Origin of the sequence: Novosphingobium sp. Gsoil 351, assembly GCF_009707465.1 — a bacterium.
Lineage (GTDB): Bacteria > Pseudomonadota > Alphaproteobacteria > Sphingomonadales > Sphingomonadaceae > Novosphingobium.
Map to the genome: position 1 here is coordinate 3,041,073 of NZ_CP046120.1, position 114,566 is coordinate 3,155,638.

Annotated in this window: 105 protein-coding genes and 4 pseudogenes (1 of these 109 only partly in view); 45 read left to right on the top strand and 64 right to left on the bottom strand. The window is 63.8% G+C overall.

Features of this window, described 5'->3' with window-relative positions; translation table 11 throughout:
* Window positions 1–232: 232 nt before the first annotated feature.
* Window positions 233–1,432: an IS256 family transposase gene (locus tag GKE62_RS14725; protein WP_154691249.1), complete on the bottom strand. Its 1,200-nt coding sequence runs from the start codon at window positions 1,430–1,432 to the stop codon at window positions 233–235.
* Between the two features lie 203 nt (window positions 1,433–1,635).
* On the opposite strand from GKE62_RS14725, the gene GKE62_RS14730 reads away from it, so the two are divergent.
* Window positions 1,636–1,920 carry a hypothetical protein gene (locus tag GKE62_RS14730; protein ID WP_154692888.1) on the top strand — a complete coding sequence of 95 codons (285 nt, stop codon included), beginning with the start codon at window positions 1,636–1,638 and terminating at the stop codon, window positions 1,918–1,920.
* A 166-nt stretch (window positions 1,921–2,086) separates the two neighbouring features.
* Here the strand turns inward: GKE62_RS14730 and GKE62_RS14735 are convergent, their stop codons facing one another.
* Complete coding sequence (locus tag GKE62_RS14735; protein WP_154692889.1) at window positions 2,087–2,512, bottom strand: HNH endonuclease; 426 nt, start codon at window positions 2,510–2,512, stop codon at window positions 2,087–2,089.
* A 101-nt stretch (window positions 2,513–2,613) separates the two neighbouring features.
* On the opposite strand from GKE62_RS14735, the gene GKE62_RS14740 reads away from it, so the two are divergent.
* Complete coding sequence (locus tag GKE62_RS14740) at window positions 2,614–2,949, top strand: hypothetical protein (protein ID WP_154692890.1); 336 nt, start codon at window positions 2,614–2,616, stop codon at window positions 2,947–2,949.
* An 87-nt stretch (window positions 2,950–3,036) separates the two neighbouring features.
* On the top strand, window positions 3,037–3,204 hold the full coding sequence (locus GKE62_RS14745) for a hypothetical protein (RefSeq protein ID WP_154692891.1): 168 nt from the start codon (window positions 3,037–3,039) through the stop codon (window positions 3,202–3,204).
* Between the two features lie 68 nt (window positions 3,205–3,272).
* Here GKE62_RS14745 and maiA read toward each other — a convergent pair whose 3' ends face one another.
* From maiA to GKE62_RS14815, 14 genes are all read right to left on the bottom strand, one after another.
* Complete coding sequence (maiA, locus tag GKE62_RS14750; protein WP_230206724.1) at window positions 3,273–4,049, bottom strand: maleylacetoacetate isomerase; 777 nt, start codon at window positions 4,047–4,049, stop codon at window positions 3,273–3,275.
* A 188-nt stretch (window positions 4,050–4,237) separates the two neighbouring features.
* On the bottom strand, window positions 4,238–5,470 hold the full coding sequence (kynU, locus tag GKE62_RS14755; protein ID WP_154692892.1) for a kynureninase: 1,233 nt from the start codon (window positions 5,468–5,470) through the stop codon (window positions 4,238–4,240).
* Entirely contained in the window at window positions 5,467–5,955 is a 489-nt protein-coding gene (locus GKE62_RS19460; protein ID WP_154692893.1) for a tryptophan 2,3-dioxygenase family protein, read from the bottom strand. The genes kynU and GKE62_RS19460 overlap by 4 nt, the downstream gene beginning before the upstream one ends.
* A gap of 442 nt (window positions 5,956–6,397) precedes the next feature.
* A complete protein-coding gene (locus tag GKE62_RS14765; protein ID WP_195908419.1) occupies window positions 6,398–6,913 on the bottom strand; it encodes a LysR substrate-binding domain-containing protein in 516 nt (171 codons plus the stop codon).
* A 121-nt stretch (window positions 6,914–7,034) separates the two neighbouring features.
* The gene (locus GKE62_RS14770; protein WP_154692895.1) at window positions 7,035–7,475 is read right to left on the bottom strand and encodes a MarR family winged helix-turn-helix transcriptional regulator; all 441 of its coding nucleotides are present in this window, start codon (window positions 7,473–7,475) and stop codon (window positions 7,035–7,037) included.
* On the bottom strand, window positions 7,465–9,060 hold the full coding sequence (locus GKE62_RS14775) for a GMC family oxidoreductase (protein ID WP_154692896.1): 1,596 nt from the start codon (window positions 9,058–9,060) through the stop codon (window positions 7,465–7,467). Before GKE62_RS14775 ends, GKE62_RS14770 begins: the two co-directional genes overlap by 11 nt.
* Window positions 9,057–10,226, bottom strand: a complete 1,170-nt coding sequence (locus tag GKE62_RS14780; protein ID WP_195908420.1) for an oligopeptide/dipeptide ABC transporter ATP-binding protein — start codon at window positions 10,224–10,226, stop codon at window positions 9,057–9,059. The genes GKE62_RS14775 and GKE62_RS14780 overlap by 4 nt, the downstream gene beginning before the upstream one ends.
* Before the next feature lie 95 nt (window positions 10,227–10,321).
* Window positions 10,322–10,807: an ATP-binding cassette domain-containing protein gene (locus GKE62_RS14785; RefSeq protein WP_195908421.1), complete on the bottom strand. Its 486-nt coding sequence runs from the start codon at window positions 10,805–10,807 to the stop codon at window positions 10,322–10,324.
* A complete protein-coding gene (locus GKE62_RS14790; RefSeq protein ID WP_154692899.1) occupies window positions 10,797–11,639 on the bottom strand; it encodes an ABC transporter permease in 843 nt (280 codons plus the stop codon). The genes GKE62_RS14785 and GKE62_RS14790 overlap by 11 nt, the downstream gene beginning before the upstream one ends.
* Entirely contained in the window at window positions 11,636–12,094 is a 459-nt protein-coding gene (locus GKE62_RS14795; RefSeq protein ID WP_195908422.1) for an ABC transporter permease, read from the bottom strand. The genes GKE62_RS14790 and GKE62_RS14795 overlap by 4 nt, the downstream gene beginning before the upstream one ends.
* The gene (locus GKE62_RS14800; protein WP_154692901.1) at window positions 12,091–12,639 is read right to left on the bottom strand and encodes an ABC transporter permease; all 549 of its coding nucleotides are present in this window, start codon (window positions 12,637–12,639) and stop codon (window positions 12,091–12,093) included. The genes GKE62_RS14795 and GKE62_RS14800 overlap by 4 nt, the downstream gene beginning before the upstream one ends.
* The gene (locus tag GKE62_RS14805; protein ID WP_154692902.1) at window positions 12,639–14,333 is read right to left on the bottom strand and encodes an ABC transporter substrate-binding protein; all 1,695 of its coding nucleotides are present in this window, start codon (window positions 14,331–14,333) and stop codon (window positions 12,639–12,641) included. Before GKE62_RS14805 ends, GKE62_RS14800 begins: the two co-directional genes overlap by 1 nt.
* A 16-nt stretch (window positions 14,334–14,349) precedes the next feature.
* Complete coding sequence (locus GKE62_RS14810) at window positions 14,350–14,970, bottom strand: TonB-dependent receptor domain-containing protein (RefSeq protein WP_370516103.1); 621 nt, start codon at window positions 14,968–14,970, stop codon at window positions 14,350–14,352.
* A complete protein-coding gene (locus GKE62_RS14815) occupies window positions 14,928–16,610 on the bottom strand; it encodes a TonB-dependent receptor (protein WP_154692904.1) in 1,683 nt (560 codons plus the stop codon). The genes GKE62_RS14810 and GKE62_RS14815 overlap by 43 nt, the downstream gene beginning before the upstream one ends.
* Before the next feature lie 165 nt (window positions 16,611–16,775).
* Here GKE62_RS14815 and GKE62_RS14820 point away from each other — a divergent pair, with 165 nt between their 5' ends.
* Window positions 16,776–17,111 carry a MarR family winged helix-turn-helix transcriptional regulator gene (locus tag GKE62_RS14820; RefSeq protein ID WP_154692905.1) on the top strand — a complete coding sequence of 112 codons (336 nt, stop codon included), beginning with the start codon at window positions 16,776–16,778 and terminating at the stop codon, window positions 17,109–17,111.
* Window positions 17,112–17,369: 258 nt separating this feature from the next.
* Window positions 17,370–17,828 (top strand): hypothetical protein, encoded by a 459-nt coding sequence (locus GKE62_RS14825; RefSeq protein WP_154692906.1) that lies wholly within the window; start codon window positions 17,370–17,372, stop codon window positions 17,826–17,828.
* A gap of 327 nt (window positions 17,829–18,155) precedes the next feature.
* On the opposite strand, the gene GKE62_RS14830 is transcribed toward GKE62_RS14825, so the two are convergent.
* The 13 genes from GKE62_RS14830 to GKE62_RS14880 all read right to left on the bottom strand — a co-directional run bounded on the left by GKE62_RS14830 (window position 18,156) and on the right by GKE62_RS14880 (window position 30,425).
* Window positions 18,156–19,373 (bottom strand): FAD-binding oxidoreductase, encoded by a 1,218-nt coding sequence (locus GKE62_RS14830; RefSeq protein WP_230206725.1) that lies wholly within the window; start codon window positions 19,371–19,373, stop codon window positions 18,156–18,158.
* Window positions 19,337–19,552: a hypothetical protein gene (locus GKE62_RS19100; RefSeq protein ID WP_230206726.1), complete on the bottom strand. Its 216-nt coding sequence runs from the start codon at window positions 19,550–19,552 to the stop codon at window positions 19,337–19,339. Before GKE62_RS19100 ends, GKE62_RS14830 begins: the two co-directional genes overlap by 37 nt.
* Entirely contained in the window at window positions 19,549–20,601 is a 1,053-nt protein-coding gene (locus tag GKE62_RS14835) for a hypothetical protein (protein ID WP_154692907.1), read from the bottom strand. Before GKE62_RS14835 ends, GKE62_RS19100 begins: the two co-directional genes overlap by 4 nt.
* A 73-nt stretch (window positions 20,602–20,674) precedes the next feature.
* A complete protein-coding gene (locus tag GKE62_RS14840) occupies window positions 20,675–20,911 on the bottom strand; it encodes a hypothetical protein (RefSeq protein ID WP_154692908.1) in 237 nt (78 codons plus the stop codon).
* 12 nt (window positions 20,912–20,923) lie between these two features.
* Window positions 20,924–21,142, bottom strand: coding sequence for a hypothetical protein (locus GKE62_RS14845; RefSeq protein WP_154692909.1), 219 nt, complete (start codon window positions 21,140–21,142; stop codon window positions 20,924–20,926).
* Window positions 21,143–21,204: 62 nt separating this feature from the next.
* On the bottom strand, window positions 21,205–22,332 hold the full coding sequence (locus GKE62_RS14850; RefSeq protein ID WP_230206727.1) for a M20 family metallopeptidase: 1,128 nt from the start codon (window positions 22,330–22,332) through the stop codon (window positions 21,205–21,207).
* A gap of 5 nt (window positions 22,333–22,337) precedes the next feature.
* Entirely contained in the window at window positions 22,338–23,546 is a 1,209-nt protein-coding gene (locus GKE62_RS14855) for an MFS transporter (protein WP_154692910.1), read from the bottom strand.
* Between the two features lie 6 nt (window positions 23,547–23,552).
* Complete coding sequence (locus GKE62_RS19465; protein WP_255453329.1) at window positions 23,553–23,684, bottom strand: hypothetical protein; 132 nt, start codon at window positions 23,682–23,684, stop codon at window positions 23,553–23,555.
* Between the two features lie 26 nt (window positions 23,685–23,710).
* The gene (locus GKE62_RS14860; protein ID WP_195908424.1) at window positions 23,711–25,201 is read right to left on the bottom strand and encodes a carboxypeptidase M32; all 1,491 of its coding nucleotides are present in this window, start codon (window positions 25,199–25,201) and stop codon (window positions 23,711–23,713) included.
* Window positions 25,194–26,096, bottom strand: coding sequence for an alpha/beta hydrolase (locus GKE62_RS14865; RefSeq protein ID WP_195908425.1), 903 nt, complete (start codon window positions 26,094–26,096; stop codon window positions 25,194–25,196). Before GKE62_RS14865 ends, GKE62_RS14860 begins: the two co-directional genes overlap by 8 nt.
* A 40-nt stretch (window positions 26,097–26,136) precedes the next feature.
* Window positions 26,137–27,387, bottom strand: coding sequence for a serine hydrolase (locus GKE62_RS14870; RefSeq protein ID WP_154692913.1), 1,251 nt, complete (start codon window positions 27,385–27,387; stop codon window positions 26,137–26,139).
* Window positions 27,388–27,437: 50 nt separating this feature from the next.
* Window positions 27,438–28,397 carry a nitrilase-related carbon-nitrogen hydrolase gene (locus GKE62_RS14875; RefSeq protein ID WP_154693756.1) on the bottom strand — a complete coding sequence of 320 codons (960 nt, stop codon included), beginning with the start codon at window positions 28,395–28,397 and terminating at the stop codon, window positions 27,438–27,440.
* 27 nt (window positions 28,398–28,424) lie between these two features.
* Window positions 28,425–30,425 (bottom strand): TonB-dependent receptor, encoded by a 2,001-nt coding sequence (locus GKE62_RS14880; protein ID WP_195908426.1) that lies wholly within the window; start codon window positions 30,423–30,425, stop codon window positions 28,425–28,427.
* 290 nt (window positions 30,426–30,715) lie between these two features.
* Here GKE62_RS14880 and GKE62_RS14885 point away from each other — a divergent pair, with 290 nt between their 5' ends.
* From GKE62_RS14885 to solA, 5 genes are all read left to right on the top strand, one after another.
* Window positions 30,716–31,267: a helix-turn-helix domain-containing protein gene (locus GKE62_RS14885; protein WP_230206728.1), complete on the top strand. Its 552-nt coding sequence runs from the start codon at window positions 30,716–30,718 to the stop codon at window positions 31,265–31,267.
* A 102-nt stretch (window positions 31,268–31,369) separates the two neighbouring features.
* Complete coding sequence (locus GKE62_RS14890; RefSeq protein ID WP_230206729.1) at window positions 31,370–32,452, top strand: DUF1611 domain-containing protein; 1,083 nt, start codon at window positions 31,370–31,372, stop codon at window positions 32,450–32,452.
* The gene (locus tag GKE62_RS14895) at window positions 32,428–33,420 is read left to right on the top strand and encodes a dipeptide epimerase (protein WP_154692915.1); all 993 of its coding nucleotides are present in this window, start codon (window positions 32,428–32,430) and stop codon (window positions 33,418–33,420) included. The genes GKE62_RS14890 and GKE62_RS14895 overlap by 25 nt, the downstream gene beginning before the upstream one ends.
* 5 nt (window positions 33,421–33,425) lie before the next feature.
* Window positions 33,426–34,448 carry a Glu/Leu/Phe/Val dehydrogenase gene (locus GKE62_RS14900; protein WP_195908428.1) on the top strand — a complete coding sequence of 341 codons (1,023 nt, stop codon included), beginning with the start codon at window positions 33,426–33,428 and terminating at the stop codon, window positions 34,446–34,448.
* Entirely contained in the window at window positions 34,445–35,614 is a 1,170-nt protein-coding gene (gene solA, locus GKE62_RS14905) for an N-methyl-L-tryptophan oxidase (protein WP_230206730.1), read from the top strand. Before GKE62_RS14900 ends, solA begins: the two co-directional genes overlap by 4 nt.
* Window positions 35,615–35,634: 20 nt before the next feature.
* Here solA and GKE62_RS14910 read toward each other — a convergent pair whose 3' ends face one another.
* Window positions 35,635–36,111, bottom strand: coding sequence for an Lrp/AsnC family transcriptional regulator (locus GKE62_RS14910; RefSeq protein ID WP_154692917.1), 477 nt, complete (start codon window positions 36,109–36,111; stop codon window positions 35,635–35,637).
* A gap of 106 nt (window positions 36,112–36,217) precedes the next feature.
* Here GKE62_RS14910 and GKE62_RS14915 point away from each other — a divergent pair, with 106 nt between their 5' ends.
* A complete protein-coding gene (locus tag GKE62_RS14915) occupies window positions 36,218–37,237 on the top strand; it encodes a Glu/Leu/Phe/Val dehydrogenase dimerization domain-containing protein (protein WP_154692918.1) in 1,020 nt (339 codons plus the stop codon).
* On the top strand, window positions 37,234–37,590 hold the full coding sequence (locus GKE62_RS14920) for a nuclear transport factor 2 family protein (protein WP_154692919.1): 357 nt from the start codon (window positions 37,234–37,236) through the stop codon (window positions 37,588–37,590). Before GKE62_RS14915 ends, GKE62_RS14920 begins: the two co-directional genes overlap by 4 nt.
* A 140-nt stretch (window positions 37,591–37,730) precedes the next feature.
* Here the strand turns inward: GKE62_RS14920 and GKE62_RS14925 are convergent, their stop codons facing one another.
* Entirely contained in the window at window positions 37,731–39,182 is a 1,452-nt protein-coding gene (locus tag GKE62_RS14925; RefSeq protein ID WP_154692920.1) for an FAD-binding oxidoreductase, read from the bottom strand.
* Here GKE62_RS14925 and GKE62_RS19105 point away from each other — a divergent pair.
* Both GKE62_RS19105 and GKE62_RS14940 read left to right on the top strand, forming a co-directional pair.
* Window positions 39,155–40,080 (top strand): annotated as a pseudogene (locus tag GKE62_RS19105) (dipeptidase). The gene GKE62_RS14925 and the pseudogene GKE62_RS19105 overlap by 28 nt on opposite strands.
* A gap of 106 nt (window positions 40,081–40,186) precedes the next feature.
* Window positions 40,187–42,307, top strand: a complete 2,121-nt coding sequence (locus GKE62_RS14940) for a TonB-dependent receptor (RefSeq protein ID WP_195908431.1) — start codon at window positions 40,187–40,189, stop codon at window positions 42,305–42,307.
* Here GKE62_RS14940 and GKE62_RS14945 read toward each other — a convergent pair.
* The 3 genes from GKE62_RS14945 to GKE62_RS14955 are packed head-to-tail and all read right to left on the bottom strand — an operon-like array spanning window position 42,304 to window position 45,453.
* Window positions 42,304–42,957 carry a TetR/AcrR family transcriptional regulator gene (locus tag GKE62_RS14945; protein WP_154692924.1) on the bottom strand — a complete coding sequence of 218 codons (654 nt, stop codon included), beginning with the start codon at window positions 42,955–42,957 and terminating at the stop codon, window positions 42,304–42,306. The genes GKE62_RS14940 and GKE62_RS14945 overlap by 4 nt on opposite strands.
* A 16-nt stretch (window positions 42,958–42,973) precedes the next feature.
* Window positions 42,974–44,095, bottom strand: a complete 1,122-nt coding sequence (locus tag GKE62_RS14950) for an alpha/beta fold hydrolase (protein WP_154692925.1) — start codon at window positions 44,093–44,095, stop codon at window positions 42,974–42,976.
* Window positions 44,095–45,453, bottom strand: coding sequence for an MFS transporter (locus GKE62_RS14955; protein WP_195908432.1), 1,359 nt, complete (start codon window positions 45,451–45,453; stop codon window positions 44,095–44,097). The genes GKE62_RS14950 and GKE62_RS14955 overlap by 1 nt, the downstream gene beginning before the upstream one ends.
* Window positions 45,454–45,600: 147 nt before the next feature.
* Here GKE62_RS14955 and GKE62_RS14960 point away from each other — a divergent pair, with 147 nt between their 5' ends.
* The 5 genes from GKE62_RS14960 to GKE62_RS14980 are packed head-to-tail and all read left to right on the top strand — an operon-like array spanning window position 45,601 to window position 52,187.
* The gene (locus tag GKE62_RS14960) at window positions 45,601–47,283 is read left to right on the top strand and encodes a DUF885 family protein (RefSeq protein WP_195908433.1); all 1,683 of its coding nucleotides are present in this window, start codon (window positions 45,601–45,603) and stop codon (window positions 47,281–47,283) included.
* Window positions 47,283–48,035: an alpha/beta fold hydrolase gene (locus GKE62_RS14965; RefSeq protein ID WP_154692928.1), complete on the top strand. Its 753-nt coding sequence runs from the start codon at window positions 47,283–47,285 to the stop codon at window positions 48,033–48,035. The genes GKE62_RS14960 and GKE62_RS14965 overlap by 1 nt, the downstream gene beginning before the upstream one ends.
* Entirely contained in the window at window positions 48,032–49,153 is a 1,122-nt protein-coding gene (locus GKE62_RS14970) for a cytochrome P450 (RefSeq protein ID WP_154692929.1), read from the top strand. Before GKE62_RS14965 ends, GKE62_RS14970 begins: the two co-directional genes overlap by 4 nt.
* A complete protein-coding gene (gene pip / locus GKE62_RS14975; protein ID WP_154692930.1) occupies window positions 49,150–50,139 on the top strand; it encodes a prolyl aminopeptidase in 990 nt (329 codons plus the stop codon). The genes GKE62_RS14970 and pip overlap by 4 nt, the downstream gene beginning before the upstream one ends.
* A gap of 23 nt (window positions 50,140–50,162) precedes the next feature.
* Complete coding sequence (locus tag GKE62_RS14980) at window positions 50,163–52,187, top strand: M3 family metallopeptidase (protein WP_195908434.1); 2,025 nt, start codon at window positions 50,163–50,165, stop codon at window positions 52,185–52,187.
* Between the two features lie 362 nt (window positions 52,188–52,549).
* On the opposite strand, the gene GKE62_RS14985 is transcribed toward GKE62_RS14980, so the two are convergent.
* The 4 genes from GKE62_RS14985 to GKE62_RS15000 all read right to left on the bottom strand — a co-directional run bounded on the left by GKE62_RS14985 (window position 52,550) and on the right by GKE62_RS15000 (window position 55,003).
* Window positions 52,550–52,921, bottom strand: coding sequence for an SDR family oxidoreductase (locus GKE62_RS14985; protein ID WP_230206731.1), 372 nt, complete (start codon window positions 52,919–52,921; stop codon window positions 52,550–52,552).
* Between the two features lie 238 nt (window positions 52,922–53,159).
* Window positions 53,160–53,750, bottom strand: coding sequence for a mobile mystery protein B (locus GKE62_RS14990; protein WP_154692932.1), 591 nt, complete (start codon window positions 53,748–53,750; stop codon window positions 53,160–53,162).
* A 99-nt stretch (window positions 53,751–53,849) separates the two neighbouring features.
* Window positions 53,850–54,206, bottom strand: a complete 357-nt coding sequence (locus GKE62_RS14995) for a helix-turn-helix domain-containing protein (protein ID WP_154692933.1) — start codon at window positions 54,204–54,206, stop codon at window positions 53,850–53,852.
* 449 nt (window positions 54,207–54,655) lie between these two features.
* Window positions 54,656–55,003: a hypothetical protein gene (locus GKE62_RS15000; protein WP_154692934.1), complete on the bottom strand. Its 348-nt coding sequence runs from the start codon at window positions 55,001–55,003 to the stop codon at window positions 54,656–54,658.
* A gap of 442 nt (window positions 55,004–55,445) precedes the next feature.
* On the opposite strand from GKE62_RS15000, the gene GKE62_RS15005 reads away from it, so the two are divergent.
* The 4 genes from GKE62_RS15005 (at window position 55,446) to GKE62_RS19110 (ending at window position 58,912) form a co-directional block, all read left to right on the top strand.
* Window positions 55,446–55,667: a hypothetical protein gene (locus GKE62_RS15005; protein WP_195908435.1), complete on the top strand. Its 222-nt coding sequence runs from the start codon at window positions 55,446–55,448 to the stop codon at window positions 55,665–55,667.
* Window positions 55,668–56,108: 441 nt separating this feature from the next.
* The gene (locus GKE62_RS15010) at window positions 56,109–56,330 is read left to right on the top strand and encodes a dodecin (protein ID WP_154692936.1); all 222 of its coding nucleotides are present in this window, start codon (window positions 56,109–56,111) and stop codon (window positions 56,328–56,330) included.
* A 396-nt stretch (window positions 56,331–56,726) separates the two neighbouring features.
* On the top strand, window positions 56,727–57,932 hold the full coding sequence (locus tag GKE62_RS15015) for a type II toxin-antitoxin system HipA family toxin (protein ID WP_154692937.1): 1,206 nt from the start codon (window positions 56,727–56,729) through the stop codon (window positions 57,930–57,932).
* Window positions 57,929–58,912, top strand: coding sequence for a helix-turn-helix domain-containing protein (locus GKE62_RS19110; protein WP_230206732.1), 984 nt, complete (start codon window positions 57,929–57,931; stop codon window positions 58,910–58,912). The genes GKE62_RS15015 and GKE62_RS19110 overlap by 4 nt, the downstream gene beginning before the upstream one ends.
* Window positions 58,913–59,272: 360 nt before the next feature.
* Here the strand turns inward: GKE62_RS19110 and GKE62_RS15025 are convergent.
* Window positions 59,273–60,010 (bottom strand): annotated as a pseudogene (locus GKE62_RS15025) (TonB-dependent receptor domain-containing protein); the annotation flags it as partial.
* A gap of 291 nt (window positions 60,011–60,301) precedes the next feature.
* Window positions 60,302–61,291, bottom strand: a complete 990-nt coding sequence (locus tag GKE62_RS15030; protein WP_230206733.1) for a hypothetical protein — start codon at window positions 61,289–61,291, stop codon at window positions 60,302–60,304.
* Window positions 61,292–62,106: 815 nt separating this feature from the next.
* On the opposite strand from GKE62_RS15030, the gene GKE62_RS15035 reads away from it, so the two are divergent.
* Window positions 62,107–62,940: a GGDEF domain-containing protein gene (locus GKE62_RS15035; RefSeq protein ID WP_230206734.1), complete on the top strand. Its 834-nt coding sequence runs from the start codon at window positions 62,107–62,109 to the stop codon at window positions 62,938–62,940.
* Here GKE62_RS15035 and GKE62_RS15040 read toward each other — a convergent pair.
* Window positions 62,937–63,179: a hypothetical protein gene (locus GKE62_RS15040; RefSeq protein WP_154692941.1), complete on the bottom strand. Its 243-nt coding sequence runs from the start codon at window positions 63,177–63,179 to the stop codon at window positions 62,937–62,939. The two genes, GKE62_RS15035 and GKE62_RS15040, sit on opposite strands and share 4 nt — an antisense overlap.
* Window positions 63,172–64,680: a bifunctional 2-polyprenyl-6-hydroxyphenol methylase/3-demethylubiquinol 3-O-methyltransferase UbiG gene (locus tag GKE62_RS18565; RefSeq protein ID WP_195908436.1), complete on the bottom strand. Its 1,509-nt coding sequence runs from the start codon at window positions 64,678–64,680 to the stop codon at window positions 63,172–63,174. Before GKE62_RS18565 ends, GKE62_RS15040 begins: the two co-directional genes overlap by 8 nt.
* Before the next feature lie 261 nt (window positions 64,681–64,941).
* On the opposite strand from GKE62_RS18565, the gene GKE62_RS15055 reads away from it, so the two are divergent.
* Window positions 64,942–65,529 (top strand): VOC family protein, encoded by a 588-nt coding sequence (locus tag GKE62_RS15055; protein WP_230207085.1) that lies wholly within the window; start codon window positions 64,942–64,944, stop codon window positions 65,527–65,529.
* Between the two features lie 111 nt (window positions 65,530–65,640).
* Here GKE62_RS15055 and GKE62_RS15060 read toward each other — a convergent pair whose 3' ends face one another.
* Window positions 65,641–67,527, bottom strand: a complete 1,887-nt coding sequence (locus GKE62_RS15060; RefSeq protein ID WP_154693760.1) for a potassium transporter Kup — start codon at window positions 67,525–67,527, stop codon at window positions 65,641–65,643.
* Window positions 67,528–67,591: 64 nt separating this feature from the next.
* On the opposite strand from GKE62_RS15060, the gene GKE62_RS19810 reads away from it, so the two are divergent.
* On the top strand, window positions 67,592–69,001 hold the full coding sequence (locus GKE62_RS19810; RefSeq protein ID WP_154692944.1) for a DUF4118 domain-containing protein: 1,410 nt from the start codon (window positions 67,592–67,594) through the stop codon (window positions 68,999–69,001).
* Window positions 69,002–69,136: 135 nt separating this feature from the next.
* Here the strand turns inward: GKE62_RS19810 and GKE62_RS15070 are convergent, their stop codons facing one another.
* Window positions 69,137–69,631, bottom strand: coding sequence for a hypothetical protein (locus GKE62_RS15070; protein ID WP_154692945.1), 495 nt, complete (start codon window positions 69,629–69,631; stop codon window positions 69,137–69,139).
* 745 nt (window positions 69,632–70,376) lie between these two features.
* Between GKE62_RS15070 and GKE62_RS19470 the strand changes: the two are divergent.
* Window positions 70,377–70,496: pseudogene (locus GKE62_RS19470) on the top strand (GntR family transcriptional regulator); the annotation flags it as partial.
* Window positions 70,497–70,538: 42 nt separating this feature from the next.
* Complete coding sequence (locus GKE62_RS15075; RefSeq protein WP_255453614.1) at window positions 70,539–71,018, top strand: FCD domain-containing protein; 480 nt, start codon at window positions 70,539–70,541, stop codon at window positions 71,016–71,018.
* Here GKE62_RS15075 and GKE62_RS15080 read toward each other — a convergent pair.
* Genes GKE62_RS15080 through GKE62_RS15115 form a run of 8 tightly spaced genes read right to left on the bottom strand, consistent with a single transcriptional unit; the run spans window position 71,015 to window position 81,743 of the window.
* Window positions 71,015–72,967: a cellulase family glycosylhydrolase gene (locus tag GKE62_RS15080; RefSeq protein WP_154692947.1), complete on the bottom strand. Its 1,953-nt coding sequence runs from the start codon at window positions 72,965–72,967 to the stop codon at window positions 71,015–71,017. The two genes, GKE62_RS15075 and GKE62_RS15080, sit on opposite strands and share 4 nt — an antisense overlap.
* A complete protein-coding gene (locus GKE62_RS15085) occupies window positions 72,964–73,836 on the bottom strand; it encodes a phytanoyl-CoA dioxygenase family protein (protein ID WP_154692948.1) in 873 nt (290 codons plus the stop codon). The genes GKE62_RS15080 and GKE62_RS15085 overlap by 4 nt, the downstream gene beginning before the upstream one ends.
* Window positions 73,833–74,642, bottom strand: a complete 810-nt coding sequence (locus GKE62_RS15090; RefSeq protein ID WP_154692949.1) for a phytanoyl-CoA dioxygenase family protein — start codon at window positions 74,640–74,642, stop codon at window positions 73,833–73,835. Before GKE62_RS15090 ends, GKE62_RS15085 begins: the two co-directional genes overlap by 4 nt.
* A complete protein-coding gene (locus tag GKE62_RS15095; protein WP_195908437.1) occupies window positions 74,642–75,439 on the bottom strand; it encodes a phytanoyl-CoA dioxygenase family protein in 798 nt (265 codons plus the stop codon). Before GKE62_RS15095 ends, GKE62_RS15090 begins: the two co-directional genes overlap by 1 nt.
* Before the next feature lie 55 nt (window positions 75,440–75,494).
* A complete protein-coding gene (locus GKE62_RS15100; RefSeq protein WP_154692951.1) occupies window positions 75,495–76,850 on the bottom strand; it encodes an MFS transporter in 1,356 nt (451 codons plus the stop codon).
* Window positions 76,847–78,349 carry a carboxylesterase/lipase family protein gene (locus GKE62_RS15105; protein ID WP_195908438.1) on the bottom strand — a complete coding sequence of 501 codons (1,503 nt, stop codon included), beginning with the start codon at window positions 78,347–78,349 and terminating at the stop codon, window positions 76,847–76,849. Before GKE62_RS15105 ends, GKE62_RS15100 begins: the two co-directional genes overlap by 4 nt.
* A 43-nt stretch (window positions 78,350–78,392) precedes the next feature.
* Complete coding sequence (locus GKE62_RS15110) at window positions 78,393–79,289, bottom strand: hypothetical protein (protein WP_154692953.1); 897 nt, start codon at window positions 79,287–79,289, stop codon at window positions 78,393–78,395.
* A 6-nt stretch (window positions 79,290–79,295) separates the two neighbouring features.
* Window positions 79,296–81,743, bottom strand: coding sequence for a TonB-dependent receptor (locus GKE62_RS15115; RefSeq protein WP_154692954.1), 2,448 nt, complete (start codon window positions 81,741–81,743; stop codon window positions 79,296–79,298).
* A 120-nt stretch (window positions 81,744–81,863) separates the two neighbouring features.
* Between GKE62_RS15115 and GKE62_RS15120 the strand changes: the two genes are divergently transcribed.
* Window positions 81,864–82,574, top strand: a complete 711-nt coding sequence (locus GKE62_RS15120) for a phytanoyl-CoA dioxygenase family protein (protein ID WP_195908439.1) — start codon at window positions 81,864–81,866, stop codon at window positions 82,572–82,574.
* The gene (locus GKE62_RS15125; protein WP_154692956.1) at window positions 82,571–83,791 is read left to right on the top strand and encodes a glycoside hydrolase family 1 protein; all 1,221 of its coding nucleotides are present in this window, start codon (window positions 82,571–82,573) and stop codon (window positions 83,789–83,791) included. Before GKE62_RS15120 ends, GKE62_RS15125 begins: the two co-directional genes overlap by 4 nt.
* Window positions 83,792–84,193: 402 nt before the next feature.
* On the opposite strand, the gene GKE62_RS15130 is transcribed toward GKE62_RS15125, so the two are convergent.
* From GKE62_RS15130 to GKE62_RS15140, 3 genes are all read right to left on the bottom strand, one after another.
* Window positions 84,194–85,375 (bottom strand): IS91 family transposase, encoded by a 1,182-nt coding sequence (locus GKE62_RS15130; RefSeq protein WP_154692957.1) that lies wholly within the window; start codon window positions 85,373–85,375, stop codon window positions 84,194–84,196.
* Window positions 85,376–85,381: 6 nt separating this feature from the next.
* Window positions 85,382–86,296: a tyrosine-type recombinase/integrase gene (locus GKE62_RS15135; RefSeq protein WP_154692958.1), complete on the bottom strand. Its 915-nt coding sequence runs from the start codon at window positions 86,294–86,296 to the stop codon at window positions 85,382–85,384.
* 614 nt (window positions 86,297–86,910) lie between these two features.
* Complete coding sequence (locus GKE62_RS15140) at window positions 86,911–87,648, bottom strand: TetR/AcrR family transcriptional regulator (RefSeq protein WP_195908440.1); 738 nt, start codon at window positions 87,646–87,648, stop codon at window positions 86,911–86,913.
* Between the two features lie 166 nt (window positions 87,649–87,814).
* Here GKE62_RS15140 and GKE62_RS15145 point away from each other — a divergent pair, with 166 nt between their 5' ends.
* Window positions 87,815–88,411, top strand: a complete 597-nt coding sequence (locus GKE62_RS15145) for a carboxymuconolactone decarboxylase family protein (protein WP_154692960.1) — start codon at window positions 87,815–87,817, stop codon at window positions 88,409–88,411.
* Between the two features lie 2 nt (window positions 88,412–88,413).
* Here the strand turns inward: GKE62_RS15145 and GKE62_RS15150 are convergent, their stop codons facing one another.
* Complete coding sequence (locus GKE62_RS15150; RefSeq protein ID WP_154692961.1) at window positions 88,414–89,643, bottom strand: cytochrome P450; 1,230 nt, start codon at window positions 89,641–89,643, stop codon at window positions 88,414–88,416.
* A 125-nt stretch (window positions 89,644–89,768) separates the two neighbouring features.
* Between GKE62_RS15150 and GKE62_RS15155 the strand changes: the two genes are divergently transcribed.
* Complete coding sequence (locus GKE62_RS15155; RefSeq protein WP_154692962.1) at window positions 89,769–90,188, top strand: putative quinol monooxygenase; 420 nt, start codon at window positions 89,769–89,771, stop codon at window positions 90,186–90,188.
* Complete coding sequence (locus GKE62_RS15160) at window positions 90,185–90,928, top strand: glucose 1-dehydrogenase (RefSeq protein WP_154692963.1); 744 nt, start codon at window positions 90,185–90,187, stop codon at window positions 90,926–90,928. Before GKE62_RS15155 ends, GKE62_RS15160 begins: the two co-directional genes overlap by 4 nt.
* Window positions 90,929–91,512: 584 nt before the next feature.
* Here GKE62_RS15160 and GKE62_RS15165 read toward each other — a convergent pair.
* Complete coding sequence (locus GKE62_RS15165; protein ID WP_154692964.1) at window positions 91,513–92,211, bottom strand: S41 family peptidase; 699 nt, start codon at window positions 92,209–92,211, stop codon at window positions 91,513–91,515.
* 18 nt (window positions 92,212–92,229) lie between these two features.
* On the opposite strand from GKE62_RS15165, the gene GKE62_RS15170 reads away from it, so the two are divergent.
* Window positions 92,230–92,856 (top strand): hypothetical protein, encoded by a 627-nt coding sequence (locus GKE62_RS15170; RefSeq protein ID WP_154692965.1) that lies wholly within the window; start codon window positions 92,230–92,232, stop codon window positions 92,854–92,856.
* A 107-nt stretch (window positions 92,857–92,963) separates the two neighbouring features.
* Here the strand turns inward: GKE62_RS15170 and GKE62_RS15175 are convergent, their stop codons facing one another.
* The 5 genes and pseudogenes from GKE62_RS15175 to GKE62_RS19815 form a co-directional block, all read right to left on the bottom strand.
* Window positions 92,964–93,737, bottom strand: coding sequence for an SDR family NAD(P)-dependent oxidoreductase (locus GKE62_RS15175; RefSeq protein ID WP_154692966.1), 774 nt, complete (start codon window positions 93,735–93,737; stop codon window positions 92,964–92,966).
* Window positions 93,734–94,738 (bottom strand): NADP-dependent oxidoreductase, encoded by a 1,005-nt coding sequence (locus tag GKE62_RS15180; RefSeq protein ID WP_154692967.1) that lies wholly within the window; start codon window positions 94,736–94,738, stop codon window positions 93,734–93,736. The genes GKE62_RS15175 and GKE62_RS15180 overlap by 4 nt, the downstream gene beginning before the upstream one ends.
* A gap of 12 nt (window positions 94,739–94,750) precedes the next feature.
* On the bottom strand, window positions 94,751–95,200 hold the full coding sequence (locus GKE62_RS15185) for a DUF3237 domain-containing protein (protein WP_154692968.1): 450 nt from the start codon (window positions 95,198–95,200) through the stop codon (window positions 94,751–94,753).
* Complete coding sequence (locus GKE62_RS15190; RefSeq protein ID WP_195908441.1) at window positions 95,200–96,600, bottom strand: TonB-dependent receptor; 1,401 nt, start codon at window positions 96,598–96,600, stop codon at window positions 95,200–95,202. Before GKE62_RS15190 ends, GKE62_RS15185 begins: the two co-directional genes overlap by 1 nt.
* Window positions 96,601–97,001: 401 nt before the next feature.
* Window positions 97,002–98,381 (bottom strand): annotated as a pseudogene (locus GKE62_RS19815) (TonB-dependent receptor plug domain-containing protein); the annotation flags it as partial.
* On the opposite strand from GKE62_RS19815, the gene GKE62_RS15200 reads away from it, so the two are divergent.
* A complete protein-coding gene (locus GKE62_RS15200; RefSeq protein WP_230206735.1) occupies window positions 98,299–98,889 on the top strand; it encodes a TetR family transcriptional regulator in 591 nt (196 codons plus the stop codon). The pseudogene GKE62_RS19815 and the gene GKE62_RS15200 sit on opposite strands and share 83 nt — an antisense overlap.
* Complete coding sequence (locus tag GKE62_RS15205) at window positions 98,886–100,007, top strand: serine hydrolase domain-containing protein (RefSeq protein ID WP_154692972.1); 1,122 nt, start codon at window positions 98,886–98,888, stop codon at window positions 100,005–100,007. The genes GKE62_RS15200 and GKE62_RS15205 overlap by 4 nt, the downstream gene beginning before the upstream one ends.
* 296 nt (window positions 100,008–100,303) lie before the next feature.
* Here the strand turns inward: GKE62_RS15205 and GKE62_RS15210 are convergent, their stop codons facing one another.
* On the bottom strand, window positions 100,304–101,641 hold the full coding sequence (locus GKE62_RS15210; RefSeq protein ID WP_154692973.1) for a sigma-54 dependent transcriptional regulator: 1,338 nt from the start codon (window positions 101,639–101,641) through the stop codon (window positions 100,304–100,306).
* Window positions 101,638–103,458 carry an ATP-binding protein gene (locus tag GKE62_RS15215; RefSeq protein WP_195908443.1) on the bottom strand — a complete coding sequence of 607 codons (1,821 nt, stop codon included), beginning with the start codon at window positions 103,456–103,458 and terminating at the stop codon, window positions 101,638–101,640. Before GKE62_RS15215 ends, GKE62_RS15210 begins: the two co-directional genes overlap by 4 nt.
* A 223-nt stretch (window positions 103,459–103,681) precedes the next feature.
* Here GKE62_RS15215 and dctA point away from each other — a divergent pair, with 223 nt between their 5' ends.
* The 9 genes from dctA to GKE62_RS15260 all read left to right on the top strand — a co-directional run.
* On the top strand, window positions 103,682–105,073 hold the full coding sequence (gene dctA / locus GKE62_RS15220) for a C4-dicarboxylate transporter DctA (RefSeq protein ID WP_154692975.1): 1,392 nt from the start codon (window positions 103,682–103,684) through the stop codon (window positions 105,071–105,073).
* Between the two features lie 11 nt (window positions 105,074–105,084).
* A complete protein-coding gene (locus tag GKE62_RS15225; protein WP_195908444.1) occupies window positions 105,085–106,014 on the top strand; it encodes a peptidyl-alpha-hydroxyglycine alpha-amidating lyase family protein in 930 nt (309 codons plus the stop codon).
* A gap of 91 nt (window positions 106,015–106,105) precedes the next feature.
* Window positions 106,106–109,000 carry a TonB-dependent receptor domain-containing protein gene (locus tag GKE62_RS15230; RefSeq protein WP_154692977.1) on the top strand — a complete coding sequence of 965 codons (2,895 nt, stop codon included), beginning with the start codon at window positions 106,106–106,108 and terminating at the stop codon, window positions 108,998–109,000.
* Between the two features lie 153 nt (window positions 109,001–109,153).
* Window positions 109,154–110,341: a hypothetical protein gene (locus GKE62_RS15235; protein WP_230206737.1), complete on the top strand. Its 1,188-nt coding sequence runs from the start codon at window positions 109,154–109,156 to the stop codon at window positions 110,339–110,341.
* A 186-nt stretch (window positions 110,342–110,527) separates the two neighbouring features.
* On the top strand, window positions 110,528–112,579 hold the full coding sequence (locus GKE62_RS15240) for a carbon starvation CstA family protein (protein WP_305080864.1): 2,052 nt from the start codon (window positions 110,528–110,530) through the stop codon (window positions 112,577–112,579).
* The gene (locus GKE62_RS15245; RefSeq protein WP_154692979.1) at window positions 112,576–112,785 is read left to right on the top strand and encodes a YbdD/YjiX family protein; all 210 of its coding nucleotides are present in this window, start codon (window positions 112,576–112,578) and stop codon (window positions 112,783–112,785) included. The genes GKE62_RS15240 and GKE62_RS15245 overlap by 4 nt, the downstream gene beginning before the upstream one ends.
* A gap of 37 nt (window positions 112,786–112,822) precedes the next feature.
* A complete protein-coding gene (locus tag GKE62_RS15250; protein ID WP_195908446.1) occupies window positions 112,823–113,404 on the top strand; it encodes a hypothetical protein in 582 nt (193 codons plus the stop codon).
* A 14-nt stretch (window positions 113,405–113,418) separates the two neighbouring features.
* Window positions 113,419–113,748, top strand: a complete 330-nt coding sequence (locus GKE62_RS15255) for a hypothetical protein (protein ID WP_255453615.1) — start codon at window positions 113,419–113,421, stop codon at window positions 113,746–113,748.
* A gap of 139 nt (window positions 113,749–113,887) precedes the next feature.
* Window positions 113,888–114,566, top strand: partial view of an MFS transporter gene (locus GKE62_RS15260; protein WP_154692982.1) — the 5' portion only. It continues 548 nt past the right edge of the window; 679 of the gene's 1,227 nt are visible here — the first part of the coding sequence; it begins with the start codon at window positions 113,888–113,890; its stop codon lies beyond the right edge, outside the window.

Below are 114,566 nucleotides of genomic sequence, written 5' to 3' on the forward strand. Positions count from 1 at the left end.
GCACGTCATATGCCAAGAGGAATCTCAGCATCGGTGTTGGAATCGACCTTCGCGAAGGAGGCGCCTGGCAAATTGCCGCTTGAGCGAGCGACGGCAGAGCGCAAGGAACATGGGATTCTCGTTTATCGCTGGCCGTCGCCTTGTGAGGCACTCGGCAGCCTTAGATCGTGTCCCACCATGTGGTGTAGGTTCGCTGGCGTAGTCGCAGCGATCTCCGGCCAAGCCGGATTGATCATGCCGCCATGGCTGGCAACCTGATGATGGTGTTATCGCTTAATCCCGAGACGCTTTCCAGCGTCATGTAGCGGCAGCGCTGAACGGCCCACTCGTCATTCTGTTCGAGCAGGATCGCGCCGACGAGACGGGTTATGGCCTCCTCGTTGGGGAAGATGCCGACGACGTCGGTGCGCCGCTTGATCTCGCCATTGAGGCGCTCGATGGGATTGTTGGAGTGCAGCTTGGTGCGATGCTGCGCGGGGAAGGTCATGTAGGCCAGCACATCGTCCTCGGCGCTGTCCATCAGCGCCGCCAGCTTGGGCACGGTCGGCCTGAGCTGATCAGCCACGCTGCGCCACTGGGCCTTGGCGGTCTCGGGTGTTTCCTGGGCGAAGGCGGTGGCGATGAACGCCGAGACGACCCGGCGCCCACTCTTGCCGGCATGGGCCAGGGCGTTGCGCATGAAGTGGACGCGGCAGCGCTGCCAGGTTGCGCTGAAGACCTTGGCGACCGATGCCTTGATGCCTTCATGGGAGTCGGAGATCACCAGCTTCACGCCGCGCAGGCCGCGGCGGGCAAGGCTGCGCAGGAAGTCCGTCCAGAACACCTCGGCTTCGGAATGCCCGATCGCCATGCCGAGGACTTCGCGCCGGCCGTCATTGTTGACACCGACCGCGACGATGACGGCGACCGAGACGATCCGGCCGGCTCGCCGGACCTTGATGTAGGTGGCATCCATCCAGACATAGGGCCAGTCGCCTTCGATCGGACGCTCGAGGAACGCCTTCACGCGGCCGTCGATCTCTTCGCACAGCCGGCTGACCTGGCTCTTCGAGATGCCGCTCATCCCCATCGCCCTGACAAGATCGTCGACCGAGCGCGTCGAGATGCCCTGGATGTAGGCCTCCTGGATCACAGCCGTCAGAGCTTTCTCCGCCATGCGGCGGGGCTCGAGAAAGCCCGGGAAGTAACTGCCCTTCCTGAGCTTTGGGATCCGCAGCTCGACGGTGCCGGCGCGGGTCTCCCAGTCCCGGTCCCGATAGCCGTTGCGCTGCGCGAGCCGCTCGGCATCCTTCTCGCCGTAGGCCGCACCCGTCAGGCCGCCGACCTCCAGCTCCATCAACCGCTGCGCGGCAAAACCAATCATGTCGCGCAGGAAATCGCCGTCGGCAGTCTTCCCAACCAGCGCGTGCAGGTCCATCTTGTCGTTGGTCATCGGTGTCTCCGTAAGTTGAGTTTCGCAACCCAAGCTTATCCGAAGTTCGCCGATGACCACCCGCGAAACTGACCGGCCGCTACAGCGCTAGTTGGGGAGCGCGCGTCCGGTCAGCTTCGCTACCCTCGAAACCTACACCACGCCCGGGGGCACGACCCAGCCTTAGGCTTTCGTTCAACCTCAACGAAGTTATGCTCGGCACTATGACCTTCCACACCCACGTGGATTCACACGCATGGGAAGTCCGCGCCAAACAGCCGTCAGCGCGCAACATGCCCAAAGCGATTGTCACAGCCGCAATTGAGATGGCCGATGGAATTATGAAGGGCGAATATGCCTTCAGTATCGAATACGCGCCCGACGGACGGCCTTTGAGTTTTGGTATGTCGCCCAAGGATGCTTTGAATCCACTCCGCGATGGAAGCGTTGCCGTTGGCTCCAATACTGAACGGTATTGGGACTGGCAGGGCGAAATTGCGACAGTCTAGTTCCTGGCGACCAACTGATTTCCACCCATTTGAGCCGCAGGATTGTCGGCCAGCTTGTCGGCCCGCCGCAAAGCAGTCTGGCGGTCGTCGGGCGAACGGCTGCCTGTCTGCTTCCCACCCCGAATGTGCGAGAGCGAACCAGCCGCAAACGACCCCCTTGCGGACATTAACCTTTCACCTGAAGGGCCGTGATGCACTTGGAAAGGTGGGCCTCAAGCGCGATCATGTATTCGATGCCCACCTCACTCCGAAACGTTATCAGGTCCGCTCCTCCCTTCGCTCGGTTACAGGGTCCGCAGGCAAAGACCATGTTGTGCAGAAAGTCGCACCCGCCGTCCTTCCGAGGGCGAAGGTGATCTCTTGTGCACTGCTGCGAGAGTGGCTGCGGTGGCATCCACGTCTTGCAGTGGAAGCAATGCCCGCCCCATTGTTCAAATGCTGCCTTGAGCGCTGCGGCCGCTCCAAGCTCCTTCTTATCCTTGCCGACCGTATAAAGCGCCGTCCCTTGCCCATCCAAGCGCGTGAACTTGATGGCGTTGTATGGCTTTTTCGGTAGAGGGTGAGCGGCGATCAGGGCTTGCAGCGAAGGCATGTGAATCGCTTAGCGACCAATGCCTAACGACCGCTTTCCACCCCGATCGCGACCGAAGCGGCCATCACTCTCGCGACCCCATTGCGGACATTAGCCCAACCGTGAACAAGGCCGACATGAGTAGCTCGCAGCAAGCGCTGTCGGAGGTCCGCGACGGCAGTTCCCTTTACTGGGCCTTCTACCATCCTGAGGACCGGCAGAAGGATCCTGAGCTTGTCGAGGTTCGACTAAATGCCACGCCGGAAATCGGGGCGAGCTTCGTTACGCCAGACGGATGGAAACTTGAGCGCGTTCAATGGGGCGATACGCCGTTTCTGCGTAGGCACCAGTCTCTTGAGCGCGAGGCCGTCGAAGCAATGCTCTTAGAGTTGCTGGAACTGGCCGACGCTAAGGGAATGCGGCTGCACTCTTGGCTACACGGCTCCAACTTGGACTAACGTCCGCTTGCCACTTCCAATGCGTCTGAACGGTCCAGCAGTTCACGACCCCGTTGCAGACATTCAAACCAACGCTAGACCTTTGCGATGATCAGCGAGCTTTTCCAGATTTCCTTCGAGTTTTTCGTGACCACTGTCTGGGATCGATATGGACCGGTTGTCGGCATCCTTTCGGCAATTGTCATTTTGGTGCTGTTCGTTGGCCTAGGTATCCTGGCGTTCATCTACATCCCGCGCTTGGCCACCGTCATTTAGGGGACCGTCCGCTGCCGACCCCATTGCCGTCGTTCAAAAGCGATTTCGACATACTGAAAGCTCGCCGCTCATCCGAGCCTCCTTGCGTCGGGAAGGCGCCTCGCATTCTGCCTTTGGAGAAAGCTGTGCGACCGTCGCAAACCGGACGATCCGTAAGGCTCCCGCCGCAGTCGAGATTCCCGGCACGCGCCGGCCATCCGGTCAGCGCGCGTCGGGCTGGGCCGTGGGATGCGCTCGCTGGAACGGCTCGAGCGCGTTGCATCGGGCATCGATGGCGACGAGCGTCGGACAGCCCCCGAGAGATCGCATTCGAGCCGCCGCGCGTTGAACAGCTGCGGAACCAGCAGGCAGTCGGCCATGGTCGGGTCCGTCCCGGCGATGAACGCGCCATGGCGCGCGTTGGCGACGACGAAGGCTTCGAGGCGGGTCAGGCCGTCGACCACCCAGTGACGGTACCAGGCGTCGATCGTCGCCTGATCCTGCTTCAGCTCGCGCTTGAGGTAGCGCAGCACGCGCAAGTTGGCGAGCGGATGGATGTCGCAGGCGATCAGTTGGGCAATAGCGCGGACATAAGCGCGAGCCCCGCGGTCGGCGGGAAGTAGTGCGGGCTCGGGATACCGTTCCTCGAGGTACTCGATGATCGCCAGCGACTGGACGAGCAAGCCGTCGTCGTCGCTGGCCAGCGCCGGCACCAGGCCTTGTGGGCTGACCTGCTCGCGGAAATCCTCAAGCGGACCGTGTGCGAGCAGGTCGACCGTTTCGAGATCGGCCTCCAGGCCCTTCAGCGCCATCGCGATGCGCACGCGATAGGCAGCCGAGGAACGGAAGTAGCTGTAGAGTTTCATCGTCGCACTCCCTGTCGCACCCGGTGATTTCGATCAAAAACGATCCGAAAGGAGAGCGCCGTCTCCGGGGACGCGTGGCTCGACGCCAAGCCGCTTTAGCATGACCGCCGGCCTGCACTGCGGCCACCTTCGAGCATGGCAGTTCGAGCACGCGCGATCCTTTCAGGCGAAATGCGTGGCGGGCGGCATCAGGTCACCGCCGCGCGCTCGCGATATTGCGGCTTGTCCCAGGCGCGGGTCGCACAGACCTCGCGAATCCGCTCGACCGCCTCGACGACGTCGGCGTGGCGCAAGTACAGCGGGGTCAGGCCGAAGCGGAGGATGTCGGGCGCGCGGAAGTCGCCGATGACGTCGCAGGCCTTGAGCGCCTGGACGATTTCGTAACCGTGGGGATGGGCATAGGCGACCTGGCTGCCCCGGCGCTCCGGCTCACGTGGGCTGATCAGGCGAAAACCGAACTCGCCGCAACGCTGCTCCATGCGCTCGATGAACAACTCGCCCAATCGCAGCGACTTGGCCCGGACCTCGTCCATGTCGGCCCGGCACAGCAGGTCGACGCCTGCTTTCAGCGCGACCAGGCCCAGCACGGGCGGGGTCCCGCACAGGAACCGGGTGATCCCGCTGGCCGGGCGATAGTCGTCCTCGAACGCGAACGGGCTGGCATGGCCGAACCAGCCGGACAGCACGGGCCTGGCGTCCTGATGCCGTTCTGCGACGAACAGGAACGCGGGCGCGCCCGGGCCGCCGTTGAGATATTTGTAGCCGCAGCCCACCGCGAAGTCGGCATGGGCGGCGTTGAGGTCGACGGGAATCGCGCCTGCGCTGTGGCTGAGGTCCCAGACCACGAGCACGCCCTTGTCATGCGCCTGGCGCGTCACTTCGGCCATGTCGCGGACGAGCCCGGACTTGTAGTGAACCTGGGTCAGCAGCAGGACCGCGACATCCTCGTCGAGCCGGTCGAGGACGGTCTCCGGGGCGACCGCGAGCGCCTTGATCCTGCCGCCGCTGAACCCCTCGATCCCCTGCATCATGTAGACATCGGTCGGAAAGTTGGTCTGCTCGGAGAGGATGACGCTCCGCCCAGGTCGCAGCGAAAGCGCGGCGCAGAGCGCCTTGAAGAGATTGACCGAGGTCGAGTCCGCGGCGATTACCTCGCCCGGGTCCGCCCCGATAATCGTCGCGATCTTGTCGCCGATCCGTTGTGGTGCGATCGACCATTGCGCCCCCAGCCAGGAGGTGATCAGGCCTTCGCCCCACTGCTCGCAGACCGTTTCGGCGAGCCGCGCTGCGGTCACCTTCGGCGCTGCTCCGAGCGAGTTGCCGTCGAGGTAGATCAGGCCGTCGCGAAGCTGGAAGGCCCCCCGGAAGCCCTGCAGCGGATCGCGCTCGTCGTGGCTGGCGATCTCGGCGTCCAGGGTCATGCGGGCATCTCTCGAAGGATGGCGCGTACCGGGCTGGCGTCGGCTCCGGCGATCTTCACGGGCAGCGCGATCAGCTCGTACCGACCGGCCGGCACGGCATCGAGGACGAGCCCTTCGAGGATGCGCATGTCTCCGGCCCGGATCTCGCGGTGGGCATCCATTGTCTTCGACTGCTCGGGATCGAGCGACGCCGCGTCGGTGCCGACGAGGCGCACACCCGCCTCCTCGAGCCTGTCGTCGCAGATCGCCGTCAGCGCGAGCTTGGCCTCGTGCAGGATCAGCTTGAGCCAGAGCTCCATTGTCTGGTGCATGATGATGAACAGCATCTCATCGGGCTTGTCCGACACGGGCACTTGCGCCGAAAGCAGCTGCTCGATCTGGAGATGGTGCGCATACGTCAGTCCCTTGTCCCACTGGATGGTCTCGCCTTCGACCTGGGCCTCGTAGGTCTCGGTGCCATCTTCGGCGAATTTGCGAACGGTCATAGGCTGCTCCGCAAGATGAGGCATCGGGCGCGACTGGCCGGTCCGAAACCGCCCATGGCTAGCACGGTTCCTGTACGGGGACTGCCCGCGTTATCGGGCGCGCGACTTGATCGTCTTGAGGCACACCGACTTCGAAAGCCCGACTTTCTGGTTCAGGCCGGCGAGTGACCGCCGACTTTCGCTTTCCAGTTCTGGCGACGATGCAGAGCTGTCGATCGTGGGACCCTGCGGGCTGGCGCTCGCCGGGCAAGCGAAGCTGGGCGCCCGACTGAGGCCCTTCAGACGTTTGCCGGGCTCTCATCGAACTGGCGCATCGCGCGGCACGCCAGATAGACGGTCCGGCGGCGAAAAGGTTGTGCGCGGGCTCGGCGGCATAGCGTCAACAAGGGTCTCAGCCCTGGTATTCGGGTCGCCGTCCGAGCCCGCCTCTCCCTACGGGAGATCACTCATCAACCGGCATGCCGATCGAAGGATCGAAACGGCTGCCATTCTCAGCAACGACCACCGCATCCAGTTGTCGCAGACTGTCGAGTGTTAAGCACTGTTCGGCGTATTGAGGCGCGCCTATCAGGATCAGCCTGCTTTCACGCAACAGTTCGCCGGCGGCTTCGCCCTCTTGAACGCGCCCTAGCCGGATCGCGATGTCGTATGCTCCCCTGTCCAATGCCCTTGGCAAGTCGCTGAGGTCGATCTCAAGCTGGATCGCTGGAAAGCGAGCGACAAGACCCGCCAGGATCGGCACGACCGTCCGGCGGCCAAATGCTTCGGGCATGGTCACCCGCAGCAGGCCTGCCGCTTCGGTGCCGACCGCCGAGGCGCCAGCTTCAGCCTCAGCAAGAGCGGCCAGTCCGGCGCGGGCTGCGAGGAATTTGGTTTGGTCGATGTGAAGCTTGGTCTTGAGAGAAACGCCACCACGCTCGCTCTTCACGCCAAATCGATCACTCGGTTGATCATTCACTTGTCGAGCGGTGCTGACGCCAAGGCCGCATTCCCCGCGCGCGCGTCCCGGACCGGACAGGCGTTTATCGGCCCAAAGCTCCATTTATACGTCTACATTGCCTCTGAGAGTGACTCCGCCGCTAAGCTTTGATTTCCAGCGCGCGAGCCAATCGTCGTAGTTCTTCAATCCGCAAAAGAGGCTCCAGTTTTGTCGCAAGGTCTTCCTGCGCGTCTTCGATCTGCAACATCGCGCTTCGGCCCTTGCGGGTAAGGTGGTGGCGGGCACCATGCAGACCTGTCTTTTTGGGCTGCCTTTCAAGAAAGCCATCGCCTTCGAGCTGCTTGAGATGCCAGGCCACCGAGCTCACATCGAGAGCGGCTATTTGAGCGATTTCCTTTTGAATGGCGTCGGGATGGGCGGCGATGACCTGTAGCAACGCCGCATTGCGTGGAGTAAGCCCGAGACGGATAATGTTTTGATCAAGCCTATGCTCGATTGCGCGTCCGATCTTTGCCATGAGGATGGGCACGCGCACTGCGCTCGTCACGCCATCGGGCAGAGTGGGGAGATCACTTGTCATGAGCGCGGATCATCGAAGCAGCCTTCTCGGCGATCATCATGGTCGGCGCTGCGGTGTTTCCGCTGGTGATCGTAGGCATGATCGAGGCATCAACCACGCGTAGACTCTCGACCCCCCTGACGCGCAAGGCGCCGTCAACCACGGCCCGCTCGTCGGCTCCCATCCGGCAAGTACCGACGGGATGGAAGATCGTGTTGGCGCTCGAGCGGACCCACGCGTCGATCGCATCGTCATCGTCGTCGGAAACCCCGGCGCCGGGCGCGATCTCTTCGCCGCGGAGCGGGTCAAGGGGAGCCTGGCCGACAATGCTGCGGATGAGCCGGGTGCCCTCTCGCAGGCACTGAACGTCAAGGGGATCATTGAGATAGCATGGATCGATGCGAGGCTTGGCGCCCGCATCGGGGCTTACGATATAAGTGGTGCCCCGGCTGTGCGGCCGCAGTTGGTACAGGTTGGTAAGAAAGCCATGCCGCATTTGTCCCAGCCGGGTCGTCGCCAGCGACAGGCCGGGCACGGCGGTTATGTGGACGTCCGGCTCGTCGAGATCGCGGCGGGTCTTCAGAAAGCCGCCCGCCTCGAGCGGAACCGACGACGCGGGTCCTTTGCCCGCCGCCAAGTCTCGCAGGCCGGCCCAGATCGCACGGTCCGGGCGCATCAGGCCGTAGAGCGTTACCGGCTGCGTGCACGTATGCTGAACATAAATTCCCAGGTGGTCCTGCAAGTTGCGCCCCACCTCGGGACTATGCGCTACCACGGGTATTCCCAGTTTTTGGAGGCGTTCGCCGTCGCCAATGCCCGATAGCTCCAGAAGTTGAGGCGAGTTCACCGTGCCGGCACACAAGATCACCTCGCGCTTCACGGTCAGCTCGCGTCCGTCGAGCAAGAGGAGCCCGGTGCACTGCCGCTGGTGAAACGTCAGCTTCGCGACCTGGAGGTCGGTAATGACCGAGAGGTTCTGGCGCCCTCGTATCGGATCAAGGAACGCAGTGGCTGCGGTGACCCGGCGCCCGTCTCGAATATTGAAATCGTAGTAGCCTACACCTTCCTGGCGCGCGCCATTGAAGTCGGGATTGAGGTCCGCGCCGGCGGCGCGCGCACTGTCTAGCCATGCCCCGTAAATCGGATTTTCGCCGCGCGCCCGTTCGGTCCAAAGTTCGCCCTCGTGACCGTGAAAGTGCCGGTCGGCATGGCTGACGTTGCGCTCGAACGAGCGGAAGAACGGCAGGACGTCCTCGTAACCCCACCCAGCGAGCCCCGACTGGCGCCACTGGTCGTAATCGGCGGGCGTGCCACGGATGTACATCATCCCGTTAATCGCGCTCGACCCGCCGAGTACGCGGCCCCTTGGCCACACCAGCGAGCGCCCGTCCAAGCCACCCTGAGGCACGGTCTCGTATCCCCAGTTGAGCGAGGGCATGAAGTACAGCAGGCCTGCAACCATCGGTACCCGGATGAGCGGGTTGCGACCGCGACCTCCCGCCTCGAGCAGCAGGACGCGAACGCGAGGGTCGGCCGAGAGTCGGTTGGCCAAGAGACAGCCTGCGCTGCCGGCGCCGACGACGATATAGTCGAATGGCCCGTTCATGCTGCTTGCCTGACGAACGGCGGCAACTCGCCCGCGACGGCACGCCAGCAGCGTACCTCACCTGCGCCATCGGCGAGAAGGGACTGCCGTTCCGCGATACACCGCGGACGCACGTACGCACAGCGCGACGCGAGGTAGCAGCCCGGAGGCAAATCCACTGGCGAGGGAATCTCGCCATCGAGCCGCTCGAGCGGGGGGTTGTCCACTCGTCGGCGGGCCGGATCGACGCTGAGGTGCGCGGCAATCAGGGCGCGGGTGTAAGGGTGGCGCGGAGCATGAAAGATCTCTGATGTCGGACCCGTTTCGACGATCTGTCCCAGATACATCACGGCGACGCGATGACTGATGGCGGCGACAGTCGTCAGGTCATGGGAAATGAACAGGAAGGCGGCTCGCGTCTCGCGCTGCAATCGCGCGAGCAATGCTGTCAGGTCGCGGCGCGCGGGAGGCGCGAGGACCGAGGTCGGTTCGTCGAGCACAACGAACGCCGGTTCGGTCGCCAACGCACGGACGACGGCGGCGCGTTGCAAGTCTCCCGCCGAGCAGTCTCGGGGGCGCTCTTCGGCGATGGCTCCGCACCCGACCAGCCCCAGCAATTCTCGCGCGCGCGCTTCCGGATTGGCGAATCCATGCGTGACGAGCGGCTCGGAGACAGACCGCAAGACAGACCAGCGCGGGTCGAAGCTGTCAAAGGGGTCTTGCCGGACGAGCTGCACGCGGCGGCGCAGCGCGCGGAGCGAGCCTGGACCCAGTTCGGCGACGTCCTGGCCGACGATCCGGACTGTGCCGGAATCGGGCCTTGTCAAACGGAGCAGCAGCCGTCCGACCGTGGTCTTTCCGGATCCAGATTCACCGACCAGGCCGACGGTCTCGCCCTCGCTCGCGGTCAGGTCGACGTTATCGACGGCGTGGACAACGGCCCGGCTGTTTCGCAACGGGAAAGTCTTGGTGAGCGCCTGCGCCTCCAGCACCGCTGGCCCCCCGTCCGCCACGGGAATGGCGTGCGTTGTTTCGCCCGACCTTGAAAAATGCTCTGCAACCGATCGATCCGCGACGATGCGTCCGTGCTCCATCGTCAGCACGCGATCGCAGTAGTTGGCGAGGATGCCGGGCTCCTGAGTGATGAGCAGCACTGCCGCCTGGCGCTCGCGCGCCGCCGCCGCCATCATGTCCAGAAATGCCGCCTGAACCGTAACATCAAGCCCGCTGGTCGGCTCGTCGGCAATGAGGACTTTTGGTCGGGCGGCCAACGCGGCCGCGATCAGGGCCCGCTGGGCCATTCCCCCGACAGTTCGTGCGCGAAGGCGTCGGCCCGGCGTTCGGCATCGTTGATCCCCACCAGGCGCAGCATCTCAATAGCATGTGCGGCCGCCTCGTGGGCGCCGCCGCCCCGATGCGCGCGCCGGATACGACCGATCTGGCGTCCGATCGGGAGCATCGGGTGGAGCGCAGCGCGAGGGTTCTGGACGACCAGCGCAATGTCGCGACCGCGAAGCTTGCGAGCGAGCGCCGCTGGCAACGTCAGGAGATCATCGTCCCCAAGCCTGACCGAGCCGGCGGTCAGCGCGAGCGGCGGGCGGGCCAGACCAAGCAGCGCGAGGGCGAGCGTCGACTTTCCCGCTCCGCTCGGGCCAGTCAGCCCCACGATCTCGCCGGCGGCGAGCGTAAGCGTGACCCCATCGACGATCGCCGCGCCCATCGGCGTCGTAACGGTCACGCTGCTTGCGACAAGCGCGTCAGCGGTCATGGTGGCGCTCGAGGGCATGGCCGAGGCAGGCGAAACCGAACACAGTGAGCGAAATGGCGATCCCGGGCACCAGCGCCGGCCACCAGTCGCCAAGTACAATTCCGCCCGCGCCATTGGCGATCATAAGGCCCCATTCCGGTGTCGGAGGGCGCACGCCCGCGCCGACGAAACTGAGCCCCGAGGTCAACAGAATGGCGAAGCCGATGGTCACTGAGCTCTGCACGAGGGCGGGTCGCAGCGCGTTTGGAAGGACGTGAAGGAGCGCGATCCGCCATTCGGTGGCGCCGCCGGCGCGGGCCGCCTCGACGAACCCACGGTCCTTTACGATCAGTACTTCGGCCCTCGTGAGGCGAAGGTAGATCGGCGCGTAGAGGAGAACCATGGCAGCGACGATGTTGCCCAAGCTGCGGCCGCCAAGCGCGACCAGGATCATCGCGGTGATGAACACCGGGAACGACTGCAGGAGGTCGGAGGCACGCATCAAGGTCTCGGTGGCAAGGTTGCGGAAGAACCCTGCCACCAAGCCGAGCGAGACCCCCACAGCGAAGCTGGTGAGGTTGGCCGCCAGCGCGATGACCAGGTCGGTCCGCGCGGCCACGATGGTGCGACTGAGCACGTCGAAACCTGCAGCATCGGTGCCGAGCCAGAAGGGCGAAGGGCCATGAGAAAAGAACAGGCCGGGCCAATCTGAAACCGGCGGCGGAGGTTGCGATACCGCGCCGCTGGCCAGGGTGGGGTCATGTGGTGCCAAGGCAGGTCCGAACACCGCACACAGCGCGGCGACTGCAACGATGACGATGCCCGTCCCCAACAACGCGCGTTCGCCGCTCACAGCGCGACGCGCGGATCGAGCGCCGCATGGGCCAGGTCGATCAAGAGGTAGATTTGGAGCGACAGCCCGGAGATGACGAGGACCACGGCCTGGATCGCAGGATAATCGTAGGCCAGAATCGAGCGTACGGCGTATTGCCCCAGCCCACCGAGCGAGAAGATGGTCTCGACCAGAACCGCGCCCCCGATCATGAACCCGAACAGGACCCCGATGAGGGTCAGTGAAGGCGCGAACGCGGCGCGCAGGGCTTCACGCGCTATGGTGCTGCCAGGCAGTCCGGCGGCGCGGGCGTAAAGCGTGAAGTCAGCGGCGAGGGCGGTTCCCATGTTTTGCCGGATCATCTTGATCAGCGGTCCCGACAGTACGAAGGCGAGCGTAGCGACTGGCAAGGCGAGGTAGCGGAGTGCTTCGCCGAAAATGGCGGGCCGGCCCGCGAGCAGCGCGTCCAGGGTCATGAATCCGGTGAGCACGGGGGCGGCTCGGTCAACGGCGACAGCCGTCCGATCGGCCCCGGCGCAATGCCGAGCCATACGAAAAACACCAGAATGAAGACGATCCCCCAAGTGAATTCGGGCTGCGAGCCGGCGAACAGGCCATAGATCAGTACGCCGCGGTCGCCCGCGCCGCCGGGACGCAGCGCCGCCGCCGCCCCGATCGGGATGGCCAAAGCCAACGCGACCATAAAGGAAAGAAGGATGAGCTCGATCGTCACCGGAAGGAACTGAGCGATCTCCTGCGCGACGCTTCCGCCGGAGACCCACGAGGTACCCAGGTCCCCGCGTCCGAGCGCCGCCACGTACGCGGCGAACTGTTGGCCCAAGGGGCGATCGAGACCGAGGTTGGATTTGGCGACCGCGTAGGCTTCGGGGGTGGCGTTGAGACCGACGAAACGAGCCACCGGGTCGGCTGGCAGGAGCCGGATGAGGAAGAAGACCGCGACGACCAGGACCGCCAGTTGGAACAGTCCAATGCCCAGCCGCTTGAGAACAAAGCGGGCCATCACCGAGCGTAGCTTAGATCGCCGAAGCGGACGGCGTTGTCTGGATACCATCCGAGGCCCCTGAGCCGAGAGTCCGCCGCCCACTGCGTTCGGTATTCGACAACCGGGGCCCACGCGACGTCGGCGATCAATCGGCGTTGAATAGCCGCGATAGCCGCCGCGCGGCGCCGCGGATCCGTCTCCACGCGGGCTGCCGTCCACAGCCGGTCTACCGCTGGATTGGCGTAGTTCACCATATTGTTTACGCCTCCCGCGTCGGGGGAAGCGAAGAACAACTGAATTGCGTAGCCTGCATCAAGCGCGGCGGGCTTTTCCTGGTCGTTCAGCGCGAAGGGCAGATCCTTCTTGACCAGCTGGCGGTCGCCATACTGGGTGGACGGGATCGGGTCGAGTTCGGCGGGAATGCCAACATCGCGCAAGGCGCTGCGGACCGCGCTGGCGATCGGCCCCAGGCTGGCCTCCTTTTCCGCGATATAGGCGAGGCGGAATGCGTCCGCATGGCTCGCAAGTCCGCGGCCAACCGGGTAGCCTGCCGATGCCAATAGCCGACGCGCCTCCGCGCGGTCTTCGCGCACTGCCGCCGCGTCACCGACAAATCCAGGGTAGCGGGAGGGCACGACACCGGTCCATGTCCGGGCCGCCCCAAAATACCCGTTGCGTATGATCCATGCTCGAGGGAGCGCGGCAGCGACGGCCCGGCGCACGCGTACGTCGTCGAACGGCTTGGTTCGCCAATTCATATGGACGAACAGGTTCTCATTACCTTCGGCCCCGAGCACCCGCACACCCCGCGCGTTGCCGACGCGCAAATACTCACGCGGGGTCAGACGCTCGGCTAGCTGCGCTTCGTGCATCCGCATGAGAACGTAGCGATTGGCGGACTGGGGAACGCGCTTCATGACCACGCGAGCAATGCGCGGGGGCCCGCGGTACCAACCCGGGTTTGCGACCAGCACCATTTCGCTCCCCTTGACCCAGCGGGCGAGGCAGTAGGCACCGAAGCCAGGAACGTTCGTGCCGTTGATCGGCGCGTGGCTCCAAGGGTCGGTACGGGTCGCCACCGCGCGCGCGGCGCGGTGATCGAAAATCAGCAGGCCGAAAGTGGCGAGCGCATGAAGGAACAGAGCGTTGGGCGCCGATTGGCGAATGCGCACGGTGTAACGGTCGAGCGCTACAACCTCGTCACCCAGCCGACGACGGCCGGGGTCGGTCAACACCTTGGGGTCGAAACCGTCGACCGACGCGACAGAGGCCAGGAACCAGCCGATGGGCGCCGCACCGGATACCGATTTGGCGCGCGCGAACGTATACACAACGTCTTGCGCAGTCAGCTCGTTGCCCGCGCAGCTTTTCACGCCGCGACGCAGCCGGAACGTCCATGTGCGGGTCGCCGGAGCATAGGCCCAGCTTTCCGCGAGCCGTCCCTCGAACCGGGTGCCGTCGGGCAGCGACACGCCGCCGGGCCCCGGCACGCGCGCATAGCCCACCAGCGGCTCCATCAGGTTGACGAACCCGGTCTGGGTCGTGGCGATTGCGGCGGCCGGCCCATCGCTGTCCAATCCTGCCGGGATGTCTTCGCTGACGAACACGAGCGTCTGCGGATCGAAACCGCGTGGCCGCCCGCAGCTCGCCACGACGAAGATCGCCAACGCCAGCGCCCCCAGGCCCGCCATCCTGACGCGAAGCCTGCGCAACCCAGCTCTCCTCGGCTCAGAATTTCATGGCCAGCTCCGCACCATAAGTACGCGGCGGGGCCTTGAACACCGCTTGAGTGAACGGCAATGGCACTCCGGTGAAGATGACGATGACGTCGCTGTTGTAGCGCTTGTCGGTGAGATTTTTTCCCCACAACGAGAACGACCAGCGCGCGGTCTCGTAACTCGCGCGCGCCGAGAGAATGTCGAGCGGAGAGCGGCGCGCGGCGGGCGAGTTCTGCGCATCGAAGTAGACGCGCCCGGTATGGTCCCAGCGTCCGTTGAAAACCAGCGCGCGGTCCTGCCCCAGCTCGACTTCATAAGTGGCGTCGAGCGAGGTCTTCCAATTGGGAACATACGGCGCCTTGTTGCCGACCGAGGCCGGATCGCCGGCATAGCGGGTAATCTTAGCGTCGACATAGCCCAGTCCGCCGCGCAGCGTGAAGGCGCGAGTGGGACGCGCCGCGAGTTCGAGCTCCCCACCAGTAACCCGCACCCGGTCGATCACCGTCACCGCGTTCAAGAAGCCCTGCGGGATGAAACGGAACAGCTGCGAGTTCTTCTTGTAGGTTCTGAACAACGCGCCGTTGAGGGTCAGCGCGCCGTCGAGCCACTGGGTCTTGGCGCCCACCTCAATATTGTCGGCTTCCTCGGCCGCATACTGGTTTGGAGCTGCGCCACTGGTGACGGTGAACGCCTGGGCAGCGTTGAACCCCCGGCCTTGAACCCCTTAGCATAGGTTGCATAGAGGTTGATCGCATCTTGCGGCTGCCAGGCGAGGCTGACCTTCGGCTGGAACTGCTTGAAGGTGTCGCGGCGCACTTGTCCGGCGGTCGCGGAGAACGGCGGATTGGGTGTCGCCGGATTACCGTCGAGATCGACCGCGGAGGATCCGAACGCCACATCCACCGCGCGTTTGCGCTCGTGGTCGTATCGGCCGGCGAGCGTCAGCGTGAGTTGGTCGGTGATGTCCCAGTCGATATTGCCGAAGACCGCCCACGCCTTGGCGAAGACATTGTCGACGGACAGCCCCGTGGTCCGGTTCGGACCGGCCAGGACGGGTGGTGAGCGATCGACGATGAAGCCGGCGTCGTCGGCCCCCACTGCGGCCAGAAGGAACGGCGTCTCACTGATGTCGGCATAATAGGCGCCGAAAATATAGCGAAGCGCCCGAGCGGATGGCGAGGTGAAGCGTAGCTCCGTGGTCTTCGCGCTATGCTGACGTTGATTGTATTGGGTGCCGTCGCCGGAGCCAGCTGAATAGGGGTAGCCGTCCGAAGCGAAGATGTTTTGCTGGCGCTCGTAGGACGATACGCTTGTGATCCGTCCCCAGTCGGCGTCGTAGTCGGCGCGCAACGTATAGAGCTGGTCGGTCTTGTGGTTGAAGTTGTCGATGTTGGAGACGAACGGGGCTCGCGCGAAGTCGGCATCGACGATCGGGGATGATGTCTGCAAACCCGGAAAGAGCGACTGTGAAAGGTAGTTCGTCGCGGCACCTTCGATCTTCGAATAGAATGCGCTGGCTTGCACGCGGATGGCCTCGGATGGAGTCCAGTCAAGTCGGATTCGCCCGGACTTCTCGTTGTACGGATCGACGAACTTGTTGGTTGTCACACTTCTGTAGTAGCCGCGGCCGTCGCGAATGCCGCCTGCCACGCTGACCCCGAGGCGTTTGGGTACCAGCGGTCCCGACACTCCGAACTGAGCATAGGCGGTGTCGCCATTTCCGTAGCCCACCCGCGCCCTGCCTGAGAAAGTGTCCCCAGGCGCCATCGTCGTGATGTTGATCGCGCCGGAAACGGCGTTGCGCCCATACAAGTAGCCTTGGGGGCCCTTCAGCACCTCAATTTGGCGAACATCGAGCAGATCCTTGTTGAGGCCAGTGGCCCCGGTGAGGACGACGCCGTCGATGACCACGGCAACAGGCGCGTCAGTGTTGAGTGCCTGCGCATCGCCGCGGACGGTGATGCGCAGATCGCCGGCGTTGTTCGCCTCCACTGCCGACAGATTGGGGGTCGCGTTGATGAAATCGATGGGCCGCGTAATGTTGGAGCGTTCCAGTTGCGCTGCGGTAAACGCCGTTATCGATGCGGGCACATCCTGCAACCGCTCGTCGCGCCGAGTGGCGGTGACGATGATTTCGTTTCCGGTACCGCCGGACGTCTCCGCCTGGGGAGAAGATTGGCTGCTGCCGCTCGGTGCGGTCTGCGCAACCGCGTTCGTACCAATTGACGCCGCCGCGATTGCGGTTGTGGCAACACCCAACTGCTTGATCATCCCTCGCCTCCCAGCCTGATGACATTCCCAGTTGCTCGAATATATCTTTCGCGAAAGCTATATGTCAAGCTAGTTTGCTGGCGCTGCCTTTAGGCTGTAGAATGAAGCTCTGGCCGAGTTCGCTCAAGGAATGCTAGTGACTGGCCTCGCGCCAAGGAGAGACAAATGGCCGCCAGCGCCAAAAATGATCGACTGGAATTCCTTTCTCAAAAGTGGAATGAGAGGCGCCCTGACCTCGATATCAGTCCATGGCAGGTCTGGGGTAGGATCACCCGTATTCACGAATTGTTCCTTGCCGCCATAGCCGCACCGCTGTCGAGCCACGAACTCAACTTCAAAGAGTTTCAAACGCTGGCCGCGCTCGTGCTCGCGGGAGAACCCTACGAAGCGTCGCCCAACCAAATCGGCCGTTTCAATTTGCTGACCTCGGGCGGGGTAGCAAACCTTCTCGCTCGCATGGAGCGCGAAGGCCTGGTTGAACGCCGTCCCGACCCCTCATGACCGTCGCTCGGTGATTGTCCGGGCAACAGACAGAGGTTTGAAAGATTTTGAGGCCGCAGTCGTGGAGGAAAATACGGTCGAACACGCGTTACTTGACCCATTGACTAGCGAAGAGCGCGAAATTTTGGCCACTCTGTTACGGAAATTACTACTTGCAATCGATCCAATCGGCATCTCATAATTAATATTACGATGACATATATACCGGCGGTTGCTTATTGAAAGACCCCACCTCTCGATGGGGTCTGGGAGCAGCACATGCTCGCCGCCGCCGAAGCCCTCGTAGCGAAGGGAGAAGCGAAAGGCCCGACCTGGCGGCAGCCTGTCGGCGACCTGCGCGCCGAGCAGCGCCGGCTCGGCTCACGCTGGCTCGTGACCGACTTCGTCAGACTGGGAAGCTCGTTGGCTCATGCCAACCTGCTCCTCGCCGGCGGCGGCGGCGATCTTGCGAGCCGGATCGGGCGCCGCGAGCTGCCTACTTCGCCGCAGTTTTGCGAAAAGCCGGGCCATTTTTCGTATGAGCGCGACAGTCCCCGCCGCATAGCCGCGTGGACGCCCACGGCGCGTGTCGTCGATCATGCCGCGGTGTTCGGCGTGGCCGCCTGGACGAACCAGCACTTCCCGTGCCGGGCCTTGCTCAAGGCGTTCGACGACCGACTTCGCGGACCACTACACCACGCGAGGAGTTACCGCCGGTCAGGCTGCTTATTGACGTGATGTCTATATCAAAGGGGCTTCGTTACCGAGCGTTGCCGAATTAGGCGCGGCGGCGACAAAATGCATGAAATTAGGGCAGTCTCGCTCTATTCGTACCTCGATGTTGCCAACCTCGTCGGTATCGACGGATACCGTTTGCTTAGGTGAGCGGGTACTTCGTACCGAATGAAGCCGAGTTTACTCATCTCGTCAGTCAACAAAAGTAAAGGTAATCTGCTACCGAGACTACGAAATGGAGGCCTAAATTTCCGCAATATAGACCCGATTTTTAAAGTCAAATTGCAATAATGGCGAAAACACTTAAACAAGTGTGTTTGCACGGCGAGCTCATGTGGCCTCCGGGACCGTTTTGCCTGGGTTTAGTATGCGCAGAGGATCGAGTGCGGATTTTATGTTCTGCATGACAGACACCGCTTCGCCATGCTCTGCTTCCATGAGATCAAGTTTGTGCAAGCCAATGCCGTGCTCGCCAGTCATGGTCCCGCCAAAGCGCAGCGCCCGTCGAGCCACGCTAGCTGCGAGGTCGTCGGCACGCTGACGCTCTGCGGGGTCGTCTGGATCAAACAGAACCAAGACGTGGAAATTGCCGTCGCCAACATGACCGACAATCGGGCAAGTCAGGCCGGATGCTTGGGCTTCGGCCTTGGTCTCGAGAATGCATGCGCTCAGTGCCGAGATCGGCACGCAAGCATCGGTCGCGAAACTTTCGCACCCGGGCTTAAGGCTTCTTCCGGCCCAGAAGGCATTATGCCGTGCTGCCCATAACGCCGTGCGCTCCTCCTGCGCCTGAGCCCACTGCAGGGTGCCTCCGCCATGGTCCTGCGCAATTCCCCGGACCTGCTCGACCTGTTCGGCGACTGCGGCGGGAGAGCCATGGAATTCGAGAAACAACGTTGGCAGAGCCACGAACTGGGAGAGTTTGGAATAAGCGATGCAGCCCTGCATTTGGACCTCGTCGAGAAGCTCAACCCGCGCCACGGGAATACCCATCTGAAGCATGATGATCACCGCATCGACCGCACCGGCGAGCGTGGCGAACTGGCAAACACCGGCAGCAATCGTCTCCGGGATCCCGAACAAACGGAGTTGAAGTTCGGTAATTACGCCGAGCGTTCCTTCCGAGCCGATGTAGAGACGGGTGAGATCATATCCCGACGAGGACTTGCGCGCCCGGCTGCCGGTCCTGATAATCACTCCTTGCGGGGTGACGACGGTTAAGCCCAGCGTGACATCTCGCATCGTGCCGTAGCGGACTGCGTTGGTGCCAGAGGCGCGGGTCGCTGCCATGCCTCCCAAGGTTGCGTTCGCACCCGGGTCGAGCGGAAAGAACAGGCCCTCCGAACGCACGAAAGCATTGAGCGCTTCGCGTGTCACTCCGGCCTCGACCCGGCAATCGAGATCGGCGGCACTCACGGCGAGCACGCGGTCCATGCCCGACATATCGAGGCAGACACCCCCTTGGATGGCTTGGATCTGGCCTTCGAGCGAGGTGCCGACGCCGAACGGGATCAGCGGGACGCGGTACTGGCCGCACGCCGCGACCACCGCCGCAACGTCGTCGGTCGATTGGGCGAACGCGACAGCGTCGGGGGAAGCAGGTCGTGAAGGCCTTCTCCTCGCCCGTGCGCCTCGCGCGCGGCGCGTTGCGTCGTGATCCGCTCTCCGAACCGGGGTTTCAGGCGCTCGATCACGCCCGCAACAGCAGGCTTGTCGATTGTGGTCACGCATCGATCCCTTCGCGCGCACCATGATACGCGCGTGGGTCGAGCTTGCGCAGCACCGAGTCAATCCCCTCGCGATTGAAACCTTTGAAGCCATCGTTGCGCTCGATGTTTTCGAGGTGGGTGACGATCGACCCTTCGAGCCGCAGCTTCTCGGCTTCATCTGCGCCGATGTGCCCCGTCGCTTCGAGCGCATCGACTCGCTTGGGATCGACAGCACCCCAGTCGCCGGTGGTGAGCTCTTGGTAGAGGTGCGGCATGTCCGAGAACGGCGGCATCATCTCATGGCCTTCCGCCCCGAGCTGTGAGCGAAGGGCGCGCTGATCGTAAAGCGCGGCAACGTGGTTGAGCCCCGCCTCGAGAATCGATTCGCCGAGAAGCACCGAGAGCAGGCCAGCGCGGCGGTGCCGGGGCAGCTCGGGAAGGGGGTCGTGCGCGAAATCGATTGTTAGCTCTTCGGGGGCGAGGTCGACATCGGCGAAGATGGTCGAGCCGATTACGGGCTGTTCTAGCACCTGGCTGCCCCAGCCGGCGAGTTCTCCGGCGTAAAGCATTTCGCGCAGCTCGTAGCCCAGCTTCTCGAGTATCCGGATGGTGGCCCGGTAATGCTGACGCGAGCTGTCGTAGGTATGGTGATCGATGTTCGCCCAACCGATCCCGGCCGCATCCTGTCGAGACTTTTGCACCCGACCCGAGTGGCAGCGGCGAAGCCAAAAGGCGCGTTCGGCCTTAAGCCACAGGTCGCAAGCCCGGTGCTGGCCCAGATCGGCAACGGCCGCGTCAACAAGTGCCTCGGTGTGGGCCAGACCCTGTTCGACGCTGTCAAACTCCCGACGCCGCGCAAGAAAGGCTTGCAGATGTATGCGGGCTGCGCGGGTCGTCGCCTCATCCTCGTCCGGGACCGAGAACCCCGAGTAGCCGTTCCGCTCAACTACGCCGAACTCGGCCCCTCCGCCCGCAAAGACCAGCGCTCGGCGCATCGGCCCGAACGACTTACCCTGGATGGCTTGTCCCGGGGCGTGGATCTGGACGAACTGTTCACAGGATTCCACATGCAGCCAAACACGCGACTGCGTCCCTGGGCGGACGGTTGGGAAACTGCCGGAAGAGTTGACGAAACTTCCATCACGTGCGGCGAGCCAGCCGTCCCCCCTGGAATCGCCCGAGCTGTGCGATATCCGGGCATTCGATGGAATCGACGATGTCGCGAACCCGGACGCCGGTCGTCTCGAGAAGCTTGCCGGCGAAAGCGGAAGCTGCGGGCACTCGGGCAAGGGCCGCGTCGAGAAACGCTTGAAGACACGTCTCGGCAGCGGGTTGCGGCAACCAGCTGCGATCCTTGTAGGCACCATGACCGGACATCGTCGGGTTTCCTTATTGTGTGATGTTCGCTGCGCAGTCGCGCGGCCAGCGCAAGGTGAGTGACAACGGCCGCCGGAACTTGTCCCCACGGATCTCGATCGCAGCCATATCGGTCGTAAATTCGAGGCCACGGTCGAGCAGCGTGTTGAGGGCGGTCTCCACCTGGAGACGTTTGAGATGCGAGCGGAGGCAGCACTGCGGCCCGGCCGCGAGCCCGAGATAGCGGGTCAAATGGCGATCCGAATAAGGGTCGACCCTATCTGGCGGCGAGCTGGCCCCGGGTTCAGGAGCGCTCACTCGAGTGTTTCCATGAGGCGCATCAGCAACCGCATCCGCGGCTCGATGCTGGAGATGTAGAGACGCTCCTCAAGCGTGTGGCCGCCGTCACCATCGACGCCGAGACCGTCGAGCGTGGGGGCGATCGAAGCGGTGAAGTTGCCGTCGCTCCCGCCGCCCGTCTTGAGGTCGACCAGATCGAAGCCGATCTCGGCAGCAAGCGTGCGGGCATGCTCGAACAGCGCAGCTATCTCCGGCGACTTCTCGTAGCCGGGACGGTTGATCCCGCCCTCGACGACCAGCTCAACGTTTGGATCGCGCGGGGTAAGACCGCGGATTCGCTGCCCGATCTCCTCGCCGATTTCGGGGTTGGGCATCCGCACGTCGACCTCGACTTGCGCGTACTCGGGGACCACGTTGACCCGGGTGCCACCGCTCACCAGACCGACATTGACGGTGAGCTCGCGGTCGTAGTCGGTCATCTCCTCTAGCCGCTCGATCTGGTACGCGATCTCGCGGATCGCGTTGTGCCCCAGGTGATGCTCGACCCCGGCATGGGCCGGTACACCGCGTGCCGTCACCTTGAAGTTGGCGATCCCCTTGCGCGCCGTGACGATCTTTCCGCCCGAGCGCGCGGGTTCGGTCACCAGTACATAGCGCGCACGGCGCGCCTCGCGTTCGATATGTTCGCGCGAAGTACCGCTGCCCATCTCCTCGTCGCTGACCAGCAGGTGACGGATCGGCAGCCGAGTCTGCCGTCCTTCGGCGCCCAGCTGCCGTGTGGCGGCGAGAGCGAGGTAAGCACCTCCCTTCATGTCCTCGGTGCCCGGACCATAAGCCCGGTCGCCTTCGATCTTGAATGGCAGCGCCGAAGTGAGGGTTCCGAGCGGATGGACGGTGTCGATGTGACTGAGAACGAGGATACCCGGCCCGTCAGCGCGGGCTTCGGGACAGCGCCGGGTCTCCACGGCCAAGATATGATCGCCGAATCCGTTGCGCCCCGGAATGCGTTCGACCGCGACCCCGATCGCCTCGTAGTCGCATTGCACCCGGTCGGCCATCCGCGTCATGGCAGCAAGGTCGTCGGTCGGGCTCTCGATCTCTACCCAGGTCCTGATACCCGCGAGGATGGTCTCGGTTAGCACGGTCGTCAGAGTCCTTGTTCGCTGTTGATTTCGATCTGGCGCGCGGCATCGACGGTCGCGACGTACCGGCGGCTGGCAAGGGCGAGCATGACGGTCGCTGCGACCAGCGCGGCCATGGCCGTCGCGACGGTCGCAACAAGGAGCGCGCCACCGGACTGGCCAAGTTGATCGGAGACGAACCCGACCACGCCAGGGGCGAGGGCCGAGAGAATGATGTTTACGAGGATCGCCACCGCGATCAGGCGAGCGCGCAGGGGCGCGGGGATGAGGTCCTGGAGCGCGGTCGGGAAGGCCATGGCGCCGGTCCCGAGGAAGAGGAAGCTAACGCCCATCAGGACATATATGTCGTTGGCGCTCCTGACGAACAGGAAGGCTGGGCTGAGCAAGGCGGTCAGGCAGGACGCGGACGCGAGCAGCCATATGGTGTAGGCTGGGCCGAGACGACGAGCCAATGTGCCCCCGAGCCCTATGACGATCACCATTGCGGCCAGAGTTGAAATGAGCGTAGCCGTGCCGACGCCGGCGCCGACGCTCGCTGGGCTGGCGCCCATTTGCCGCATGGCGACCACAGGCATGAACGCGCCAAATGCCGACATACCGAAGATCAGCAAGCCGACCCCCGCATAAATCGCACCAAGCGTCCCGATCTGCGCGCGGAGGTAGGGCCAGGCGGCCGTGGTCGAGCGGAGCTGTTGAGTTGCGGTGAGTTTGTCCGGAGCCTTGCTCAGTCGCAAACTAAGCACCGCAAGCGCGAACAGCGGGCCAGGCACCGCGAGCGCCAGCAGCGCCAGGCGCCAGTTTTCGAGCGTGACCAGCGAGTGCGGCAGCGCTGATCTCACAGCGCCGATCTGCTGGACCAGAAGTCCGATCAGCGCGATGACCCCGCCCGATGCGACCCGACCGACCAAGGTGACCATCGCGTTGGCCGTCAGCCTAGACCGCCCCTCGAACAAGGTCGGAATGACCGCATAGGTGATCGGCAAAAGGCTCGCTTCGCCGACCCCCACGATGGCGCTGGCGACAAACAACTGCGGAAAGCTTTGTGAGAGGCCGCAGGCCGCGACAGCGGCGCACCACACCAGGACCGAAGCCGAGAGGATCAGGCGGCGATCGAACCGGTCCGCTAGCCACGCGATCGGATAGCCGGCGCAGGCCGCGAACAGCGCCACCCCAAGACCCTGGATCAGACCGATCTGGAAGTCGGTGAGGCTCAGCGAGCGTTAGATCGGGTCGGTCTGTAGCGTGATCACCATCCGGTCGGCGTACATGTAGAGCCCGACGCAGATGAGGACGCCCAGCGTCCACCATGCGGCCGGAGATGCTCCCGCGAAGGGGTTTTCGCGTCGAGGCATCGCGCCTTGGATCGAGCCCGCGGCGGTCATGCGCAGCCGTACCGCTGCTCGATATGAGCGCGCAGAGCCGCCGGCGAAAGGGGCTTGCCGGAAATTTCCTTCACCAGCTCCTCGGTGTTCAGGGCGGCGCCGCGGCTCCAGACGTTCTCATCCAGCCAGCTTCCCAGCTTGCGGAACCCTTTGGGTCCATCCTCGTCGAGCGCGGGGCTTGTCTCTGCGAAACGGGCAAACAGCTGCGCGGCGATCATCGCGCCGATCAGATACGCGGGGAAGTAGCCGAACATCCCCTGCGACCAGTGGATGTCCTGTAGCGGGCCGGTCAGCGCGTCGCGCTCGGTGTCGACACCTAGCAGGCTCTGCATTTCCTTGGACCAAAGCAGAGGCACGTCGTCGGCCCCGATGTCGCCCGCTATCAGCGCGGCCTCGATCCGAGTGCGCAGTATGACATGCGCAGCGTACGTAACCTCATCGGCTTCGACGCGGATCCGGCCGGGCGCTACCCGTGTTAGCAGGCGCTGCAGGTTATCGGGGAGGAAGGCCCGTTGCGACCCCAGGGCCTTGTCGAGGATGCTCGAGAGCGCGCGAACGAAAGCCGGGCGTCGCGCCAGTTGCCGCTCGAAAATCAGCGCCTGGGCTTCGTGCATCGAGGCCGAGCAGGGCTCTCCTAGCGGCTGGCCTCGCCATGCTTGTGGCAAACCCGCCTGGTAACGCGCGTGGCCAGTTTCGTGGATCACTGCGAGGAGCGACTGCAGGCAGTCGTCGGCGGCGAAGCGTGTCGTTACGCGGACGTCTTCGGGTGTGCCCGCGGTAAACGGATGGGCGCTGATATCGAGGCGGCCTTTAGCGAAGTCGAAGCCGAGCAGCTCCATCGCCGCAACGCAGGCCTGCCGCTGCCGCTCGAGATCGAACGGCGCCTGCAGCGCCTGCGGCTCACGCCCGCTCTGGCGCGCCATGATCGCCCGGATGGTTCCCGGCAGCCATTCGCCGATCTCGCGGAACCAGCGTTCTACGGTCGCGCTTCGCAATCCCGGATCGAACCCGTCGAGCAGAGCGTCATAGCGCCCAACGCCTAGAGCATCGCCGATCCGGTCCGCGACTTCCCGTACGATGGCGAGGAGGGCGTCGAGAGCTGGGGCGAACTGCGCCCAGTCGTTCGCGGCGCGAGCCTCGCTCCACGCTTGGGCGGCGGCAGCGGTCGCTTCAGCCCGCAGAGCGACCAAGCTGTCGGGAACCGCGGCTGCGAGCCGGCGGTCGCGCTCCATTAACTTAAAATTTTCGCGATCGGACGGAGCAAGCGGCTCGTTCGCCGCATCCGTAAACAATCCGTCGAGCTCGGGTGCCGCCTGCAATGACTGGAGCACCGCAGCGAGCTCGGCCTGGGCGGCGCCGCGTGCTTCTGCGGCCGCGCGTGGCATGTAGGTGAGCCGGTCCCAGGTGGCCAGAGTCTGCAGGTGCTCAAGGTGATAGATTCGCATCCGTCGCGCCTTGAGCGCCTGGTAGGCTGGCGCCTCACCCATGGCGAAACATCGTGTAGAAGATACCCCGTGCGATCCCCGCCGGCACGACGGTGCGATGGTCTTCATCGGGGTGGATGACAAATTTGAAGTCGAACCCGGGAGCCCTCAGAGCCTTGAGCCGAGCGGCGAGCTCGCTTGGATACGTCACCATTCCGCACGAGCGGGTCATTTCGACATAGTTCTCCTCGCTCGAGGGAAATCCGGTTACGGGGTAGGGCGGAAACGGCGGGTCGGCCTCCTCCAGTTCTCCTGTAGAAAGAAGGAAACGGGCCTCTACCGCGCCACTCTTCACGGCCTCGATAAAGCCGTCAACGAACTGGAGGACCCAGCGGTCGTTGACCCAGATCGAGGGGCTGACGGCGACGTATTGGCGGAACGAAGCGGGATGGCGCAAGATCGCATAGAGCGTGGTCAGCCCGCCCAGCGAATGACCCATTAGGGTATCGTCCGCCGAGACCCGGGTGTAGGCGCGCACCCGGGGCTTAACCTCCTCCTCGACGATCCTAAGGTAGTCGTCGATCCCTCCGAAGTCCTCGGGCTTTGCTCCCATCGATCGCATCCAGCCGCGCTCCGTCACCGCCAAGGGCGTCGCCGGAGTGAGATCGTAGGTCCGCACCTGTAGAGCCTTGGCGACGCTGTCCGTCTGGTAGGCGATGCCGACGATCACCGCCTCGCGCACCTCCGGCCACCGCTCCTGCACCCGCGCAGTGTCGACCGATATCCCGAAGTGCAGGTTGCCGTCGATCAGGTAGACCACCGGCCATCCTTCTGGCGGCGGGTCCCCGGCAGGCTCGGAGATTAGCAGCCGGTAGCCGGTGCCGTTGATCTCAGAGGTGAAATCGATCCGGTGCGCGTTGAGCGCCATCTCGGTTGAAGGACGGGATGCTTCGCTCATCATCGTTGCTCGTTTCGCTCGATTGCAGCTCGGGAGTCCGTCACAACGGCCAGGCCCAGTGGATGCGATCATCGGGAGTGGTGCCGACGTTCAGGAACTCGCGGCGCCCGGGATAGGTCATGCGGTAGCGGCGCATGCGCGAGCCGTCAGCATGATGGTCCTGCACCAGTTCGAACGCGTCTGGGGGCTCGCCCGCCCAAAAGTTGACCGGGCCGCGGACCGGACCGGCTCGATCGATCGCGATCTGGAACTCGGGGGCGAACCATTCGCGCTCCGCCGAGCGATCATCGCGCAGCAGCTGTGCCCGCGCAGTCGCAGTAAGGTCCGGCCGCTCGTCCTCGATCGCCGCCTGGATGAGTGGAGTCGCGCCCGGATCGAATGCCTCGAGCGCGGCCAGCGCCAGCCACCGGATATGGCGGGTCGTTCCGGGAGCGTGGTTGCTGAGCGCGAACACGCCCGACCGGCGCGCCTGGTTGAGGTAAACCATTGCGGTCCAGCCATCGTAGTGCCCGCCGTGATGGGCCAGCGGAGCCCCGTCCAGCGTCTCCAAGAACCACCCGGCCCCGTATGGAACAGCGCGATCCTGCGCTTGTGCCGGCTCAAACAATTCCGCCCCGGTCGAGCCGGGAACGGCCTCGCAGGCGAGAAGCCGTTCGAGCCAATCAGCGGCGCCCTGGGCGGTGAATGCGACATCGCCGTCACCAATAACTTCGCGCGCCAGGCTCTCGTGGTCGCGTGTCTCGGCCGGCCAAGCGGCCGCGTTCGCGGCACGCGCCCAGTCAGGAGTGGCGACGCGCGCGCCCGTGACGCCGACGCGGTGCAGGAGGTCTCCGATCAGCACGCCGGCTGGTTGCCCGCCGACTTGCGCGGCGACGAACCCAAGAAGGATGTAGTTGCTGTTGGAGTAGCTCCAGCAAGCGCCCTCGGGCGCGATCGGGGGAAGCTCGCCCGCGCGCTTCATGAACTGCGCGCGCGTGTTCGGTGGCAGTTCGTCGTCGCTATAGTCGAGGTATTCGGGCAGCCCGCTGGTATGGTTCAAAAGAGACCGAAGCGAACGGTCGGCCCAAGTAGACGGGAGGTCGCCAAGGTATTCGCCGATCGGCGCCGACAAGCTTAGGGCACCGCGCGTCGCGAGCTCAAGGATCACGCACGCCATCAGGTGCTTGCCCGATGAAGCGGCCTGGAACCAGGTCCGGTCGGTCACGGATCGGCCCGATCCCGGAGCGTCTTCGCCTTGGAAGACAATCTCGCGGCGGCCCGGCGCGACAATCGCGAGACAGCAACCCGCCATGTCAGGATGCGCTTGCAGGCGCTCGCCTGACCTATCCGCCGCCGGCGAGGTCACAGCGTGATCGCGGCGCTGGGCAGGGGACCGGCCCGTGCGTCTTCATAACTGCGCCGCTCGACGATGAGGCCATAGTCCTCGATGCGCCGGTGACGGGCGAAGTTGAACAGGTCTTCGCGATAAGGCTGCGCCGCATCGAGGTCGCAGTCGGCGACGATCAGTTCGTCGGCGCTGCTCGAGGCGACCGCTGCCAGCTCGCCCGTTGGCGAGGCGATCGCCGAGCCGGCGAGAAGGCGTGCGCCGTCCTCCACGCCACATTTGGCGGTCGCGGCAACCCATAGCGCATTGTGGTGGGCACCTGACTGGATCGAGAGGTGGTTCTGGAATGCCGACAGCGCGTCCGAAGCGGGATAGAGATCGGGATCCATCGGCGTGTTGTAGCCGATCAGCACGACCTCGGCCCCTTGCAGGGCCATGACCCGGTATGTCTCGGGCCAGCGGCGGTCGTTGCACAGCGCCAGCCCGATGCGGGTGCCAAATGCCTCAAACACCGGGAAGCCGAGGTCGCCGACCTCGAAGTAGCGCTTCTCCAGATGCTGATGGGTAAGCCCGGGTTGCGGCTCGGCGTCGCCGGGCAAATGGACTTTGCGATAATGCCCGACGATCGCGCCTCCGGCGTCGACCAGGACCGCGCTGTTGAAGCGCTGACCAGTCGCGGTTAGCTCGGCGAAGCCGAGGAAGAAGCCGATGCCGTGCTTCGCGGCACCGGCGAACAGCGGCTGCGTAGTCTCGTCGGGCATCGCGCGCTCAAACCAGCCATTGAGCGTCGCCGGATCCTGGATGACATAGCGCGGGAAGAACGTGGTCAGCGCGAGCTCGGGAAACACTATAAGCGCGGCTCCAGCCGCGCTGGCCTGGCGCATCAACTCGAGCATCCTGGCGACGGCACTGGCGCGAGGCTCGGCGGGAGAAATCCCGCCGAGCTGGCCGCAAGCGATCCGCAAGACACGCGCCATCATATCCCTAGCCCGAGCGCCGCGCGCTCAATCGAAGTTCACGCGCAAGGTCAGCCCATAGCTGCGCGGGCGGATACGCGTGGCTTGGTCGAACACCGCGACAGGTGAGAACAGGAATGTCTCCGCATCCTCGTTGAAGACGTTGAACACGTCCGCCGAGAGGTCGAATTGCCCGAACTGAACGCCCGCACGCAAGTTGACCAGGTCCTGCGGCGCGAGTTTGTAGTTCTCAGTGGTCGTCCCCGGCATGCAGATGCCGGTGGCCGCGCTGCAAGTGTTCGCGCGGGTGATCGAGAACGAGGAACTGGCATGCTGGTAATCGGCGCGCCAGTAGGCGGCAGTGCGTTCGCTCAGCGCGATCCGCTGGTGCAGCGAGGCCGACGCGGTGAACTTGGGAACGTAATCGAACGGCTCTCCAGAATTAGTGTCCTGGGTCGTCCTGTCGTATTCGACTTTGTTGTAGGCCGCGGTGAGGTCAATCCCGAACCCAGCCGGCAGCCGCGCGGTGAGGGCACCTTCGATACCGGGTCCCGAGGCTTTGCCGCCGTTGGTGGTCTCGGTGAAATTGACCCCGTTGATCAGGACCACGCCCTGCGATTGGCGATTCTTGTAGTCAACGTAATAGCCGGCGAGCTCGAAGAACAGCCGGTTGTCAAGCAGGGCGGCCTTCGTCCCGACCTCGTAGCTCCACAGCTTCTCTGGTCCGTAAGCCGAGCCGCTGCCGCCGTTGAAACCCCCGCTGCGGAACCCTTTGGCTGCGGTCGCATAGACCGAGATGGAGTCGGTGAAGCGGTACAGCATGTTGACCCGAGGACTGAACGCATCGAACGATGCACGGCTGGTCGGGAGCGCCGTTCCGTTCGACCTGCCCGCACTCTCGCGCGTGTCCCAGTAGTACCGCAGCCCACCGCTGAGCTCGAGCTTGGGGCTCGGTCGCCAGGTGGCGTCGCCGAAGACCGCCTTGGATTCTGAATCGACCGGATCGTCACCCTGCCGGGCCAGCGGCGGAAAAGGGCCACCGAAAATCGTCGCGGTGCGATCGACCTCGGAATCGAAGTCTCGGTACCAGGCCCCAACCACCCATGAGATCGGCGCTGAGGCATCGTTCGAGGCTAGGCGCACCTCTTGCGAGAACTGCTTGTAGACGGTGTCGAAGTTGATGACGATCGGCGGGCTCGGGATCACACCGACAATCAGGTTGTGGCGATGCTGATAGCCTGTGGCCGAGGTCAAGGTCACGCCGCCGATGTCGACGTCGACCGACAAGTTGATCAGATGGCTCTTGTCGCTGCTCGGCGCCAACGAAGGCAACTTCGAATTTATAGTGTTGCTGTTGAGGTCGCTAAGATTGTTGGTGTCCGTCTTCTGATCGACATACTGATACATCAGGGAGACCCGGCCCGCGGGCGTGGGCTGCCACAGCAGCCGCGCGCGGCCGAAGGTCCGCTCTACTCTGTTCGCGTCCTCGATCTTGGGTACGGTATAGTCGATCCAGCCGGCGTAGCGCTCGTGTCCCCCAACCAGGCGCAAACCCAGCTTGTCCTCGATTAGGGGCACGCCGACCGCTCCGTTGACGCGGTAGCCCACCTCGCCGTGTTGCTGCGAGTAGACATTGCCCAGAGCGTAGCCGGTGGCTCGCTGCAGATTGGGCTCCTGCGTGATGTAGCGGATCGTTCCAGCGACCGATCCCTGGCCGTAAGTCGTACCCTGAGGCCCGCGCAACACTTCCACTCGCGCGATATCGACCAGCGGGAACGGCGGATCGCGTTGTTGCTGATCGACGCTGATCCCGACATCGTCGACATAGATGCCGACGATCGGCAGCCCGGTGCCGCTGCCGGGATCGACCCCTCGGAGGATGATGCGATCGGCCCCTGGGCTGAGCGAGACGATGTTGAGGCCCGGAATCGAGTATTGGAGGTCACGCAAATCGGCAGCGCCGCGGTCGAAGATCTCCTGCGCAGGCACCGCCGTGATCGCGATCGGAACGTCCTGGATGCGCTCTTCCCGCCGGCGGGCTGTTACCACGATCGTGCTTGAGCGACTCTCTTCGTCGCTAGCCGCGGGCTGTCCGGCTCTAGGATCAGCTTGTGCGTATAAAGGGCTGGTCCATCCGCCGGCGCCCAATATCGATGCCGCGAGAAGTCCTCCACTCAGCTTCCGAATCCCGGCCACGTGTCCCTCCTGCTGTTTTGACAACCATGATGGATAATTTTTAATCCGTCAATCGGCGGTGGACGAAGGGCGCTAACCCGTGGCGATTGACCCGGCAGCCGCGACGCGCCACGTTTCCGCCCCTGACTGCAAGCGGGGGCACAGTGGACGAAGCGGAGATCGGGCGAAGGCTCCACGAACTGCGGGTTGAGCGTGGCCTGTCGCAGCGCGAACTCGCGCGCCGCGCCGGCACGACCCATGGCACCATCTCTTTCATCGAACGCGACAAGATCAGTCCGTCCATTGGCACGATGCGGCAGATTCTGGACGCGCTCGGACTGACGCTCGGCGAGTTCTTCGCGCCAGATGCCCAACCGCCCTCATCGTACTTTTTCCGCCGCGCAGACCTAGTCGACGTTGGCAGCGGCGGGGTTGAGCTGCTGCAGGTCGGACGCTCGCTCAAAGGCCGGCCGCTCCAAGTTCTGCTTGAGTTCTACCCTCCTGGCGCGGAGACCGCGCGGGCGCCGTACCGGGTCGACGGCGGGGAAGAAGGGGGTGTGGTAGTCGAAGGCGAGATCGAGGCGACCGTCGGCGACGAAGTCCGCATCCTCCATCAGTACGACGCGTACTTGTTCCCGACCTCGCTGCCGCATCGGCTGCGCAACGTCAGCGACCGGCGTTGCGTCATCGTGAGCGCCACCACTCCGCCTGTCTGAGCGGAGGATAGTACTCCGGCCACCGCCAAACCGCTTGTGCTTGGTGAAACTCGTGCGTATCCCTGTTTAAAATATTCGCCAATGGCAGGGGAGTCGGTCAGCGTGGCCAGTGCGCAGGGCGCCAAAATTCAACGGGTCGGCGACAGCTCGACCGCGAGCCAGCCGATCGTGCTGCGCAAGCCTTATCTCCTCTTCCTCGGCGACGTATCGGATCCCCTGACTCTCAAGACGGCTTTCGGCCTGCGCGACTGGATTCCTGGGGACGTGGTCGGGCAGTGGCGCCTCACCAAGACAACTCTCGACCTTGGTCTGACCGATCTCGATCCCGAAGCCGCGATCACCGCAGGTGCCGGTTCTATCGTGATCGGGGCCGCCCCCAGTGGCGGCGCCATACCTTCTGGCTGGGCGCGTGCCCTCCTTCGGGCTGTCCAAGCAGGCCTCGACGTGGTGAGCGGCCTGCACGCTAGTCTCGATTCAGTTCCGGGACTTGCCGCGGCCGCGGATCGCAGCGGGGTTCGACTTCATGACGTCCGGAAGGCGCCCCCGGGCCTACCGGTCGGAACCGGCGCCAGACGCCCCGGCCGGCGGCTGCTGACCGTGGGTACCGATTGCGCAATCGGCAAGAAATACACGGCGCTGGCGCTCGCGCGGGCGATGCAGGCGGCGGGGGTGGATGCAGAGTTTCGCGCCACCGGGCAGACCGGGATCCTCATTGCCGGCACGGGAATCGCCCTCGACACTGTGGTCGCGGACTTCATGGCTGGCGCCGCCGAGGCCGTCTCGCCCGCGGCTCATCCAGAGCACTGGGATGTGATTGAAGGCCAGGGATCGCTGTTCCATCCTTCTTACGCGGGCATTTCACTCGCGCTACTTCACGGCTCGCAGCCGGACGCCTTGGTCCTGTGCACCGACGCGACGCGAGTCGAGATCGATGGTTGTCCCGGTTATCCGCTGCCTTCGTTGGCCGAGGCCATGCGCCGCAATCTCGAGGCCGCGCGGCTGACCAATGCGGCGGCGCGATTTGTCGGAATCGCCATCAATACCTTGCCGCTCCCAGGCGAGGCCGCGGCGACGCTAATGCGCCGCTTGGCTGACGAGCATGGGATTCCTTGCGTCGATCCCCTGCGGTCGGACGTGCAGCCGATCGTGGATGCCCTCGAATGCCGTCCTTCAAATTCACGCTGAGCTGCGAGAGTTGGCGGCTGGCGCGGCCGTTCAGCATTTCGCGGGAGACCATCGATGTGGTCCCTTTGCTGACTTGCGCGCTCCGCCGCGACGGAGCGGTCGGGCGCGGTGAAGCCGTTGGCGTCGATTATCGCGGGGAAACCCCCGAAATCTTGGCCGCGCAGCTGCGGGATTACCTGAGCGACCGAAAAACGCTGCCGTCTCGCCAGGAGTTGCTTGAAGTTCTGCCGGCAGGCGGAGCGCGCAACGCGCTCGATTGCGCGTTGTGGGACCTTGAGGCCAAGTCGGCAAAGCAGCGCGTTTGGCAAGTCGCTGGACTACCCGCGCCGTGGCCACTTGTGACGGCCTACACCATCAGTCTGGCCGAGCCCGAGGCTATGGCGGCAGCGACGGCTCTGGCGCCAAACCGCTCCATGCTCAAGCTGAAGCTCGGCGGGAATGACGGGCGCGATGTCGAGCGCGTGGCCGCGGTGCGCCGCTCCGCACCGGAACGCACCCTCGTGGTCGACGTCAACGAAGGCTGGTCGCTTGCCGAGCTCAACTCTGCGGCGCCGCAACTTGCCGGATTGGGCGTCGCCTTGATCGAACAACCACTGCCCGTGTCACGCGAAGCCGAGCTTAAGGACTATAGCGGCGCGGTCGCGTTGTGCGTGGACGAAGGGTTCGACGACCTGCAGAGCTTCAACGAACTCAGCCCGTCGTACAGTTGCATCAACGTGAAGCTCGACAAGAGTGGCGGGCTGACTGCCGCACTCGCCTGTGCCGATGAAGCCGATCGTCGGGGCCTGAGCCTCTTCGTCGGCTGCATGCTGGGAACATCGCTGGGGATGGCGCCCGCCTATATTCTCGCGCAGCGCGCCCGGTATGTCGACCTCGACGGACCTTTGCTGCTCGAGCGCGACCGCGACCCGGGAATAACCTTCACCGATGGGGCCATGGCGCCCTTCTCACATGAGCTATGGGGCTGATCTCGATGGAACCCTTCGATACCATGGCGCGGACCACGTGTAAGCGGGTCCTCCTGCTGCAGGACCACACAAGCGGACTGCAAGCGGCCATTGCGTTGGACAGCCTGACCCTCGGCCCCGCACTCGGCGGGATTCGCACCCAACCCTATCCAGACTTCGCCGCCGCGCTTGCCGACGCACAACGGCTCGCGTCCGCCATGACCTTGAAAAATGCCATTGCCGGGCTGCCGGGGGGCGGCGGCAAGACGGTCGTCATCGACCACCCCGGTCTCGACCGGCGTGCCGCTTTCGCTCGGCTGGGGCAGTTCATCGAAGACCTGGGGGGCCTTTATCGTGCGGCAGGCGATCTCGGCACGACGCATCAGGACCTTCTTGCGGCAGCGAGCGTCTCCCGCTTCGTCAACACGTCGGGCCAGGCCTTGGGTGACGCGACGGGCCAAGGCGTGGTCGCCTGCATGCGCGCGGTCGCGCGCACGCGCGGAAAAGAGCTAGCCGACCTGACAGTGGCGATTCAAGGTTGCGGCCTGATCGGCAGCGGGGTGGCCCGCGAACTTAAGCGACAAGGTGCCAAATTGATCGTGGCGGACTTGGACGAGAACGCAGCACGCCGCCTAGGTGCCGAGCTTGGCGCCGGCATTGTCGCGGCGGAGCAAGTCCTAACGGTGCCGTGCGACATCGTCTCGCCCTGCGCGATCGGCGGCGTCATCACACCCCTGATCGTCTCGCAGCTTGCCGCCTGGGCAATCTGCGGGGGAGCCAACAACCAGCTCGCCGAACTCGGCGCAGCGGAAGAGTTGGCGCAGCGCGGGATTATCTTCGTGCCCGACTTCCTTGCCTCGGCTGGCGCAGTGATCGTCGGCGCCACCCAATCGCTGATGGACGGAGCCGATCCGCAGCCCCTGATCAGCCGCTTGGGCGCCACGACCGCCACGATCATCGCGGAGGCGGAGGCGTCCGCCCGAACGACGGTGGAAGTCGCGACCGAGATCGCGCGGAAGCGGATCGCCGCTGAGGAGAACGCCGCGTGAGAGCCGATGTCGCAGTGGTCGGGCTCGGCGCGATGGGCAGTGCCGCCCTCTATCAGCTCGCGCGAGCCGGCGTGAAGGCGGTCGGCATCGACCGGTTCGCCCCGCCGCACGACCGCGGCTCAAGTCACGGCGAGACGCGGATCACGCGGTGCGGCGTAGGTGAGGGAGAGGCTTACGTTCCGCTGGCGATACGTTCGCACGCGATCTGGCGTGAACTCGAAGCGGAGACCGGAACAGACCTACTCCTGCAGTGCGGCTTCATGGCGATCGACGGGGCTCCCGGCGCCGAATTCCATGGCAAGCCAAGCTTCTTCGAGTGCACCCGCGGCGGCGCCGAGCGCTTCGGGGTGGCTTATGAGGACTTGTCCATTGATGAAGCGCGGAGACGTTTTCCGCAGTTCCATTTCCGCGGTGACGAACGGCTGTATTATGAGCCCGGCGGCGGGCTTGTGTATCCCGAGCGCTGCATCGCGGTGCAACTGCACGTGGCGCGGGCGCTCGGCGCAGAGCTCTGTCTGAACGAGCAGGTGCTTAACATCGTCCCTGAAAGCGCAGGCGTCCTGGTCGAAACGGATCGACAGCGGGTCCTGGCTGACCGGGTCGTTCTGGCAGCCGGGGGTTGGACTCCCGCCCTGGTAGGCGAGGCCCTCGCTCCAATGCGCTTGCTGCGCCAGGTGCTGCATTGGTTCGCGTTGGAGGAACCGGCAGTTTACAGCGCCGATCGGTTTCCGACCTTCATCTGGGCGCACGGTTCCGGCCCCCAGGAAAACTTCTATGGGTTTCCGATCGCGCCGGGAGCGACCGGCGGGTTAAAGGTCGCGACAGAGCAGTATCAGTGCCCGCTCGAGCGGCCCGAAGCTATGGACCGCAATGTGGTCGCCTCGGAGTCCACGGCCATGTTTGCCGACCATGTGGCCGGCCGACTACGCGGAGCACGCGCGGAGACGATCAAAGCCACCGCGTGTTTTTATACCCAAGCTCCCGACAGCGACTTCGTTATCGACTGCCACCCCATGAGCGAACGTATCGCCGTAGTATCGGCCTGCTCTGGGCATGGGTTCAAACATTCTGCGGCCGTCGGCGAACTCGTTGCGGCCTGGATCGGCCAAGGCAGCGCCCCCCCGAAAGACTTTGCCCTTCGGCGCGCGGGGATGGGGGCGGCGTGACCTTGCCTGCAGGTCACAACTCAGCCGGCTATCCCCGCCCCAAGCGGCAAGGCGGTCGTCGATTTGACCTCACTTAGAACCACGCTCGATTCAACCTCGCGCACGCCTGGCAACTGCGACAAACGCTCATAAAAGAACGTTTCATACGCCTTAATATTTGGCACCCTCAGTTTGACCAAAACGTCTATGCCTCCCAGCAGGACGTAGCATTCCTGAACTTCGTCGAGCGCGGCGATCCGCTCGCGAAAGGCGCTGGTGGCGTCGCGGTCATGGGCCCCCAGCTTGATCGTGGCGTAAATCGTAACGCTGAGCCCAACCTTTTCTGGATCCACCAACCATACCTGCCGCTCGAGATATCCGGCATCACGCAGGCGCCGGATCCGCCGCCAGCATGGCGGTGGAGTCATCCCGATGCGCGACGCCACTTCTGACACCGACAACGAGCCATCGGCCTGAAGGATAGTCAGAATTGCGAGGTCGATTCGGTCTAGGGACATACTTTCTCCTGATTTGGTCGAATAGCGCTAACGACCTTACCCAAAATTACCTAAATGGCCAATTTGCGTGGATGAATTTCCCGTAAAGCGCCGATATACTTTACACATGAGCACCGCCGACCTCGACTCCTCCGATCACGAGCTGGTCGCCATCTATCGCGACGCTGCGAGCGATCTGGTCGCGATAGTCGCCGTGCACGATCGCGCACTCGGTCCCGCGATCGGCGGCTGCCGAATGTTGCCCTACGCTACGCTTGAGCATGCTCTGACCGATGTCCTGCGACTGTCGCGAGGGATGACCTACAAGTGTGCGATCGCGGGCATTCCTTACGGGGGCGGTAAGGCGGTCATCATTGGCGATCCGCTGACCGCCAAGAACCCGGCGCTGCTTCACGCGTTCGGCGATTTCGTCGAGAGCTTGGGCGGGCGCTACATCACCTCTTTTGATTCCGGTACAACGCTAGACGACATCCGCGTCATCGGCGAACGCACGCAGTATTCCGCTGGTTATGCCGATGGCTACGGAAACGCATCCGCCTCGACCGCGATCGGCGTGTTTCATTGCATGGCGCGAGCTTGGCGCGAAGTTGGAGGCACCGACTTGCGGGGCGTTCGCGTCGGTATCCAGGGCTTGGGAAACGTAGGAGCGCGATTGGCCGGTCTGCTAGGCGAAGCCGGCGCGGTGCTGACCGTGGCCGATACGGATCCCGCGCGGGACGCGCAACTGTTTGGCGCGGTTGTTGCCGCCGATGAGATTCTCTCAGCGGATATCGATATTCTTGCGCCGTGCGCGCTCGGTGCGATCCTCAACGAGCGCTCTATCCCCACCATTCGCGCCCGCGTCATCGCTGGCGGTGCTAATAACCAGCTGGCAGCAAATGAAGACGCCGATCTCCTGCGGGCCAGCGGCATCCTCTACTGCCCAGACTACTTGACGAACGCCGGGGGGATTGTTGAGCTGCACCACCAGCGAATGGGCAGCACGCCGGAAGCCCTTGCTGCGCACTTGGCGACGCTCGCGGACACGCTAGGGGAGGTGATCGTCACCGCTGCGCAGTGCGGGAAGTCAACCGCCGCGGTCGCAGACCATATGGCAGAGGCCCGCTTTCACGGCGCACGGGGATGATCGCCGGCGCGCTTGTCGAGCGCTATTATGCGCAAATCGACGCTGATGATGTTGATGGTGTGCTCACGCTCTTTCATGACGATGCCGTTTATCACCGCGCCGACTCGTTGTTCGTCGGCAAGCCGCGGATCGCCAAGTTCTTCCGGCACGAACGGTTGATCCGCGGCGAGCATCGGATCGAAAAGATCCTTTCGCTCGGCGATGAGGTGGTGGTGATCGGGCGGTTCGAAGGGGAAGGCGCGTTTGGCGACGCGCGCTCGATCGGGTTTGTCGATCTTTGGTCATTGGACGAAGGCAAGGTGCGAGGACGCCGAACTTACCTGGCAACCGGCCATGAGGTGGTTCAACAATAAGCCGCCTTACTGCTTCCAGCTCGGACTCGGGCATCAAGGGGGAGGTAGCGCGAACAACCCCTCCCGAGGCGAAGGGACGCCAGATGATTCTCGACTTTCCAGAAGCACAGCGCTGTGAGTGGCGATCTGAACAAGCCTGTCTAAGCGAGCACGTTGCGCGAAGCCACCGCGATTGGAGTTCGATCAAAGGCCAGGTATCCAGGCGACACCATGGTATCGCCCGAAATCCGCTGCCCTGTCACCGCCTGAGCTATGAGCGAGCTGATCGCCGGCGCCATTTTGAAGCCGTGGCCGCTGAAGCCATTAGCGACATACAGGCCAGGAATGGGTGTTTTGCCAACTACCGGGTGCACGTCGATGGGATTGGTGGTGTAAAGTCCACTATAGCCGCGCAGACCGCGGATGACGTCGAGGCCGCGCACGCGGTGTTGCAGCAGGTGGACCTTCTCGCGGAGGAAATCGTCGTCAATGCCCCGGTCGAAGTGATCGGGATCGGCAACTTCTTCCTGCTCGTCCTCTTCCATGACCGAGCCGACGAGCAGTTGCTGGCCTCGGTTCTGCGGACGGAAATAGATTCCTCCCACAGGATCCGCGCAGACCGGAACTTCGCCTTTCACGCTTGAAGGCCGATCCAAATGGACGACCTGGATACGTGTCGGCACCAGGGGCCACTTGCTATGGAGACCGGCGGCAACGAACAGGTCGTTGCACCACGGACCATTGGTAGTGACGAGTGCGCCGCAGCCGATCCTTGCACCACTCTCGAGTACTATCCCATGAATTGCGCCATTCCGCTTCTCTACCCCAGTAACCTTGCTGTTGAAGCGCACTTCGACACCCAATTGGCGGACCGCGCGGAGAAGATCGGCGAGCGCATCGACCGGATCGACATAACCGCCAAGAGTCTCAATGAGGTGGTGTCCCCCCCGACCACACGAATGGGTCTCGCCGGTTTCAAGATCGGGAGCGATGGCGCATGGGTTGAGCGCGGGATAGCGCTCAGCGAGCGCGCTGTCGTCGACCGCCTCGGCCGCGACACCCAAACGCCGCATCCGCTCGGCCTCGGTCTGTGGCCAACCTGCGCGGCCGTCGCTCAGCCACACCACGCCAAGCTCGTGCAGCGTGGCGAGGGGGTCGGAGAGGCTGAGGAACTCCTTCCAATGCCGGTAGGCGGCGATCCCATCGCGCGCGAGGATCACCGTCTCGTCGCGCGAATACTTCGCCCGGCACACTGCAGACGAGGCCCCGGTGCTGCCCTCACCGAGGCCCCTGCCTTTTTCCAGAACGAGGACTCGGGCCGTGCTGCGTCGGGCAATCTGCAACGCCGCGCATAACCCGATGATGCCGGCGCCCGCGATGACAACGTCTGCAGTTTCGCTCACTGGACATGGTTCCAAGTATTGCCCGCTCTCCGCACAGATGTGGGAAGCGAGCGGGTAGTGCTTGGTGCCCGGATACGATACAGTAGTGTATGGATGCAACCCATCATGAAAGGACCACAATGACACCCAGTCTCTCTGCACTGCGACGACGCGGCGGCTTGGTGTGGGACAATCACGCCTGCATGCCCCTGCGCCCCGACGATCACGCATTTATCGACCAGTTGGCCGACGCTCATGCCGCCGGCGTCGATGTCCTCAGCCTCAACATTGGGTTCGGCCCTCAAGGTCCGGACGAGCATCTGGCGATGCTCGACAGCTTCTCTCGCTGGCTGGCTGAGCACGCCGACCAGTATCTCCTCGTGCGCAGCGTCGCCGACATCCAAGCTGCGCGCGCGGACGATAAGCTGGGGGTAATGTTCGACGTCGAGGGTATGGTTCCGCTTAACTGCGGCCGAATCGATCTGATCGAGCGCTTCCGAACCGGCGGGGTTGGCTGGATGCTCGTCGCCTACAATCGCAACAATGATTCGGGCGGGGGGTGCACCGACGAGGATGGGGGCTTGACCCCCTACGGACGTCAAGTGTTACGCGAAATGGAGCGCGTCGGCATGATCGTTTGCTGCTCTCACACCGGTCATCGCACTGCGCGGGAGGTGATCGACGCAGCGGGAATGCCTGTCATATTCTCGCATTCGAACTGTTCGGCGCTGTATGATCACTACCGTAACATCCCCGACGACCTGATCCGCGCCTGTGCTGACGCTGGGGGGTGATCGGGATAAACGGCCTCTCCTCGTTCCTCGGCGGCGAGGCATCCCCTGCGCTGGTGGCAACGCATGTCGATCATGTGGCGCAGTTGGTCGGCCCCGATCACGTCGGTCTCGGGCTGGACTACGTATACGACCGGGCCGAGCTGGACGAATATCTTCTCAAGATGCGTGATACCTTTCCCGACGACCCGAGCCTGCGCGAGTCGCTGACGATGGTGCCGCCGACCCGCATCGGCGAGATTGCCGACGAGCTTGTGGCACTTGGCTATGGCGCCGACCATCTCGATGCGATCCTGGGGGGAAACTGGCTGCGCGTCGCTTCGCAGGTCTGGCACTAGGCGCGCCGCCCGCTCGCGCTTCGATGTGTTGACACGGCAGCCTTCACCATACATACATGTATGGATGGCGACAGATCGATCGCGACGTTCAGGGAAGGCGGGTGAGATGAAGCGCAATATTGCGGCGATGGGCGGTTCCACACTGACGCTGGCCTTGTCTTGCCTGGCCATGCCGGCCGCGGCGCAGACGGCCTCTGCTGAAAATGAAGTGACAGGCGGCGAGATCATCGTCACCGCGCAGCGCCGCGAAGAGCGCCTGCTCGACGTGCCGATCTCGGTCTCGGCTTTCACCAGCGAGGATATCGCGAACCGCGGGGTGACCTCGCTCAACGACCTGCAGGCGTCGGTACCGGGCCTGCGCCTCGTCGACATCGGCCCGGGTTCGCAGCGGATCCAGCTTCGCGGTATCTCGCAATATCTCGGCCTGCCTACGGTCGGCAACTACATCGATGAGTTCTCGATCAATCCCGAGGGCGCTTCGGGCGTCGCGGAAGTGCGGCTGCTCGATCTCGAACGCATCGAAGTGCTGCGCGGGCCGCAGCCTGCGCTGTATGGCGAGGGGTCGATGGGCGGCACGATCCGCTACGTTACCGCCTCGCCCGACCTGACCCGCTTCAGCGGTTCGGGGCTGGCCGAAGTCAGCGTCGTGCGCGACGGTTCGACCGGCTATCGCGGCGAGGCCGTGCTGAACCTGCCGCTGGCGACCGACACTGCGGGCCTGCGTGTAGCCGCGGCGCACGAACGGCTGCCGGGGTGGACCGATGGCGTTCTTGGCAAGAACCTCAACGACCAGGACATCACGACGCTGCGCGCCAAGCTGCTGGTACGGCCGGACGACGCGCTCAGCATTTCGCTTCTGGGGCTTTACCACAACTCCGAACAGGACGTGAAAAGCTACTCGCTGGCCGATCGTACGACCGAACAGACAGTGCCGTCGGCCGCCAAACAGGACTACTATCTCGGCAATCTGGTCGTCAGCTACGATCTCGGGCCAGTCACGCTGCTCAGCTCCACCGGCTATCTCAACCAAGATAGCCGAAGCATCGACGACTCGGTGAAGTTCTACAACCAACTGTTTGGCGCGCCGCTGCTGGTCAATGCCGTCACCGACGCACGCGGCAAGTTCATTCGCTGGGCTCAGGAAGCAAGGCTTTCGTCAAATGGCGAGGGGCCGCTGCGTTACCTTCTCGGCGCGAGCTATTCCGACGCCAAGGTGCGGGGCAATATCGTCGGCGGCGGCGTTTCTGCGATCCCGGGTCTCGCCCCCGAGCAGCTGGGTGTCGTGTTCGTCTTCCCCAGCCGGATCACGTCCAAAGTACTCGCGCTGTTCGGAAGCGTCAGCTACGATATCGCCGACAACCTCACGGTCGATCTTGGCGGACGTTACTTCAGAGATCGGCGCTCCCAGACGAGCGCGTTTGCGCTGAGCGGATCACCGGTGTTGCCCGCCCCGCTGCGCGCGACCTTCGACAGCTTCAACCCGCGGGTCAACATCTCGCTCAAGACCGGCAGCAGCGGCATCGTTTACGCAAACGCGGCCAAGGGCTTCCGCAGCGGCGGCTTCAACCCTGCGACCGTGCTGCCCGCGACGTTTGGCCCCGAGAAGCTGTGGAGCTACGAACTCGGTACCCGTCAGAGCTTGATCGGCAACCAGCTGCTGGTCGAGGCGGCGGTCTACTACAATGACTACAAGAACATTCAGGCGACGCTGATCAACAACCCGACCCTGACCGGCACGCAGAATGCCGGCAAGGCGCGGGGCCCCGGGGTCGACCTTACTTTCATCGCGCGGCCGGTCAGGGACTTTAGCGTGACTGGCACGCTCGGCTGGAACAAAGTCGAGTACAAGACGCTGTCGCCCGACCGCTTGCCGGGGGATCCGCTCGATCTCGTTCCGCAATGGACCTGGTCGGCATCGGTCGACTACTTGCCCCAGCTCAATGACAGGGTGGGTCTGATCTTCCACGCCGACGCGGGGTTCACCGACGCCGCGCAGATCACGCTGCGCAATTTTGCGGCGCTCGGTCTAGACCCCATCGAGCGCTCGCAGTCGCGCGTCGTCGCCAATCTGCGGGGCGGGGTGAGCTTCGGCGGTCTCGAGGTCTACGCCTTCGCCAACAATCTGTTCGACGAGAACCGGATCATCAATCCCAGCTTTGGTGCATTCTTCGAGGAAATCCGCACGCGACCGCGCACGCTCGGGGTAGGCGTCAAGGGAAGCTTCTAACGGTTCGACTTGCGCGGCTCTGCACCGCCGACAGCAGCGTGCGGATCGCGGGCGCCGGTCAGGACGTAGTTGTAATATGGCATGTACTCGAGCCGCTGGCTCAGCGGCTCGTCGATGCCCGAGGCCCAGTAGCCGATCTGATGAAGGTAGAGCACTCGCGCCCGGATGAAGCTTTCGGTCTCGGACTGGCCCTCCGCGCGGAAGCGGCTGGCGAAGAAAGCGATCCAGCGATCGTCGACATCGCGAATGATCTTGGCCACGGCTTTGGTTTTCCACCCCCAGAAGCGCACTGCCATGTCGAAGCGGGGATAGCTCGCTTCTTCGCTGAGCCAAACGCGCGCGACCTCAATCGCGCCGCCATCGGGCCAGCGTGCCTCGACCAATGAAAGCTCGTGCTCCTTGTGATCGCGCCAGCTCTGGAGCAGCGCGTCGAGCAGATCCTTGCGGTTCTTGAAGTGCCAGTAGAAGCTGCCGCGGGTCACCTTGAGCCGCTTGGCCAGGACATCGACCTTCACTTCCTCGATGCCGGACTGCACGAGCAGTCGCCGCGACGCCTTGACCCAATCGTCGCGCGTCAATCGCGGCTTCGCGTCCGCCATGATCCCGGTCTTCTCCTCCAATGCGGGGGCTGCATGGGCCAGCCCAGGCATCGTGACAAGCGCCCTGTCAGCGGCGCACCGCCTCGCTCAGCGTGCCGATCACGAAATCGGCATGGGTGTAGACAAACTGGTGGGTGCTGCCCGGCGGGGCAACGACGCGACGGCTGCGGCTCGACGCCGCCAGATAGCGTTCGCGTGACCTGGCGTAAAAATTGATCATCCGCGCTGCATCGCCGTCCGCAGCGCTGCCCACTTCCCTTTCGGCGGTAACTTCGCCAGCGTCGCCCGGCGCGACCAGCCATAGTTCCATGTCGCCGAGATCGCCGTCGTAGACCACGGTTTCCCAGGCGATCCGCGGAATCTGGTCGGGATCGAGTTCGCGGTAGATGGAGTAGTTGGCGAGCTGCGCGCCCACGCCGATTTCGATCGAGCGCATCGCGTCCAAATCGCCGCCCAGGGCCTCGACGAACGCGCGACGTCCCTCCGCGTGCGCGGGATTGGCCTCGCTCGCCTTTTCGTCCAGGTCCGCGTGTCGCCCGACCGCGCGCCATGCAGCCGAGGCAAGCGTTCGCAACCGCATCGCGCGCAGCGAGCCGAGCCGGGGCCCCAGCAACACCGTCTCGAGCGGCGTCGCATCGAGCAGCACCAGCCGCACGACCTTTTCCGGATAGCGGCGAGCGATATTGGCGGCGAGAAGGCCGCCGAACGAATAGCCGACCAATACGAAGGGTCCAGTCTCGCCGGCGCGGTCGAGCGCCGCGATCATTTCCTGGGCTTCACGCGCCGTGCTTCGCGGAAACGGGCCGGTGTCGCTCCAGCCGGTTCCCGGACGGTCGATCAGGATCGAGCGCGTCAATTCTCGCAGCGTGCGATGGAGATGCGCCATCGCCGCCCCGGGAGCGTGGCCGCCCCCGAACATCACGATCGGCAAGTGGTCGGTTGCGGCACCTTCGGCGAGGACATGAACGCGGGTGCAGCCGACGTCGACCAGCTTCCCCGGCGCAGGGCACCGGCGCCGCGACGCGGCGAACCGGACGAGGTGGACGATATTGCCTGTCACGATCAGCGTACCACAGGCCGCAAGCATCAGCCAAGCGCCGCTGCCTAACAGACCGATGCCGACCAGGATGAGACCGACGACGCTGCCCGACCATTCGGGCGCGAGCAGACGCAGCAGCCAGTTCGGCATCAGGGGTGTACTTCCCGCGCCTGCGCGCGCGCGATCGTTTCGCCCAGGGTGCGCGACCCCCAGTGCAACGCCAGCAACCCGCCCGCGAGGCCGGGGATCGCCACGGCTGCCATCGCCAGGATTATGCCGCGCGGGCCGGTGAAGACATGGTCCGAGAGCAGCCCGACGAGCCAAGGCATGAACGACGCTGCGACGATCGTGACCATGCCGCCCAGCGCCACCACCCGGCCGCGTATCGGCGATGGCGACATGAGCTGGAGCACGGTAGGCGACAGCGAGTTGGCCATGAAGGTGAAGCCAATCTTGGCGAGGATCACCGCGTAGAAGTGCCACGCCTTGCTCGCGAACGGGATCGGCAGCGACACGACGAGGGCGCACAGCAGCGCGAGGCGCGCGACCAGCATTGGCGTCTCGTCGCCGTGACGCGCGCGGAGCGACCTGACAGCGAGCCAGGCAAGGCAGACCCCGGCGACCGCAGCTGCCGCGCCGAACACCCCCAGGAACTGGCCGATTTGGGCCGGCGTTTCCTTGAACAGACGCTGGAGAATTACCGCGTTCCATTGCGCCTGCGCGCCGAACGCGGCGTAGCTAAGCCCAAACCCGAAGAATATGCCGACCGTGGTGCGCGCGTTCTCACGGAAATAAGCGGCGACGCCGCTTTGCGCGGACTTTGCGTGCGGCGGGGTCATCCGCACCAGGCGCATGACGAAGACCATCCCCGCCAGTGGCGGTCCCGTCAGCGCGCTGAGCACGATGGTTGCCCGCCACGGCTCGAGCCCGGCCACGAAGCCGGGCAGCACGGCGGCGTTGGCGGCCACCCACCCGAACAGCGATCCGCCCAGCGCCATTCCGAGGTAAGTGCCGAGCAGGGTCGCGGTCACGAACACGAAGTTCGCCGCCACCCACCGCTCCTTCGGAAAGAGGTCGGGGATCATTGAATACGTGACCGGGCCTAACACCGCTTCCCCCGCCGCAATGCCCATCGCGCAGAGAAACAAGCCGCGGAAACTGGTGGCGAAGCCGAAGCCAACCGTCGCCACCGTCCAGATGAGAATGCAACCGGCCAAGAGCCAGCGGCGGTCGAACCGATCGGCGATCCAGCCGACCGGATAAGTCGCGATGGCGGTCACGAACGTCAGCGCTAGCCCGGTAAGCAGCCCGATTTCGGAATCGCTCAGAGCCATGCTCTGCTTCATGGGCTCGGCGATCAACGCGATCAGCCCCCGGTTCACCGAGCCCACGATCGAGGCGAGCACCACTACGCCCAAGCCATACCAGCCCCACCGCCGCCAATTCGGGCGCGCCGACAGCCATTCCTCACTTTCGCCGTGGTTCATTCCGGTCCCCGTTTCATCCAAGCTTGCTCCATACACAAGTGTATGGCAAGTGGTGATGAAAGCAGAGCGAGGTTTACCGTGCAATCTAATCCGACGATCGACCGCAGGCCCGACCATCCCGGTTCACGCCACGATCAAGGAGCCGTTAGAGCCGATCGCGAGCTGGGTATGACGTCGGCAGCCAAGCTCGATTCGCTCGCCGCGCGGTTCTGGGACTTCATTAGCGAGGAGGTGCCGTTCAACGCCTTTCTTGCAGGCGAGGCCGGGGATGCGGTCACGCTGTTCCGGGAAAGCCCCGCCGATCACGACCGCCGCGCTGCGCGGGCGCGGGCCTTTCTCACCGAGCTCGACGACCTCGACCTGGATGCGCTCGAGGGCCAGCCCCGCGCCACCGGCGAGCTGCTGCGCTTCGAACTCGGCAACATCATCGAAGCGCATTCGCTCATGTCGCACCTGCGGCCCTCACTCTTGCCGGTGGGCCCGGAATTCAACACCGTCTTCCTCGCCCAGCAGGCGCACATCGCCGACCCCAGCGCCGCCGAGCTTTGGGTCAAGCGTGTCGCCGCGCTGCCGGCCTTCCTCGACGACATCGCCGCCTGCCTGAAGGAAGGGCTGGCGCGGGGCATCCGCTTTCCGCGCGCTGTGATCGAGCCCGCGGTCGCCAACGTGCGCCGCACCGCCGCCCTCGACCCTGACGCCAGTCCCTGGCTTGCAGTGTTCGAGCGCAGTCCAGTGCGTGACGAGCCCGCGGTACGAACGGCGCGCGAGCGCGCCCGGACAATCGTTGCCGAGCGCCTCCAGCCTGCCTTCGAGCGCTACGCGGCCTTGATAGAGGGCCCGATCGCCACCGCGGCGCGTGAGACAATCTCCTGCACCGACGCCCCCGCCGGCGAGGCGTTTTACGACTTCTGGGTGCGACGTTTCACCACCACCGGAATGACCGCGCGCGAAGTCCACGATTTCGGCGTGGCCGAAGTCGCCCGGCTCGAGGCCGAGGCTGAGGCGATCGCCGCCGACGCCGGCTACGACGATGCCAGGGCCTATCGCGCGCACTTGGTGTCGGACACAACCTTCATCCTGGCCGACGCCAACGCGCTGCGTGAGCGTGCCGAGATCGTCTGCAAACGCATCGACGCGCGCATCCCCAATTTCTTCGGCCGAATTCCGCGGGTGACCTACGGCGTCGAGAGCATGAGCGCGGCGATGTCGGTGAGCATGCCGCCCGCTTATGCCCAGCCCTCGCCCTCGGGCGGCAGCGTCGCCGGAAAGTTCTGGATCACCGGCCTGCCCGAGCGGTTGCCGACCTATTTCCTTCCCGCTTTCGCGATCCACGAGGCTTGGCCGGGGCACCTCATGCATATCGGTCTGATGGCCGAACTCGACGAACTCCCTGCCTTCCGCCGTCATGGCGCGGTCAACTACACCGCGTGTATCGAAGGCTGGGCGCTCTACTGCGAGCAGTTGGGCCACGAGTTCGGGATCTATACCACGTCTGCCGAGCTTTATGGCCGCCTGGAAGGCGAGTTGTGGCGTGCCTGCCGCCTGGTAGTCGATACCGGCATCCACGCGCTCGGTTGGACGCGCGGGGCGGCGATCGATTATCTTGCAGCGCGGCTGACGCTGCCGCGCGCGACGATCGAGCAGGAAGTCGATCGCTATATCGCGCTTCCCGGTCAGGCACTCGCCTACCAGATCGGCGGGGCCAAGATCCTTTCGCTCCGCAGGCGCGCCGAAGCGCGCCTGGGAAGCCGCTTTGCGCACCGTGCTTTCCACGACACGGTGACTACGGCCGGCGCGGTCACCCTGCCGGTGCTTGAGAGGCTGGTCGAAGCCTGGCTCGAGACTGCCTGATGCCGGTCACCTCCTCGGGCATTTGGTGGGAGACGGTCGGCAGCGGGCCGGTGGTGATGGTCGGCCTGCCGCTGATGGCTTCGCAGCTGGACATTTTCGGCAAGGACGGTGAGGCGATGCGCACGGCTTGGGAGGCGGCACTTGCCGACAGGTACACGCTGCTGCTGGCCGACTATCCCGGCATTGGCCGAAGCAAGGACCACGATCCTGCCACCATGACCGTCGATCGCGTGGTCGAAGACCTGCTGGCGGTCGCGGATGCGGCAGGCGCGGCACGGTTCGCCTGGGTCGGGTACTCGTGGAGCGGCGCGGTCGGGCTCCAACTGGCTATTCGCACCGACCGGCTGACCGCTTTGGCGATCGGCGGGTGGCCACCGCTCGGCGCACCGGTGGCGCCGCTTCTCGCCGCGAGCCGCGTACGTGTTGGCAAAGTGCCCGATCACGCCCGGGTCATGCTGCGCTGCGACGACCAATATCGGCAGTGGCCGACGTTCTACGCCAGCCTTGGCGCAGATGACGATTCGCGCGTCCGCGCGCTAGAGGGGCCGCGCTATCTGTTCTTTGGGGGCGAGGGCGACCTGATGGAAGAGTCGCACGCGGTGCCCATCGCCAGCCGCTGCCGCGCCCACCGGGCCGAACTCGAAACGCTCGGCTGGACGGTACAGGAGTTCGTCGGCTTCGGGCACGACCTTATCGGGCAAAGCGATCTGGTTCTGCCCTCGATCCGTGCCTTTCTGGACGCGCGGTTGTGACCGTGGGCCCGCGGCTGCGCGTGTGCGACTTTGCCGAAGACCCCTATCCGATCTACGCCAGGCTGCGTTCCGAAGATCCCGTCTCCTTCACGCCGGATCTCGGTATGTATCTCGTCACCCGCTACGACGATGTGCGGCAGGTGTTGGCCGATCCGGCGACCTATTCGACCGATTCAGGTGCATCGCTGATAAAGCGGACGTTTGGCGAGCAGATCCTATCGCTCGACGGCGCGCCGCATGACGCGTTGAAGCGGCAATTCCAGCCCCTCTTCACGCGGCGCCGGGTGCGCGATGAGCTGGAGGGAAAAATTGCGACGGCGGCACAGGCGCTCGTCGCCAGCTTGCCCGTCCGGTGCGACCTGCGCCGATCCTACGCCGCACGGCTCCCGGTTCAGGTGATGCTGCTCGCCTTCCAAATGCCACCGGAGCTGGAAGAAGAAATATCGGCGCTTTTCGCCATTTTCGAGCGGGCGCTGGCCGACCACGGCGAGTCCAGCGCAGCGACAGATCAAGGGGCCGATTGCGCGCGCCGCTTGCGAAGTCACTTCCACCGTTACGCCAGGATCGATTCGCCGCTTTGCAAGGATAAGGTGGCGCGCAATCTTTCGATCATTTTCTTCGGCGGTATTTCCACGGTCGAGGCGCTCATCCTCAACGCGCTGTGGTTGATGCTCGACCGGCCTGAATGGCAGGTGCGATTGCGCGGTGAGCGGGCCATGCTGCCGCGTTTTCTCGAGGAGACGGTGCGGTGGTCGGGGCCCGTGCAATCGGCAACACGCCACGTGCGTCGCGACATTCGCCTGCGCGGGGTCGCGATCCCGGAAGGCGCCACGGTCAATGCCATGATCGCTTCGGCGAACCGCGATCCCGCCGTTTTCGCAATGCCCGATGACTTCGATCCGTTGCGCGGCGACCTCATCAGGCACCTGGGCTTCGCTTATGGAAGCCACTACTGCCTCGGCGCGCATCTCGCGCTGGCAGAAGCGCGCATCGCGATCGAAGCGCTCCTTGATCGCTTCGCAGCGATCCACGCCGATGGCGACCTGGCCGAGCTAGTCGGCCATGAGTTCCGTCAGCCGCAAGCCCTGCGATGCAAGCTTGCTGAGTGCGCGGCATGACCAACCCCGACCGCACAAAAGCGTCGCCGCCAAGCCATCTTGATTTCCTCTACCCGCCGCTCGCGCCGCTCGCTTCGGGCATGCTCGATGTGGGAGATGATCACCAGATTTACTGGGAGCAATCGGGCAAGGCGGACGGCGTGCCGGTGCTATTCCTGCATGGGGGACCCGGGGCGCCGTCGCGTGCGCACCATCGGCAATGGTTCGATCCTGATTTCTATCGGTTCGTCACGTTCCATCAGCGCGGCTGCGGACAGTCGACGCCGCTCGCCGCGACCCACGCGAACACCACGCAGCACTTGATCGCGGATATTGAGGAGCTTCGTGCGCATCTCGGGATCGAGCAGTGGCTGGTCTTTGGCGGGAGCTGGGGGACCGCGCTGGGCCTGGCCTATGGCGAAGCCCATCCCGCCACCTGCCTCGGCTTCATCCTGTCGGGCGTCACCCTGGTCGATGTCGAGGACCGCGCCTTCTGGTGGCGGGGCGCGCGCCAGCTATTCCCCGAAGCTTTTGACCGCCTGCTCGAGACGCTGCCGCACTCCCGACGTCACGATCCGATGAACGCGCTACATCAGCTGATTCTCGATCTCGATCCTGCCGTTCATATGCCCGCCGCGCTTGCGCTGTGCCTCTATTCCGCCGCGACCGTCGGACTGCAGCCGAGCGAGGAAACGCTCAAGCTTTACGGGGATCCGAACGTTGCGCTGCCGCTCGCACGGCTTTTCCTGCACTATTCAGCCAACGTGCACTTCCTCGAACCCGGGCAGCTCCTTAAGGACATCGACCGGATTGCCGACAAGCCCTGCACGATCCTCGGCGGCCGCTACGATGTGACGACCCCTGTCGCGCGCGGCTGGGCGCTGCACAAGGCGTGGCCAGGCTCGACGTTTCAAGTCAACGAACGCGGGGCGCATGCGCTGTCCGACGCAAGCACCGCGCGGACGGTGCTCGATGCAATAGAAAACGCGAAGCAATGGTGCAGCTGACCTACGCCAGAAAGGTTCGGACAATGAACGCAGTGATCGCTTGGGCGGGCCCGCTGGGCGGCTTACCGCCGTTCGGGAGCGTCACGCCGGGCGAAATCGAGGCGGCGCTCGAAGAAGCGATGGCCGCTGTGACTCACGCGGCGGAGCGCATCGGCAACGACGCGGAAGCCGCGACGTTTGACAACAGCGTGCTCGCCTTGGAGCTGGCCTTGACCCCGCTGCGACGCGCGGAAGCCATGTTCAACGCCTATAGCTGGACCGCGGCGACGCCAGACATGGCGGACGTGCGGGTGCGCATGGCAGCCAGGCTCGCCGCCTTCGACGCCACGCTTTGGACCGACCGGGCACTGTTCGAGCGCCTTTCAGCGGTCGAACTCGATCGCGACAGGTCCGCTGCCGACCACCGCCTGCTGCACGTCCTCAAGAAGCGCTTTGTCCGGCGCGGTGTGAGCTTGTCCGACGCAGACCGCGCACGGCTCAAGGAGATTGAGCAGCGGCTTGCCGAACTCCAGGCGAGGTTCGCCCAGAACCTGTCCGACGAAGAGCAGGAGCAGGCGACCCTCGTGGACAGCGAGGGCGAACTCCACGGGATGACCGATGCCTTCATCGCGCAGGCGGCGGCGCTGGCCGAGCGCCTTGGCGCGCCGGGCAAATGGGCGATCGCTAACACGCGGATCTCGGTCAACCCGGCGCTGCAGGGGGTGAAGAACCGGGACCTGCGGCGGCGTGTTCGCGAACTATGGGCGAGGCGCGGTGAGAACGAGGGGCCCTACGATAACCGCCCGCTCATTTCCGAGATCGCGGCGCTGCGTACGCAAAAGGCACGGCTGCTCGGCTATCCAAGCTTCGCGCACTATCAGCTGGCGGACAAGATGGCTGGAACGCCGGAGGCGGCGATGGCGCAGCTCCGCGCCACCTGGGGTCCGGTGCTCGACCGAACCCGGGCGGACCTGGCCGAGATCGAACGCTTGGCGGCTGCCGATGGCGTCCACGGGGCGCTCGAGCCCAGCGATTATCCGTTCTATGCCGAGCGTCTGCGCGAGGCTCGGTTCGCTCTCGATAGCGAAGCGATCAAGGATTACCTCAGCCTCGACAACGTGCTGGCGGCGCTGTTCGACGCGATGGGCCGGCTGCACGGGCTGACATTTGCGCCCCTACCCGAGGCGCCGCGACTGGCTTCGGACATTCGCTGCTACGAGGTCCGCCGCCAAGGCGCAGCGATCGGTGCGGTGTGGTTCGACGTGATCCGGCGCGTGGGAAAACAGCCGGGATCGTGGCAGCAGGAAGTGCGTCCTCACGCGATCGTGCCCGCACCGCAGCTCCCTTTGTCGCTCATCTGTTCCAGCCTCGAACCACAGGCGGACGGCACCGTAAAGATGGGTTGGGATTACGCCAACGTTCTGTTTCACGAATTCGGTCACGCGCTGCACATGCTGCTGAACCGCGCGCCATATGAATCGCTCGGTCCGATGGGGGTAGAGTGGGACATGATCGAACTCCCCTCACAGCTCAACGAGCGTTGGCTGCTCGATCGCAATTTGCTGCGGCGACACGCGAAGCATTGCCGCACGGGAGAAGTGATGCCCGATGCGATGATCGACGCGATCGTCGCGGCACAGAAGCATCGCCGCGTGACTTCGGCTTGGCTCGAATATCTTGCGCCGGCGATCGTCGATCTGGAACTTCACAGTTTACAGGATGTCGACAATCTTGATCCACTGGCGGTCGAGTCGCGGCTTTATGCCGAATTGGAGATGCCCGCGGCGATCGACGCGCTCATGCGGCTTCCGCACCAGTTTCACAGTTTCGCGGGGGAGCATTACGCAGCCGCGCTTTATTCGTATCTCTGGGCGGACGTGTTGGTTGCAGATACATTGCAGCTGTTCATGGCCGCACCGGGTGGTCTCTATGACGCCGATGTCGCCGAGGGATGGCGCCACTGCGTTCTCACTGTTGGCTCGCTTCGGCCGGGTGCTGAGTCTGTCTTCGCGCTGCTTAATCGCTCTCCGGACCCGCAGGCCTTCCTCAGACGGTTCGACCTAGTCTAGTTATAAAATGCCTTTCTATCGGCATCAGACACCTGCTGGTTTTGCTTGCGCGACGGTGCGACCACAAATTTGACGCTATGGCAAGACGTTGGGGATCTTGTTTCTCCTCGGCCGGCTAAATCGGCGTTCTCGTGCCATATCGAAAACCTGCAAGATTGCGATCAGACGGCGGCAATAGTTGTCGATTAGTTCCTGCACCATCGCGGCAACTTTGCGCGCGGCATCTCGGTCATGGGAATGGATCCTACACGGACCCAAAAGCGGGGCGTCCACACACGGACGTTTGGCGGTCGAGCTCAGTACCTGATCATTCCAGGCTCTAAAGGGACGGCTGAATTGTCGGCGCCGACCCCGCGAAAATCTCAGAGCCTTAGACCGCCGCCTACGATCAGGACCTGACCGCTCACATAGTCGCTCTCGGGCGAACACATTAGATAGACACCGCCAGCTGCTTCCTCGGGTGTTCCGGCCCGGCCGAGCGGAATCGTCGTCTTGAGCATGCTCAACATCTGGGCGGGAACGCCGGCCTGGATCGACTGGCCTTCGATCTTGATCTTCGTCTCGGGATCGTCGTTGGACTTGGTCAGCCGGGTCTCGATGAAGCCGAAGGCGACGCAGTTTACGCATACCTTGTGACGTCCCCATTCCTTCGAGAGCGTCTTGGTCATGCCGACCAGAGCGGCCTTGGCCGACGAATAGTTGACCTGTCCGGCGTTGCCGTGAGTGCCGGCCATCTCAGTGAAATCATGGACTTGCAAAGTCGCCAAAGGCATCAATAGCACGATCTGGATTCGTGGAAAAGGCAGGACGTATTCGGACGCGATGGTTCGAGTCCGATTGCCTCGCTATAACCCGATGCGGAGATTTAGCCTCAACGCGCGCCTGCCGGTCGTTGACAATGGCCGGGCCTTGCGAAGGCCTGTCCGAAATACGACTACATGTTTCGGACAACCAGCCGCCAGTGTGGTGGAGTCAGGACCGAGCAAAATCCAGCAGGGGCTCCATGGCATGCTTATCCGCCGCCTGTAGTGTTTCGATATATGCATGCCTTGTCGCGCTCGCGTCGACGAGATTGACGCTGCCCCAGGTAAAGCGATCGCCACCCAGGCGAGTGATCAACAAGTCGGCGGCCATGCGCGAGAACCGCCCATTGCCGTTTGGAAAGGGGTGAATTTGGGTCAGGCGGTGATGAAAGCGCAGGGCGATTTCATCGCGCGGAAAGGAATCTAGATTGATCCATGCCTGCACTTCCCCCATCAATGCACGCAGGTCGATCGGGATCATGTAATTGTCTGAACCGATCCGCCGGTCCCGCTCCTTTGAATAGTCTCCGGCCCAGCGCCACACTTTGCCGAACATGCGCCGGTGCAGATCGCGTAAAAATTCCTCGTCCAGTACGTCGCGTGAGCGGTTGAAGGCCCAGCGTTCGCCCTCGGTGATGTTGATCTGCTCGACTTCATTGAGCTCGCTGCGCCTCGTGATGTAGGACGGAAGCAACCCCAGCTTTTCTTCGTGGGTAAGCGGGGTCGCGCCCGCTTCGTCCTGAAACAGGTCTTCTGTCACCCCTTGTTGTCCCACAACCGCGCCGTTGGACCGCGCAACAGTTCGTCAATCAGCCTTTCCTGCTCGGCTTCCTGGTCAGCGCGACGCAGGCTTTGATTTTCAAGTGTCATGGTGTGGCTCACCCGGGCGAGCTGGCGGGCCGCAATCTCCGTCGCGCGCGCGCAGCATTTCGTCAATTGGTCCCCTTGGGACGATCGCGTAAACGAGTTCGCAGTTCATCGCCTCGGCGGCTTGGCGCAGAGAGGCGAGCGAGATAGAGTCACGTGCTTCGCTTTTCTCCATATCGACGACGGCGGATTGGACTTTGTCCATCCGCTGCGCGAGCTGGCGCGTTGTCATCCCCAGCGCCTCGCGCATAGCTCGCAGCCAGCCGCGTTGCGGGCGGGCAAAGTCCATCTCACGCAATGGCGCAAGGCGGCTTTCCAAATGTTTCCTACCAAGTGCTTTGATATCCATGATCGGCTCCGGTTGATCGCTTCGCAGGAATATGATCGAGAATAATCGATCTAATGTCAATCGATGACCGGCTATAATCGATCATATGCAAAATTTTGATCTGCTTTACCCGTTCAAGTGACATCCCGAAGTCGGCTGAGCCACGGGAGAAGCTAGGTCAAAACAATGGCTATCCCGCACCGATTGCCGACATTGTCTAGCGTCTGGTTCATACGCGAAGCCCGGGAGCCATGGCCACGCGCGCAATTGATGACATAAAACGTCCGATGTTCGGCCAGCTACTGAGATTATCGCGCATCTGAGATGCGCGATAATCTCACGCCAGTCGACTGGAATCGCGGTCATCGCCTGGGACACAGCAGATGGTCGCCCGCAAGGTTCCAAATTGTGAGACGCGACGCTGAACGGCGCGCGAGCCCTTGATGGATATTCGATCCATGCGTCGTCGGCTAATAGCCCGAGTAATAGCTTTCGAGATGCTGCTCGTGGGTGAACACCACCATTTTCTCGACGAGTTCTGACACTGGCTTTCCGCTGACGAGCCGGAAACGCCGGCGGTCGCCACGAATTGCCCGCACCAAAATCGGGTCCGGATGCCGCCAGCGCGTGTGGATGGGCTGGGCGCACGCAACGAACAGGTCGGCAGCGCTGACGAGATGCGCGGGGTCGCTATTATGGATCGAGCCATGATGGGGTAGGATAAAGGTCGAGACCTGATCGAGCTCGTCGCGATAATGATGTTCGAACGCCGCGATACGATCGCGTCGCTCAGATAAGCGTCGCCCGTGCCTAGCCAACCGACTTTGGGAACAGCGTGCCGTGGCCGACCGGAGAACACCGCCCCGCATTGCCCCGGGTTCGCAAGCCCGGAATACAGCGATAGCGAAGTGTCGTTCTTGTCTTTGAAGGCCCATTTGTAGGCGCGGGCCAACACAGTACGGTGGCGCGTGACCAGCAACCGCCGCTGCTCCAGCGACCTGATCTCTTCACCGAAGCTACCCCGTGGCCAATCGAGCGCGATCTCGACCGCACTTTGGAAAGCCTCACGGACCTCGCGGCTCGCGCGGCGCACATATGGCTTAAGACGCCACAACGCTGTCCCTCGGCCCGCAAAGGCGAACTCGGCTCGCCTCAGCATGATCGCACCATCCTCGGTTGCGCTCGCATCCGGCATGGCGCCATCGCTCGCGACTGCCTTCCAGCGAACGCCGTCATGAGCGCGTCGCGCAGCTTGCAGAGTTGCAAGGCCAACACGTCGAACGGCTCGCTGCCGTCCCGGGCATTCACAATGTTCGCTCGTTGGGGACGATCGCCGCCTGCGAGATCGGCGGTGGGGAGGGGGCTTACCTCTCTGCACTCGGCCCGCAGCTGCTCGCATTCTTCCGCGAGCGTGACCTCCTCCTGCGGCCACTTGGCAACACGGTATACGTCATGCCGCCCTATTGCATCGAGCCGATCTAACTCGAGCGCATCTACGAGGCGATCATTCGGGCGGCTGCGGCGTTCGGCGGGGACTAGGCAGAGCCGTCCGGATATCCTGTTGTAGGATGACGAGGCTTCCAAAACGCTTGGCTCGGGGCGAGAGTCCGACTGGCAACGATTTACCAGATATTACTGGGTGGTGGACCGGCCGGCGTCGGCCCCAAAGAGCCGAGCTCAGGGATGGAAAGGCAGGCGGATTTCGAACCTTAGTCCCCTGCGAGTAGCTTTTCGTTATCCCCAATTCCGTGTTCTTCACGATCTGTGAGCAGCCCCGCAGGTTCGATCCGCAGCGGCGAACCTAGGTCATGCGCCGAGGGTGAAGTCCACTAGGGACGGCCCGTCGCGGGCGGGGTCGAGAATCAGTGAATATTGCGATAAGGCTGTGGGTGGGGTCCAAACCTGGAAAAATGCGAGGGCGACATGGAACCGCACGTCTACAAGATCGTCGAAATCGTCGGAACTTCGACGGTGAGCATCGAGGATGCGATCCAGCGAGGGATTACCCGAGCCTCGCACACCTTGCGAAACATCGGTTGGTTTGAAGTCGCCGAGACCCGCGGGCACGTGGCGGATGGCAAGATCACCCATTTCCAGGTTACGTTGAAGATCGGCTTTAGCCTGGAGGGCTCGACCGAAAGCTGAGTGCTACAAGGACCGGGTCGTCGACCTTTGGGGCTTGCGCGATCGAGTCCACTTGGCCGCGGGCATTTGCAAGTGTGCGCGCCGTCGCGGCAACCGGCAACGCAGGGCTCGTGTGTTTGCTAGCCTTGGCGTTTCGACGCCCGCCACGAAGTGTTGGGAGCGCCCTGCGGGTTGGCGCTTTGGGTTCGTGGACATCGTCGAACGCGGCGTCAATCTTTCTGGTGGATGGATTGTCACGCCTCTCCATTTTATGTTTTGGCTGTCAAAAGCGCACCATTTTCACACCTGTGTCGACATAAATTGACATGTTGGGTTTTTATCTCACCAGACCATCTGCCGTAAAATCGCACGCAAAATGTCTGCATATATTGACATTATGATGAAGAATGGGGTAGGGTGCCACCGAACTCTAACAGGATCTCCGCCATCCCCGACCGTACCGCCATTGTTACCTTCAAGGGCGCTCCCGCCGGCGAACTCAGCGAACTGGGCTCGGACACGCGCTTTATCTACCGCGAAGGCTGGGAGGAGCCGATCGCCTGCGCGCTTCCCGCCGACCAGCGCGATCATTACCATCGCGGCGGGCTCATTCCGTTCTTCGAACACCTGGGTCCGGAAGGGTGGCTGCGCGGACGCCAGGCGCGCGCCGGGGGAACCGCCGCGCAAGACGATTTCGGGCTGCTCCTCAACTATGGGGCGGACTGCATCGGCGCGGTCGGCATTGTCCCGGTCGACGGCACCAGGCTCGCCGATCCGCATCGGGCCGATGCGCTCGAGGAAGCCGCCACGTTGCCTGGGCGCACGCTCTCAGGGGTACAGAAAAAGCTGCTCGCCCATCGCACCGAGCGAGGGTTCGCCCCGTGCGTCCATACCGAAGACCCCGCGACGCACATCGCCAAATTCAACCGCGAAGACCTGCCGACGCTCGTCCAGAACGAGCACCTCTCGCTCGAACTCGCTCGCGAGGTCCTGGGGCCTGCGGAAATCACCCGGGCCTGTCCCGCTACCCTTGCCGGGATCGAAGAGATCGCGCTGCTAGTCGAGCGATTCGACCGGGCTGGCGAGCAAAAGTTCAGGCTCGAGGATTTCGCGCAGATTCTCGGCAAGCCGCGCGGCCGCGAGTTCGATGGCAAGTATGACTCCTCCTACGAAGAAGCCGCGGGCGCGATCGCGCGCCATTCGGCGCGCCCCCGCATCGATCTCGCGCGATACTTTCGCCTCGTCGTCTTCAACCTCGTGCTAGGCAACGCTGATGCCCACCTCAAGAACTTCTCGCTGCTGGAAAGCGCCGATGGCGGGCTGCGCCTGAGCCCGGCCTACGATCTCATCAACACGCTCGTCTATCCCACTTACGAACGCACCGCGGCCCTCGAGATCGACGGCGCCAGGCGGGCGTTCGATACGCTCGATCGCGCACAAGTCGAACGGCTCGGCGCCGCGATCGGACTGCCGTCCCAGGAAGTGGCGCGGTCTATCGATGCGCTGGCCAAGGCGCTCGCGGCTGCCAAGACGCTTGAGGTTGCGGGCAACGTCCAGCCCCACGACTTCCGCATCCGCTACCGCGACATCGTGCGCGAGAACGCAGCGAGGTTCCTGGTATGACCCAATGGCCGATCGACTGGCGCGCGACCGTCGACGAGGCAGTCCGCCGCCGTAAGCAGGAAGGCCTGACGCAGGCGCAGCTGGCGACGCTCGCCGGCGTGAGCCGGCCGACGGTGGTCGCGTTCGAGCAGGGCGAGATCAACCTCCGGTTCGAGCGTCTTATCGCAATCCTCGACGCGCTCGGCCTGTTCGTCCAGCCGGGCCGATCCGACAGCCTGCAGTCGTTCGTCCACGACGCACGCAACCGCTTTAAGGAACTGGTCGCCAGGCTCGATGACGACCATCCCTCGCGCCAGCCGCTCGGGCACAGCGAGCAGGCCTATGCGATCGAGGGGGTCGAGAACCCACCCTCGCTGACCCGGTTAAAGGACATCCTCGCGCGCGCGCCCAAAACCTCGGGATGGACGCCGTTCTGGGTGCCCACAAAGGAGTCCATCAAGCCGGGCTTCCACGACGGCTTGCTCGAATGCTGGCTGGGTCGGCCCGAAGCGGACCGGGTGTTCAACGATCCCGCGTCGAGCGACTTCTGGCAGATCACCCGCGACGGCAGCGCCTATCTCCGGCGAGGGTTTCAGGAGGACGGCCGCGACCTCGACGCCGGTAGCTTCTTCGACCTCACCCTGCCGATCTGGCGCACCGCCGAAGTGCTGCGCCACGCCGCTTGGCTTGCTCGCCAGCTCGGCGCAGGGGAAGGAGCGATCCGCTTTGTCGGGCGTTATGCCGGCCTCGCCGGGCGCGAACTGATCAGCTGGGCCAAGCCGGCCTTGCGCCTTGCGCTCGACGAACGGCACCGGGCCCGCTCCGACAGCGTCGATCTCGTCGCGCTGACCGATGCCGCCGCGATCGAGCAGGATCTGGCCGCTGTGGTCGGCGCGATCGTCCGGCCGCTTTACGAGCGGTTCGACGGCTTCGACCCGCCCGGGGCGCTGATTGCCGGGCAGATTGCCGAGTTCGAGCGCAACCTCGCGACTTTTCGCTGACGCCGCGGGGCAGTCGGTTGGCTTGCGCACCGCTCGAACGAGTAACTTTCCGTCTGGAGGTGCTCGATTGGGATGTCACGCGGGCAAGGACCACGGCGTGGGCTAGGTGGCGGCATGCCACCGAGCGCTTCGATTTGCTCGCTCGTTGCCAAGACGGCATTCTGGGAACACTCGCCGGGCCGCACTGTCCGGCAGTTGCGGTTCGGAGCGGCCCGGCGCGGGCGCCGGGACTTCGAGGCATCCCAGCCGGAATGAGCCGCAATGCGCTCAGCACGTCATCCCGGACAGTTGGGTCGAGCGGGGAGGCCACGCGCGGATCTCATTTCGCGCATGGCCCCCTGGAGTGTTCTTGCAGGTCCGTTAGAAGCGCACTGCAACTGTAGCGCCGTAAGTCGCCGGATCGCGGATGTAGCCGCCGACGTAGTTGCGCGGGTTGGCGTTGAGATAAGTCGCCTGGAAGGGATCGCGGTTGTCGGTCAGGTTGCGGCCCCACAGCGACAGGCGGTAATTGTCGTCGTCGAGACCGAATGTCAGCCGCGCGTTGAAGATGCCCGCGGCCTTGATCGTCGTTGCATCGACGATGTTCTGGCCGATCTGCGCCGCGGTCAGGCCGTTCATGTCGACCGCCGTGCTGGTCCAGCAAGAGACGGGGCCAGTCGCCACGCAGCGGTCGGCGGCGAACGTGTCGGTCCAGCTGTAATCGACGCTTCCCGTAAACGACACGCGGTCGCTGAGCTCGTGCTCGTATTGCGCCGAAAGCGCGTAGGTCCAGCGCGGCACGAAGATGATCCGCTGGTTCCGCACGTCGGTGCCGGTCGCGTCGATGAAGCTGTCGTACTTGGGATGGACGTAGCCGGTGTTCGCGCTCAGCGTCAGATGCGGGATCGGCCTTGCGGTGAGTTCGGCCTCGAACCCGATGTTGGTCACTTTGGCGGCGTTGCTGACCAGCGTGTTGTTGACCGGCACGCCGTTGATCACCGAAGCGACGATCGCCGAGCGCTGCGCGTTCGAGACCTTGTCATAGTAGGCCGCGAGGTTGAAACGCAGCCGGCGGTCGAACGCCTCGGTCTTGAGGCCGAGTTCTTCCTCGTTGACGTATTCGGGTCCGAAAGGGACCGCTTGAGCGACCGCACAGCGCGATCGGGAATATCCCTCCGATCATGCTGGCAAACCCGGCCGGGGCCACCAGCCTCCCGGACCTGGGCCAGGCGGAAAACTCTAGACCAGAGTGGTCCAAGGTTGGGTAGCAGTGCAGCACGATGTGGAGATCCTTGGTCGCTCGGAAACCCAAACCGACTTCGTCAAAAATGAGCTCGCAAGCAGCCCCGCCGATCAATACGAACTGGTATTCGTGCGCAGCAAAATGCGCGCGAAATCGGTCGACGCCCACTACCATGCGAACTGCTCCAACAGCTGGTCAGCGGCCTGGGCGGTCCGTTCGTCGGCATGATCGCGCATCGTCAAGTAGAGAGAGAGCGGATCGACCGTCCTTCCGCTAGCGAGGACGCAAGGGTCGTAAGCCCAAGTCTCGACCTCGAAATGGGGATCGTCAAACGGCCCGGCGGGCCGGAGCGCGATTCCGCTCGAGAGCTGCTTCCAGTGCGCTGCCGGGACGGCCTTGCGTTCGATGCGGGGCCTCCCGAGCATCGTGAGTTCGGCGAGCGCGCTCTCTCCGGCAAGCAAGCCGAGGTCGGCAGGTGCCGGCCCGGCCAGACGTCGAACCTTGCGGATCGGGTTTCGCAGATAAGGTTGCGCCAAGCTCCAAAGGTCGACACCGGCCGCCGCGATGTTGAGTTGCCGTCTTCGTCCCACATGATGCGCCTTGGCTATTTTACGCGCTTCCAGCTCGTCCGCCGCACGACTCATGCTCATGACCGAGGAACCAAAGCGGTCGGCGAGCTCGGTGAGGCTGACGTCGCGAGCGTCTTTGCCTAGGAGGTTTGCGAGGACAAGAACCTGTGCCGTTGGCGAGAGGTGGTTCGCATCGATTCGTAGCGGTTCCCTTGCCTGGCTTCGCTCGCGCACGTCGAGCAGAGCTTCGGGCACATAAAGTTGGGCGTCGGGCGCCAAAAACGCGATTTTCCGATCGATAAGCTGATGGCGGATCGCGTTTGTCGTTCGGCCGAGCAGCAAGAGTACGGACGCCGCGCCGGTTTCGCGCTGGATAAGGTCACGGTGCTTGACGAAATTCGCTGTCGCGCCTGTTCCCGTGCGGCGATCGCGCACGGCCGCGAGCACGGTGGCACGTCCCAAAAGATCACCTTCCCACAAGCGATACTGGTCCAGCACGAAGTGAGGTAAGCTCTTGGGTTTGATCCCCTTGAGTTTAAGCGTTGCCCCGAATGCGCGCGCGACATAGTCTTCAGCGGCTTTCGCCAAGCCATCAAGATCCACAGAATCGCTCGTTTCTAACATCAGGAGACGTATCTAACACTGCTAATGTTAAAAGTCTATCTGCTGTTAGACAAAGACTGCTTGCCTGTTTTTCCGGAGCGTTGCCGCATGGCAAGGCGGTGCATCGACAGTCGTAGCGGGATGACTGGCCGTAGGACGAAGGCCCGCCTTCGACTTCGCTCAGCCCAACGCGGGCCACTCAAGAAAGTGGCGGGAGCCCAGCCTCCACCAGCAGCGCATTGACCTCGGCCAACGTCGATTTGTCAACGATAGCCCGCTGGATGCTCGAGGAGCGATAGGCTCGCTGACGTCGCCCAAGCGTCATCCGCGAGAACGCTAAGCCATTGATTTTTAAAACTCTGACGATCGCCGCAATTATGACCGAACGTATGACCGATGAGACATTTCGAATGAAATCAAGGTTGCTTCGGGGACTCCCGCTCCGCCACTCATAACTCATTGATATAGAAGGATTTTACCGACTGGCTGGAACCGCGCAGTTCTGCGCCACTGAGGCCCCCTGGGCGGTCTGCGGAGAGCAAGTTGGTGGCGGATTACGGTCAGCGATATCCTTCCTCGCGATCTTGGCTGTCTTTGTCACAACCTCACCGAGCGTTACGCAATTACCCGTACCGATCCTTCACCTCGAATTATCGCTGGCACGTCTAGCTGCTGCGATGGGATCAGCTTTTGAGCGTCGATCAAAACTCACCAGCGAGGGTCGATCCGCGAAGCGTCCCTGGCCCCTCCGCATCGAGGGCCGCGGCGCTTGGAAGCTGATTGCCCCCTCCTTCGCCGTAGTGGCATTGGCGGACGTCTTCACCGGCGCTATTTGGTTTGGTCCAGCTTATCTGCTGATCATTGCGACTTCGGCATGGTGTTTAGGCTCGCGTACAGCCGTTTTCGCCGGGTGCGCCTGCTTAGCAATCAGCATCGCAGCAAATGGCTATCAGGTTTATCCGTACGGAGCGCTTGCGGCGGCGTGGAACATGGCCATGCGGGTCGTCATGGTGCTAGCCGTAGTGGCCGTCGCCGCGAAGCTCCGAGGAGCATACGAGGCTGAGTGGCGGCTCGCTCGCACTGATCGGCTTACAGGTGCGCTCAGCCGACAGGGCTTCTTTGAGCTTGCCTCTGACATGAAGGAGTCGCGCAGTTGGACTCTCCTCGCTTACGCTGACCTGGATGGGCTGAAGAAGCTCAATGACCGGCAAGGGCATCGTGCGGGCGATGAGGGCCTGCACCTATTCTCGAAGCGCGTGCTGCAGATGATCCGCAAGGGCGACAAGTTCGCCCGCCTTGGTGGCGATGAGTTCGCTATCTACTTGCAGGTCAAAGACGAAGAGGCTGCCAAATCAGTGGCTACCCGGCTACATGCGGGTATGAACACCGTTCCCGGGACCAAATGGCCTCTGCGCTGCAGCGTCGGAGCGTTGATCCTGCCGCCTGGCCCTCGATCAATCGATACTGAACTGTGCGCAGCGGATGAGCTCATGTATGAGGCTAAGGCGCTCGGCGCTTCGCTAATCGCAGCTACTGCCAGTCACCAAAACGGCGATTTGAAGACGATCGAGCGCCACCCTGGGCTCACACCCGCGACTGGGAAGCTGCGCTTGAGATTGGCGGCATCCAATTAAGCGGTGGCCGCAATTGCGGCTCCGCCCCATTCGGTCAGTTCCTGGTCTTGGCGCAAACGTAGCCGTCGCCACTCCAACCCGGCGAAGACCTGATCGAGATCGTTGGCGTCTTCGACGGGTAGGGCGACGACAACTTCGCGACCGAAGCGCTCTCGCAGCACGGGCGTGTGGAGCCAGGCGGCCGTCCACCAATCGACGATGCGTTCCCGGGCTCCAGCGAGGACCTCGGCGCTAGGCATGCGAGCCCCTTTTTGGTGCTGGTTCACCCGCCTGTGGCTTGGGACCAGGTTCCAAAGGTCGCCGCATGGCCACGCGGCCCAGGGGGAAACAGTGATCGATGTCGAGCTGCGACGACGAGAGCGGTACGCCGGTCCAGACACAGCGCAGACTCGTGCCGCCAGCTGCGAGACGCTGGCTGGCCTCCTTGCCCATCGACGTGCTGCGCACCGGCTCTTCCCACGCCAGCTGGCGATCGATCGCATCGGCGGGCACAAGCCCACCCATCCTATCCGCATAGCCGCGAACCAGCCGGCCCCATTCGCTCACGAGCACGGGCTCGACCCAGACCCCGAGCCGGGACAAAGCCCGCCAGATGTGGCCCGGCACCCGCAGCGAACCCCAATCCGACAAGGTCTCGAGAGAAAGTTCCAGAGTTGCTGCACTGCGCTGCGGCCGCACCTTGCGGATTTCGAAGACCCGTCTGTCGGAGTTCGGGAAGCGGATGAAGTTAGCGGGCATCGTCGCAATCGTTCTGGCCGCATCGCCGATCGCCGCCCTCACATTGCTTCCGCGCTCGAAAGTGAACGTCGCCCCGACGCGCAGATCTTGTGCGGGCATTCGGTCCGCCAGCAAGGCGCGAAATCCTGCCTTGGCGAACCCTAGTCCGTCCGGACCATGGTTCTTCGGCGCTTGCGGTAGTCCCACCCGGACGAGCGGCAGATACATCCTTACCCAGTAAAGCGCGACAAGACCGAGCGGGACGTCGACGGCGTCGAGCTCGTCGACCGCCGGGATCGCCGCTGAGGGAGCCAGCTCGGCGATGAGCGCGAGCGAACGCAACAGGGCGATCTTGTAGGTAGAGGACTTATCGTCGCCGAGAACGATGCCGCGGATAAGTGGAAGGGCGCCAGCGCCGTCGTCCGGCATTCGCAGGACCACCGACGTCCAGTTCACCTCGTCGCGCACCTGGACGTCGGCTTGCTCGAATACGCGGAGGACTTCGACACCCGATACTCGCGCGAGTGCTTCCACTTCGCCGAGGGAGACCTGGTGCATCGGGCGATCGGGCGGAGCGGGACCGTGGCGCAAGGTCATTGCCAGGATTCCGCCTGGTTTGAGGAGAGTGACCAGTTTCCGGAATGCACGCGGACGGTCAGTCGGCGCGACGTGTTGCCAGACGGCTGAGAGCAAGATCACGTCGAAGGCCAGGCCGAGCTTGTGCACCTTGCTCAGGCTTGGCAGCCGATCGTCGACCCAGCGAACCCGCGCTCCGCCATGGAAGCGCTGTGCTTCGGCTCGCATCCCCGAAGAGGGTTCCACGGCCACGACTTCATAGCCTTGCGAGGATAGCCAGATGGCATCGCGCCCTGAGCCGGCGCCGACGTCCAGCGCAACACGCAATGGGCCGGTTGGACGCAGAAGCTCGATGATACCCGGCAAGGCTTCGTCGGAAGACATTTGTTCGTATCGCGCCGCGAGGCGGCTTGCTTGATCGTCATATATTTTGACCGCATCCGCCATCTGCAGCGAACCTACCTACAGCCCGCCGTCAGGCAAGCGTCAGCCCAACCATCCCCCGTTCTGCGAGACGAATGCCCGCAAAGTCTGAATGGCGAGAATCCTAGGTTGGGCCTCCTGAGCGGTCATTCCCCTTCCGGCCCCATAAGCGACTGAAGCGCGCGGGATATTAGCGCGACCTCACCGGGACTAGCTGCTAAGGTCGACTCACGTTGCGACTAGACTACGGGGGTTGGTCGCAGACCCCGTGGCCTCTTGATCACCGTGTTTGGGGAGGCAGCCATGGTGAAGCCGGTGAAGTTCGCGCATGTCGTCTATCAGACGCGCCGGTTCGAGGAGATGATCGCCTGGTACCGAGATGTTTTCGAGGCTGAGGTCGTCTACGAAAACCCCGCGCTCGCGTTTCTTACCTACGACGACGAGCATCACCGCTTCGCGTTTGCCAACCTCGACGTACTAAAACCGGGCGACACCCCGCGTGATGCGAGAGGCGAGATCGGCGTCAATCACGTCGCTTACACCTACGCGACCGTTGCCGACCTAATGGACACATATGCGCGTCTCAAGCGCAACGCGATCACCCCCTATTGGCCGGTCCATCATCAGACCACCTTGTCGCTCTACTACGCAGATCCCGACGGGAACCGGATGGAGTTCCAAGTCGACTGCGGGACCGTGGAGGAGGCAACGGCCCTCATGAGGTCTTCTGCATTCGCGGACAATCCGGTTGGGGTCGCATACGATCCCGAAGCGCTGCTTGCACGCGTTCAGGCAGGTGAAGCCGAGGATACTCTGATCGCAGTTCCTGCCGGTTCTCCTTCGCCAATCCCAGCTGCGCACGGTATGACTTGAGGCCCTACTTTCGGATTTAACTCGGGGGGACTTGGTGATGCGAGCGCCGTAGGGCAGCTTGGCCCCATTCTAATCCAGAACCAGACAGGCCACTCCCGGCCCCCGCCCGGTCTAAATCTGCAGTTGGCTGCCCAACTCGACCACGCGGTTGGTCGGCAGCCTGAAGAACTCCATCGCGCTTTCGGAGCTTTTGGTCATCCATGCGAACAGCCGTTCGCGCCACAGCGCCATGCCCGGGTGCTCCTTCGAGGCGATCAGCTTCTGCCGACCGAGGAAGAAGCTCGAGGTCATGCTATTGAACGGGCCGCCGATGCAGTCGATCGCGGAGAGGTCACGGGGAATATCGACCTCCTGCATAAACCCGTAGTGCAGGACGACCTGGTAAAACCCGTCACCGGCGCCGTGCACCTCGATTCGCTGTGCGGACTCAACGAACGGCACTTCGCCAACCGCAACAGTCAAGATTAGCACGCGCTCGTGCATGACCTGGTTGTGCTTTAGATTGTGGAGCAATGCCGAAGGGATACTGTCGGGCGTGGCGGAAAGAAAAATTGCGGTCCCACTCACGCGGTACGCTGAACGGGCCGACTTGATGAACACCGTCAGCGGTATCGCGGTCTCCTCCAGTCGCGCGCGCATCAGCTTGCGCCCGGTCGCCCAGGTCGTGAGGATCGTGAACAAGCCGCCTGCGACAACCAGCGGGAACCAGCCGCCGTCGGGGATTTTGGTGATATTTGAAGCGAAGTAGAGCGCGTCGACCGCAAGGAAGATACCGATGGTGGCACTCGCCAGCCAGCGGTTCCAGCGCCACACCTGGAACACCAGGAAGCCGAGCATGACGGTGGTGATCAGCATCGTGCCGACCACCGAGATGCCATAGGCCGAGGCGAGGCGGGTCGATTCTCGGAATCCGAGCACTAGCAAGAGCACCATGATCAGCAGGCCCCAGTTGATCGCCGGGATGTAGATCTGGCCTGCGGCCTTCTCACTGGTGTGGAGCGTGCGCAGCCGCGGTAGGAAGCCGAGCTGGACAGCTTGATGAGTGACCGAGAAGGCACCCGAGATCACCGCCTGGCTGGCGATGATAGTGGCGGCGGTCGCAATCAGCACCAGCGGCAGCCGAGCCCATTCCGGCGCCATCAGGTAGAACGGGTTCTCGACCGCGGCTGGGGTCTCAAGCAGTAGCGCGCCTTGGCCCATGTAGTTGAGCATCAGGCAGGGATATACCAGAGTGAGCCAGCTGAGCCCGATAGCCTTGCGCCCGAAGTGGCCCATGTCGGCGTAAAGCGTTTCTGCCCCGGTCACCGCGAGGAATACCGAGCCCATTGCCAGGAAAGCGAGCCGCGGATCGTAGTCGAAAAACGCGAACACCCAGTACGGATTGAGGATGCCGAGGATTTCCGGATGCATAGCGATGTTGGCCACGCCCAACGTCGCCAGGGTCGCGAAATATATCAGCACCACCGGCCCGAGCAACGCTCCGACTTTGGCCGTGCCGCGAGCCTGGATGAGGAATAGCGCGATCAGGATGACAACGGATATCGGAAGCACCAATGGGGCGAGACGCACCTCGACGATGGTCAGCCCCTCGACCGCGGAGAGCACCGAGATCGCTGGCGTGAGCATCGCGTCGCCGTAGAATAGCGAGGCGGCAAGCACCCCGAGCATGACCAGCGATGCGGTCCATCGTCCTCCCTCGAGATGCCGCGACATCAGCGCTAACAGCGCGAATGATCCGCCCTCGCCGCGATTGTCTGCGCGCATCGCGACCGCCACGTATTTCACCGTGACGATCAACATCAGCGACCAGAAGATCAGGCTGAGAACGCCGAAAATATGCAGCCGGTCTATCGCCAACGGATGGGGCCCGATGAAGCTTTCCTTCAGCGCGTAGAGCGGCGAGGTACCGATGTCGCCGTAGACGACTCCGATCGCGCCAATCATCAGGACGGGAAGGCTGTCCTTCTGACTATGTGTCGTGGAAGCGGTGGCGTCCATCGGCGGCGAATTGGTGACTGTGGCCATTGCTGCGACTTGGGCCCGACCATCATAAAGATTCCATGTGGATTCTCGTGAAGGGCGCGTTCAATCCCTCGACGCGGCAGGCAACTGGGCGCACTTTGCCGACATGAAGCTGGAAGAATTCGTGATCCACGACCGCGGGTCTGCGCTCGCCGTCCACGTCAAAGGATTTGTCGGCGGGCTGCTTGCCGTGGCGGTTGCGACCATCGCCGGGCTGCTCATCGCGGCGCGCTGGGGCAATGAGCCGGTGGTGCTGCTCTACATTCCGGCGGTGCTCTCGACTGCCGTCCTTGGCGGACTGTGGCCCGCGCTGGCCGCCGCAGTCGCCTCGGCGCTGGCCTATAACTACTATTTCACAGCGCCTTTGCGAACCTTCCTGATCCACCGGCCCGCCGATGTGGTGACGGTAGCGGTACTGTTCGCGGTAGCGGTCGTTACCAGTCAGCTTGCCGGGATGTTGCGCTACCAGGCTCGGCTCGCGGCGGCACATGCCGCGCGCAACGCGACGATCGCCGGGTTTGCGCGGCGGCTGCTTTCGTCCGTCGACGAGGATGACATCGCGCAAGTCGCAGTCGACGAGCTGGCGGCTTTGTTCGGCTGCCAGGTAGCGCTTGTCGCGGCGGATGCCCAGCCTCGGCTGATGGCGTCGATTCCACTTGGGGTCGCGCTCGCCCCCAGCGATCTTGCGGCTGCCGCGGTAACATTGGCCACTGGTGAGCCCGCCGGTCGCGGGGTCCGTAAGCTCGACCTCGCTGACTGGCAGTTCCGCGCGATCGCGTCGGACCAGCGCGTGATCGCAGCGGCCGGGTTGGCCCGAACGGATGGAACTCCGCCGATAGCCGACGGGACGGTCGCCTTGCTCGGCAATTTGCTCGACCAGGTCGCGCTGGCGCTGGAACGCGCCCGGCTGGAGCGCGAAGCGCGCGAGGTCGATGCGTTGCGCGAGCGCGACAAGCTGCGCTCGGCCTTGCTTTCCTCGATCGGCGAGGACATCAAACCCCGGATCAACGCGATCGCGGCCTCTGGGCGCGCGCTGAGGCGGGCCGGCACCAGCGACAAGGCGATTGTCGCGAGCGTCGCCAACGAAGCAGCGCAGCTCGGCCGCTATGTCGACAACCTCGCCAATCTGGGTTCTGGTGAAGAGCTGGAGCCGCTTGCAATCGGTCCGCTGACGATCGACCTGCACCGACGATCGGTGCGGAAGGGCGGCGAGGAAGTCCATCTTACCCCGAAGGAGTATTCGGTCCTTGCCGAGCTCGCCAAGCACGTGGGAAGGGTGCTCAGTCACGTTCACCTGCTCCGCGTCGTGTGGGGTCCCGCCCGCGAAGACCAGATCGACTATCTTCGCGTCGCTATCCGCGCGCTGAGGCAAAAGCTGGAAGCCGACCCCGCGCGGCCCGAGCTCATTCTAAATGAGCCCGCGGTTGGCTATCGCCTAGTGGCTCCGTAGTTCGATAGCCGCAGAGTTCGCGTCCGCTTCAGTCCATTAGGAGCTAGATTCCGGACTTTCTGAACCGGCTCCCTCCGCGGAATCCAACGTCCCTCAACCATGGTGTCTTTGATGATCGCAGATCAGGACGGTCGCCTACTTCTCGTAATAGTAGTAGCAACCGATCAAGGTCGTCTTGTCGTTCGGCGGATCGTTGGCCGCGATCATCACCGTCCTCTGCTCGGCGATCGACAGCTCGCAAGTCCGCATGCCTTCGCCTGCTTCGCACTCACGCAGCGGTTTGCCGAGATCTCGCTCCATGGCCAGTCTCGTCACGTCGAATGACGCATCGACCACAACGGAAAATCCCAGGCCCATGCCCAGGCTCCCCGGGAACACCTGGACGACTTTCAGCCCATCGACGATCATGGCCGACGTCGGCGTGATAAATGCCTCGTTGTCGTTGTGTTTAAAGTTTGAGCGAAGGAAGGCGCCGAAGCTGTCCAACGCGGAAGGGTCGGTGTTCTTCCACTCCAGCCATGAGTCCCGGCACAGCGTGAGCCTTTCGAGCCGGGGATCGCTTGCACCCCAGGCGGGCAGGGCAGCAACCAGAAGCGAGAACATCGGTACAGCCAGCCACACCCGTTTCATGATAGCTCGTCCTTGCCCGGGGCCGACGCGGCAACGTGGCATTTCGACTACACGCGCAAAGACAATCCTGCGAGGGAATTGCCGAACTCGCGGCGCGAAAGCAGCTGATCCTGCGGGTTTGGCGCGATGTGCCGGCTGGTTTGAGCTTTGGACCCATTTCGATCAGCGACCGTTAGCTTGGAGGTGCCTTCACAAACTCCCCAGTCGAGTTAGCCGACCAGGCGTTCGGGGGAGCCTTTCTGACTGCAGCGCCGTCCTGGTGGCATCCGGTCGCGCGTGGTAGGGTCGATCGTCCCGCCAACGCATAACGGTCGGCACACCGTCTGCGCGGTGCGCTTGAGCCGGCGACGCAGCGCGGCGAGCTTTAGAGTTCGCAAATGCCGAGCATGCCGCGCAGCGTGCGCCTCCTGAGCCTCTTCTTCCTTCATCGGCGTCTGAGGCTTGCAGCATCACACCCGCACTTTGCAAAGTCAGCTTGGCTTGCTTTCTCGCTAAAAGCCGCCTGACTGCAAGCGGCCCCTGATGTGCAAAGACATGCCTTTGCCGCCGAAACGATTGCGCCACGAATGGCTAACTTTCATTGCTCTTCCGGGCCAATCGCATAGAGAACGGGCGTGCCAACCGCCATTCCATCTATTTCGACATTTCGCGACACAGCGCTTTGCGGGCCGTTCGATCCCGAGCGTAGTCCGTCCAAGGCCGCGACATTCTGGTTGCGCCGTGACATCGTCCGGGGGTCTTTGCGCCGATGGAGCGGCTAAAGGTCGAGCAGCTCGTCCAGTTCTACGGGATCGGCCACAGCCCGGTGCGAGAGGCGATCCTCCTGCTCTCGTCGAGCGGCCTGGTGATCCATGAGCATCTCAAGGGGTATCGTGTGGCGCCGGTTGGGCGCGACGACTACGACGACGTGCTCGATGTCTACCAGCGGCTCTACAAGCTGACTCTGGGGATGGCGATGGAGTTCGGGGACGAGGCTTGGGAGGAGCGCGTCGTCGTCCAGTTGCACCGCTCGGCGAAAGTCCAACCGGTCGCGCCCGACGGCGATCCCGGGGTGCGCGAGCTGTGGCAACGCAATTATTGGGAGCTGCACGGGCAGCTTCTTTCGGGCTGCAACTCGCCCCTGATGTTGCAGCTGCTCGGCGACATCGGCTTTAGAGTCGAGCGCTACGTAAATCTATTCGCCGAGCTCGCGCACGATGCTGGACGCGACGTTGGCGTCGAGCATCGCGCGATCGTGGAGGCCGCGCTGGCCCGCGACAAGCCGCGCGCGATCGCGTTGATCGGAGAATACTTCGCCAGTGCCCAGCCGATGCGGGATTCGATCCACCAGGCACTCGATCGCGCCGAGACGCGTCCGGCGCGCCGCCGGAACGTGGCTGCTATCTAAAGCGGGTCGGCTGGCGGCCGCTCGAGCGTCAACACCGCCTCGCCAGAGCTGAGCGCGCGCAACGCGATCCGCTGGCGCGCATCGTCGCGGACGATCTCGGCGGGAACGCCCTCGAAGCGCACAACCCAGCCATCCGGGTACTGTACGCGCGGAGCATAGATCACTGTCGCGCCGGCGATGCTCGCGTCGGCGGTGAAGCGCAACTCGAAGCGGCCGCTGTCGCGGTCGAACGACACCAACGCGGTGCGGCCCTGGACCCGCGGCGCGTAAGGTCGGCAAAACCCGCCGAGCGCGCGGCCGCCAGCGTCGGGGTGACGCGCATCGTCGATCTGATCGGCCGAGAATATCGACAGGTCCTCCTGGTTCCAGTTGTCGCCGATGCGCAAATCGTTGCGGTTGCTCGCAGTGTAGTTCCACTGGGTCGAATGTAGCCCGAGCGCGTCGATAGCGTCGTACATCAGGTCGAGCGCGGCTTCGTGTTGCGGCCACAAGCTGTCGCGTTGGCCCGCGGCCCAGCGGGCGTAGTCGGCCCCGCCGGCAAGATCGTAAGGTATCCCGAACTCACCGATCAGGGTCGGCGCGCCGCCGGGGAAGGCGTCGGCCGCGGACGCGATCCCGCCAAGCTCGTCGCGGAATCGTGCTGCGGTCGCCTCGAGCCCGTCCCTCGGCTCGAACCGTTTGAGATAGAGCGTTCGGACGTCATACCAGTGGCTGGCGTTGACGACGCGTTCGGGCAACTCGCGTGGGAAAAGACGGCCCGCCGCGTGGGCGAAGGCATCCATTTCGGCAAATACCGACCACGCCGGTTGGCGGCGGCGGATGGTCTCGGCGACGCGTGCATAGAACGGCGCGAACACGTCGTCGTCGAGCTTCACGTTGCGGCCGTTGCGCGCGGTGAAGGCGTCTTCGCGAAGCGCGACCGGAGCGCCGCCTTCGAGCCGGTAGACGCCTGCCGCCTCGAACGGGCAAGTCGTGCCGTCACGCCAGATCGAGACGCGATCGGGATTGAACACCCGTTCGTCGGTCGGCGCCGCCGAGCCGTCCTCCTGACGCGTCAGCACCGGCACCGAGACGGCGCAGCCGCGAGCCAGGGCGAGGGCATCGAGCGGCGCGAGCGCAGGGCCGATCCGCGGCCGCTCGGGGTTGGCGGCGCTGGCAGCGAGATGGCGGTAACTGAGCGGTTGGGCCAGCCAGCCGAGCCCGGGCTCGTTTAGCGTGTCAAAACCGAGCACATGCGGCATGTGCGCCAAACGCTGGGCGACCGCGTCCATTGCGCCGAGGTAGTGGCCCTGGAGGAAGTCCTGCACGTTCTCGCCGTCGATCGTGAAATCCGGCGTCACCCAGCGCCCGGCCCAGAACAGCGTCCACATCACGCCGTTGGCGGGCAGGCGGTAGTTCGAACCCCAGCTCATTTGCGGATAGGTCGCCTGGCGCTTTTCCGTGCTCGTATAGTCGTAGCGCGCCTGCATGACGTGCGCGGCCTCGGCGCTGGCGAATGCGGTGAAGTCGAGCCCGACCGACTCGAAGATCCACCCAGGCGCGCCGTCGCCGCCGGTCATCCGGCTCCACACGTCCTGATGGAAGTCGACGAACAGGTAGAGCCCGTGTTCGCCGGCAAGTCTCGCGACTTCGGCGAAGTAGTCGAGATAGACGTCGTCGTAGAGCCCGGGCCCAGCGTGCTCGACCGCTTCCCAGGTGGTCAGCAGGCGCAACGTGTTGAAGCCCCAACGAGCGATCCGCGCGAGGTGCTCGTCGGCCTCGGCCAACGGAAACGGCCGGCCGATGAACGAGACCTCGCGGTGGTCGGCAAAGTCACTGGGGAATTGGGTGCCGCCATCGGGGTAGGGGACCTTGCTGTCGCCGCCGAGGTTGACCCCGCGCAGCGTCATCTGCGCGCCGCTCGCATCGAGGAACAGCGATCCGCTCTGGGTGACGCGCTGAAGGCTCATGCGCGCTTGGGGATGATGCCCAGACGCTCGGCCCGTTCGCGCCACTCGAGGCCCGCGGCATCGGGCCAGGGCTCGGGCTCTGGAATGCGCCCGCCCTCGAGCGGCCAGGTCACCGGGGTCGCCCCGCCATCGATCACTCCGCCGACCGGGATGGCGTCGCGGTCGACGCTAGGATGCGCGCGCTCGCCGTGGCGGTGCGAGCCGTCGGCGAAGTAGATCGCGGTGTAGACTCGGCGGGTGTCGCCGGAACGGTTGGCCTTAGCCATGTGGGTGGTGAAGCCGTGGTGAAAGATCACGTCGCCCGGCTCGCAGTGGACGTAAACCGGCGGGCGGTCGGCGTAGCGTTCCCGCAATCGGCTGGAGTCGCCGGGCGTGTTGAAGATATCGACGAAGTCGGCCTCATCGTGGTGGCTGCCGGGGATATAGCCCATGCATCCGGTAGCGTCGCTGGTCGCCGCGAACGGGATCCAAACGGTCGCGGTGTCGCGCTCGGCGATGGGCCAGTAGGGCTGGTCCTGGTGCGCTTCGGTCTCGCGCCCGCCGGCCTCCTTGTAGAGCGCCTGGTCGTGCCACAGGCGGACCTTACTCGCTCCGAGCAGCGCCGCGGTCAGCTCGCCGATCTTGGGATGGAAGGTCAGCCCGCGCACGCCGGGAAAGTCCTCCCAGATGTACTGGCACTGCAGGAACGACTGCTCGTAGGGCGTCTTCTCGTCGAGCCTGCGGGTGTCGCCGGCCTTGCGCGTCGTAACCGCCTCGTCGACCGCTGCGCCATAGCGCGCGAGCTCGTCCGCGGTCAGCACGCCCGGCACTTGGACGAAGCCGTCGCGGCGGAAGGCTTCGGCGTAGCGGTCGAGGGCTTCCTGCTTCACGGTCGCTCGCCGCCGACCAGGATAGGAAACTGCCGCTCGGGATCGTCCTGGCGAACGCGCTCGCCATTCTTGATCGCCTGAGCGCCGTCGGGCGCATACTGCAGGATGTAGGCCTTGCGCACGGTCCCGGGCTTGAGGTTCGGCCCGGTGCGGTGTGGGGCGAGGCTGGAGAACACGATCGCGTCGCCGCGCCGGGCCGGCGCCGGGACCGCGTCGGGCACGTCATCGATGCACTTGAGGCCGATCGGGGTCACCCAGTGCTCGAGCGTTCCGAGCTTGTGCATGCCAGGTGCGATCCATGGGCAGCCGTTCTCGGTGTCGACATCGACCAGCGGAATCCAGAAGGTCAGGTATTGCTGCGGATCGACGAAGGTGTAGCCGTTGTCCTGGTGCCACGGGAATTCTTGCGGCTTGCCCGACTTCTTGTAAACCGACTGGTCCCAGTAGAGCCGGACATCGTCGCCGATGAGGTCGTGACAGACTGCGGTGATCGCCGGGTGCGAGGCGAATGCGCGCAGGACCGGCGACTTCTTGACGATATGCCCGGTGAAGGTGATCGCGTCGGCCGCCGAGATCGCGTTGCGACCGCCTCTCTCGCGCAACTCGCGGTCGTGCTCGCGCTCGAGCGGATCGATCGCCGCCTCGACCGCGTCGAGCTCGGCTTGCGTGAAAGCGTCGCGGAGGACGAACCATCCCTGCTCGTCGAACTGGCGTTTCTGCTCTGGGCTTACCCGGCGCAGATCGGTTCCGGCGTTCTGCCAGCGGAAGCCGCGGCTCTCGGGGTGGACCGTGTAGGCGGCGCCCATCACGCCACCTCCAGCCGGCGCACCGGGATCCAGCGGTTCACATGGCTGAGCTTCTCGGCGACCTGCTCGTTCTCGGCGCGGGTGCCGGCGCGGGCGTAGTGATAGACCATCGCCGCGCGGCGCTCTTGCGCCACGTTGTCGGTCGACATGTGCATCAGGTAGCTGTGGAAGAACAGCACGTCGCCCGGCTCCATCAGCGCCGGCTGACGAGCAGAGTCGTCTTCGCTGATGATCTCGGTGTAGGCGCGGTTGGCCTCGGGGCGGCGGTCGGGTACGTGCTCGTGCACCCCGTCCTTGTGCGAGCCGGGCAGCACCCACAGGCAGCCGTTGTCGAGCGTGGCGCGGCTGAGCGCGACCCACACCCCGACTTGCGGCTGGCGGTCGAAGCGGAAGTAGTAGCTGTCCTGGTGCCACGGCTGGCCGATCACCCCGGGGTTCTTGAAGATGAACTGGCTCTGGAAGCAATCGAGGTCGCCGCCGAGGATTTCGCCGACCCTGGCGACGATGGCGGGACTTTCCGCAACCTCGCGGGCAACGCCTTCGGCGTGGCAGTTGAAGACCTTGGCGATCTTGTCCTCGGGGTTGACCGCGCCCGGGCTGGGCACCTTCTCCGGGAAGATCGCGTAGTTGGCGCCGGCTGCGTAAAGCGTCTCGCCCTGGTGGTTTTCGGGCGGATCGGCACGGATCTGGCCGATCACCTCGCGCTCCATTTCCGCGACGACGGCCGACGAGACCAACCCGCGCTCGATGAAGAAGCCGTGCTCGTTCCAGCACTGTCGCCGTTCGGCGGGGGTCATCGTTCTCTCCGTAAATTCGATATAATATGCAATATACATAGCAAATCAGATAGAATCAAGCATCCGGCGATGGCATGCGGGCATTGAGCTCCTCGACGATCGCCTCGTGCGTGCCGCGCTTGAGCGGGTAAGCGAGCATGATCAGCCCGGCGAGGAACACCCCAGCGCCGGGCATCCAGACCATGATCGCCTTGATCCCGGCGAGCGTTTCTGGGCTCTGGTCGGTGTTGGCGACGTAGCCGACGTGCTGGAGCAGCCAGCCGAACAGCCCCGCGCCTATCCCCAGCGCGGCTTTGAGAAAGAACTGGAACAACCCGAAGATGAACGATTCGGTGCGAGCGCCCGAAGTCCATTCGCCATACTCGACGGTGTCCGGCAGCATCGACCAGAAGGTCATCGCGAACCCGAGCGAACCGACGCTCCAGGCCACCAGCCAGATCGTCATCGACAGCGCGGAGCGGAAATCGAACGCCTGGAATATCGCGAGCATGACCAGCGCCCATGCCACCGCGGCAAGCCAGGCATTGCGCTTGCCGATCGACTTCGTCAGCCATACCCAGCCAGGAATGATTGCGAGCCCCGAGACTGCCATGGCGGCAAGCGCAAAGCGCGCCGCCGCCTCGTCATGCAGATAGTATTTGAAATAGTAGAGGATCGATTTGCCGAGCGCGAACGTGCAGATCGACGCGACTACGGTGGCGGCGACCAGCACCCAGAACGCGCGGTTGGGCGCGAGGCCTCGCCAATACCCGCCCAGCGTAAGGCGCGGTTCCTCGTTCGGGAGCTCCGCCGGCTCGCAGGTGATCGCGTAGACCAGCGGATAGATTGCCGTGGCTATCACCGCGAACACCGCCGCGGCATAGGTGTAGCCGTTCGCGGCGTTTCCATTGCCCAGCATGCCGACCAGGGGATAGGTGAAGTACGAAATCGTCAGCGCCGCGAGAACGCCGAAGGTCATCCGCCAGCCAGCCAGCGTCGAGCGTTCGTCCGAATTGTCGGTCAGACGCGCGTTCAGCGAAGTGTAGGGGATCGTCACTGCGGTATAGGCGAAGCGGAAGACGATGTGGCTCATCATCATCCATAGCGTCAGCAGCAGTCCCTCGAACGGCGGGCGCCAATATAGCAGCACGAACGATAGCCCCAAAGGGACGCAGCCGAACAGAATGTAGGGCCGGTAGCGCCCGCGGCTTGTCCGGGTGCGGTCCGCGATGCTGCCCATGATGGGATCGGCCAGTGCGTCGACGATCGAGGCGATCATGTAGATCAGGCCCGCGGTGGCCGCAGAGAGCCCGACCGCATCGGTGTAGAAGAAAAGCAGGAAGATCGATACGCTCTGCCAGTAGAGGTTCGAGGCGTAGTCGCCGAGCGTGAACCCGACCTTCCCGGCCATGCTGAGGCGGTGAGCGGTCATTGAAGGTTCTCCCGGGCGCGACGCTCGTTCATCGCGCGCTCGACTGCATCGAGCCGTGCGGCGTTGCCGAGTTCGCGGGTGGCGGCGCTGCCGGCGGCGACGATCAGCGCTGCATTGCCGCCGGAGGCGACCCGTTCCCAGCGCGGCAGGCCAAAGCCGTTGGGATCGCCGGCACGCGCAAAATTGGTCCAGTAGGTCCCGAGCAGGTCGGAGACCGCGCGGTCCTGAGCGTCGGCGCCCGGCGGCAGGTTGCCGAACACGAACGCGATGTCGCTCGCGTGCTGGGCACGCTGGCGCGTCGCACGCTCTGCCGCGGTGACGTGGTCGAAGCGGTAGAGCCACGTCGGCGCGCCGTGCCCAGCCATAATCCGGGCATAGCCGCGCGCGGCTTCGCCGAAATAGTAGTCGTCGATCAGCGCCGGACTGGGCGGATCGCCATAGCTGCCGCCGAGCGCGGCGAAGCCCGGTCCCAGCGCTGCCTTTATCAGGTCGAGCAGGATCGGCACAAAGGGCTCGGCGCTGAGCTCCGCGCCGTTAGACCCGATCAGGTAGGGGACACGCGGCACGGCGCCCGCCCCGAATTGCTCGACCGGATCGTCGAGTACGGTGACTCCGTCGATCACCGGGCCGGTGAACCGGTCGGGCTGCTGGTCGAGCAGGCCGAGCTTGCCTTGGATCGCTTCGGCGGGAAGCGCGCGCAGCGCAGCCGCGCTCGGGTTGCTTAGGCCCGCGCTTGCCGCAAAAGCTGCCCCTGCGTGGTCCGCCGAAATCCGCGCCGGACGGTCGCGGTCTAGCCGGGCGTAGGGCTCGCGGTTGGCGCCCGACTGGACGATCGCCTTATGGAATAGACCGCGGGCTTGTGGCGCGGCCAATAGGAAGTCGACCGCCGCTCCCCCGGCGGACTCGCCGAAGATCGTGACGTTGCGCGGATCGCCGCCGAACGCGGCAACGTTGCCGCGCACCCACTTGAGCGCCGCAATCATGTCCTCGAAGGCGAAGTTGGCGGATCGCTGCCCGCCGTCTCCCAGCGCCGGGTGACTGAAGAACCCGAACCGCCCGAGGCGGTAGTTGAAGCTGACTAGCACCACCCCGCGCCGCGCGAGCTTCGCGCCATCGAGCACGGGCGAGGCGCTGCTACCCATGACGAACCCGCCGCCGTGGATCCACACCATCACCGGCAGGCGCCGCGCCCGCTCCGGCGCCCACAAATTGAGCGACAGGCAGTCCTCGCTCATCGGCTGATCGGACGGGGTGAGGTCGCGGGGCAGGCGCTGCTGCGGGCAATCGTTGCCGAAGCGCGACGCGTCGCGCGTGCCCTTCCAGCGCTGGGGCGGGGCAGGCGGGCGCCAGCGCAAGACGCCGACCGGCGGAGCGGAGTAGGGAATGCCCGCAAACCCGCGCACCCCGTCGGTCACGCGGCCCGCGACCGTTCCCGCCGGGGCGGCGACGGTCGTCGGCCGCCCGGTCAGTTCGCGCGCATCGGCCGAGTTCACGGTCATCAGCATGGCAAGGATCGCAGCAGCCCGGCGCACCGCCTGGGTGCTACACGGTTTCCGCAACGCGCGCTTCGGCTTCCGCAAAGCAGGCGCGCGCGACTTCGATCAGGAACGCGGATTCGGTCCAGCGGTCGCTCTCCTCGCGCCATTCGCCGTCGGGGCCGATAATCATCTTGGGGTAGAACGCGCGCGCGGGGAGCAGCTCAGGATGGACCGCGAAGTAATCCCCGCGCTCGGCGGAGGCGAGAAACCCCTCGCAGGCCGCGGTCCACATTCGCTTGTAGTAAGCGAGGTGGCGCTCCTCGGCGGGGTCGCTAGCGGTAAGCTGGCCAAAAGCGTTCGACGAGACCCTCAGGTGCATGAAGCGGGTCCGCTCGAAAACCGGGCGCATTGCGGCGAACTTCAGCTCCATGTCGCCGTAGGTCAGCTCGTGACCGATGTACCAGTGCCCGAAGTCTCCGTTGAAACGCAGTTCGGGGAAGCGCGCGATGAGGTCGGTGGTGCGGCGAATGTCCTGTGTCATCGTGGCGCGATGGGTTTCGAGGTAGATCGGGTGACCAAGGGCCTGCGAAGCCTCGAGCAGCCCTTCGGCCAGCCGCGCGGCTTCCGCATCGTCCTCCAGCCCCGTGCCGAGTTGGACCGTTGTGCAGTCGCAGCCTTCGTCGCGCCACTTGGCGGCACCGTCGCGGAGCTCGGCGAGATCGTCGAACACCCGCATCAGCCCCGTCGGGATCAGCCCGGCGGTCAGTGCGGCGGCGGGCTCGAAAGTCTGGATCGCTTCATAGCCAGCCGCCTTGAGCGCGATATAAATCTCCTCACGACTCCCCCGCGGCCCTGCCGACCAGTAAGGGAGATCGGCCGGGGTCAGGAAGCTGATTCCGGCGAGCAACCGCGGCCGCAGATCGCGGCCATCGTTGGTGTTCGGCGGGTTCGGAAACGCCATCTCAGACTAGAAGCTCGCGTCCAGCGTCACGCCCCAGACGCGGTACGAATCAATCGAGAGGAACTGGACGAACGAGCTGCCGACTGGCGCGGGGCCGCCGGCCACCGCCGGCAGCCTGGCACCGTCGGACGAGGCGAAGCCATCGAACGTGGTGACCACCGGATAGCGCTTGTCGAGACAATTGCGGCAGAACCCCGCAAAGCTGAACTTGCCGTCGCCGAACCGCAAGCCGCCTCGCAGGCCGAGCAGGTAGCGCGAGGGCGAGGTCGGGTTGCCCGGGCTTGAGCCGTAGTTGTATTTGTCCGAATAGGCAAAGTCGGCTTGGGCGAAGCCTTCGATGCGGTTGCCAAGCTCGCGGTGATACTCGCTGGCGAGGGTGGCTTTCCACTTCGGTGCATAAGGTAGCTGGCTCAGTGCCGGGCAAACCCCGGTCGTACTGGTGGTGCAGGGCACCTGGAAGCCCTTGTTGAACCGCGCTTCATTGTAGAGCAACCCGCCTGACAGGCTTAGGTTAGGCGTAAGGTTGCCATAAAACGACACTTCTACGCCCTTGGTTGTCGCATAGTCGGCATTTCCCTGAATGAAGTTGGTCGCCAACTGCGGCGGAACCGGGGGTACGTAGATCGTGGTCTGGAATCCGTCGATCTTGCTGTAGAACGCGCTGGCGTTGAGTGCGAAGCGGCCAAACAGCCGCGTCTTGATGCCGACGTCGAACGCATCGACATATTCCGGATCAATCTTGAGCGGTTGGCGCGCAAGGCTGGCGGTGTAGGTCACCGATTCGTTGAGGAATGGTCCCTTATAGCCGCGCGAGTAGCGGGCGAAGACCATGGTGTCCTCGCCAACCTCATATTGCGCTCCCGCCGTGCCGCTGAAGCCCGATTTCTTGATGTGGGCGGCTTCGGCGATGCTTGTGCCGGCTGGGCACGGGACTTGGATCGCGTCGTAGGGAATGCCGCCTGCCAGCGTACAGGAATTGACCGGTAGGACCGAGAAAAACCCGGTGTTGCCAGTAAAGATGTAACGCCCATTGGGGTTCTTGAAGAGATTGAAGCTGAAGTCCTTGAGGTCGTTGTGGGTATAGCGCCCACCGACGAAGATCTTCAGTTCGGGGGTGATGCGCCAATCGACCTGGCCGAACGCGGCGTAGTCGCGCTGCTTGATCATGAACACGGGATTGCGGCGGAACTCCAGCCCGCCCAGGTTAATCCCGAACGTGCCCGTTTGATCGATGACGTCCTTGGTCTTACCGCTGGAGTAGTAAACCCCGGCGACGAAGCTGAGCGGGTTGGCGGTCGACGAGGCGATCCGCGCCTCCTCGCTGAAGGTCCTCGAGACGTAGGGAACGAGATTGCGATCGAGCAGGTTGAGCGGCAGCGTGTCGGCGAAGTCGCCGGCGATGTCAGCATCCTTGCCGAACTCGCCCTTGCGGGTCTTGCGCAGCGCGGTGATCGAAGTGAACGTGAGGTCGTCGCTCAATTCGTAGTCGATTGTCGCCGATCCGCCGTAATTCTTGCGGCCGTAAGTGTCGCCGATCGGCACGCCGGCCGCGCGCAGGCTGTTCGCGCAGACCCGGTTGTTCTTGTTGCCGGCCACGATCCCGCACGCGGCCAGGCGAGCTTCGAGCAGTGATCCGGCCGGCACCTGCTTGAAGACCGCGACGCCGGCGAAGTCGGCGGCGCCGTTGACGCCGTTGCTCGTCAGGTGCTGATAATCCAGCGCCAAGTTGACGGTCAGACGGTCGCTTGGCTTGACCAGGAAGCGAACGCGCCCGCCGACGTCCCTGTTGTCGTCCCATTCGTTGAACATCGTGTTGCGAACGACGTGGCCGGTGCGATCGTAATGGAAGCTGAAGCGAAAAGCCGCCTCGTCGCCCAGCGGCAGATTGGCGATGGCATATCCATGGATATAGTCGTGATTGCCGATATCGACGTGGCCGATCGCTTCGTACTGGTTGAGCTTGGGCGCCTTGGTGACGACGTTGATCACACCGGCATTGGAGTTTTTGCCGAACAACGTGCCCTGTGGTCCGGAAAGAACCTCGACGTTCTCGACGTCGTAGAGCGAGTTCGTCAGTCCGCGGCCGAGGACGACGCCGTCGAGCACGACCGAGACCGATTGCTCCGCCGACCGCCCGAAGCCCTGGGTGCCGATCCCGCGAACCTGATAGACCCCGAAGTTGGTGGCGGTCAGCGCCGGCACCGCGCGAGTCAGATCGGTGGTGGTGGTGATGTTCTGGATGTCGAGCTGGTCCTGGGTGACCGCGGTCACGGTGATCGGCACGTCCTGGACGTCCTCAGCGCGCCGTTGCGCGGTCACGACGATGACGTTGGTGCGGGCCTGCTCGGCGTCGTCGTCGATCGTTGCGGTTTGCGCCATGGCGGGTGCCGCACCCAACGCCAACGTCCCCACCGAAACGCTCAACAGCAGCCTGATGGCCCGAGAATCGACCATTTCGTCCTCTCCTTTCGCGGCATAACTCTATTTGGTCAGCCTTCGAATTGCAGGATTCGACCAAATCCGATACAAAGTCAACGCGCCGATGTAATATGGCGGTGAATCAAGGAAACGCGCGTGCACACTGCCGAGATCGACCGCTTTCACCGCGACGGGTTTCTTTGCATCCCGCGACTGGTCGACGATGCCGCGGTAACCGCGCTTGGGACGGTGTATGACGCGATGCTCGCGGGCGAGATCGACGTCAGCGCCACCGACAACCCGCTGGGGCGGATTACCCGCCAGATCATGATGCCATCGGCGTACCACCCGCTGTTCGAGGACAATCCCGCGCTCGACGCGGGCCGCGCAATCGCCCGCGACCTGCTCGGGGTGCCTGATCCACGGCCGATCTTCGACATGCTGATCTACAAGGAGCCGGGGCAGACGGCGGTAACCCCGTGGCACCAGGACTTCGCCTACTCACAGATGCCGTTCGCGCCAGCCGGGGTTGCCGTCCCCAGCGATCAGACGTTGCAGTTCTGGCTTGCGCTCGACGACGTCGACGAAGCCAACGGCTGCATGCACTTCGTGCCCGGCCAGCACCGCGCGCCCTTGCTCGAACACCATGTTGCCGCGGGGGAGGCCGAATACACCCAGCGTCTTCTCGCGATTCCACATCCCGAGCGAAACCTCGACTTGTCGCAGGCGATCGCCTGCCCGCTGCGCGCCGGGGGGGCGACCGTCCACAACTACGGGACGCCGCACTTCACGTCCGGCAACGTCACCGCGAATCGCCCGCGTCGCGCGTATATCTTCAACTTCTCCAGCCGCCGTCTGGGCGAATGAGCCGCCTACCCGAGCAGTTCCTGTGGGGCACTGCGGTTGCCGCGCATCAGGTCGAAGGCGGCAACGTCAATTCGGATTGCTGGGCGCTCGAGCACGCCAGCCCGTCGGTCTTTGTGGAGCCCTCAGGCGCAGCCTGCGACCATTGGAACCGTTACGAAGAGGACATCGCGCTGGTTGCGCAGTTCGGGCTCAACGCGTTCCGCTTCTCAGTTGAATGGGCGCGCGTCGAACCCGAGCCTGGGGTGTTTTCCACCGCCGCGCTCGATCACTACGCTCGAGTCGTCGACGCGTGCCGCGAGCTGAGCATCGTCCCGGTAGTGACCTTTCACCACTTCACCCAGCCACGCTGGATGGCGGCGCTCGGCGGCTTCGCCGCGCGCGATTTTCCCGCCCGTTTCGCAGCCTACTGCGCGCGCGCCGCTCGTGCTTTCGACGGCATCGGCTTGGCCTGCACAATCAACGAACTCAACCTGCCGGTTTCTGCCGCCGCCTATTTCCAGTCGCGCGCGAGCGACGCCCATCGCGCTGCCGCTCAGGTTGCGTTGGGCGCGCCGTTGGATGCTTTCTTCCTGTTCACCCCGGCCGACGCGATCCTCGGCAATGGTCTCGAGGCGCATCGGCTGGCGCGCGAGGCAATCCGCGCCGAGCGCGTCGAGGTACCTGTGGGGATGACGTTGGCGATCTCGGAAGAGACCGCCGATCCCGGAATCGAGGACCGCCGTGACGCCCGCCGCGAACGCTTCTACGCGCCCTTCCTAGACGCTGCCTGCAACGACGATTTCGTCGGGGTGCAGACCTACGCCCGAACTCATTCGCGCGCCGACGGCTCCGGTCCGCTTCCCGGGGCGCCGGTCACGACGATGGGGTGGGAAGACCGGCCCCTGGCGATCGGTGCGGTTTGTCAATGGATCGGTTCGCGCTGGAACGTGCCGCTGATCGTCACTGAGAACGGCTATCCCGGTTTCGATGACGCCCGACGAGAAGTATTCATCACAACCGCACTCGCAGGCGTGCGCTCCGCGATGGCCGATGGCGCCGATGTTCGCGGCTATTTCTACTGGTCGCTCCTGGACAACTTCGAATGGATGCTCGGCTATCGCCAACGCTTCGGTCTCGTCGAAGTGCAGGCCGACATGCGTCGCGCACCAAAGCGCTCTGCCAGAAGCTATCGATCGCAGCTGTTCCTGAATTCGTGTCCCGACCTAGACGTACGGTGACAAACGCTTGTGGATAGGTTCGGCTTGCGGCCGAAGGGGTCGGTCAGCTGTATTGCGAGGTCCGCTATCTTCGAGCTTGGTCCCGAAACCGGCCATTCCGGACTCGTGAAGAGTTTCGGGCGCCGGTAGGCGTACGAAAGTCCCCGAGGGACGAACCCGCGGGCCCCATGCGCTGGTCTATGGGTAAAACGGTTCTTGGCCGGTCGGCGCTGGTGCGACGGCAGCTTCTATGCGCTGCGCGATGGCGTGCGGACTGACGGCTTCGATGCCTGACCCGGTCGTCGATCGGGGTGAGTGAGGAGATCGATGCCGTGAGCCTGGCCATGTCGGGGGAGAGTGGTGCGAACGCGGTCGGGTCCCGAAGCGAGGCTGCGCGGGACGGCTGCGATGATGCGTGGCGGATCACGCTGCGGCCCTTTCCGGTGACGGCGGCGCGCGCGGCAGGCGCCAGCGCTCGAAGATCTCGATGACGATCATGCGCCCGCCGCAGCAGGGGCAGGGCGGACGAACATCGACCGGTTCGTCGGGGGTGTCGTCGTTGGCGGGCGGAGCGACGGCCAGCAGCTGGCGCGCGAGGGCGATGCTGTCCTTGCGGGCTGAGCCGGCGAGCAGGCCGTAGTGGCGGATGCGGTGGAACCCGCGGGGCAGGACATGGAGCAGGAAGCGGCGGATGAACTCGTCGGCGGCGAGGGTCATGATCTGCTGCCGCTCGCCGCCGTCGCGGCGATAATCCTTGTAGCGGAAGGTGACCTGGTTGCCGTCGAACGCGATCAGTCGGCGGTTCGATATCGCGACGCGATGGGTGTAGCGCGAGAGATAGGCGAGCACCGCCGCGGGCCCGGCGAACGGCGGCTTGGCGTAGACCACCCAGCGTACCTTCCGGACCGGTGACAACTGGCGCAGCAACGCCTGCCGCTCAGTGAGGCCGGCGAGATGGCCGAAGAACGCGAGCCTGCCGGCGTCATGCAGCTCGAGCAGCCGGGTGAGGAACAGGCGGCGGAAGAGCTTGCCGAGCACGCGCACCGGCACGAGGAACGCCGGGCGTGATGAGATCCAGCGTGTCGTATCGGGTGCGATCCCACCGCCTGGCACCACCATGTGGACGTGCGGGTGATGGGTCAGCGCGGAGCCCCACGTGTGAAGCACCGCGGTGATCCCGATCCGTGCGCCGAGATGCTTCGGATCGGCCGCAATCGTCAGCATGGTCTCGGCCGCGGCGCGGAACAGCAGGTCGTAGACCACCGCCTTGCTGTGGAAGGCGATGTCGGCGACCTCGGCCGGGATCGTGAAGACCACATGGAAGTAGCCCACCGGCAACAGATCGGCCTCACGCTCGGCGAGCCAGGTCCGCGCCGCCTCGCCCTGGCACTTGGGGCAGTGCCGGTTGCGGCAGCTGTTGTAGGCGATCCGCCAGTGCCCGCAGTCCTCGCAGGCCTCGACGTGACCACCGAGCGCGGCGGTGCGGCAGTGCTCGATCGCCGACATGACCTTGAGCTGGTGCAGGCTCAGGTGCCCGGCGTGGGCGGCCCGGTACGTCGGACCCACGGCACGGAAGATATCGGCGACCTCGAGTAAGGTGCGCAACGCCCGTCAGCCGTCGGGCTTGGCCTCCGAGGCCACGAACAGGCCGAGCTTGTCGAGCGGGCTGGTCACCGCGCGCGCGATCCGTGTTGCGACCTTGGTGTAGCGCGCGGTGTTCTCGAGCTTGGCGTGACCGAGCAGCGCCTGGATCACGCGAATGTCGACGCCGTCCTCGAGCAGTTGGGTGGCGAAGCTGTGCCGCAGCGTATGCATGCCGACCCGCTTGGTGATCCCGGCCGCTTGCGCCGCTTCGACCACCACCCGGGACAGCTGCCGCGTGCTCAAGGGCTTCATCGCGTACTGCCCGGGGAACAGCCAGCCATCGCGGTGCAGCACGCCTTGCTCGCGTCCGACCTTCCACCACTCCCGCAACAGCACGAGCAGATCGGCCGAGAGCATGGCGTTGCGATACTCGCCGCCTTTGCCCTTCTCGACCCTGAGCAGCATGCGCTCGCTGTCCACGTCGCGCACCTTGAGCATGCCGACCTCGGCGACGCGCAGGCCGGCGCCATAGGCCACCGACAGCGCCGCTTGATGCTTGAGGCAAGTGGTTGCTTGGAGCAGCCGCGCGACCTCGTCCGGGCTGAGCACGACCGGAAGAACGCGGTGGTAGGGGACCCGGTACAGCTTGCGGGCGAGATCCGGCCGATCGACCGTGTGAGTGAAGAAGAACCGCAGCGCTGCAATCTTCGCGTTCATGGTCGTCCCGGTGACGCCGGTCTCGCGTTGCTCGAGCTGGTAGCGTCGCAGGTCTTCCGCACTCGCCGTATCCGGAGGACGGCCCAGAAACGTGGTGGAGCGCGCTATATCGCGAATGTAGTTGCGCTGCGTCGCGGCCGTGAACCGCCGCATGTCCATGTCTTCGATCAGCCGTCGGCGCAGCGGGCTCATCGGGGTCGGGGGAAGAGGAATGGTCGGGGTCATCGTCGGGCTCCTTGGTTGAAGGAGCCACCGCGGTCTGCCTCGCCCAGACGACACTCAACCCAGTCGCGACATCCGCGCGATCACTCTACCTCACCGCACGCACCCCTCCCGCGCAGCGGGTTCGTCCAACGGCCCCATTGCGCCTTGACGGAACAATTGGTGCGGTGCAGCATTACTTCGCTGTGGGCGCCTCAATGTCGCTCTTCGCGAACCCAGACATTTTGGAAAGGACCCAAATGGCCCGTTCTTCTCGAAATCCACCGCAGACGTACGGCGCACTCTCGTTTGTCAGCGACGCCGCCCGGGTGGTCTCTTTGCGCTTGATGCTCATTGGGTCAGGTAGTCCTGCGGGTTTAGCAGAGGTGCAATCAATGGTGAGCGAGAAGATAGCTGCGTTCATGCACGTGCAGTGGAAGCTTGTTACCGGCTCATACGGGCTCACATCTAACAGCATGGCAGGCGGAGTTTACAATCATTATGCCCGGATCGTGAGGGCGAACCGCAAACGTCTGTCCCTCTAACAATAAGGCGGGTGCACCGAGCCGCCTAGCCAAGGCCGGACCCTGGAGAGCTAGGCGGTCATGAACACTGAGGGTGCGCGACGAGGGCGGGTACTACCCGCTCAGTAAGTGAGCTGCGCGTCGCAACAGCTCGGCGGCTTCTTCGTGCCGCTCTCCAGTGGAATCAATCGGCTTTGCGTCGGCGGCATGAAGGCCAGTCGGGCGGGGGCCGCCAAGACCACGCCGCGCCCAAAACAGCCCGAGACATTCCTTGAGCATCGCTAGCAATTCAGCCTGCCAGCGCTCCGCCTCGTCCACAAAATTGTGCGCGGCCAGACCATTGATGAAGATGGACGTGAAGTGTCGAGCGACTTTGAGTTGATCGGTGCCGTCCGTCAGCGACGCCAGTTCCGGAAACGCGGCGATCGTCTCCTTGTGCAGTTGCTCTTCGTCGGCCTGCTGGAGCCGGGTAAGCACGGCATGCAAGGCAGGATCCGTGCGCGCCGCCGCCTCGATCTCGGCCATCGCGCGGTGCTCAGTCTCGCGCGTAAGCTGCCAAAGATAGTCGATACCCACCGCAATGCTGTCACGACCTTGTGCGGCAATGCGCATGCGATCGAAGTAGCGCCGCCGCCAGCTTTCGTAGACATGCTCCACTGCCGCGAGCCTCAAGTCTTCGATCACCGGGAAGTAGTACTGTATTTTACCTCTGGTCATCCGCGTCTCACGCGAGACCAGCGACATGTTGGCGCCAGGCCAGCCCTGACGAGCGATACATCGGACTGCGGCATCCAGAATCGCCGCGCGGGTTGCGTCGCCAGCTTGTTCGATCTGGAGGTCAGGGTCGCGCACAGAGATGGTCCTTCCGCGGACATACCGCTTTTATCAGTTTACGGCACTTCTGAACGATCGCAATAGGTTTCATGCATTAATGCTGCTTGTCTGTAACAGCGTGCGTGAGTCACCTTCAAGACGAATGTTCGATGGATAGACTTTGCATCAATCGAGGAGAGCGCCCGTGCCCCGAGTAAGCACCCTGCCTGCAGAACATTGGCGCGAAGATCTGCGCGACGTGGCCGCGGCTGATTCCGCGACCCTTGTCGAGCAAGGCATTGTTCGCGTCCTCGCGAACAGCCCCGACTTCGCCAAGGCCGTGCTCACCTTCGGTGGAGGACTCTACGGATCGACCGTGCTGTCGCGTCGCCTGATCGAACTCGTGCGGATCCGCGTCGCTTTCCACAACCAGTGCCGCAGTTGCATGGCAATCCGCTACCAATCGGCACTTGATGACGGATTGACCGAAGGCGCGGTCTGCTCGCTCGAGCGGCCGGAAGAGGCCGACGACTTGTCCGCGGCTGAAAAGGCGGCTCTGGTCTACGCCGACATCTCGTCGACCAACCATTTCGCCATCGACGACGGTACCTTCGCGGCGTTGCGCGTGCACTTCAATGAGCAAGAGATCGTCGAGCTCGGAACGTTCATCGCGTTTTTCATTGGCTTCGGCCGCCTGGCGGCGTCGTGGCACCTCGTCGACGATCTTCCCGAAGCCTATCGGCGCGATGACGGCCTGACGATCAAGCCGTGGCGCGAAGCGGCGATCGGTGTACGCGGCTGAAGTCAGCCAAGGTCGAATTCGAGCCACAACTCCTTGAGGGCGCGCAGCACGAAGCCGGGCTGGTGCTCGTAGGTGTTACAAAGCGGATCGAGCCGTAAGTTTGGCAGCCGGTTGATCAAAGCGTTAAACGCGATCTGCAACTCGAGCCGCGACAGGCCTGATCCGGGGCAGTGATGTTCGGCTTGGCTGAATGCCATGTGCCGCATCGCGTTGGGCCGGTCGAGCCGAACTGCGTCGGGCTCCTCGAATACCGCGGGATCACGGTTGGCGGCCGCAAAGCGCAGATGAAGCGTTGCTCCGCGAGGGATCGCCACCCCGCGTATTTCTGCGTCGCGGGTTGTGGTCCGGTACAGCCCCTGGGTCGGTGATTCGAGCCGGAGAACTTCTTCGACGAATCCCTTGATCCGCGAACGGTCGGCGCACAGCGCTGCATGGATCAGGGGCTCGCGCAACATGATCCATATCCCCGAGGCGAGCGCGTAAGCCGTGGTCTCGTTTCCGCCGATGTAAAGATGGTCGAGGATCTGCACGATCTCGCCGTCGTCAAGCGCGCGATCGTCGAGCCGGGCCTGGGCCAGTTCGCTGATGATGTCGTCGGCCGGTTCGGCGCGCCGGCGGTCGATCCAGCCTTTGAGGTACTGCTGAAACTCGACCCCCTTTTCGGCGACCCAAATTTCCTGGTCGCGACTGAGTCCGCGCGCGAATGGCAGCGCCCAGGCGTAGGACCATTCGGCAAGACGCGGTTGATCGGCTTCGGGCAGGCCGAGGAGGTCGCCAATCACCGCAGCGGGCAACGGTACCGCAAACCCAGCGACAAACTCGACTCGACCGGCATCGGCAAATTGGTCGATCAGCGCGGCGACCCGCCGCTTGATCATCGCGCGACTGCGTTCGAGCTGGCCTCCGGCGAAGAACGGATTGACGAGCGCGCGGAAACGGCGGTGTTCGGGCGGGTCTTGCGACAGCGGGAAAGCTTTGGGCCAGCCCCTCTGTCGATAGATTTCCCTGGCTTCAGGATGGAGCAGAAGCGGCTCGCCGCCGTGGCGGTCCGCCTCGGTGGAGAAGCGCTCGCTGTCGCGCACCACCATCGCGATGTCGTCGTAGCGCGTGAGCACGTAGAGCGTGGTTCCGGGCACCTGGTAGACCGGCGCGGTCTCACGCAGCTGGCGATAGGTCTCGTACCAGTGCTGGCCGGCCTTCGGCCCGAACAGATCGATCTGTGCGCTCGCCAAGTTGAAATCCTCCTTGCCCGTGCCGCCGCCTACCCGCTGAAGAGCATTGCAAGCAGCAGTGCTGCCTGTTAGTGAGATCCCAGCCAGTGTGGCAACTAGTAAATTGGGCCAGGGAGACCCGGGGGATGGCAACCGCGCTAATCCGCATGCGCATCAAGCAGGGTGAAACAGTAGCCTTCGAGGCCATGGCCCGGGCGCTTTACGATCAGTCGCACCACTGCGAGCGCGCTCTGTTGCGCTATGAATACTGGCGCGGACAGGAGCCCGGTACGTATTATTGCCTCCAGGCCTTCGCCGATTACGCTGGCTTCCTCACTTACGAGACTGCACCCTACCATGAGGCCGCGGCCGCACCGATCATGGCGCTTATTGCCGATTTCGACCTGCAATGGGTCGATCCGGTTGCCGGAGCGGCACCGCTGAACCCGTCGCTCGAACAATTGCTCGCTTCGGGCTCGGGCGACCGCGAGACGTTCTACGCCGGGCTCTTCCCGCTAAAGCGCGCGGCCTGGTGGCCGGCCACTGCGAGGAGTGAGCAGCCATGAACGGCAGGGTCGCTGGAAAGGTCGTGATTGTGACCGGCGGCGCGCGCGGACAGGGCGCGGCACATGCGCGCCGTCTAGCCGGCGAGGGCGCCTGCGTGATCGTCGCCGATCTGCGCGAAGACCAGGCCCAAGCGCTAGCTGCGGATCTCCCGAACGGGGCTTGGGCGATGCGCCATGACGTGGCCAATCCGGCCGACTGGGACCGGCTGATCGCGCGCGTCGGGGAACGCCACGGTCGGCTTGATGGACTCGTCAACAATGCGGGGATCGCCATCATGGCGGATCTGGGCGCAACAGACCTTGCGACCTATCAGCGCACGATCTCGATCAACCAGACCGGCACGTACTTGGGCATGGCCGCCGCCAGCTCGCTGATGAAAGCGACGGGTGGTGGTTCGATCGTCAACATCTCCTCGATCGCGGGGATCAAGGCCGATCCCCTGTTCTTCGCCTATACCGCCAGTAAGTGGGCGGTGCGCGGGATGACTCGCGCCGCGGCGCGCTCGCTCGCGCCCGATCGCATCCGTGTCAATGTCGTCATGCCCGGCATCATCGACACGCCGATGCTGACCGAAGCGGTTCCCGGGCTCGACGTCGCGGGCTTCGCAGCGGGCGCCACGCCGCTGGGCCGCGCCGGCCAGCCCGATGAGGTGGCAATGGCGATTGTCTACCTGATCTCTGATGAAAGTGCGTTCGTGACCGGGGCGGAACTGGCGGTCGATGGTGGAATCGTTGCCTGACCCTATTGCGCGGCTGGCCGGGCCCTTGCGACCTCCAAACAGCGCTCCGGTTGTGGACCCAAGGTGACCCCTATTCTCGGGCCCACGCTTCAACCTGACCGGCCGCGTCTAACAACGCGTTACCACGGGTCTAAGGGAAGGTTCCCCGGCACTTGGGGGAGATGGCCGGGGAACAGTCGTCGATGGGGCGAAGCTGCAACCCGCCGCGACCCAGCTACTAGCCGGCTGCCGCTAGCCAACGGTAACCGATCGGGTCAGTGAGTTGACTGCTGCGACAGCGGGCTGGCGAGCAGGCGCTCTGCCATTTTCTTCCAGATCGAGAACGGGTGCTTCTCGCGGCCAAGATCGCTTCGATATTGCCTCCTGTTTTCTGCTCCCGAGATCGTTTAGAACGCACGAACCCGTCGCATTGCGAGGAATGATCGCGTGCGCCGTCGCGGATGGCGAGCGACGGTACTGGCAGCGATGTCTGAGTGGATTTCCGGAACCGGTCCTTCCGGAATCGGCCCCGTTGCTGACTTTGCCCCCGCGCCCTGATCTATCCCGCTTCTAGCTACCCTTGAGGCAACAAATTTCGTCTATCTTCATGGTTTCGGTTGGCACCCAGACTCAACGTCAATTGCGGCCACAACCGGATCGATCGATCCATTCCGTTCGGCCTGCTCGAGGTAGACGCACGGCCGGAAGCTCGCGCGGGGCTGCCCCGGCACCGTAAAGAGTTCTTCGGTGCCAAGATCGATCTTGGCCTTGGACCCGGCGATAGTCTCGTTGCTCAGCGCACCTAACAAGTGGGCGAGTTCTGAGCCGACGGTAGTGGCGCCGATCGCATCGAAGCCGATCATCAACCCTTCGCCCATGCTGCCGGTCCAGTGACCGCCGGCCACATAGATCTTCCCCGAATAACGCTCGCCAAATGGCGCGACATACTCGACGAACTTGCGGGTCGGTCCATAGACGCGTGCTTCATAGGGGATCACGTGCATTTGGTATGGCATGTCTCGGGTTACGAAATGACCCATGATGCCACGCGCAACGCTCGTATTGCCTCCGCTCGGCGTGTTGCGAAGGTCGATCAACAACGCCCGGGTGTCTGCTAGCGAATGCAGCGCATTACCGAATTCGGCGATTAGCCCGTTGTTGCCCAAAGAATTGTTGATGCGGATGATCCCCAAGTCTCCGCGTCGCTCAGTCTCGAGCATTGGACCGCTCGACACGCGCTTTGCCTGCTCGGCGGTAGCGGCGAGGGTGAATCCCTTGCGCTTTTGCCCCGCGATCAACTCCATCGACCGGGGCTGGCCGCGATGGCCGGCAAGCGCTGTGTTGAGCGCGAAGTCGACCTGCGGCGGGGTAAGTTGCGCGAAGGGTCGTCCGGTGATCGCCTCAATCGACGCCCGGAGCGGCCGGCCGGCGATCGTTGCGATGGTCATACCGGGCCGAATGCCCTGGTTCGACGCGTCGCTCCCGGCGCGCACTTCTTCGACGCGGAAGTCCTTGCCGTTGTAGTGGGCGAAAATATCCGACGAGGTCGGAATGACTGCCCAGTCGCTCGCATCGAGCGGTCCGACGACGAAGTGGGGATCGGCGAAATTGTGCGCAACGAGCTGCAGTACATCGATGAATTCGGCATCGGTTCGCGCTGCCTTGGCGCGAGGCGCGAAGGTCGAAAGTATGGCATTTCCATCGATGCCGGGACGCTCGAGGTACGCGTAACCCCGGCGCACGAGTTGCTCGAACGAAGTCCACGCCGCACTGCTGTCGAAGGCGCCCGGCGGGTCCTCGGCTCGAAGGTGGTGCGAAATCACACCCAGCAGCAGTGCTGCGGTAAGGCGACGGTTTCGGAGCCGAACGAGCATTGGCGCCGACTTACCCGCATCTGCGCGAGGCGTCGCGCCGATAATGCGCCTTCCTCTGACGAGTTGCGGGCGTGAGGGACACGATAGGTCATCCGATTAGGCAGCTTCGGTGGCAATCCGACCCTAGAGTTACCAGTCCCCTAGCGGCCCCCAAAAGGCCGCTTTCCCAAGCTTCGACCGTATCAGAGCGTCATACCTGCATCAGCGATGAGGTTGGCGCCGGTGATCTGGGCCGCGCTCTCACTCATCAAAAGCGCGATCAGCTCCGCGATCTCGTCCGCGCTTGCATAGCGTCGCAGCGGCGTGCGGATAGCAAGGGCGTCGAAAGCACCGTTCTCGCTGCCGGTCTGCTCGGCCAGCGCCTCGAAGAAGTCCAGTCCCCGGAAAAGAGGTGTCCGCACCCCTCCGGGTGAGATTGCGTTGACGCGAATACCTCTTGGCGCGGCCTCAAGCGCGGCAATCTTGGCCAGTTGGACGATGCCAGCCTTCGACGCCCCGTACCCGGCAGAACCCGCCGATGGCTTCACCCCCATCGACGAGCCGACCATGACGATAGAGCCGCCATCCTCGATCAGCCGCAGCGCGGCGCGTGTGGTCAGAAAGGTCCCGGTCAGGTTGACCGCCAGCACCCGCGACCAGACTTCGGGATCGAGCTCGACGATCGGTTGCGTCTCGTGCCCGATCCCGGCGTTGGCCAGCGCGAACCCGATGTTGCCGAAGCGATCGGCGATCCGGGCCACGAAGTCTTCCCAGACCGAGGCGTCGCCGACATCGCCGGCGGCGACCAGCGAAGGGCACGGCAGGTCGCCCGCCAGTCGCGCAAGCCCGTCGGCGTCGCGATCGAGCAGCGCGAGCCCCTTGGTACCCTCGGCAGCGGCAAGGCGGGCGAAGGCTGCGCCGATGCCCGAAGCCGCGCCGGTGACCAGGCCGACCTTGCCCGAGAAACGCGCGCTCATGCCACGCGGACCAGCATCTTGCCGTGGTTCGCCCCGTCAAACAGCAGATTGAGGGCTTCCGGTGCTCGGTCGAGCCCGTCGACGATCGTCTCGTCGGCCACGATCCGGCCGGCGCGCAGCCATTCGACCAGCTGGCCCACCGCCTTCGGCCACAGCTTCTCGCAATCGATCAGGTTGAAGCCCTGGACCTTGAGCCGCTTGGCCATAATCGACGCCCAGTCGTAGCGCGTCGAGCCGCGCCCTTCGTAGATGGAGATCATGCCCGACAGCGCGATCCGCCCGCGCGCGTTCATCCGCGCGATTGCCGTCTCCATGACGGCGCCGCCGACATTCTCGAACAGCACGTCGATCCCTTCTCGAGTGGTCGCGCGAAGCTGCTCGGCAAAGTCGTCGGCGCGATAATCGACCGCGGCATCGAAGCCGTAGCGTTCGACGAGCATTCGTACCTTGTCCGATCCGCCAGCGACGCCGACGACGCGGGCGCCCCGCAGCTTGGCGATCTGACCGGCGGCCGAGCCGACCGAGCCGGCTGCGGCGGTCACCACCGCGGTGTCGCCTTCGCCGACCCCGGCGACTTCGACCATGCCGGCATAGGCGGTCACCCCGTTCGGACCGCAAATGCCAAGGAACCTCTCGGGAGCAACGTCGAGCCCAGTTGGAACTTTCGCCAGGCCCAGCGCGCCGCCCGGGCGCAGCAGCGCATAGTCCTGCCAGCCGGTCATTCCAAACACCAGGTCCCCCGGCGCAAAACCGTCGAGCCGGGAGTCGACGACTTCGGCGAGTCCGCCCGCGCGCATCACCTCGCCGAGAGCGACCGGCGGCATGTACTGCGGCACATCCTTCATCCACACCCGATTGGTCGGGTCCACCGAGAGGAACAGGGTGCGCGCAAGCACCGCGCCGTCCTCGACCGGGGGCGGCTGCGATTCCTCGTAGGAGAAATCATCGAGCGAGACGCGGCTCTCGGGCCGGCGGGCGAGCTTGAGTTGGCGGTTGATCATCTCGAGGGACCTTCAAACGACCGCGTAAAGGCGATAGCGGAGCCAGCGCTCCCGGGCGTTGGAAATGCCCTTGCCGATGCACTGCAAGCCATTGAGCCAGGCGTAGCGGGCGTCGCCGGTCTCGTAGCGCGGGCTGACGAAGACCGGGTGCACGCCGCCCGGATCGAATTGCACCCGGCCGCGATACTCGGAGAATATCAACGCGCCGTCGTCGGTCTTGAGGGTGGCCCGGACATCGAGCGCACCGCTCCCTCCATCGGCCGATACCGTTACCCAATCGGCGGCCGCGGTCCCGGCCAGCGAGGCCTTGAGCCGGGGGCCTTCGACGCGTGCCGCGGTGACGTCGACGATCAGGCGTCCGCCGAACGGGGCATCGAGCAGCGCGTGCGCCGGCGCGAGCTGGGCCTCGACGTTGCCGAGGAACTCGAGCCGCGCCTCGGGCAAGGCGTCGAAGACCCTCATCAGAACCGCACCGTACCGGTCACGCCGTAAGTGCGCGGGGCATTGTAAGTCCTGTTGCCAAAACCGAGCGACGCAACGTTGAGACCCTGGACGACGTGCTGGTTGTCGGTGAGGTTCTTGCCCCACAGCGCCACCTCCCAGCGGTCGTCGGCCGCGCCCACCGCGATCCGCGCGTCGAGCAGCCAATAGGCGCCCGACTTGATCAGCGGATCGTTGGCCGCGTCCTTGAACACGCCGTCGCTGTAGCGCGCGCTGGCGAGCATCGAGGCCTTGAGCGTCGTCCACAGCGGAAATTCGTAACGGGCGCGGCCGTTGAAGGTGAACGAGGGCGCATTGGGGAGTTCGTTCCCGGCAGCGACCGGGCCGGCGCCGGTGACGAAGCTGCCGAGGCGGGTCTTGAGCAGTCCGATTCCGGCGAACAGGTCGAGACCCGTGAGCGGCCGCCAATCGACATCGAGATCGGCGCCGTAGACTTTGGCGTGGCCGATATTGCCGAGCCGCTGGACCGGAATGGCGCCGCCGTCGTCGCGGACGAACGTTTGGACGTCGTCGTAATCGTAGTAGAACAGCGCGGCGTTGGCGAGGATCGTACGGCCGGCTAGCCGCGCATGTCCGCCGACTTCGTAGGCCGTCAGCGTCTCCGGACGATAGGGGATCAGCGCGCGATTGTCGGTGGTGATACCGCTGAAGAAGCCGCCGCTCTTCCGGCCTCGGGAAATGCTTGCGTAAATCAGGCTGCCGCCCGGCGTCGGTTTGTACTCGAGCGCAATCCGCCCGGTCAGGTTGGTGTCGGAGATGCTGTCGTCACGGAAGGTGAGGGCGACGGGTCCGGGCACGCCAGGCGCACACAGTCCGGCCGGCGTGCACAGGAAGCTGAATCCGAGCGGGTTGAGGTCGGTGGTTCCACCGACGTAGCTGCGCTTCTCCCAAGTGAGGCGCAGCCCGGTCACCAGCGAGAGCCGGTCCCCAAGGCTCCAGTCGACATTGGCGAACGTCGCCGCCGAATCCGTCTTCTGGTCGGCGTCGATCTGGGTCTGGGTGACGAACAGGTCGAGATGGTCGCCCGGGGTGCGAACCGTGACGCGATCGTGCGAGTAGAACGCGCCGATCAGCCAGTCCGAGACGCCGAGCTGGCCGAACAGGTGCAGTTCCTGCGTGAACTGCCTGATTTTGTCGTTCTGGACGAAATCGACCTGGCGCGCGGGTGTGGCGTCGGAATCGATGTCGAAGCCGCGGTCCTGCCAGCGGTACCCGGTGATCGAGCGCAATTCGACCGCGCCAAGATCGGCCTCGACCTTAAGCGTCGCGTCCCAGCTGTCGATGTCGTAGAACGCGTCGCGCGCCCAGTCGCGCGGAACGGATCGCCATCGGTGTCGGTGTAGCCGAAAAAGTCGGTGCACTGACTGTTGTCGACACGACCGGCCAGTACCGGCGCGCAGGGACCGCCGGTCAGCGGGTTGACGGTCCCGAAGAACTCGCCTTGGCCCATCTCGGAGCGCGAGCGCAGGCCTTCGACCTTGAGCGTGACCGCGAGGGCATCGTCCGGTCTCCAGCTGAGCTGCGCCCGGCCTGTCAAAATGTTGCGCTCGCCCAGCGTTTCGCCGGGAAGACGACGGCTGGTCCAATACCCTTTGCCCTGCTGAACCGTGCGGGCGGAGACTCGGGCGGCCAGCGTATCGCTGAGTGGCACGTTGACGAAGCCTTCCGCTTCGAACGCATTGAAGTTCCCGTACCCGGCCGAGGCGCGCGCGGAGAACGAGTCGTCGGGCCGCGCGGTGAGAATGTTGACCGCGCCGGCGGTCGAATTGCGTCCGTAGAGCGTGCCTTGCGGACCCTTGAGCACCTCGATCCGTTCGAGATCATAGATCTCGCTGCTCATGAGCGCGATCGAGGCGAGCGGCACCTCGTCGACGTAGACCCCGGCGGAGGGGCTGTTGGTCGAACTGAAGTCGTCGAGGCCGATCCCACGGATGGTCACCACGGGGAGCGCACCGGGCACCTGCTCCTTGATGTCGACGTTGGGGACGGCCGCAGCAATGTTTTCGATCTGGCTGATCCGCGCTTCCTGGATCGAGCGCTCGGACAGCGCAGCGATGCTTATTCCCACATCGGTTAGCTGCTGCTCACGCCGCTGCGCGGTGACGACAATTTCCCCGGAGACGCCGGAGCTGCCGTCGTCCGCCGCAGTCGTGGAGGCTTGGCCAAGGGCGCAAGTCGGGACGGCGGTGGCGCTCAGGAAAGCGAGGGTCAGTCCGCTGCGGATCCTTGTTGCCTTGAGCATTTTCTTTCTCCCCAGACCCGGTTGGCTTGTGCCAGTGCTTGTAGCACCTGTTTTACATATGAGTATGTTTGCATATCGACACGTCGAATTGGGCTTGTCAAGTGATTTGACATATGCGTATGTCTTTCTACCGAGGAGCCAGATGAGCCAGTCGACAATCACGCCAATCGCGTTGCCGTCCGGCCGTGCCGCCAGGCGGAGCCGGCGCGATTTGCTGCTCGACGAGGCCGCCCGCCAGCTCAACGCACGGGGATTGCCCAAACCGCGCTGCTCGACGTCGCGGCGGCGCTCGGGCTGTCGCGGGCCGCGGTGTACTACTACGCGGACGATCGGCAGGATCTCGTCTTTCAGTGCTACCGGCGCTCGTGCGAAGCGCTGGCCCGCGACCTTTCTGCGGCTGCGCAAGCGCCGGGATCCGTGCTTGATCGCGTTGAGGCGTTCGTCACCCGTCGCCTTGATCAGGCCGCGGTCGAGGAAGCGGTGCTCAGCGAGATCGCCTATCTCGATGATGAGCAGCGGGCGACGATCGACGCGCTCGTCGCCGGCGTGCTGGCGCAGCTGCGCGAACTGATCGACTCCGGCCAACAACGCGGCGAGGTCCGCAGATGCGACCTCGGCGATCGTCGCCCAGGCGGTGTTCGGAATGATTTCGTGGATTCCTCTGGCGCCGCGCTGGCTCGAGGACGACCCCGAGCTGCGAGCGCGAAGCACGGCAGCAGCGGTAGACCTGTTTCGAAACGGTATGGCCAAACGGCCGGAGACGATTCTCGAACTTCCCCGGATCGACGTGACGGCGCTTCGGGCGCCGCGCGGCAATGTGTTCAGCCGCGAGGCCGCGGCCGCGATGAAGACCGAGGAATTGCTGCGCACCGCCTCGCGGCTGTTCAATCGCAAGGGCATCGATGCCACATCGCTCGACGAGATCGGCGCCGCGCTGGGTGCGACCAAGGGCGTGATCTACCATTACCTCAGCGACAAGCCGGATCTGGTCGCCAAATGCTATCGCCGTGCCTTCGATCTCGGCGACCGCATCCTCGAGGCAATGGCGCGGTTCGAGGGCGAAGGCGTTGCCCGCGCCGCCGCCGGGTTTCGCTTGCTGGTCGAAATGAACGCGCGCGCCGAATTCTCGCCACTCGCGCCTCTGGCTGGGGTCGAGGCGCTCAAGCCAGATGCCCGCGACGAAATCACCGCGCTGGCGCGGCGGTCCGAGCACGCCTTTCCCGCAGCGGTCGAGGCCGGGATTGCCGACGGCAGCATGCGCGAGGTCGACCTGCTGGGAACCGGCGTGGCACTGGCGGGGACGTTCGGCTGGATCCCGAAATGGTTCGACGGCGAGGACGAGGAGCGCATCCAGAGCATCGCTGACGAGTTTCAGCGGCTCTATTTATTCGGGCTGAAGGCGCGATGATCGAAGGGTTCGTCGCCCAAGGCTTCGAGGCCGTACGCGATGCCTTCGCCGCCAACTTCGAACGGCCGCTCGCCTATCGCGAGGTCGGCGCTTCGCTTGCGGTCTATCGCTGCAGTGAATGTGTGGTCGATCTTTGGGGCGGCCACCGCGACCGGGAAGGGTCGGTTCCGTGGACTCGCGATACGCTGGTCAACCTCTGGTCGACCACCAAGGGGATCGCCGCGATCTGCGTCGCCATCCTCGTCGATCGCGGGCGGTTGCGCTACGAGGATCGGGTTGCGGACCACTGGCCCGAATTCGCTGCGCAAGGAAAGGCTGAGATCACGGTCGCCCAACTGCTTTCGCACCAGGCCGGGCTCCCCGGGTTCGTCGAGCCGACCAGCGTCGATGAACTGTTCGATCAGCCGCTGTGCGCGGACCGTCTCGCCCGCCAGGCGCCCCTGTGGGAACCGGGCACCGTCAACGGATATCATGCCGCGACTTGGGGCACGCTGGTCGCTGAAATCGTTCGGCGGGTTGACGGCCGCACGCTCGGCCAGTTTCTGCCCGACGAACTCGCCGGACCGGCACAGGCCGATTTCTGGCTGGGCCTCCCGCAAAATCTGGCAGCGCGCGTGGCCGACATCATTCCGTCGCAAGAGCCGGTCGATCTCGACACGCTCGATATGAACCCCGCTATGCAATTGGCTTTGGCCAGCCCGCAACTTGACCCGATCCGTGCCAACGCTCCGGATTGGCGCAGCGCTGAGCTGCCAGCGCTGAATGGCCACGGCTCGGCGCAGGGCATTGCCCGGATCTACGCAGCGGCCCTGTCGGGTGCGGTGCTGTCGGAGCAAACCCTCGAAGCGATGACTGCGATCGCCGCGGATCGGACCGACCAGGTGCTCGGCTTCAACCCGCAATGGGCGATGGGGCTCATGGTCAACGGTAGCAGCGCGATGGGGCCTGCGCGCGCCGCCTTCGGACATGGCGGCTGGGGCGGCTCGGTCGGATGCGCAGACCGGGAGAGCGGAATCGCGATGGGCTATGCGCCCAATCACATGGGCGCGGACCTCGTCGGCGATCCACGCGCTATATCGCTTTGTCATGCCGTGTTTGGGTGTGCTTCGGCTGCGTGAAGGCGTCGAGCTTCGTGCCTCCATTTTCGAACGGAAGTTAGCGTGCCTTAGGCCCGCACCACCTATTATGGCGGGAGTAGTCTCGCTTAACTGGTCCCCCTTACACGCCTCATGTGTTCGCAAGTCGCCATTCCGGTACCGGCCCCGCTTCCGCCGTTCGGTAACGCGCTTCATTCCGGCCGTTCAAGGGCGAGGACCTAGGCCCCAGAAACAGTCGTCATGTAGACGCTTTGCGCGTGATTTTTTAGCGCCAGCCGCTGGCCGTCGGATCACCGATGGTAGAAGCGGCGTGACGATCAAGGCTTTTTGCGGAAACGACCGATCTCAATTTCGTGTCGAGCCAGCTTGTCGTAAAAAGTTTTTCGCGGGAGTTTCAGTTCGGCGAGCGCGATTGACACATCGCCATTGCAGCGAGTTAGAACGTCACGGATGAGTGATTCTTCGTAGCGCCGGGTGCGTTCTGAGAGCGACGCCTTGGTCTCCAGCTGCTCGCCGGCGTCTTCGGAATGGAGGAGGCCTAACACAAAACGGGTTGCATAGGTCTGCAGCTCCCGCGCGTTTCCAGGCCAATCGTGGTCGATCAAATGTCGACGGACGACCTCGGTAATCTCGGGCATCGAGGCGACACCTTTGGGCAGTGCGTCACCTACGAAATTAGCGAATAGAAGGGGGATGTCCGCCTTACGCTCGCGGAGCGATGGGAGCGTCAGTCGCGCCATTTCCAAGCGGTAGTAGAGATCTTCGCGAAAGCGTCCCTCGCGGACAGCCTGCAACAATTCGATCTTGCTGCTCGCGATTATCCGAATTTCAACTGGCAAGTCGGAAGTTGCATTACTTCCGCGCAACACGCCATCATCGAGCAATTGCATGAGCCGCGATTGAGCCGAGAACGGCAGGCCATCGACATCGTCGAGGTATAGCGTGCCTCTATGGGCCGTTTCGATCAGGCCGATCCGCCTACGCGATTGGCCTGGCAAATGATCGCCGAACATATCTCCCTCGAGCGACCCGGCAGCTGCCGTACTACAGGCGACCGATACAAATGAGTTACCCCGTCGCCGACTTGCACGGTGGATCATTCTGGCCACGAGTTCCTTGCCTGTACCCGTCTCACCTTCAATGATCGCATCGACATTGGCAGCCGCAATCTGATCGATCAAAACCCGCAGCCGAATAATTGCTGGGGTCTCGCCTACCAGCGGAGATTTGGAGGGCACAACGTCTGCCAGCTGGCGCAGTCTGCGGTTCTCAAGCTGAAGTGCGCGCAGGCTACAGGCACTGCGCACTGTGGCGATAAGATGCTCGGCCGCGAATGGTTTGGTCAGGAAGTCATGTGCTCCGGCCTTCAGGGCCGATACCGCCATCGGCACGTCGCCATGCCCCGTTATCAGCACTACCGGTATGTCCCGATCGATCTCGCGCACCGCTCGAAAAAATTGCAGTCCGTCCATGTCCGGCATGCGGATATCGCTGACCACGACACCGTCGAATTGGGCGTCAATGTCGCGTATCGCCGATCGCGCGTCCGCGTAGGTTCTGACCGTAAAACCGGCAAGGCTCAGCGACTGGCTGTTTGCGACGCGCAGGAGTTCGTCATCGTCGACGAAGACGACAAGTCCGCGAGACTCGCTCACGGTTTGAGGAGCGTTACGCAAAAAGCGGCGCCTCCGAACCTAGACGCCGTCATCTCCAACTCCCCCCCGAATTCCCGAACGATATTCTGAGCAATACCCAAGCCCAGACCAAGGCCCTGCTTCTTGCCCGTCACAAAAGGTTCGAACAATGTCGTGCGCATGCCTGCGGGCACCCCGGGCCCGCTGTCGTCAAAGGTGAGCCGAACATTCGGACGGTCCGGCCGCGTCTCTAGGCGGATTTCGATCCGCCGGTCTTCGGTCTCTGCCAAAGCATCCAGCGAATTCTGCAGCAGGTTGATCACCACCTGCTCCAGCCGGACCCGGTCGGCCAACACCATGACTGAGGCTGCAAGTTCCTTAGGCATCACGAGCGCAACACCTTCGCCGCGTAGCCGGTCGCCGATCAGGATCAGTGCGCCATCGAGTGCATCGCCAAGATTAATCTCTCCGATCGGCGGAGGATCGCGGCGGGCGAAATTGCGCAATTCGGTCGTAATGTCACCGATCCGGGAGGTGAGGTCGATGATCACGTCCAGGTTGCGCTGGGTCTCCACAGTGTCAGACTTGTCAATCAGCACTTTGGCGTTCTCGGCAAAAGTGCGGATTGCCGCAACCGGCTGGTTGATCTCGTGCGCTACCCCGGCGGTTATCTGGCCGATGGACCCGAGCCGGTTCGCCTGGGCGAGCTCATCTCGCGCCGTGCGCAAGCGGCGGCTGGCGGCCTCGCGCTCAGACACCTCGGCAACCAGTTGCTGATTGGTGTCGCGCAGTTCCGCGGTCTGCCGCTTGACCTCTCGCTCCAAGGTTCGACGCGAGGAGACCAGAAGCCGCCGCCGTTCGACGCTTCGGATGGTGAGACCGAGACACAGCACTAGTATCAGGATTACGACCAACCCGATGACTTGCGCCCGCAGCCGCGCGTCGCGCAGCGCGGCATCCATCGGTTCTAGGGAGCTGAGAATCCACTCATCCATTTGCAATGAGGTGGAGGCAATTGCGTAGCGGCGATTTGGTGGCAGGACGACGATGTCCTGATCTGAGCTGCCGGCGAGGGTTGGGGGCGGTAGGGCGAACGACAGCGAAGCAGGCATTGTCGCCCCGAACTGGAGCGTCTTTTGAGCCTTCTGGCGAGCAGCGGGTGACAACGGTCGACTGGGATGGAGCACCCAGTCTTTGATGCTCGCAGCTGTGATAATACCATCGGGGTCACGAATAATGGTTATGCCCGGCTGGTGGCCCCATATCGCTTCGAGGCGGTCGAGCGAAATCTTGACGACAATGACGCCGCGACCGTTTGACACAGCCTGTGCAAAGAACAGCCCGGGTTGACCGCTGACTAGGCCTCTTGCGAAGTATTCAGCGCTTCGATCGATCAGTGCGCGCCGGAAATAGGGGCGGAATGCAAAGTTCTGGCCGACGAAGCTGGTCGGCAAGTCGAAGTTGCTCGCGGACAGCGTGATGCCGCTCGAGTCGATGACGTAGATCACCTCGGAACCCGTGTGCTGTGCCAGGAAACGAAGCTTTCCGTTCAGCTGCTTGGCCACATTCGGGTCGTGCGATTCGACGAGCGAAATGACGTCGCTGTTTTCCGCCAAGACGAGGGGGAGCAGCCGGTATTTTTGCAGCTCGCTTTCGAACAGTCCGGCGTTCGCACGCATTCGCTCATTAGCTGCCAGCTGTGCTATCTGCGCGGCGGAACTGACCGCCCACCGCTCGATGGCGACGCCCATCAGGAACAGCACCACGGCGCTCAGCAGCACCACCAGCGCAGTTCGTCCCGGACGCTTCAAGGCGGTGGTGAACGGATGAGCGTTCATCCGGCTGCATACCATTGATTCGAACTCGTGCCATACGGATTGAGCGGAAATCCGCACAATGTATCGGTCACGCTGGCGGAAATTCGCACGCCTCCGCTAGACACTGACAAGAAATGTACTGTGCTTTCAGTGAGTTAACGATTTCCGACATTCGGTTTGTGGGGTCGCAGGCTGACCCGTATTTTCGTTTCACGGCTTCGAAGAGGGCCAATCTGGAGCGAGGATGCAATTGGGCGACCCCCATCTCGATGACGAACTAGGCCGGCGTGGTTTCAACGCCGGGACCGGCGTGCCGCTTTATAGGCACCTGTATTTTCAGGTGCTGATGGCGATCGCCTTGGGCGTCGCGATCGGCTTTCTTTTTCCCGACGTCGGGATGGCCTTGAAGCCCTTGGGCGATGGCTTCGTCAAACTGGTCAAGATGATCGTCGCTCCGGTGATTTTCCTTACGGTGGTAACGGGGATCGCCGGGCTGCAGGAACTCGGCGGCCTGGGGCGCCTTGCCACGAAGACGCTAGGCTACTTCTTCGTCGTGTCCACATTCGCATTGATTGTGGGGCTGGTGGTGGCAAACCTCGCTCAGCCCGGCGCCGGAATGAACATCGATCCGGCATCGCTCGACGCCAACTCCGTCAGCCAATTCGCGCGGGACGCTCACGACCGGACTATCGTCGGGTTTCTGACCGAGATCATTCCCACGACACTGCTGTCCTCGCAAGTTGACGGCAATATTCTTCAGGCATTGCTGGTCGCCATCCTGGTCGGTATTTCGGCGTCGGTTGTCGGGGAACGCGCGGCGCCCGTGATGCGCTTGCTGCAGAGCGCTTCGTCCATCGTTTACCAGCTGGTCCACATGCTCATGCGAGCCGCGCCCGTGGGTGCGCTTGGCGCGATCGGTTTCACGATCGGGAAGTACGGAATTTCCGCCCTCGTCAATCTGGCCGGGTTGGTTGCGCTGTTCTACGTCACTTCCGCACTTTTCATCCTGTTGGTGCTTGGCGCGATTGCACGGCTGAGCGGTTTTTCCGTCCTGAAGCTTATCGCCTATCTGCAACAGGAGATCGTCCTGGTGCTTGGCACTGCCTCCTCGGAGGCCGCGTTGCCTAGCCTCATGGAGAAACTTGAGCGCGCCGGATGCCGCCGATCGATCGTCGGCGTCGTCATTCCCTTGGGTTACTCGTTCAACTTGGACGGCACCAACATCTATATGACTTTGGCGGCGCTATTCGTCGCTCAAGCTTGCAACGTGGATCTGACCCTGGGCCAGCAGCTTCTGCTGCTCGGCGTAGCGATGATCAGCTCCAAAGGCGCAGCAGGGGTCACCGGTGCCGGCTTCGTTACCTTGGCCGCGACGCTTTCGATCGTGCCGGGCATTCCCGTCACCGGGCTCGCGCTCATCCTCGGCGTCGACCGTTTCATGTCGGAATGTCGTTCGGTGACCAACTTCATCGGCAACGCCGTCGCGACGATCGTTCTTGCCCGCTGGGAGGGCGGGCTCGACGCCGCTCGCCTCAAGAGCGCACTGGCCGGCGGACCGCTGCTGCCTGCCGGCGCGAGCCCCGATCTCGAGCCTGCGCAGATCGAACCGGTCACCCGCATGGCCGTGACCCAATGAAGGAAATTCAGATGTTTGACGCAATCACCCTGACGCGGCGTTTCGCCATCTCCGCCAGCCTCGCCGCGGCGTGCGTGATCGCGCCAGCGCACGCTTCACCTGCCCCGCGCGCGCGCGTCTACGAACAAGTGGCCAACTGGGCACAGCTGCCACAAGGGACCACCTGGCAAGATATGATGGCCGTGGACATTGATTCCAACGGCGACATCTACGCGCTGCAGCGCACGCCCTTCAAAGTCATCGTCCTGAATCCCAAGGGCAAGTTCCTTAGGTCATGGAACACCGGGGATCTCCCCGGCGTGCATGGACTTCGCGTCGACCGGTTCGACAATGTGTGGATCACCTCACGGGCGTTGCACCAGGTCTTCAAATTCACCCGCGACGGCAAACTGCTCATGGAACTGGGCACAAAAGGCGTGGCCGGCGACAATGATTCCAAGGTCGCCCTCAACGGCCCCGCCGATGTCGCCGTGGGACCAAACGGCGACATCTTCGTCGCCGACGGAGAAAGCACCAATACCAGGATCGTCAGGTTCTCCAAGGACGGCACGTTCGTGAAGTCCTGGGGGACGAAAGGCACCGAGCCGGGCCAGCTCATGGTCCCGCACAGCATTGCGATGGACTCCAAGGGCAGACTGCTGGTCGCCAACCGCGGGAACAAGCGGATCGAGATCTTCGATCAGCAAGGCGCGGTTCTTGGGCAGATCAAGAATGACATCACGCCATATGGGCTGTTCATCACCCGGGACGGGACGCTTTATGTCGCCGATGGAACCAAGCCGGTCGGGAGCATGTCGGTCATCGACATGAAGAGCGAAAAAACCCTGTTCCACGTGTCGGGATTGACCGGCTCGCACATGCTTACTGTCGACAGGAAGGGCTCGATCTACGTCGCTGAAGTAAGCGGCAAATCGCTGCGAAAGTTTGTCAGAAAGAAATGACATCGTTTCTGGGGCTTCGAGACAATTGCTCTGCAACTCAAACCGCTAATTTGTATCCAGATAAACCAATAATCCAAATAGGAGGGAAATAATGTCACACAATTGCATCCGTACGAGGCTCTCTCAGGGTTCAGCGGTTCTCGCAATCATCCTTGCCACGACAGCGACCGCCCATGCACAGGAGGTCGCTCCGGCAGACCAGCCGGCGGCAGACGCCGTGTTAACCGCAGGGGAAGCGCCGGAGAGCGCTGCCGATGGCGCTGATCAGGGCGCCGCGAGCGCTGAAGGCAGCGGCGGTTCGGATATTGTCGTTACCGGCACGCGAATTGGTGCGTCCGGCTTCAACGCGCCGACCCCCGTGACGGTCGCCACGTCGGAGAAACTGAAGGAAGCCGCGCCGGGCAACTTGGCGGACGGCCTCAATCAGCTTCCGGTTTTCGCCGGCAGCATCAAGTCGTCGAACTCGCTGCCCACCGCCGCCAATCGCAACATCGGCCAGAACCTCCTCAATTTGCGCGGGCTGGGGCCTACGCGAACCCTGGTGCTGCTCAATGGACAGCGCATGGTCGCAAACAACGTTCTCGGTTCGGTCGACATCAACGTCATTCCGCAGGGGCTGGTTAGCCGGGTGGACGTCGTCACTGGCGGCGCCTCTGCCGCTTACGGATCGGACGCCGTCGCCGGCGTCGTAAACTTCGTCCTCAATACGGGATTGAGGGGCTTCAAGGGCGAACTCCAGAGCGGCATCTCGACCTTTGGCGATGCCCGTCAATTCTCGGGGTCGCTCGCCTATGGCGCTTCCACCTCTGACGATACGGCACGCTTCATCGTCGGTATCGATGCTTTCGATCAGAAGGGCATCGGGCCGCTCAAGAAGACCGGCCGCGACTTTTTCGACAATGGCGAGGGCACAATCGTCATTCCGAACGGCACGCCGCGCCAGTTCAATGCACGCCAGGTCCGCAGCGGGCAGGCAACCTACGGTGGGCTTATCACCAGCGGCCCGCTGGTCGGCACCCAGTTTCTTGGAAACGGAGCAACCTCGGCCTTCAATTATGGGAGCCCGGGTGCATCGAACTACACTTGGATCAACGGGGGCGACGGCGCGAAGGGCAACCTCGGCCTCCTCCCGGGGCAAAAGCGGTTCAGCGGATATGTCCGGGCGGAATTCGACGTGAACGACAGGCTGACGGTGTACGCCGACGGCCTCTACGCCCAAAGCCACACGGACCAGGCGGCGTTCTACAACTACGCGACGACGGCTCTCGCCCAGTACACTATCTTTCGCGACAACGCCTATCTGCCCGCCGCGGTCGCCGCGAGAATGGACGCTGCCGGGATAACCTCGTTCAAGTTGGGCAGGGCGGAGAGCGAACTGCCGCTCGACCACAATGTTGCGAAAACCGATGTCTATCGTGCATCGGTGGGATTGCGCGGATCGTTTGGCGACAGCTGGAAATACGATGCCGGCTATACCTTCGGACAAACCGATCAGTTCATGGCGAACACCAACCTGGCGGTCGCCCGGAACGCCTTTGCCGCCGCCGACGCGGTGCGCGACGCCAGCGGCAAGATCGTCTGTCGATCGACCCTCTCCGGCCTCGATCCAGGGTGCACGCCCCGCAATCTGTTCGGCGTGCAGCCGGTCGACAAAGCGATCAGCGACTACGTCACGGACGACAGCTTCCTGAACCTGCGCCTGCGTCAGCAAGTGTTCAGCGCCAATATCCGGGGCAATCTCGGCGACAGCTTCCAGATTGCTGGTCCGATCGCGGTCGCGGCGGGTCTGGAATACCGCAAGGAAAGCGCCTTCCAGACTGTGGATGCGCTTTCCCCGACGAAGAACGATTTCACCGGCATCCGCGGCGCGCCGGTGGCGATCAACGGCGTCCAGGGACCGTTCCGCTTCTTCAACCCCCTGCCTTTCTCGGGGAATTACAACATCAAGGAGGGTTACATCGAAGTAGGCTTGCCTGTTCTGGCGGACAGCATACTCGGCTCGCTCGATCTCAACGGCGCAGTCCGTCACGCCGACTACAGCACCTCGGGCGGCGTGACGACCTGGAAGGTGGGCGCAAGCTGGCAGTTGACGGACGACCTACGGCTTCGCGGCACAGTGTCCCAGGACGTGCGGGCGCCCAATTTGCAGGAGCTTTTCAATCCGGGTCTCAAGACCAGCGGCAACGTCTCGTATCCGGGGCAAGGCACCCTGCCGACGACGACGTTCCTGCGCGGCAATCCCAACCTCGCGCCGGAGCGGGCGCGGACCTTGACGGTCGGCGCCGTCTACAAGCCGTCCTGGCTGCCGGGACTGCAAGCGTCGGTCGATTACTATAAGATCAAGGTGAAGGATGCGATCGGGTTCTTCAGCGAGGAGCGGATCATCAGCGAGTGCTTCGCCGGCAACGCCGCGCAATGCGCGCAGCTGACGGTCACGGGTGGCACGCTTGTGGTGAATCGCGGCTACGTCAACCTCAGCCAGCAGACCGTGGCGGGCATCGATTTCGAGCTCAGCTACAAGACCGATTTCGCTGGCGGGGAGCTAAGTTCGCGGATCATCGCGAACCATGGCCTGAAGAACGAGTCGGTTACACCCGGGTCAGCACCCAACGTCGCGCTAGGCCTGCCCAGCGCACCGAAGTGGGGCGGCCTGGCCCAGGTCGACTGGAAGAAGGGTCCGTTCGGCCTGTTCGTTCAAGAACGGTACCTTGGACCTGCGCGGCAAGGCGTCGACAAGCCATGGGTCGACGGTATCGATATTGCCAACGGTCGGATTCCGGCGGTCTTCTACACCAACCTGACGGCGAAGTACGATCTTGAGCTGGGGGGCGGCAAGCAGCAGGTATTCCTGTCGGTCCAGAACCTTTTCAATCGCCGGATACCGTTTGGTGCGTTCGGCGTGTCGTCGAGCTTCGCCTCCTCCTATAACGCCGCCTACGACGTGATCGGTCGTTACTTCACCGGCGGTGTTCGGGTGTCTTTCTGATCTGACAGACGCGTGCCCGAATTCCTGGCCCGGTCCGCGCTCAGGCGGACCGGGCTGGGCAAGTGAACTCGAAATGACAAGGAACCTCAGATGATGAGAACGGCACCGAGCAGGCTCCGAGCCCTGAAGATCAGATCGGTCGGAGCATTGGCCATGCTGCTCCTGGGCGCTGGCGCAGGACTGTCGACCCCGGGTCTGGCCCAGGCGGGGCCGACCGTGAGGGCCCCTCGGTTCGAAGTCGACCCGATGTGGCCGAAGCCGCTTCCCAATCACTGGATCCTGGGCTCGGTCGTCGGAGTGGCTGTGGACGCGGACAATCACATCTGGGTTACGCATCGTGGCACCCAGACCGTCGACGAGAACGAGAAACGGCTAGATTCGAAGACGGCCAACTGCTGCGCCGTGGCTCCGCCAATCCTCGAATTTGACCAGGCGGGCAATCTGCTACGCCATTGGGGAGGACCGGGCGCCGGCTATGAATGGCCGACGGCGATGCACCAGATCACCATCGATTACCAAGGCAACGTCTGGCTTGGCGGCAACGGCATAGACGATTCCCAGATCCTCAAATTCACCAGGGACGGCAAGTTCCTGCTACAAATCGGCAAGAAGGGCGCGCGCAAGAAGCCTGGGGCTCCCAAGGGTGAAGGCCAATACGGCGCTACCGCCGATTATGCCGGCGACAGCAATGACCCAGAGAGCTTTGGCAAGGTCGCCCAAGTCTTCGTCGACAAGCAGACCAACGAGGCGTTCGTCGCCGACGGCTACCTGAACAAGCGCATCGCGGTGCTCGACGCGAGCACCGGCACGATGAAGCGTGCCTGGGGCGCTTATGGCAGCAAGCCGGTCGATACGCCGCTCCCGGATTACGATCCGTCCGCGCCGCCCTCCAAGATTTTTCGCAACCCCGTGCATTGCGCCCAGCTTTCGGTGGATCGGCTGCTGTACGTTTGCGACCGTCGCAACGACCGCATTCAGGTTTTCACCCCTGAAGGGAAGTTCGTGAAGGAAGCCTTCTACGACACGAACACGCAAGGGTCGGGAGCAGTCTGGGACATTGCCATGTCGCGCGACCCCCAGCAGCGTTATCTCTACGTTGCGGACGGAACCAACAACCAGATCAGGGTGGTCGACCGCCAATCGCTCAAAGTGCTGACGACGTTCGGAGACGGTGGTCGCCAACCCGGTCAATTCTACGGGGTGCACAGCATCGCAACCGATTCGAAGGGCAACCTTTACACCACGGAAACGTGGGAGGGTAAGCGCGTGCAGCGGTTCGTCTTCAAGGGCATTGGACAGGTCCCGGCCGTGCAGGGAGTGGTGTGGCCCAAAGGGCACTGACCGCCACTTCGAAACGCCGCTGTCGATTTCGGGATGACCATCGGAGGACGTTGTCGCCAACGCGACGCTCTTCGATCCGGCGCCCTTTCATCGACAGCCCTGCAGGATGCAGGCTCCGAGGCCGCGAATGATGCCGGGCATGACTTCCCCACCATGAGCGCCACCTAAAGTTCGGAATGAGACATGATGAGAATGCGGGCGGTATGGGTAGCGGTAGGACTGTTGGGCGCAACCGCGCTGGGCCTCGTTGCGGCATCGCGGGGCGAGCACGTCAACGCCATGTGGCTTTTGACCGCAGCGGTGTGCGTCTACGTCCTGGCGTTTCGCTTCTACAGCCAGTTCATCGCCGATCGGGTCCTGGGTCTGGATCCCAAGCGTCCCACTCCCGCGGTAGCGTGCAACGACGGCTTGGATTTCGTCCCGACCAACAAATACGTCCTGTTCGGTCACCACTTCGCGGCGATCGCGGGGGCCGGGCCTTTGGTCGGCCCTATACTGGCCTCGCAACTGGGCTATCTTCCAGGGGTACTGTGGATCGTCATCGGCGCGGTGGCGGCCGGCGCAGTCCAGGATTTCATCATCCTTGCCCTCTCGATGCGGCGCGGGGGCCGATCGCTGGGTGAAATGGTGCGCGAGGAGATGGGTCTCGTTCCGGGGCTGATCGCGCAGGTTGGCACCTTTGTGATCATGATCATTATCCTGGCAGTGCTGGCCCTGATTGTCGTCAAAGCCTTGGCGCATAGCCCCTGGGGGGCAAGCACGGTTGCAGCCACAATTCCCATCGCGCTCCTGATGGGATTCTACATGCGGTTCGTACGGCCCGGCAGGATCGCCGAGGTTTCGATCGCGGGATTTGTCTTGCTGATCCTGGCTGTCTTGAGCGGACGCTACATATCGACCGATCCATATCTCGCCTCGCTGTTCACCTTGACCGAGCTGCAGTTGTGCTGGGTGCTGATAGCGTACGGCGCCGTCGCCTCCATCCTGCCCGTCTGGCTGTTGCTCGCGCCGCGCGACTATCTCTCGACCTTCATGAAAATCGGCGCGATCGTGTTGTTGGCGCTCGGGGTATTCATCGTCCAGCCTGAGCTGCGCATGCCGGCTTTCACCCAATTCATCCATGGTGGTGGGCCGGTTTGGTCAGGGTCCGTCTTCCCTTTCCTTTTCATCACCATCGCTTGTGGCGCCGTATCGGGCTTCCATGCCCTTATTTCCTCGGGCACGACCCCCAAGCTCATCGGAAACGAGGCTGATACCCGCTTCGTCGGCTACGGCGCCATGTTGATGGAATCGTTCGTGGCATTGATGGCGATCCTCGCCGCCTCGATCCTTGATCCCGCGATCTACTTTGCCATGAACAGTCCGAGCGCGGTCGTGGGTGCCGATGCGCAAAGCGCTGCCGCGGCGATCACCGCCATGGGGTTCGCTGTCACCCCGGACGTTCTGACCCGGACCGCGCAAGAAATAGGCGAGGTGACAATCATCTCGCGCGCTGGCGGGGCCCCGACCCTTGCTGTGGGAATGGCGCACATCTTCTCCCAGTTCCTCGGTGGCAGGGCGATGATGTCGTTCTGGTACCACTTCGCGATCCTGTTCGAGGCCCTTTTCATCCTCACCGCGATCGATGCGGGAACTCGAGCCGGCCGCTTCATGTTGCAGGACCTCATTGGCGTTTTTGTCCCTGCGTTCCGCAAGACGTCGGCGTTGGTTCCCAACCTCGTTGCCACCGGCCTGTGCGTATCAGCATGGGGCTTCTTCCTCTACCAAGGGGCGACCGATCCACTTGGCGGCGTAAACACCCTGTGGCCGCTATTTGCGCTCTCGAACCAGATGCTGGCCTGCATCGCGCTGACCTTCGCGACTGTCGTGCTGTTCAAGGGGAAGCGCCACCGCTACGCTTGGGTCACCGCGGGACCAGCCGCCTGGCTATTCGTCTGCACACTGACGGCCGCGTTCCTCAAGTTGTTCTCTTCGGACCCCGCAGTCGGGTTCCTTCAGCATGCCAGTCGCATCTCGCAGGGCTTGAACGAAGGACGAGTTATCGCGCCCGCCAAATCCCTTTTCGACATGCAGAAAATCGTGATGAACGATCGCATCGACGCCGCCCTGTGCGCGTTCTTCATCGTCGTGACGCTCGCGATGACCGCGTACGGGGTGCGCGCCTGTCTGCTCGCATTGCGCGCAGCGGGACCGACAGCGCGCGAGACTTCGATCCAGTTGGCGCACGCACCCGCATGAGAGGCGTCGCTCTCCTCGTCCGATTGGCGCAGCGCACCGCCGACTGCGGCAGGCTCATGGTCGGCATGCCGAGCTACACCGACTATCTGCTCCACCAGCGGAGCCACCACCCGGAAGCAATGCCGATGAACCGCGCCGAGTTCGTCAGAAATCGCCAGGCGGCGCGGTTTGGTGGGGGCGGGCGGGGCGGCTTTCGCTGCTGCTGACCGAATGAGTAAATCGAATCCGACACAGGGATTAATGATGAAGAGTACCTCTTTGTTCAAGCTGTGGCTCTTCGCGCTCAGCCTCGCAGCAGGGCTTGCCGCCGCACCGACGCAATCTGCGTTGGCTCAGCCTGCAAGAAGCTACGAGAGGGTGGCAAACTGGGCCAAACTTGCGCCCGGCGACTCATGGCAGGAGATGAGCGGCGTCGACGTCGACAGCAGAGGCAACATCTACGCCTTCCAGCGCACGCCTTCGCGAGTGATGGTCTTTGATGCGAGAGGTAAGTTCCTGCGCTCTTGGGGAGAGGGCCTGTTTTCCGCTGCGCACGCCTTGCGCGTGGACCGACACGACAACGTATGGGTGACCGACAAAAAGCTCCACCAGGTCATGAAGTTCACACGCGACGGTAGACTCTTGATGACGCTGGGCACCAGGGGTGTCGCGGGAGCGAACGATTCCCGGGTATCGCTGAACGGCCCGGCCGACGTAGCCTTTGCGCCCAATGGCGACATTTTCGTCGCGGACGGTGAGAGCTCCAACACCAGGGTCGTCAGATACTCGAAGAAGGGCAAATTTATCGGCTACTGGGGGCAAAAGGCTCCGCGCCGGGCGAACTGATCACGCCTCACAGCATCGTGATGGATTCGCGCGGCCGCCTCTATGTAGCCAATCGAGGAAACAAGCGCGTCGAGATCTTCGACCAGCGGGGGACCTACCTTGGTCAGATCACCAATGCGGCCACTCCTTATGGCTTGGCGATCACTTCGGACGACGTCATCTACGTTGCCGACGGAACCGCCGGCAGCGAGGGCCTGACCGTGGTCAACACGCGCAACGGAAACGTTCTCTCTCACATCGTCGGGATGACGGGAGCGCACATGGTCACGGTCGATCGACGTGGGGCTATCTACGTCGCGGAAGTTCGCGGACGGGCGGTCGAGAAGTTCGTCCGGGTTCGATGATGCAGGACAATCCAGCCTCGCCCCGCGCGCATGGGCGAGCGGGCACGCGCGGCGCCGGGCGGCCGGCCGGAGGAACCATGGGGGAAACAATGGGGGCTCGGACGCGACACCGCAGGCGGATGGGCTGACCACTCGGCAGATGCTGAAGGCGATCATCGCCGGATCCGCTGGCAACTTGATAGAATGGTACGATTTCTACGTCTACGCATTCACCGCGATCTATTTCTCGAAGGCATTTTTCCCGGAAGGCGATCGAACCGCGCAACTGATCGGCACGGCCGGGATTTTTGCTGTCGGCTTTTTGCTACGGCCACTCGGAGGGTGGTACTTTGGGCGGCTGGCTGACCGTCACGGCCGCCGCGTATCGCTGGTTCGATCCGTTCTGCTGATGGGCTTGGGATCGTTCATGATCGCGGTGTTGCCGACTTACGCCCAAGCAGGATCTGCGGCCCCAGCACTCCTCCTGCTAGGCCGAATGATCCAAGGCTTTTCGACCGGCGGGCAATACGGCGCCACCGCGACGTACATGGCGGAGATCGCCGTGGGCTCTCGACGCGGATATTACGCGTCCTTTCAATATGTCACATTGATCGGCGGACAACTTGCCGCGCTCATGGTCATCCTGCTCCTGCAAACCATGCTGAGCGAGGTGGAAATGGCGGCATACGGCTGGCGTGTGGCGTTTTTGCTCGGTGCCGGCGGCGCGCTCCTGATCCTCTCGTTACGGCATTTGCTGGTGGAATCTTCGGGCGGTACTGAAGGCTCGGCCGGGGGGAGCCTGATCGAGCTCGTTCGGCATTGGCGCGCGGTTCTGATCG

Bases quoted from the DNA above. Each gene is read 5' to 3' on its own strand.
- GKE62_RS14725 (WP_154691249.1), bottom strand. From the start codon at position 1,432: ATGACCAACGACAAGATGGACCTGCACGCGCTGGTTGGGAAGACTGCC.
- GKE62_RS14730 (WP_154692888.1), top strand. From the start codon at position 1,636: ATGACCTTCCACACCCACGTGGATTCACACGCATGGGAAGTCCGCGCC.
- GKE62_RS14735 (WP_154692889.1), bottom strand. From the start codon at position 2,512: ATGCCTTCGCTGCAAGCCCTGATCGCCGCTCACCCTCTACCGAAAAAG.
- GKE62_RS14745 (WP_154692891.1), top strand. From the start codon at position 3,037: ATGATCAGCGAGCTTTTCCAGATTTCCTTCGAGTTTTTCGTGACCACT.
- maiA (WP_230206724.1), bottom strand. From the start codon at position 4,049: ATGAAACTCTACAGCTACTTCCGTTCCTCGGCTGCCTATCGCGTGCGC.
- kynU (WP_154692892.1), bottom strand. From the start codon at position 5,470: ATGACCCTGGACGCCGAGATCGCCAGCCACGACGAGCGCGATCCGCTG.
- GKE62_RS19460 (WP_154692893.1), bottom strand. From the start codon at position 5,955: ATGACCGTTCGCAAATTCGCCGAAGATGGCACCGAGACCTACGAGGCC.
- GKE62_RS14770 (WP_154692895.1), bottom strand. From the start codon at position 7,475: ATGACAAGTGATCTCCCCACTCTGCCCGATGGCGTGACGAGCGCAGTG.
- GKE62_RS14775 (WP_154692896.1), bottom strand. From the start codon at position 9,060: ATGAACGGGCCATTCGACTATATCGTCGTCGGCGCCGGCAGCGCAGGC.
- GKE62_RS14780 (WP_195908420.1), bottom strand. From the start codon at position 10,226: ATGGCGGCGGCGGCGCGCGAGCGCCAGGCGGCAGTGCTGCTCATCACT.
- GKE62_RS14785 (WP_195908421.1), bottom strand. From the start codon at position 10,807: ATGACCGCTGACGCGCTTGTCGCAAGCAGCGTGACCGTTACGACGCCG.
- GKE62_RS14795 (WP_195908422.1), bottom strand. From the start codon at position 12,094: ATGACCCTGGACGCGCTGCTCGCGGGCCGGCCCGCCATTTTCGGCGAA.
- GKE62_RS14800 (WP_154692901.1), bottom strand. From the start codon at position 12,639: ATGGCCCGCTTTGTTCTCAAGCGGCTGGGCATTGGACTGTTCCAACTG.
- GKE62_RS14815 (WP_154692904.1), bottom strand. From the start codon at position 16,610: ATGATCAAGCAGTTGGGTGTTGCCACAACCGCAATCGCGGCGGCGTCA.
- GKE62_RS14820 (WP_154692905.1), top strand. From the start codon at position 16,776: ATGGCCGCCAGCGCCAAAAATGATCGACTGGAATTCCTTTCTCAAAAG.
- GKE62_RS14825 (WP_154692906.1), top strand. From the start codon at position 17,370: ATGCTCGCCGCCGCCGAAGCCCTCGTAGCGAAGGGAGAAGCGAAAGGC.
- GKE62_RS14840 (WP_154692908.1), bottom strand. From the start codon at position 20,911: ATGTCCGGTCATGGTGCCTACAAGGATCGCAGCTGGTTGCCGCAACCC.
- GKE62_RS19465 (WP_255453329.1), bottom strand. From the start codon at position 23,684: ATGCCTCGACGCGAAAACCCCTTCGCGGGAGCATCTCCGGCCGCATGG.
- GKE62_RS14860 (WP_195908424.1), bottom strand. From the start codon at position 25,201: ATGGGTGAGGCGCCAGCCTACCAGGCGCTCAAGGCGCGACGGATGCGA.
- GKE62_RS14865 (WP_195908425.1), bottom strand. From the start codon at position 26,096: ATGAGCGAAGCATCCCGTCCTTCAACCGAGATGGCGCTCAACGCGCAC.
- GKE62_RS14870 (WP_154692913.1), bottom strand. From the start codon at position 27,387: ATGGCGGGTTGCTGTCTCGCGATTGTCGCGCCGGGCCGCCGCGAGATT.
- GKE62_RS14875 (WP_154693756.1), bottom strand. From the start codon at position 28,397: ATGGCGCGTGTCTTGCGGATCGCTTGCGGCCAGCTCGGCGGGATTTCT.
- GKE62_RS14895 (WP_154692915.1), top strand. From the start codon at position 32,428: ATGCCGTCCTTCAAATTCACGCTGAGCTGCGAGAGTTGGCGGCTGGCG.
- GKE62_RS14900 (WP_195908428.1), top strand. From the start codon at position 33,426: ATGGAACCCTTCGATACCATGGCGCGGACCACGTGTAAGCGGGTCCTC.
- GKE62_RS14910 (WP_154692917.1), bottom strand. From the start codon at position 36,111: ATGTCCCTAGACCGAATCGACCTCGCAATTCTGACTATCCTTCAGGCC.
- GKE62_RS14915 (WP_154692918.1), top strand. From the start codon at position 36,218: ATGAGCACCGCCGACCTCGACTCCTCCGATCACGAGCTGGTCGCCATC.
- GKE62_RS14920 (WP_154692919.1), top strand. From the start codon at position 37,234: ATGATCGCCGGCGCGCTTGTCGAGCGCTATTATGCGCAAATCGACGCT.
- GKE62_RS14925 (WP_154692920.1), bottom strand. From the start codon at position 39,182: ATGCGTGATCGTCGGGGCGCAGGGGCATGCAGGCGTGATTGTCCCACA.
- GKE62_RS14940 (WP_195908431.1), top strand. From the start codon at position 40,187: ATGAAGCGCAATATTGCGGCGATGGGCGGTTCCACACTGACGCTGGCC.
- GKE62_RS14945 (WP_154692924.1), bottom strand. From the start codon at position 42,957: ATGCCTGGGCTGGCCCATGCAGCCCCCGCATTGGAGGAGAAGACCGGG.
- GKE62_RS14950 (WP_154692925.1), bottom strand. From the start codon at position 44,095: ATGCCGAACTGGCTGCTGCGTCTGCTCGCGCCCGAATGGTCGGGCAGC.
- GKE62_RS14960 (WP_195908433.1), top strand. From the start codon at position 45,601: ATGACGTCGGCAGCCAAGCTCGATTCGCTCGCCGCGCGGTTCTGGGAC.
- GKE62_RS14965 (WP_154692928.1), top strand. From the start codon at position 47,283: ATGCCGGTCACCTCCTCGGGCATTTGGTGGGAGACGGTCGGCAGCGGG.
- pip (WP_154692930.1), top strand. From the start codon at position 49,150: ATGACCAACCCCGACCGCACAAAAGCGTCGCCGCCAAGCCATCTTGAT.
- GKE62_RS14980 (WP_195908434.1), top strand. From the start codon at position 50,163: ATGAACGCAGTGATCGCTTGGGCGGGCCCGCTGGGCGGCTTACCGCCG.
- GKE62_RS14985 (WP_230206731.1), bottom strand. From the start codon at position 52,921: ATGGCCGGCACTCACGGCAACGCCGGACAGGTCAACTATTCGTCGGCC.
- GKE62_RS14995 (WP_154692933.1), bottom strand. From the start codon at position 54,206: ATGGATATCAAAGCACTTGGTAGGAAACATTTGGAAAGCCGCCTTGCG.
- GKE62_RS15010 (WP_154692936.1), top strand. From the start codon at position 56,109: ATGGAACCGCACGTCTACAAGATCGTCGAAATCGTCGGAACTTCGACG.
- GKE62_RS19110 (WP_230206732.1), top strand. From the start codon at position 57,929: ATGACCCAATGGCCGATCGACTGGCGCGCGACCGTCGACGAGGCAGTC.
- GKE62_RS15040 (WP_154692941.1), bottom strand. From the start codon at position 63,179: ATGCCTAGCGCCGAGGTCCTCGCTGGAGCCCGGGAACGCATCGTCGAT.
- GKE62_RS18565 (WP_195908436.1), bottom strand. From the start codon at position 64,680: ATGGCGGATGCGGTCAAAATATATGACGATCAAGCAAGCCGCCTCGCG.
- GKE62_RS15060 (WP_154693760.1), bottom strand. From the start codon at position 67,527: ATGGACGCCACCGCTTCCACGACACATAGTCAGAAGGACAGCCTTCCC.
- GKE62_RS15070 (WP_154692945.1), bottom strand. From the start codon at position 69,631: ATGAAACGGGTGTGGCTGGCTGTACCGATGTTCTCGCTTCTGGTTGCT.
- GKE62_RS15080 (WP_154692947.1), bottom strand. From the start codon at position 72,967: ATGAGCCTTCAGCGCGTCACCCAGAGCGGATCGCTGTTCCTCGATGCG.
- GKE62_RS15090 (WP_154692949.1), bottom strand. From the start codon at position 74,642: ATGGGCGCCGCCTACACGGTCCACCCCGAGAGCCGCGGCTTCCGCTGG.
- GKE62_RS15095 (WP_195908437.1), bottom strand. From the start codon at position 75,439: ATGACCCCCGCCGAACGGCGACAGTGCTGGAACGAGCACGGCTTCTTC.
- GKE62_RS15100 (WP_154692951.1), bottom strand. From the start codon at position 76,850: ATGACCGCTCACCGCCTCAGCATGGCCGGGAAGGTCGGGTTCACGCTC.
- GKE62_RS15105 (WP_195908438.1), bottom strand. From the start codon at position 78,349: ATGACCGTGAACTCGGCCGATGCGCGCGAACTGACCGGGCGGCCGACG.
- GKE62_RS15110 (WP_154692953.1), bottom strand. From the start codon at position 79,289: ATGGCGTTTCCGAACCCGCCGAACACCAACGATGGCCGCGATCTGCGG.
- GKE62_RS15115 (WP_154692954.1), bottom strand. From the start codon at position 81,743: ATGGTCGATTCTCGGGCCATCAGGCTGCTGTTGAGCGTTTCGGTGGGG.
- GKE62_RS15125 (WP_154692956.1), top strand. From the start codon at position 82,571: ATGAGCCGCCTACCCGAGCAGTTCCTGTGGGGCACTGCGGTTGCCGCG.
- GKE62_RS15135 (WP_154692958.1), bottom strand. From the start codon at position 86,296: ATGACCCCGACCATTCCTCTTCCCCCGACCCCGATGAGCCCGCTGCGC.
- GKE62_RS15155 (WP_154692962.1), top strand. From the start codon at position 89,769: ATGGCAACCGCGCTAATCCGCATGCGCATCAAGCAGGGTGAAACAGTA.
- GKE62_RS15160 (WP_154692963.1), top strand. From the start codon at position 90,185: ATGAACGGCAGGGTCGCTGGAAAGGTCGTGATTGTGACCGGCGGCGCG.
- GKE62_RS15165 (WP_154692964.1), bottom strand. From the start codon at position 92,211: ATGGAGTTGATCGCGGGGCAAAAGCGCAAGGGATTCACCCTCGCCGCT.
- GKE62_RS15170 (WP_154692965.1), top strand. From the start codon at position 92,230: ATGGCCGGCAAGCGCTGTGTTGAGCGCGAAGTCGACCTGCGGCGGGGT.
- GKE62_RS15175 (WP_154692966.1), bottom strand. From the start codon at position 93,737: ATGAGCGCGCGTTTCTCGGGCAAGGTCGGCCTGGTCACCGGCGCGGCT.
- GKE62_RS15180 (WP_154692967.1), bottom strand. From the start codon at position 94,738: ATGATCAACCGCCAACTCAAGCTCGCCCGCCGGCCCGAGAGCCGCGTC.
- GKE62_RS15185 (WP_154692968.1), bottom strand. From the start codon at position 95,200: ATGAGGGTCTTCGACGCCTTGCCCGAGGCGCGGCTCGAGTTCCTCGGC.
- GKE62_RS15205 (WP_154692972.1), top strand. From the start codon at position 98,886: ATGATCGAAGGGTTCGTCGCCCAAGGCTTCGAGGCCGTACGCGATGCC.
- GKE62_RS15215 (WP_195908443.1), bottom strand. From the start codon at position 103,458: ATGAACGCTCATCCGTTCACCACCGCCTTGAAGCGTCCGGGACGAACT.
- dctA (WP_154692975.1), top strand. From the start codon at position 103,682: ATGCAATTGGGCGACCCCCATCTCGATGACGAACTAGGCCGGCGTGGT.
- GKE62_RS15225 (WP_195908444.1), top strand. From the start codon at position 105,085: ATGTTTGACGCAATCACCCTGACGCGGCGTTTCGCCATCTCCGCCAGC.
- GKE62_RS15230 (WP_154692977.1), top strand. From the start codon at position 106,106: ATGTCACACAATTGCATCCGTACGAGGCTCTCTCAGGGTTCAGCGGTT.
- GKE62_RS15235 (WP_230206737.1), top strand. From the start codon at position 109,154: ATGCTGCTCCTGGGCGCTGGCGCAGGACTGTCGACCCCGGGTCTGGCC.
- GKE62_RS15240 (WP_305080864.1), top strand. From the start codon at position 110,528: ATGAGAATGCGGGCGGTATGGGTAGCGGTAGGACTGTTGGGCGCAACC.
- GKE62_RS15245 (WP_154692979.1), top strand. From the start codon at position 112,576: ATGAGAGGCGTCGCTCTCCTCGTCCGATTGGCGCAGCGCACCGCCGAC.
- GKE62_RS15250 (WP_195908446.1), top strand. From the start codon at position 112,823: ATGAAGAGTACCTCTTTGTTCAAGCTGTGGCTCTTCGCGCTCAGCCTC.